The organism is Agrobacterium sp. ST15.13.013 (assembly GCF_027956525.1).
Taxonomy (GTDB): domain Bacteria; phylum Pseudomonadota; class Alphaproteobacteria; order Rhizobiales; family Rhizobiaceae; genus Agrobacterium; species Agrobacterium salinitolerans.
On the sequence record NZ_JAQKGP010000002.1, the window covers coordinates 167,798 to 283,140 of the forward strand.

Below are 115,343 nucleotides of genomic sequence, written 5' to 3' on the forward strand. Positions count from 1 at the left end.
CCGCTTCCAGCGCCGCCATGCAGCCCATGCCGGCGGCGGTGATCGCCTGGCGGTAAATGTCGTCAGTGACGTCACCGGCTGCAAAAATGCCTTCCACGTCGGTAGCGGTGGAATCGGGGGCGGTCCACATGTAGCCGTTGTCTTTCAGCTTCACCTTGCCCTTGAATAGCTCGACTGCCGGCGCATGGCCGATGGCGACGAAGACACCGTCGATGGGGAATTCGCTGATCGCGCCGGTCTTGGTATCACGCAGCTTCACGCCGGAGACAGAAGGCGGCATGGGCGGCTTGGCCGGTGCGCCGGTGATTTCGGCGATTTCCGTGTTCCAGAGGATCTTGACGTTTTCCTTGGCGAACAGGCGCTCCTGCAGAATTTTTTCCGAGCGGAAGCTGTCGCGGCGGTGCACCACTGTCACGGATTTGGCGATATGGGCGAGATAGAGCGCTTCTTCCACGGCGGAATTACCGCCGCCGACCACGATCACGTCCTTGTTGCGATAGAAGAAACCGTCGCAGGTAGCGCAGGCGGAAACACCGAAGCCCTGAAATTGCTGTTCGCTTTCGATGCCGAGCCACTTGGCCTTGGCGCCGGTGGCGATGATCAGCGTATCGGCCGTCCAGACCTGACCGGAATCGGTCTTGACCACGAAAGGCCGTACGGTGGTGTCAACTTCGGTGACGAGGTCGCTGACGATTTCCGCCCCCACATGCGTCGCCTGCTTCAGCATCTGGTCCATCAGCCATGGGCCTTGGATCGGATCGGCGAAACCCGGATAGTTTTCCACGTCCGTGGTGATCATCAATTGCCCGCCCTGTTCCATGCCGGCAATCAGCACGGGTTTCAGCATGGCGCGGGCCGCGTAGATCGCTGCCGTATAGCCGGCGGGACCAGAGCCTATGATCAATACCTTCGTATGGCGGGCAGACATGGAAATATTCCTTCTCAATAACGGGGTCTTCGCTCGAGGGCCTTCCAGCCGCAGGACGGCGGACGGGCCGCAACCCCTTCGTTGCCCGGTATTTAAGGTTGTCTAGTGTCTTTATTCAAGGGCAGCCTTGCGTTACCAACAAGGCAGTTGTGGATGCGCGCGCAATTTTGTGACCGGGCGGTGGCATAATGTTGCGAATCCCGCGCCGAATAGTACAAGGAAGTTCTACAGCTTAACGAGGTACTCCTCCGTGACCAGCGTCGAACTCGATGCCATCGATCTGAAAATCCTGCGCGAATTGCAGCGCGACGGGCGCATGACCAATGTGGAGCTGGCCGAAAGGGTCGGTATATCCGCGCCGCCATGCCTCAGGCGCGTCCGCAAGCTGGAAGAGGCGGGTGTGATCGAGGGCTATCACGCCATGTTGAACGCGCCGAAGCTCGGTTTCGATCTCGTCGCCTTCTGCATGATCGGTCTCAAACGCCAGTCGGACAGCAATCTGAAGGCCTTTGCGGCGGCAACCGCTGGCTGGTCGCTGGTGCGGCAGGCGTGGATGGTGTCGGGCGAAAGCGACTTTCTGCTGCATTGCGTGGCCAAAAACCTGACGGAATTTCAGGATTTCGTCATCGAGGTTCTGACGGCGGACGAAAATGTCGATACGGTGCGCACCATGCTCACCATCCGTCAGGTGAAGCGCGTCGGTCTGGTGGAAATCTGATCGGCCGGCTTTTCGTCGACTTCGGAGGGGGCATTACCCCCGCCGCAACGCCTCGTAGACTTCGCCGAGACTTGTCGCTTCTTTTTCCAGCGGAAAAGTGCTGCGCACGTGCGCAAGTCCGGCACTTGCGTGGGCTTTGGCCAGAGCAGGATCGGCGAGATAGGTCTTTATCGCATCTCTGAGCGAGGCGTAGTCACCCGCATCGACAACCGCCCCGGTCTCGCCCCTGACGATCATTTCCTCATAAGCGCCGGCGTTGCTGGCGACAACGGCCGTGTCGGAAGCCATGGCTTCGAGCGGCGTCAAGCCGAAGCCTTCGTTGCGGGATGGGGCGACATAGAGCGTCAGCCGCCGGTACCAGGGCTTGATGTCGCCAACTTCGCCCTGAAATACGATACGGTCGGCGAGGCCGGCCGCGGTCACATCGGCCTTGAGCGCATCACCAAAGGCCTTGTGTTCTGTTGTGATGCGGCCGGAAACTACAGCGGTCCATTGCGGGTAATGGGGCAGAAGCTCGATCATGGCGCGCACGAAGAGATCAGTGCCCTTCTGGTGGCGCACCCGTCCAAAGCAGCCGATCAGATATTCCCCCGGCAGGCCGGTTGCCGCGATCGTGTCTTCCGGGCCGGTGGCGGGGTGGAACAGCTCGGTATCGACGCCATGCATGACGACGCGGTGGGGCACTTCCAGGAACGAGCCGGAGCGCGCGTTGGTCGCAACCACGGCGTCCATCTTCGAAATCAGAAAGCGTGTATAGGCGGAATGCCGTCTCTGCGCTGCCGAGGTGAACAGAAGCTTCACCTTCATGCGCAGCACGTCACGAATGAGAAGACCCGGCAACATTTCAAGATTTCGCCGGGCATGCCAGATGCGCGGGCCGCCCTGCGGACCGTCCTGCCAGAGCCGCCACAGATCACGAAAGCGCACATGCGGCAGATGCGGCGGCAGGCCGGGGCCGAGGACGGCGACCTGCTGTCCCAGCCGATTCTGCACCGGTATCAGCTGAACGATGGTTGAGGTGACGCCGGAGAGCCTGCGTTTGAAGTTCGGCGCAAGCACCTGCACATCTTTCAGACTGACGTGGGACAAGATGGGCTTCCGTCTTTGCGGCTAATTTTGGGGATTGAAGACTTCAAGAAAAGCAATGCGCCCGCATGGGGCGCATTGCACGTGGGGGCGTCAGCCCCACTGAACCGCGAGAATCTCGTAGCCCTTGGCGCCGCCCGGAGCGTTAACTTCAATGCTGTCGCCGACTTCCTTGCCGATGAGCGCGCGGGCGATGGGCGAGGAGATGGAGATGCGGCCGGCCTTCACATCGGCTTCCTGGTCGCCGACGATCTGATAGGTCTTTTCCTCATCGCTATCCTCGTCGACCAGCTTGACGGTGGCGCCGAACTTGATCTTCGAACCCGACATCTTGGAGAGATCGATGACTTCCGCGCGCGCGGTCAGGTCTTCGAGTTCGGTGATGCGGCCTTCATTGTGGCTCTGTGCTTCCTTGGCAGCATGGTACTCGGCGTTTTCCGAAAGGTCGCCATGGGCGCGCGCTTCCGCAATCGCCTCGATGATACGGGGGCGTTCCTCCTGCTGGCGCCAGCGCAGCTCCTCCTGAAGCTTGACGAATCCACCCTGAGTCATCGGTACTTTTTCTACCATTTTTTTATCCTTCGCATTCCGGTCGCTATACTTGCAGACACAAAAAGAAACAGGTTCCGGAGAGGAACTCCGGAACCATGCCAAAATCAAAACTGAGCCGACTATATCAGAAGACGGCAGCGAAATGCCAGCAAATTTGAGGTGCGCATATTTCCTTTCATAATCAATGACTTAACCTGTTTCATTGACATTCGTCGCCAGAACATATAGTGAACATATCTATGAAGAAGTCGATCAAGCAACGGCTGGCCATTCTCTCCGACGCGGCAAAATACGATGCATCCTGCGCATCGAGCGGCACGACCAAGCGAAACTCTGCAGCATCAGGCGGTCTGGGCTCCACGGAGGGGTCGGGCATTTGCCACGCTTATGCTCCCGATGGACGCTGCATTTCGCTCTTGAAGATTCTGCTCACCAACTTCTGCATCTATGATTGTGCCTATTGCATCAACCGGTCGTCAAGCAATGTGGAGCGGGCGCGTTTCACGCCGGAAGAGGTGGTGTGGCTGACGCTCGAGTTTTATCGGCGCAACTATATTGAAGGGCTCTTCCTATCGTCGGGCATCATCCGGTCGTCTGATCATACGATGGAAGAGATGGTGCGGGTTGCACGCGAGCTGCGCGTTACGCATGGTTTTCGAGGCTATATCCATCTGAAGTCGATTCCGGAGGCGTCGCCCAGGCTCATCGAGGAGGCGGGGCTTTACGCGGATCGTCTCTCGATCAATATCGAATTGCCGACCGATAGCGGCATTGGTCGTTTCGCGCCGGAAAAGCAGCCCGCCAATATTCGCCGCTCCATGGCCGATATCCGCCTGAAGATTGAGGAGGCGGGGGAGCCGACCGTCAGGACGAAAAAGACCAAGCGCTTTGCGCCGGCCGGGCAGAGCACGCAGATGATCGTGGGGGCGGATGGCGCTGACGATAACACCATTCTCTCCACCAGTGCCCGGCTTTATGGCAGCTACGGTTTACGGCGCGTCTATTATTCGGCCTTCAGCCCCATTCCGGATTCATCGAAAAACCTGCCGCTCATCAAACCGCCGCTGATGCGGGAGCACCGGCTTTATCAGGCGGATTGGCTTTACCGCTTTTACGGCTTCGACATTGGCGAGATAACGGCGACCGGGGGTGACGGCATGCTCGATCTCGATATCGACCCGAAACTGGCCTGGGCGCTGAAACATCGCGACCGTTTCCCGGTGGACGTCAATGCGGCGGATCGGGAAATGCTGCTGCGGGTGCCCGGTTTCGGCACCAAGACGGTGGCCTCCGTTCTCTCGTCACGGCGGTTCCGGCGGCTGCGGCTGGAGGATATTGCGCGTTTCGGCGTTTCCCTGAAAAAGGTGAAGGCTTTTATCGTCGCAGAGGGCTGGACGCCGGGCAAGCTGACCGAGCGGCCGGATTTGCGGGCGATGTTTGCACCGCAGCCCGAACAATTGTCGCTGTTGTGATGTACTGTCCGGTGCTGGAAGGGCGGGGCGATTTCGGCGAGTGGCGCGATGCCGCGCGTGCGGCCCTTGCCGCCGATATTCGACCGGAGACGATTGACTGGCGGTTGCAGGATTACGGGGCAGGGCTGCTGGATTTCGCCGGTGAGCCATTACCGACGGTCGATGCCGGCAATGGGCAGGTTTCCGTTCCGGCCTCGTTTTTGGCGCTGGCGCAGGCCGTCATCTGCCATGGCGATCCCGGCCGGTTTGCGCTGCTTTACCGGTTGTTGTGGCGGCTGAAGCGGGATCGCGCCCTGTTGCAGTTCAAGTCCGATCCGGATGTTGCAGAGGCCCGTTTGCTCGAGAAATCGGTGCGTCGGGATTGTCACAAGATGACGGCCTTCGTCCGTTTCAAGGAGTTGTGCTTGCCGCAGGGGCAGGGCGGGCGACGGCGGTTCGTGGCCTGGTTCGAGCCGGATCATTTCATCGTCGAGCGAACGGCAGCGTTTTTCCAGCGACGGTTTACCGATATGGACTGGCTGATCGCCACGCCGAAAGGGTCCGCCCGATGGGATGGAAGCGAGCTGCAAACCTCTCGGGAGGCGGCGGCGAAGCCTGATCTGACGGACGAGACGGATGAACTCTGGCGAACCTATTATGCCAATATATTCAATCCGGCCCGCTTGAAGATTAAGGCCATGACGGCGGAGATGCCAAAGAAATACTGGAAGAACCTGCCGGAAGCCGATCTCATTCCCGACCTCATTCTCGGTGCGGAGGCGCGGGTGCTGGAAATGGCCGCCAGAACGGCGAGCCAGCCGCAGCCCTTTCATCATCGCCTGCAGGCCGCGGCCGCTGCACGGGAGATGCCGCAACTGGCGCCAGACGGAACGCTTGCGTCGCTGGCGCGGCAGGCTGGCCACTGTACCCGCTGTCCCCTGCATTGCAGCGCCACGCAAACGGTTTTCGGTTCCGGGCCGGAGGATGCGGAAATCATGATCGTTGGCGAACAGCCGGGCGATCATGAAGATCTCGCCGGAAAGCCTTTTGTCGGCCCGGCTGGCCAGCTTTTCGACCGGACTCTTGCCGATGTCGGTATTGAGCGCAAAAAGCTCTACGTCACCAATGCCGTCAAACACTTCAAATATGAAACGCGCGGCAAACGACGCATCCATCAACGGCCGAATGCAGGCGAGGTGGAGCAATGCCGCTGGTGGCTCAATCAGGAAATCGCGCTCGTCCGGCCGAAACTGATCGTTGCCATGGGCGCAACTGCGCTTTATGCGCTGACCGGCGGCAAAGAAAGGCTCTCGGAGATCAGGGGTCGTCCTATACCGATGGAGGAGGGCCGAACGCTTTTTGTCACCGTGCACCCCTCCTATCTCCTGCGCCTTGCTGGTGGGCGGGCGAAAGAGGCGGAAATGACGCGGTTCGTTGAGGATATAAAGTTTATTAGAATATTCGAATAGATTTCGATGTGTATATCGGAGATTTATCGAAAACTTGAGCCATAACTTCCGGTATTATCGTTTAACGATTGGTTTTCCGTTATTTTTATTGAAATTTTATAATTGATATTGTATTTGGTTGTTTTAAATTTATTCATTGTATGGACAATTAATTTTGGGTGAGCTCGACCTCGCGACAGTAATACTGATGCAAAAATGTTCTTACATCGTTGGTCTGTTAAGCTTTATCTATCTCAAAATGAGTAGCCGCGGTCTACCGGGGCCCATTCCTCTTGCTGCGGGTTTTGCGGCGATGACGGTTGGTTCGACGCTTGCCGGCTATGGCGAATGGAAAATATTGTCGCCGATCGTTTGGGAGCTTGGCAGCGTTTTGTTCGGTATTGCCGGATATGCGCTGATCTGGCTGGGTCTGAAGACATTGAGCGATGGACGTTTCGTCAATCGCAAAACCATCCTGTTCACCTGTCTTATTGCAGTGCTGGCGATTGGCGTTGCGTTGCAGGTGGCCGGCAACAACGCGTTTCGCGCGGCGCTTTTTAATGGCTGCGCGGCTCTGGCCTATCTTGGCGGGGCGGGCGTGCTTTTTGCCCGGTGGCGGAAAGAGCCGCTTCTTTCGCGGCTGGCGCTTGGTGCGATTACCGGCGTCTCCGGCCTGATATCGCTTGCGGTGATGAAAAGCGTGCTTTTCCCCGCTTATGCCAGCATCAACCTAGTCAATGCGTTCTTCTTCATTATCATGCTGAACTTCGCCATCTCGCTCTTCGTGATGATGCTGGTGGCGGAGCGATCCGAGCGGAAATTGCTGGTTCTGGCGAATACCGATCCGCTGACGGGCGTCAAGAACCGGCGTTTCTTCTTTCAGACGATGCCTGCCGTCCCCGATCCCAACGACGCGGCCATGCTGCTTGATATTGATCACTTCAAGTCGATCAACGACCGCTTCGGCCATGCCGTCGGCGACAGTGTGCTACAGGAAGTGGCAAGGCGCATCGGCGGCAGCATCCGTGGCGGAGACGTGCTGGCGCGTTATGGCGGCGAGGAATTCATCATCTTCCTGCCGGGCGCCGGTGTGGACAAGGCCTGCATGATCGGCGAACGCATTCGTAACGCGGTTGCGATAAATGAGGTCGATTGCGGCGGTCTGCGTGTCGGGGTGACCATCAGCATCGGCGTTGCCGCCACCGGCGACATGCGCTGCGATCTCCAGACGCTCGCAGAAAAGGCAGATCGTGCGCTTTACCGGGCAAAGACCGAAGGGCGCAATTGCGTTCGCGAGGCGCTGGCGGCGTAGACCGTCCCGGTGTCAGAAAACACCTGTTTTCGGAATGGTAAGTGGAGTTCAGTAGTATTAAGAGGGCGTTTCGTCGGATTTATCGGATAATACACCGCGCCGAGCCAGCGCTTCGCGTAGCAATATCTCAATCTGGGCGTTTACGCTCCGCAAGTCCGAGCTTGCGGAGCGTTTGACGGCGTTGAGGATTTTTGGTTCGATGCGGAGTGGAAACGCTGTCCGCTCGGGACCAGGCGGGCGCCCTGCCATTTATTCTATCCGTATAATGTTCCGGTGTTGATAACCGGGGTTACGTCTTTATCACCAACGAGCACGACGAGCATGTTCGACACCATTGCGGCTTGCCTTTCGTGGTCGATTTCGATGTTTTTATCTTTCAATCCCATTAGCGCTTCCTTGACAAGCTCGACAGCGCCTTTGACGATAGTACGGCGGGCGGATACGACGGCTGCTGCCTGCTGGCGTCTCAGCATGGCGCTTGCGATTTCCGGCGCATAAGCCAGATGGGTGATTCGCGCGTCTGTGACCTGAATACCAGCAGTCGTGCATCTGTTTCGCAGTTCGGAGATTAAATTCATCGCCACATCCTCTCCGCCGTCGCGGAGCGAAGTTATGCTTTCTGCTTCGGGAGCCTCCTCTCCGCCAAGCCAGTTGTCGTAGGGGTGGTGGCTTGCAATTTTACGTAGAGCGGTTTCGGCCTGCATAGCGACAAAGATTTTAAAATCATCGACTTCCAAAAGGGCCTTTGCGCTATCATCCACATGCCACACCACGGCAGCACCAATCTCTATCGGGTTACCGGCGGCATCATTGACTTTGATTGATTCAATATTATGGGTCTGGAGCCGACGGGAAACGCGCTTAATGGAGAAAAATGGGTTCGTCCAACGTAGCCCTGTCGTCTTGTCCGTACCCTTGTATTTGCCGAACAGGATGAGGACAGCGCTCTCATTTGGCTGGATCAAGAATATGCCGAAGCCAATGAAAACGCCAAACGCTATGAGCAGAATCGTAATCAGGAATGGAATGAAAGAAAATTCGTCGAGCGATTTCCATTCGGAGAGTTGATACAGGAAGGCGGCGATGGCGGTCGCGACCGCAAAGGCAATCGCTGCGATGGCCATATAGCCATTGTGGGTAAAAGCGGGCTTATCGGTAATAGATGACGACATTAAAAAACCTCACAAAAGTAATCTATTTTTGATATCATAAATTGAGGAAGATTCAAGGCAGATATTGCGAGTGCGACATTGCTCGCGGCTGCCTTCAAGCCTGTCCGGGCCATTGAGAATTGTGATCAGGGTTGGCTTCTGCGCACTCACCGCTGGCAGAGCCGGTATTGCGGCGGCATTGCGCAAAAGAAAACGCCGCGGGTTTGGTGACCCGCGGCGTTTTTGTTTTCAACCCTGCGGGCTTTCCCGCGGAAGGCTTAGTTGAAGTAGCTCTGCAGCGGCTTCACTTCCAGATTGCCGGCCTTCAGCGCCTGGATGGCAAGCGCTGCTGCTTCCGCACCCGCCATCGTCGTGTAGTAAGGCACCTTCTGCATCAGCGTCGCGCGGCGCAAGGACTTCGAGTCCGAAATCGCCTTGTTGCTGTCGGTGGTGTTGATGACGAGCTGGACCTGACGGTTGCGGATGGCGTCTTCTATATGCGGACGGCCTTCCTGCACCTTGTTGATCTTTTCGGCGTTGATGCCCTTTTCGGCGAGGAAACGCTGGGTGCCGCCGGTGGCCAGCACCTTGAAGCCGCTTTCCACGAGAATGCGGATGGCCGGCAGAACGCCTTCCTTGTCCTCGTCACGCACCGAGACGAAGACCGCGCCGGAGCGGGGCAGGTCGACGCCGGCGCCGAGCTGGCTCTTGGCGAAGGCGAGCGCGAAATCCGTGTCGAGGCCGATGACTTCACCGGTCGAGCGCATTTCCGGTCCGAGCAGAATGTCAACGCCGGGGAAGCGCGCGAAGGGGAAGACGGCTTCCTTGACGGCGATGTGTTTCAGGTTGCGCGGATCGGGCTTTTCGCCGTAAGCGGCAATCGCCGGATCGAGCTTCTCGCCGGCCATGACGCGGGCGGCGATCTTGGCGATCGGCGCGCCGATGGTCTTGGCAACGAAAGGCACGGTGCGCGAGGCGCGCGGATTGACTTCGAGAACGTAGATCGTGCCGTCCTTGATGGCATATTGCACGTTCATCAGGCCGCCGACATTGAGAGCCTTGGCGAGCGCCGTCGTCTGACGCTCCAGCTCGTCGACGATTTCCTTCGACAGCGAACGGACCGGCAGCGAGCAGGCCGAGTCGCCCGAATGGATGCCGGCTTCTTCGATGTGCTCCATGATGCCGGAGACGAAGACGCTTTCGCCGTCGCACAGCGCATCGACGTCCACTTCCACGGCGTTGGTCAGGTAGCTGTCGAACAGCAGCGGGTTCTTGCCGAGCAGGGTGTTGATCTGGCCGGTCTTGTCGTTCGGGTAACGCTGCTTGATGTCCTCGGGTACGAGGCCCGGAACCGTGTCGAGCAGATAGGTCTGGAGCTGGCCTTCCGAATGGATGATCTGCATGGCGCGGCCACCCAGAACGTAGGACGGGCGAACGACCAGCGGGAAGCCGATTTCCGAGGCAACGAGGCGGGCCTGCTCGACCGAATAGGCGATGCCGTTGTTCGGCTGGGCAAGATCGAGCTTCATCAAGAGCTTCTGGAAGCGGTCGCGGTCTTCGGCAAGGTCGATCATATCGGGCGCGGTGCCGAGGATCGGAATACCGTTCTTTTCCAGCGCTTCGGCGAGCTTCAGCGGGGTCTGGCCGCCGAACTGCACAATGACGCCGACGAGTTCGCCCTTTTCCTGTTCAGCGCGCATGATTTCGATCACGTCTTCGGCCGTCAGCGGCTCGAAATAGAGACGGTCGGAGGTGTCGTAGTCGGTGGAAACGGTTTCCGGGTTGCAGTTGATCATGATCGCTTCAAAGCCGGCATCCTTCAGCGCGAAGGCGGCATGGCAGCAGCAGTAGTCGAACTCGATGCCCTGGCCGATACGGTTCGGCCCACCGCCGAGGATGACGACCTTCTTACGGTCGGAGACCTGCGCTTCCGAGCGGGCTGCGCCGACGAAGGGAATTTCATAGGTCGAATACATGTAAGCGGTCGGCGACGCGAATTCGGCCGCACAGGTGTCGATACGCTTGAAGACCGGGCGGACGTTCAGGCTGTTGCGCAGCTCGGCCACTTCCTTCGGGCGCTTGGAGGTCAGGCTGGCGAGGCGGGCATCGGAGAAGCCCATGGCTTTCAACATGCGCAGGTTTTCGGCATCCTGCGGCAGGCCGTGCTCGCGGATGCGGGCTTCCGTATCCACGATGGCCTTGAACTGGGCGATAAACCACGGGTCGATCTTGGAGTTTTCGTGGACTTCCTCTTCGGTCATGCCCATGCGCAGCGCCTGGGCGACCATGCGCAGCCGATCCGGCGTCGGTGTGCCGATGGCGGCGCGGATCGCGTTCTTGGAGCCTTCGCCCTCTTCGTAACCGGGGATTTCGATTTCATCGAGACCGGTGAGGCCGGTTTCGAGGCCACGCAGCGCTTTCTGCAGCGATTCCGCAAAGGTGCGGCCGATGGCCATGACTTCACCGACCGACTTCATGGCGGTGGTGAGGATCGGCGATGCGCCCGGGAACTTTTCGAAGGCGAAACGCGGGATCTTGGTGACGACGTAATCGATCGACGGTTCGAACGATGCCGGGGTCGCGCCGCCGGTAATGTCGTTTTCGAGTTCGTCCAGCGTATAGCCGATAGCGAGTTTGGCGGCGATCTTGGCAATCGGGAAGCCGGTTGCCTTCGATGCGAGAGCAGACGAGCGCGAGACGCGCGGGTTCATTTCGATGACGACGAGGCGGCCATCCTTGGGATTGACGGCGAACTGCACGTTCGAGCCGCCGGTTTCGACGCCGATCTCGCGCAGCACCGCAATCGAGGCGTTGCGCATGATCTGGTATTCCTTGTCGGTCAAGGTCAGCGCCGGTGCAACGGTGATCGAGTCACCCGTGTGGACACCCATCGGATCGATGTTTTCGATGGAGCAGATGATGATGCAATTGTCCGCCTTGTCGCGGACGACTTCCATCTCATATTCCTTCCAGCCGAGCACCGATTCTTCGACCAGAACTTCCGTCGTCGGCGAGGCGTCGAGACCGCCCGAGACGATATCGAAGAATTCCGAGCGGTTATAAGCAATGCCGCCGCCGGTGCCGCCGAGCGTGAAGGACGGGCGGATGATGGCGGGCAGGCCGACATGATCGATGGCCTGAGCGGCAATCGCCATGGCGTGGGCCATATAACGCTGCTTGCGGTCGGTTTCGCCGAGGTTCCACTGGTTTTCGAGATCGTCCAGCGCCTTGTCGAGATCGGGGCCTGAAAGCTTGCTCTTCAGCTCGGTGCGGGCGGCCTCGTGCTTTTTGCGGTCGGCATCCTTGATTTCGGTGGCGTTGGCCAGCATCGAGCGCGGGGTTTCAAGGCCGATGCGGGCCATGGCCTCGCGGAAGAGCGCGCGATCTTCCGCCATGTCGATGGCTTCGGGCTTCGCGCCGATCATTTCGACGTTGTAGCGATCGAGAACGCCCATGCGCTTGAGAGAAAGCGCGGTGTTAAGCGCCGTCTGGCCGCCCATCGTCGGCAGAAGCGCGTCCGGACGCTCCTTGGCGATGATCTTGGCGACGACTTCAGGGGTGATCGGCTCGACATAGGTTGCGTCGGCAAGGCCCGGATCGGTCATGATCGTGGCCGGGTTGGAGTTGACCAGAATGACCCGGTAACCTTCTTCCTTAAGCGCCTTGCAGGCCTGCGTGCCGGAATAGTCGAATTCACATGCCTGACCGATGACGATCGGGCCTGCGCCAATGATGAGGATGGACTTGATATCTTGGCGCTTCGGCATGGCTCTCTCGTTCCGCTTTTTGGTTGCGCAAAACACCGGCCAGGGTGGAAGATCACCGGCCGGGGAGCGCAATTCAAATGTTTTCAGGCTAGAAGCGGCTTATAGGCAAATGTTTTTGAGAACGGAACCCCATAAATTCCGGAATCGACAGAAACTCTTAACGGGCAGGCGCATGTGCGGTGAAACGGGCCTGGACCGCTGCACTATAGGAGCGGCTGACGGGGATTTCCGTACCGTCTTTCGTGATCACGTGCAGGCGACCGGCTCGTTTGCGCAGCAAGGTAACGTCGGCATCGGCAATCCAGTGCGACCGGTGCACCTGCAAGCCTTCCGTATGGCCTATTTCCTTCAGCGCGTCGGAGAAACGCAGCAGAACGAGATGACGCCCGCGCGTGGTGACGATTTCAGTATAGTGGTCCTGCACTGACAGTCGCAGCAATTCTCCGCGCTTTTGCGGCGGCAGTCGCTCCAGCAGCGGCGCGGTGCTTTTCACCTCGCATCCGGTGTTTTTGCCTGTGCCCATTATGGCGATTGGCGCTGTTGCAAGCGACTGGCTGGCGGTGAGATAGCTTAGCAGGCAGAAGATGGCGCAAAGAGGCAGGGATGACAGGCTGCTTTGTAGAAATGGGCCGAAACCCATTTCCGTGCCCGAAAAGATCCGGTTGGTGATGGTAAGCAGGAGCCCTATCGGCAGGGCGGCCGTCAGCGAGCCGATCATCATGCGCGCCAGCATATTCCTGATATTATCGGCGAAGACGCGGTTGGCGACGATGGAAAAGGATATGGCAAGTATCCAGGCGCCGGCCTGTACGATTGTCCAGTAAAGCAGCCGCTCTGCGAAGCTCATGGTTTCGCTCGTGCCGAAAGGCCCGGTCACGATGAAGATCGCCAGCACCGCGAGAAATGTCAGCCATAGCCTGGACGATTGCAGGATGGCGTGCATTTCACGAAGCGTGGACTGCAGATACGGGTGATCCACGAAGTTTTCCTGCGGTTGGCGTCAATCCGTTTTTCCTGAGCGCATGTTTTGCCGAAATTGCCGGTGATTTCAACCGAGCCGAAACAGCGCCCATGTCACTTCAGCCATTGTTAGACGCACCGCTTGCCGTGCAATTCCATGTCGCCACTGTCGTTCCTGCGGCCATTCTCGGCGCCTTCATTTTCCTGCGTCCCAAGGGCGACGCCATTCACCGGCTACTCGGCAAGATCTGGGTGATGCTGATGGTGACGACTTCCATTTCAACCTTCTTCATCCATGAGCTGAAGATGTTTTATGGTTTCAGCCCCATCCACCTGCTCTCCGTCTTCACCATTTATGGATGTCTGCAATCGGTCCATTTTGCGCGCCGCGGCGATATCGCCCGTCACATGCGGATCATGCAGAGCGTTTATCTCGGCGGCATCGTGATTGCCGGAGGCTTCACCTTCGTTCCGGGACGCATCATGCACGAGGTTGCTTTTGGTGATGGCAGAGCCGGATTTGTGGCGCTTTTGGCTGGCGCTGTCCTGTTTACCTTCCTGTTTGTGATCGTGCTGAAACAAAGACGCAGGACTGCGTGAGAGACTCCGTTTGCCGCCTCTGCTTTCTTCCGGAACAAGATGTATTATAGTGCCGTTATATGGCAGCTTGTTGAGGCGGAACCGCCGGGAGAAGAGCATGGAATGGAGAGGGCGCCGCCAGTCGGACAATATCGAGGACCGGCGCGGCATGTCGGCGGGATCAGGCGATCCTTTTTCCCGTGGCGGGATGCGCGTGCCAATCGGGCGTCGCGGCGGCGGTATAGGGATCGGCGGCCTTCTGGTCATCCTTCTGATCAGCTGGGTGCTTGGCATCAATCCGTTGACGCTGCTGACCGGCGGCGATTTGTCGATGGACGGCGGCGGCACGACGCAACAGCAGTCCGGCACGCGTCCGCAGGGCCAGTCGTCCGATGAGACGACCGCCTTTGTACGCACCGTGCTGGCGGAGACCGAGGATACGTGGAGCGGTATCTTCCAGTCTGCCGGTGAAACCTATCAAAAACCGACACTGGTGCTGTTCTCCGGCCAGGTGTCTTCCGCCTGCGGCAATGCTTCCGCTGCCAGCGGCCCGTTTTATTGCCCTGGTGACCGCAAGGTCTATCTCGATACCAACTTCTTTAAGGAACTGGATCAGCGTTTCGGAGCCGCTGGCGATTTCGCGCAGGCTTACGTCATTGCGCATGAGGTCGGCCACCACGTACAGAATCTCACCGGTGTCCTGCCGGAGTTCAACCGTCGCCGCCAGTCGATGAGCCAGGTGGATGCCAACAGGATGTCGGTGCGTGTCGAGCTTCAGGCGGATTGTTATGCCGGCATCTGGGGCAAGTTTACCGAGCAGAAGGGCATTCTCGAGGCCGGCGATCTTGAGGAAGCGTTGAACGCCGCCCACCAGATCGGTGACGATACGCTGCAAAAGCAGACACAGGGTTATGTCGTGCCTGACAGCTTCAACCACGGTACCTCCGCGCAGCGCATGGAGTGGTTCAAGCGCGGTTTCCAGAGCGGCCGTGTCGAGGACTGCGATACGTTCTCGGCGAATATCTGAGAATCAACAGGAGAGGGGGCTTTTCAGCCCCCTTTTCATTTAGCGCATCAAAAGCGCCACGGCATACATGCCGAGGGCGAAAACCGTATGGGCCACAAGGTTGAGGAAGCGGACCTTGTTCGGGTTGGGGGTCTTCGATGCCGCCCAGCCAATACCGAGTCCCGGCTGCAACAGGAACCAGCCCGCGCCGACCGTTATGATGCCGACGACCCACGGCGCAATGAAGGAAGGATTGGCAAACCACGCGGCCGGGACCACCAGAGCAAGAACGATGCCATAAAGAATGCCGACGGCGTAATGCGAAATCCAACCGAGTGCCAGTTCGTGCTCATAGGGTTCAGCCGTGGCGATGCTGTCGTGAAATATCCGGCCCTTCGGCACGTGCCAGAACCAGCGGCCGACCGGCGCCCAGTTCGGCGCGGACTGGCCGAAGAACCGGTGCAGCACGATTGCCCATATATCCATAAACACGGTGCCGCCAATGCCCATGGCAATGCCGCGCCAAATCAGTTCCAGCATGAATCCCTCCGCATGATCATGATCGATCAAGCTCTAGCGGATCGCGCCGGTGGCGGAAACCGGCTATTGCCGGGGCGGACAAGAAAATGGCCGGATCGCTCCGGCCATTTTCTTTTTTGCCATCACGCAGCCCGCCCATATTCCGCTTGGCGCTGGCTTGCCGTAGCAAGCTGGAATTGTGCGAGCAGCTCGTTGAGCGCTGCCGCTTCAGAGGCGAGCCCATGGCTTGCGGCCGTCTGTTCCTCGACCATGGCGGCATTCTGCTGCGTACCCTGATCGATGGTGTTGATGGCTGTGTTGATTTCCTGAAGGCCGGTCGACTGTTCGCGCGATGAGGTCACGATAGCGTCGATGTGGCGATTGATCTCCTGCACTTCGCGGACGATGGTTTCCAGCGCCTTGCCGGCATTGCCGACGAGATCGACGCCGGACTGCACCTGCGATGTCGAGGCGTTGATCAGCGTCTTGATCTCCTTTGCCGCATTGGCCGAGCGCTGGGCAAGCTCGCGCACTTCCTGGGCGACGACGGCAAAACCCTTGCCGGCCTCACCGGCACGGGCGGCCTCTACACCGGCGTTGAGCGCGAGCAGGTTCGTCTGGAAGGCAATTTCGTCGATCACGCCGATGATGTTGCTGATCTCGGACGATGATTTTTCGATGCCCTCCATGGCGCGAACCGCATCTTCGACAATGACGCCGGACTGTTCGGCATTGCTGCGGGCGCGGTCGACCAGACGGCCGACTTCTTCGGCACGGCGGGCGGAATCCTTGACGGTGGTGGTGATTTCCTCAAGCGCCGCCGCAGTCTCTTCCACGGACGCCGCCTGCTGTTCGGTGCGCCGTGCGAGATCGTCGGCGGACTGGCGGATTTCGCCGGCGCCGGCGTCGATGGCGCGGGCGTTCTGGCCGACGGTGCTGAGCGCTGCATTCAGCTTGGCAACGGAATTGTTGAAGTCGTTGCGCAGGCGATCGATGCGGGACACGAAAGGCGTGTCGATGCGATAGTTCAGATCACCGTCGGAAAGATGCGCCAGACCTTTGGCAAGCGAGTCGACCGCGAACTGGATGTCCGCCGCGTCTTTTGCTGCCGCTCTTTCCCGCTCGTTGCGCTCCTGTTCGGAGAGCGTGCGGTTCTGCTCGGCGTCGCCTTCGAGGCGCAGGCGCTCCATGGCGTTCGAGCGGAACACGGCAACGGCTGCGGCCATCGAGCCGATCTGGTCGGTGCGTTCCTGACCGGGAATGGCGACATCGAGATTGCCGGCGGCAAGCCCCTCCATGGCCGACGTCATCTGCGTGACGGGGCGGACGATGAAGCGGGAAAGGACGGTTGCGAGAAGTCCGATCATGATCGTGGCTGCGAGGATCGTGGCGATGGTTGCCGCCAGCCGGAACTGGCCGATTGCGCTGTAGGCGACGTCGGAATCGACCACGAAACCGAGATACCAGTCGACCGAAGGCAGGCCGGCTACGGGAATGAAGCTGGTGATCTTGCCCTTGCCGTCGATCTCGGTCTTTGAAATCGCGGAGGAAATCGCCGGCGTGTCGACCTTGAAGAGATCGGCCAGCGGCTTGTCGACAAATTTTGGGTCGGGATGGATGAGAATCTTGCCGTCCTTGCTAACGAGGAAGGCGTACCCATCCGTGCCGGCATCCACCGACTTGATCATCTTCACCAGCGAATCCAGCGAGAAGTCACTGCCTGTCACACCAGCAAGCTTGCCGTCGATGGAAACGGGAATGGCGGCGGTGATGATGAGGCCGCCGGTGGAGGCGTCGTTGTAGGGTTCGGTCAGAACCGTCTTGCCGGCTTTCACGGCATCCAGATACCACGGACGCTTTCGCGGATCGTAGCCTTCCGGCAGCGGTGTCTTCGGGAAGGTTGTGAAGGTGCCTGTCTCGGCGTTGCCGAAATAGGTCGACATGAACTGTGCCGTCAGCACGTCGTTTTCCAGAAACCGCAGCTTCGCGTCGTCCTCCGGGAGCTTGGCGAGCGTTTTCGCAACGGTTTCCGTCAGCATGATGCGGCCATTCAGCCAGTTGGCGATGCTTTGCGCAGCCTGCTTGCCGGAGGAATCGATGTTTTCCGCGACTGCTTCGGTCGTAACCCGATGCTGTAGGCTGTCGATGTAATAGGAAAAGCCTGCAAAGGCTGCGACGACGAGAGATGACGCGGCAACAAGAATGCGCGTCATGAGATTTGTTTTCTTCGGCAAGCTACAGATCCTTGAAGCCGGATGTACCGCGAGGTCATCTTCAACATTGATGGGGGAAACATGCCTCAAAGGCGGGAATATTCTGCGTCATGCAGCTTATGATTTTAAAGAACTATCCGATGTTCTAATAAATAGAGGCGAATGGTAAAATTGGACTAAATTTGTCTTTCGTCAGGGCGCAATACGGTCGGATTTCGCCTGGCTGCCGATCTGCGTAATTTTTAACCATGCACTGCTGCCGGTTGCATGCAGACAGCGATTATTTTATTCATCCCTGTGCTGCCGTTGCGCAATTCGCGGGCAACGGCCAAAGTTCAGGTGAATTACAATGTCTTCGTCGGTTGTTGCAGGAACCGTTCCTTCCGGATCGGGGTCGTGGTTTTCGCATTTTAAGGCTACGCTTGCGCTCGGAATTCCGCTCATCGGTGCGCAGCTCGCACAGCTTGGCATCCATACAACGGATATGGTCATCGTCGGCCAGCTTGGCGCCGAGAAGCTGGCGGCGATGGTGTTGGCCGGGCAGTTCTTTTTCGTCGTCTTCATTTTCGGCTCCGGCTTTTCCGTCGCCGTCGTGCCGATGGTAGCGCAGGCTTACGGGCAGGGCGATGCAACGTCCGCGCGCCGATCGCTGCGCATGGGCATGTGGGTGGCGATCGCCTATTGGCTGCTGGCTCTCCCGATCTTCATGAATGCCGAGCGCATTTTGCTCGCGCTTGGGCAAAACCCTGACGTGGCCGCATTGACAGGTCATTATCTTGCCATCGCCAAATTCGGCCTGCTACCGGCATTGCTGTTTTATGTGCTGCGCGGGCTTGTCAGCGCTATCGGCCGAGCTGGCGTCATTCTTTATGTAACCATCATCATGCTCGTCATGAATGGTATATTGGCTTACGCGCTCGTGTTCGGCCATTTCGGCCTGCCGGCCATGGGCATGAATGGCGCGGCCGTCGTTGCCGTCATCGTCAACGCTTTCAGCTTCATCTTCATCGTCGCTTATGTGCAGACGCGTGACGAAACGAAGAAATACGAGCTCTTCGTGCGCTTCTGGCGACCGGACTGGCATGCGCTTTTCGAAGTGCTGCGCCTTGGTTTGCCGATCAGCATCACCATTCTTGCCGAAGTGACGCTGTTTGCTGCAGCCTCCATTTTGATGGGGCAGATCGGCACCGTGCAGCTTGCGGCGCATGGTATTGCCCTGCAGCTTGCCTCCATCGCCTTCATGATTCCGCTCGGTCTTTCCCAGGCGGCAACGGTTCGCGTGGGCGTGGCGCGGGGGCAGGGGGATTTCAAGAACCTCATCCGCGCCTCGATCATGATTTATGCCATTGCCTGCGGCATCGCCATTTGCGGCGGCATCCTGTTTGCGGCCGTGCCGGAATTCCTGGCGAAATGGTTCCTGGATGCGAAATTGCCCGAGGCGGCGGAAGTGCTTGCCTATGCCAGCAGTCTGGTGGTGATTGCCGGCATCTTCCAGCTGGTGGATGGTATTCAGGCGGTCACGGCGGGCCTGCTCCGCGGGTTGAAGGATGCACGCATACCGGCGATGCTGGCACTGATTTCCTATTGGCCGATCGGCCTGGCGCTTGCCTGGACCATGGCTTTTCCGCTCGGTTTCGGCGGGCGCGGTGTCTGGTTCGGCTTCGTGATCGGTCTTTCGACGGCTGCCGTTCTTCTCACCATCCGCTTCGTTTTGCTTGTGAAGCGTGAAATGAAAACGGCCCGCTGAGAAGCGGGCCGTATGTAACTTCCGGATTGGAAAAGTATCAGCGCTCGGCGAGCGCTGCCTCACCCTTCTTTTCACGCAGCAGGTTGACGAAGCGGCGGAAGAGATAGTGGCTGTCCTGCGGGCCCGGCGATGCTTCCGGATGGTGCTGGACGGAGAAGACCGGCTTGCCGGTGATGCGCAGGCCGCAATTGGTGCCATCGAACAGCGAGATATGGGTTTCCTCGACGCCCTCGGGCAGCGACTTGGTATCCACCGCAAAGCCGTGGTTCATCGAAACGATTTCAACCTTGCCGGTCGTGAAGTCCTTCACCGGGTGGTTCGCGCCGTGATGGCCCTGATGCATCTTCTCGGTCTTTGCGCCCACGGCAAGACCGAGCATCTGGTGACCGAGGCAAATGCCGAAGATCGGCAGGTCGGTCTTGATGAGGTTCTGGATGACGGGAACGGCATATTCGCCCGTCGCAGCCGGGTCTCCCGGGCCGTTGGACAGGAACACGCCATCCGGCTTCAGCGCCAGAATGTCTTCCGCCGAGGTCTGGGCCGGAACGACCGTAACCTTGCAGTCAAGACCGGCAAAGAGGCGCAGGATGTTGCGCTTGACGCCGAAATCGACGCAGACGACGTGGTACTTCGCATCGGCTTCGCCGAGCGTGCCGTAACCCTTGTTCCATACCCATGGCGTTTCCGTCCAGGTGGAGGACTGGCCGGATGTCGCTTCGATCGCGAGATCGAGGCCGACGAGACCGCTCCATGCCTTGGCTTCCGCCTTCAGCGCCTCGATGTCGAAAACGCCGTTCGGATCATGGGCGATGACCGCGTTCGGCGCACCGTTTTCGCGGATCCAGGCCGTCAGCGCGCGGGTGTCGATGCCGCAGAGGCCGATGACGCCGCGGGCCTTCAGCCAGGCATCCAGATGCGTGACGGCGCGGAAGTTCGAGGGGTCGGTGATGTCGGCCTTGAAGATGACGCCGACGGCGCCGCGGCGGGCGGCGGGTGTGAGGTCTTCAATGTCTTCGTCATTGGCGCCCACATTGCCGATATGCGGGAAGGTGAAGGTGACGATCTGGCCAAGATAGGAAGGGTCGGTGAGGATTTCCTCGTAACCCGTCAGCGCCGTATTGAAGCAGACCTCGGCCTGAACCTTGCCGGTTGCGCCGATGCCCGTTCCTTCAATCACCGTGCCATCGGCAAGAACAAGCATTGCGGTCGGTTTGCGGGTAGTCCAGGGCGCTGTCTCGGTCATCTCGTTCCGTTTCTGCCGCTTCGCACCCCGCCTCTTGAAAGGCAGGGGGTAAGGGGCCATTTTTGTCGCAGGCTTCGTGACATAAAGGGGCGCGCGATAAAGCTCGCGTTCCGACCCTTCGTTAAAATCTCGTGCAGGTGCCGGAAAATAACGAAAGCAGCCCAAGCGGTCAACCGCAGGGCCAAGATTTACGCGGAATTAAACCACCGTATTTTCAAGGTCTTATGCATTTGATTTGCTTGAGCGTGTCTGCTCGTTTATGTCGTTTCGCAAAATGAGGTGGAAAGTTTCCGTATCAAGACGCTGCGGAAAGCGCTTTCCCAAGGAGAAGAAAAATGATGCGCGACACGTTCGCAACCGCTTTGAAGGACGCATTGAAGGGTCGTGATGCACGCCGCACCTCGACCGTGCGTCTCATCCAGACTGCCATCAAGGATCGCGATATCGCCAATCGCGGCGTGGGCAAGGACCCCGTCAGCGACGAAGATATCATGCAGATTCTGACCAAGATGGTGAAGCAGCGGGAAGAATCCGCAAACATCTATGAAGGCGCCGGCCGTCCCGAGCTTGCCGCTCAGGAGCGCGAGGAAATCGTCATCATCAAGGAATTCATGCCGGAGGAAATCCCGGCCGAGAAGGTGCGCGAACTCTGCCAAGCCGTCATCGCCGAGACCGGCGCCGCCGGCCTGCGCGACATGGGCAAGTGCATGAACACGCTGAAGGAGCGTTATCCCGGCCAGATCGACTTCGCGAAGGCTTCCGGCGTGGTCAAGGATTTGCTGAAGTAGTTTTCGCCATTTCTGAGAAAGTAAAGGCAGGGCAGCCATGGCTACCCTGCCTTTTTTCTGCCGACGAAGATGCATTCCGGCGGATCAAAATGCTCTTCCACGCAGGCTTTTTCGGGGGGACGTGCCTGCGGGTGTCGGCAGATGTATGGAAATTTCAAACACTGCCTTTGACTATGTTTTGTTTTTACATCGTCGCAACACGTCGCTCAAATTACAAAAACATAATTTTTGGTGATGTTGCACCGCCATAAATTTGCCGGAAGCTGGCGCAATGGCGGCATCGTTTTCATCTCTGTAGCCTGTGAATATCGGGTATTGTCTTTCTTTAGGTTGGTGCTCAAGCCTTTCTGCGCTTATATGAAAGACTGGCCTCGAACAGGTAACCCATGCGCTTTTCCAATTCTTTCCTCGATGAGATACGCGACCGCGTGAGCATCTCCGATGTGATCGGCCGACGTGTGTCCTGGGATAAGAAGAAGACCAATACGTCGCGCGGGGATTATTGGGCCTGCTGCCCGTTCCATGGCGAGAAAAGCCCGAGCTTCCATTGCGAGGATCGCAAGGGGCGCTACCATTGCTTCGGTTGCGGCGTTTCCGGCGATCACTTCCGCTTTCTGACCGAGCTTGAGGGCTTAAATTTTCCGGAGGCCGTGCAGCAGATCGCCGACATGGCCGGCATTTCCATGCCGCAGCCCGATCCGCAGGCGGAAAAGCGGGAACGCGAGCGGACCTCGCTACAGGACGTCATGGAAATGGCGACGCTGTTCTTTCAGGATCAGCTGCAAACGGCGCTTGGCGCTCGGGCGCGGGCTTACTTGCGCGATCGTGGGCTGACCGGGCGCACCATCGAGACGTTCCGGCTGGGTTATGCGCCCGATAGCCGCAATGCGCTGAAGGAGCATCTGGCGAGCAAGGGTGTGACGAAGGAGCAGATGGAAGCCTGCGGGCTGGTGGTGCATGAGAATGTGCCCGTCTCCTATGACCGGTTCCGCGACCGGATCATGTTCCCGATCCTGTCGTCACGGGAAAAGGTGATTGCTTTCGGCGGCCGCGCCATGGCGGCGGATGCGGTGGCGAAATATCTCAATTCCAACGAGACCGAGCTCTTTCACAAGGGCAATGTTCTCTATAATTTCGCCCGCGCACGGCGCGCCTCGCAGGCGGCAGGCGGTTCGGTCATTGCCGTCGAAGGTTACATGGATGTTATCGCGCTCTATCAGGCGGGTGTGGAAAATGCCGTCGCGCCGCTCGGCACGGCGCTGACCGAAAGCCAGCTCGACCTTCTCTGGAAAATGTCACCGCAGCCGGTCCTCTGCTTCGATGGCGATGGCGCTGGCATTCGCGCCGCAAACCGTGCGGCCGATCTCGCCTTACCGCATATCAAGCCGGATCGTTCCGTCAGCTTCGCGCTTCTGCCCGATGGCAAGGACCCGGACGATCTCGTGCGGCTGGAGGGGCGTGCGCCCTTCGACCGGGTGCTTTCGGAAGCCAAGCCGCTTGCCGCGATGATCTGGAGCCGTGAGACCTCCGGCGTCACTTTCGATACGCCGGAAAAGCGCGCCCAGCTCGAAAGCCGGCTGCGGCAGATCGTGGCCGTGATCGGCGACGAGACGGTGCGCCGCTTTTACCAACAGGATATGCGCGAGAGGCTGAACGGTTTTTTCCAGCCGCGTTTTCAGCAGGGCGGAGCGCAGGGCGGCAATTTCCGTCGCAATGGCGCTCAGCCGGCGGGACGCGGTTTCCAGCGCAATGCGCCGGGGCGGGGCGGGGCGATGGCTGCACCGGCCAGCAGCATTTCAGACCGGCTGGCGCAATCGGGTCTCGTCAGGGGTTACCAGACCAAGCCTTCGCTCCGGGAAAGCGTTCTCGCCATCACCATCGTCAATCATCCCGAATTGCTGCTCGAGGAATATGACGAGATCGCCGCCATCGATTACGAGAACCGCGATCTGCAGCGCCTGTGGTCGACGGTGCTGACATATGCGGCGGAAAGTGCGGCGGATATTTCGCGGGCGGGGTTGATCGAGCGCCTGTCGCAACAGGGTTTCGAGGTGCTTCTTAAGGCGATGGATCAGCAGGTTCGCAATGCCCGCCTGTGGACGGCGACGGAGCAGGCGGCGATGGAGGATGCGCGCGAGGGATACGTGCAGGCTCTTTCCCTGCATAAGAGGACTAAATCCCTGCTCTGGCAAAAAAAGGAACTGGAGCGCGAAATCGCCGAAGCGACAGACGACGAGCGCGGCACACTTCTGGTGCGGGCGCTGGCCGAAGTTCAGCTTGAAATCGGTCGTATGGAAAATCAGGAGGCTATCATCGATGGTTTCGGGGTCATGTCCGGCCGGGTGAAGGGGCCGGCCTTCGGCCATGGCTGAGAGGCCTGGCCAAGAATTGAAAGGCGGGTGGGGTTGCCTTTTGCGGCAGGCGTCCTAAATAGGGGTTAGTCTGGTGATAACCCGCAAAATGCGGCTCTTTTTAAGAATTTCCTTGGCTGTCTCGCCCTTAAAGGCTTGACGGGGCGGGAAATAGCGGGAATCACCATTTCATGAATAGTAAAGTGGAATGAGCCTTGGCGGATAGAAATTGCATGAGCAAGCATTTCCGGGTGCACTGTCTTTGCATTCTGCCTGAGGCTGCCGTGGTTAATCGGCAATTAAAGATCACTCCGTTAGGTGTCTGACAGTGATTCGCGGCAAACGCTGGATGCTCAAGGGGCGGACGGCGATGCTGCGGAACAGGTGTTAGCGTCAGGGAAAGCGACGAGATAGATGGCAACCAAAGTCAAAGAAAACGAAGAAGCAGAAAACGAACGCGACGGTGCGACGGACGGCCCGCTTCTCGACCTTTCGGATGACGCGGTCAAGAAAATGATCAAGGCCGCCAAGAAGCGCGGCTATGTAACGATGGACGAGTTGAATTCCGTCCTGCCGTCCGAAGAGGTGACCTCCGAGCAGATCGAGGACACGATGGCGATGCTGTCCGACATGGGCATCAACGTCATCGAGGACGAGGACGCCGAGGAAGCTGCCGGCAGTGACGACGACGGCGATTCCGATGGTGAGGAATCCGAGGGCGGCGAACTCGCTCCTTCCGGCGGCACCGCGCTTGCGACCGCGAAGAAGAAAGAACCGACCGACCGCACTGACGACCCCGTGCGCATGTATCTGCGTGAGATGGGTTCCGTCGAGCTTCTGTCGCGCGAAGGCGAAATCGCCATTGCCAAGCGCATCGAGGCCGGCCGTGAAACTATGATTTCCGGCCTGTGCGAAAGCCCGCTGACGTTTCAGGCGCTGATTATCTGGCGCGACGAACTCAACGAAGGTACGACGCTGCTGCGTGAGATCATCGATCTCGAAACCACCTATTCCGGTCCGGAAGCCAAGGCGGCGCCCCAGTTCCAGAGTCCGGAAAAGATCGAGGCCGACCGCAAGGCCGCCGAAGAGAAGGAAAAGACCCGCAAGCTGCGTGCACCTTCCGGTGACGATGACGTGACGGATGTGGGTGGTGACGGCCTTCCGCCGGAAGAGGAAGAAGAGGACGACGACGAGTCCAATCTTTCGCTTGCCGCGATGGAAGCCGAACTGCGCCCGCAGGTCATGGAAACGCTCGACACCATCGCCGACACCTACAAGAAGCTGCGCAAGCTTCAGGATCAGCAGGTGGAAGCGCGTCTCGCCTGCACCGGCACCCTGTCTTCCGGCCAGGAGCGTCGGTACAAGGAACTGAAGGATCAGCTGATCACGGCCGTCAAGTCGCTGTCGCTGAACCAGAACCGTATCGACAGCCTTGTCGAGCAGCTCTACGATATTTCCAAGCGCCTGATGCAGAATGAAGGCCGGCTGCTGCGCCTTGCCGAATCCTATGGCGTCAAGCGTGACAGCTTCCTTGAGCAGTATCACGGTGCGGAACTCGATCCGAACTGGATGAAATCGATTGCCAATCTGGCCGCCCGCGGCTGGAAGGAATTCGCTCGCGAGGAAAGCAACACGATCCGGGAAATCCGTCAGGAAATCCAGAACCTCTCCACGGAAACCGGCATTTCCATCGCCGAATTCCGCCGCATCGTTTCGATGGTGCAGAAGGGCGAGCGCGAAGCGCGGATCGCCAAGAAGGAGATGGTCGAGGCCAACCTGCGTCTGGTGATCTCGATTGCGAAGAAATACACCAACCGTGGTCTGCAGTTCCTCGATCTCATTCAGGAAGGCAATATCGGCCTGATGAAGGCGGTTGATAAGTTCGAATATCGCCGTGGTTACAAGTTCTCGACCTATGCGACCTGGTGGATCAGGCAGGCGATCACCCGTTCGATTGCCGACCAGGCCCGCACGATCCGTATTCCGGTGCATATGATCGAAACGATCAACAAGATCGTTCGCACGTCGCGCCAGATGCTGCACGAGATCGGCCGTGAACCGACCCCGGAAGAGCTGGCCGAGAAGCTCGCCATGCCGCTTGAAAAGGTGCGCAAGGTTCTGAAGATCGCCAAGGAGCCGATTTCGCTCGAAACCCCCGTGGGTGACGAAGAGGATTCGCATCTCGGTGACTTCATCGAGGATAAGAACGCGCTGCTGCCGATCGACGCCGCCATTCAGGCGAACCTGCGCGAGACGACCACCCGCGTTCTCGCTTCGCTGACGCCGCGTGAAGAGCGTGTTCTGCGCATGCGTTTCGGCATCGGCATGAACACCGACCATACGTTGGAAGAAGTTGGCCAGCAGTTCTCGGTGACGCGCGAACGTATCCGCCAGATCGAGGCGAAGGCGCTGCGCAAGCTGAAGCATCCGAGCCGTTCGCGAAAGCTCCGGAGCTTCCTCGACAGCTAAGCTGTTTATTTCTTTTAAAATTGAACCCGGTCAGTCACCTCTGGCCGGGTTTTTTGTTTCCCGCACTGGCGAACTCTGCGACAAGCCCTATGTGTGAAACATATCGCTTTCCGCTTTGCCGGAAATGCTCGGTTTCGATTTGGTTCGATTGATGCAACAGGTTTCGGCAAGCAGGTGGAAAGGGAAGGGATGGGCAGTGCCCATCTCCGTGCTGCTGCATCTGGCCGTTGTCGCACTGTTCTTTTTTGAATTGCCGGAGCGGATAGCCGAACCGCAGGAGCCGGAGAGCGTCAGCGTCGAACTCGTGCCGCCGCCCGAGGAAAAAAAGGCGGAAGAGGCCCCTCCCCCGGGTGAAGAGAAGGCTAAAGAGGAAAAGCCAGAACCTCCGCCACCTCCGCCGCCAGCTCCTCCGGCAGAAGACGCGAAAACTTTGCCGCCGCCACAGGCGACGCTACCGGCCATCGCCATGCGGCCTGAGGAAACGCGGGCGGATCCCGAGGACAAGCCGGGCAAGACGGAGGAAGCGGAAAAGACCGAGCCTTCCGAAGAGCCTGCAAGCCAGCCTGAAAAAACGGCTGAGGAAAAGCCCGCAGCTCCTGCCGCCAACAGCGATCTTCAGGCTTCCGCCGCACAGGGTGAAATCGCGGTTTCACCCGTGAAGGAAGAAACGCAGCCCGATCAGCCGCCTGTACCGCAGGCCAAGCCAACTGAAGAAAAGCCGGCGGAAGTGACGGAAAAGAAACCCGTAAAACTTCCGGCGGCCAAAAACCTCCTGTCTTCGTCCATGCTGTCACCGGCCCAGAGACGTCAGATGTTTGGCGATCTGCCACCACGTCGCCGCGTCGTTCAGCTTTGCAGCACCGAAGCCCTGGCCCAGATTCAGAGCGCAGGATTTGCCGCCAGGGGCATGATCCCCTATTCGGACACGGGCGGCAGGATTTCCGGTAACTCGATCGATGCTTCCGGCGGCGCGTTCAACACGGGCAATGGCTGGCATGACGTTTCGTTCCAGTGTGAAGTCGATCTGGAAAATTACACGGTGACGGAATTCCGGTTTAAAATTGGGAATGAGGTCAGCCCGGAAGACGCGAAAAAGCGCGGCTTTACAAGATTTCAGTAGGGCTGGTTCGCATCAATCTCCTACACCCGCTCCGCATCCCCCATCAGCAGCCCAATGCCCGCCATCAGCGCATCCTCATCATAAGGCTTCCTGATGACAGGCACGGCGCCGAATTCATCCGGCACCATGCTGCCATCCGCATAACCGGTGGCGAACATGAACGGAATGCCACGGCGGTGCAGTTCGCGGGCGACCGGGATCGAGGTATCGGAGCCGAGATTGATGTCGAGAATGGCGACGTCAGGCACATAGCTTTTCAGCTTTTCAAGCGCCATGGCCGACGAGGTTGCGGTTTCGATCGCCTTGATGCCGTTGTCTTCCAGCATGTTCTCGACATCCATGGCGATGAGCATCTGGTCTTCGACGAGTAAGACTTTCAATGGCTCCTCCCGGTTATAGCGTCTGGGCTGCGGCGCAATTTCAAGTTCGGTTCGCGTGTCGGTACTTGCCGTGGCCGACGAGACGTGACGGGAGGGCAGGAAAATTTCCGCCTCCAGCCCATCCGGCAGATAGCGCATGGTGCTGCGCCCACCGAGGTCATAAGGAATGCTGCGGCTGATGAGCGCCGTGCCGAAACCGGCGCGCGACGGCGTCGGCAGTTTGGTCGGCAGGATTTCACGCCACTCGATCTCGCAATCGCGGTTCTCGTTGATGTCCCAGCGCACATGCAATTGCCCGCCATTTTGCGAAAGCGCGCCGTATTTGGCGGCATTTGTCGCCAGTTCGTGCAGAACCAGCGCCATCACCGAGAAAGCGCGGGAATCGAGTGTGATCTGCGGGCCTTCAAGCTTCACCGTCGTTTCCGGCGAACGATGCGGCGATAATTCGGCCTCCAGCAGATCGCGCAGCGCGCCGCCGCCTTCGCCGCGAATGATCTGGTCATGGGCAAAGGACAATGCCTGAATGCGGCCCTTCAGGGCGGTCACATATTCCTGCAAGGTCTTGCCCTCCTGCGAGGGATTGCCGACCAGCGATTTGATGATGGCCAGAACATTCTTGACGCGGTGGTTGAGCTCCTCGTTCAGCATGCGCTGACGCACTTCCGCGCGTTCCCTCTCGCCCGCCATCAGCTCGCTGTGATGGAATGCGACCTCGACCAGCGCAATTCTCGCCGCTTCCGCGATCTCCCGGTCGGCTTCCGACCAGGGCTGCGCCTGCAAGCGGACCGTCTCTTTCCAGATCGCAAAGCTCTTGCGCGGGGTAAGGCGGTCGCCCATCGGGCCGGTCTCATAGGATTTTTCAGGATTGCCGGCCCAGTTCAGATTTTGCACGATCTCCTTGCGGAAAAACAGCAGATAGTCGTTTTTCACCTGCGACAGCGGAATGGCGAGCATTCCAGCTGCCGTGCCGGCATAGATTTCCGCCTCCGGTATGGCCTGCGATAGCGCATGCGTCGCCCAGACCTTGCCTTCCGAAGCCGAAGCGACAAAACGCGCCAGCCTTGGAATGGCATTATGCGGCGGCGTTGCGCCATGGCCGTGCCAGTTGTTATCGACCCAGAGCCCAACGCCGTCGCAGGGCATCAGATCGGCAAAATCCTGAAAGCTGTCGACCAGCAGTTCTTCAATGTTGGCGTGATGGGCGGCAAGCTGAAGGAAGCGGTCAAGAGCGGCATGGGCATGGTTGACGGTATCGAGCCTGCGCTTCTGCTTTAGAACCTGCAAATGCATGGAGAAAAATTCCCCGAACATTTCCGCAGCGATCCGGACTGGCATCGTCAGCACGCGCGGGGAATAATGGTGGCAGGCGATCAGGCCCCATAGCGCACCGTCGACAATCACCGAAATCGACATGGAAGCCGCAACACCCATGTTGCGAAGATATTCGCAATGGATGGGCGAGACGCTGCGCAGATGCGCGAAGGACATATCGAGCGGCTCGCCGGAGGCATCGACAACCGGCAGGACGGGAACACGGGCGCCGCTGGCATCCGAGATAATGCGCAGCGTATTTTTGAGATAAAGCGCGCGGGCCTGCTGCGGAATGTCGCTGGCGGGGAAATATTGCCCGAGAAAGCTTTCCAGCTCCGGCTGCTTCGCTTCCGACAAGACCTTGCCTGCGCCATCCTCCTCGAAGCGGTAGATCATCACCCGGTCATAGCCGAGCGTCGCCTTTATCAGCCGCGTCGTTCTGGAGATCAGGCTTTCGACGCTGTCCGCTTCGCGGATGCGGTCCACCATCTTGCGCGCGGTGCCGAGCGGCTGCGTCTCGTTGCGGGAGGGTTCGAATTCGATGATCGTGGTGGATTTGTAGCGGTGGAGCGAAATGTCGAAGCCGCGACCGTCGCTCATTTCCACGGCGGGCAGCATGGCGGGACGCGTGGTTCTGCCGGTGACGGTGAGCGCATTGCGGAGATCGTGGACAAGTTTTTTGCCGAGCACCTCCTCGGCGGTTTTGCCGTTGATGTCGCCTTCGACGCCCAGCATTTCGCGGCAGTTTTCAGAATGCCGCAGCACAATGCGCATGGCGTTATCGCAGGCGATGAGGCAGCCGTGCGGTTGAATATAGCCTGGGATGTGGATGGGTTCGCGGTCGCAATTGGTCAGATCGACATGATAATCACTGGGTGCCATGAATCAGTCTTTCGCACCCTGTGTCTGTCTTGGACGAGGACCATTGTGTTCGTAAAGAAAAGGGTAAGCCTGGATAATTCATTCTGACAGTGCCAACCCTTCCCCGTTTTTTGCAACTGTGACACCGGTTTTCCGTTCTGCTTTATGGGCCGTCGTCACGCTATTGTCGTATCCCTTACGTCATCGGATACAAATTGACATGCTGAAACGTTGGCATCGCCAATTTTGTTCCAGCTCAGTGAAGGAAAAAATGTGCCGCAGAGAAAAATCATCGTCGCAACCCGGGGGCAGGGACTTTATGAATTCACATCCGAGACCAAGGCGTTCGTCAGCCACGCCGGCGTGGAAGAAGGCTTGCTGACGATCTTCGTCCGGCACACATCCTGCTCGCTGCTCATTCAGGAAAATGCCGATCCCGATGTGCGGCGCGATCTCACGGCGTTTTTCTCCCGCCTCGTCCCGCCTTCCGACGATCCCTCCATGCGCTGGATCATCCATACGCTTGAAGGTCCCGACGATATGCCCGCCCATATCAAATCAGCGCTCACCACGGTTTCCATTGGCGTACCGATCAGCGACGGCAGGCTCGTGCTCGGCACCTGGCAGGGCCTTTATCTTTTTGAACATCGTGACCAGCCGCATCGCCGCGAAATCGTGCTGCATATCTCGTCCTGAGATACGGATCCAGAGCGCCATGCTTCGCGTTAAGCACCCTGAACGCCTGCTGAACATTCGGTTCTGTTAATATTCAGGCGGGCGGGTCTAGGGTCTCGTCAATCGCCGGGGGATGTTCCCCTGTCGGCAAAGAAACAAACGGAGTGAGTTCATGTTCAGCACCTTCGCAAAAGCCGGCCTGGCTGCCCTCATCGCCCTCGGTGGAATTTCCGTTACTGCGCCAGCGGCTTCCGCAGGCTCGGACGTTCAGTTCAGGGTTCAGGTTCAGGATGGTTATGGCCATCGCCCCGGCTGGGGTCGTCCGGATCGCCCGCGCCGTGGCTGCTCGCCCTGGCTTGCGGAAGAAAAGGCAGGCCGCATGGGTCTTCGCCGCGCCCGCGTGGTTGATGTGTCGCCGCGCCGTGTCGTGGTGGCAGGCTTCGACCGTCGCGGCCGTGATCGCATCGTTTTCGCCAATGAGCGCGGTTGCCCGGTGATCCGGCGCTAACAGCGTATAGCCTTATCGATCTGCTGATACCCCGTCCGGCGGAACGATTAAAAAATGCCCCTCGCTTGTCCAAAAAGGCAGGCGAGGGGCATTTCGTTTTGTATCATGCCAATGGCCAAACTTCGGATGGGGAAGAGCGGCACAGGAGTGCCGCCCGCCGCCGATCTTACTGCTCGAGAGCGAAGGTGACGTTGACCACCACGCTGTAGCTGTTCTCGCCCGAAGCGATCGGCACGCTGTCGGCTTCCTTCATCATCGAAGCACGCATCATGCCCGCCGGTACCGGCATCGGGCGCTGCGAGTTCTCGCTGATCTGAATGACGCGGCCAAGCTTCACGCCCGCCGCTTCCGTCAGCGTCTTCGCCTTGGCGAGAGCATCGGCGACGGCCTGCTTGCGGGCCTCGGTCACCGTCGCTTCCGGCTTGTCATTGGTGAAGGTGATGTCGCCGCCCTGGTTGATGCCGAGCTTGACGGAGGTATCGAGGATCGCGCCGAGCTTTTTCAGGTCGCGCACCCGCACGGTCAGGCCGTTGGACACCTGATAGCCGGTGATCTCGGGCGCGACATAGACGCCGTCCTTGGGTTCATAGTGCTTATAGAGCGGTTGCACCGAAAAGTTGCTGGTCTGCAGGTCGCGGTCCTCGATGGCGGCCTCTTTCAGCGCCTTTAGAACATCGGCAAGCGCCTTGGAGTTTTCGGTCAGCGCCGCAGCCGCGGTCTCCGCCTGCTTGATGACACTGAAGGACAGGATCGCCATGTCGGGGGCAATGGCCGACTGGCCTTCACCGGAAACACTGATGGTGGCTTCGCGCGGGGAAGCTTCCTGCGCAGAAACCTGGGCGGCGAGCGGCATCATGGCTGCTGCGGTCATTGCGGTGAGTGCGAAAAGGCGAGCCGTTTTTGTCTTCATGGTGTTTCCTCGTTGATTGAGTCCCTTTGAAGGGTATTGCCCTAGATTGTGTAGCTAATACGGCGGCGCTGCTTTGCGAAAGCATCATTGGCTTGTCGGGCTCAAAAAATTACGTTAGAGCGTGACCCACCGGATTCGAGCCATTGCGAAACCGGTGCTTCGGACTGATTTTCCGAAAGGGGCCTGTAGCTCAATGGTTAGAGCCGGCGGCTCATAACCGCTTGGTTGGGGGTTCGAGTCCCTCCGGGCCCACCATTTTCTCTCAACATCAATTGCTTGGGATGTTTCGCTGCTCTTCGAGCGCGCGCGTCTGTCACGTCTGAGGCGTGATCTCTGCTATGCTGGTGGCAAATTCCGGAAGTGGAATGAATGCATCTGCGTCGATCCGGCGTGCCGATGGGGCAAGCCGGATCGAGAAAGCTTTAATATCAGTTACAGACCCGCATACTTTCCGTATGCCAGCCGCCATCATAGGAATTCGGCACGCGGCGGTCTTCGAACCAGCAGCGGGGGCGGGGCGGCGGTGGCGGTTCGTAGTAGCGCGGGCCGTTATTGCTGTTGGCGATGGCGCCGCCGATCAGGCCGCCAATGACGCCTGCGGCGAGGCCGCCGGCAATCGCTGCGCCGTCATTGTGGCGGCGGTGTTCGCGGTAGGGCGGTGGGGGTGGGCCGCCGCGGTCGTAGCCACGGTCATAGCGCGGGCGATAGGGATAGTCCTGCGCGGCAGCAGTGCCATAGGATGCAAAAATGCTGCCGGTGGCGATTAGCGCGGCAACAGTGGAAAGAATTATCTTTTTCATCGGGGCTACTCCATAAGCCTGCCTGCGGAGATAGAGGCTCATTATGCCCGGATGATGGCACGGGACGGGTGAACGGCCTGTGAACATTTCATTTCTGCACGGTTCATATTTCCCTGAACCCAGGCGGCGAAGATCGCGGCCGATGCAGGCTTTCAGCAATAAATAAGCCCGGCGGATGGCCGGGCCTTTTAGCGAAATCGACCGGTCGCGATTAGAACTTCACGCCGAGACCGACCTTGACAGTGTGCTGGTCGACATCGGTATTGATGCCGAAGATGTCCTTGTCGCTATAGTCGTTGTAGCGATATTCCAGCCTGCCGAACACATTGTCCGTGAAGGCATAGTCCAGGCCCGCGCCGACGGTGTAGCCGTTGAAGGTGGTGCTGTCCTTGCCGGCTCCGGGCGTTTCGATGAAGCCGCGTGTCGCGGTCCAGCCGGCGGTGGCATAAAGCAGGGCATGGTCGAAGGCATAACCGACACGGCCGCGAACGGAACCCTGCCAGTCGGTGCCGATCTTGACGCCAGCATAGTCATTGTCGTTCCAGTTATAATCGACATCACCTTCGATGCCGAGCACCAGATTATTGTCGAACTGGTAGTTGTAACCAACGAAGGCGCCCAGAATGCCGCCGTTGAAATCATCCGAGGCGACCGGGCCGCCCGCCGAAAAATCACCATTTGCCCAGCCCGCGCCGCCTTGAATACCAAGATAGGGGCCAGACCAGGTGAAGACCGGCAGGGTTTCCTGCGCGACCGGAGGTGCGGGCGTCTCGTAGATGGCATCCGCGGCCATTGCGGTGCTGGCCGACAGGGCCATGAGTGACGTTACGATCAGCGTTTTCATCGTTTTTCTCCCTGAGCTGACAGACATCCATAGCATAGATTAGCTGCTTTTAATATGGGCCGCGGTTCAGTGGTTCCAGGAGGCGCTCATGTCCCCCGGCGTTGCTGCCCGTACGGCCGTGGATCGCGGCTTTTTATCGCCCCACCATGCTGTTCTGATGCGGCGAACGTCTTCAGCCGAGTTTGGTTCCCTTCGCCGTTTGGGCAAAGGTCCGGTACGGTGGACGGTCGATGTCACGCTTGGTTGTCTTGACAGCGGGGGGAGCGACCATAGAGTTGTGGAAGACGACGCTGGCGCTTTGCGTTGGATTGCCGGCGGCATAAGCTGCGGTTGATACTGCATCATTGCGGCCTCCCGGTGAGGGGGATTGATGCGGATGGGAAGGGCATGGGAGGATGAGATCGCATGAGGCTTTATTTTAGCGGAGGAGGGGCGACGTGATTGTCGGAGCCGTTCTCAGCGCCATTCTTCTTCTCACCCTCATTGCGTTTCCGCGGCATCTCAAATCCGTTGTCATCTGCCTGCTGCTGATCTGGACGGCCACAGCCGCTTTTGTGATTTATGACTGGCGGCGCGGCAACCAGCGGCTCGACCATATCGTCGCGAGCGCGGTATTCGATTCGGTCTGCCCGGATGCGGCATTGCCGATCCGCGTCAGCTTCCGCAATGACAATGACGTCGCGGTGCAGCGGCTCACCTATACGCTTGAAGGGTTTGAACCGGCCTTCCGCGCCTCCGTTTCCTTCGATCCCTATCAGGTGAGCGAAAGGCGCATCGAGGCCGGGGAGACTTTTTCGGCCTGCCGGGCGTTCCGTATGCGCAACAATGAAAGCGTAGAACCGCAACGGCTGGAGTGGCGCGTTACCGTCATTTCCGCAGAATTCGAATGAGCGGCTCACGCGGCTGCGGTTATCACGGCATTTTGAAAATTGTCTCGCCGAGGAGCGAAGGCGGAAAGTCCGGGCATCACGGCAGATCCGGGCGGATAGGCGAATTCTCCTCCTCCGCAACGAAACCGGCTGGAACAGCCGCCGACTTGTTTTCGTCCATTTGCGATGCCATCTCCCCTCCATTCGATGAATGTCGCGGGTTGATGTTTTGCGTATTGTTCTGAAGTTTCTGAAAATAACCGCCATTGGCCTTGTCGCCCTGCCGGTTCTGGCGGGCGCACATATGGGCATCGGCCAGCTCACCGGAAATTTTCACGAAGTCATTCCTGGAGAGCTTTACCGTTCGGCCCAGCCGAGCGGCAAGGACATCGCGGCCTATGCCAAGGCTTATGGCATCAAGACGATCATCAACCTGCGCGATGAAAAGCGTGAGGGATGGTACGAGGCCGAAAGCCTTGCGGCGAAAAACAACGGTATCCGGCTTGTCGATTATCCGCTGAGTTCAAGCGAAAAGGTGTCGGTGGAGGATTCAGAAACGCTGGCGGCGGTGCTGCGCAATGCGGAAAAGCCCGTTCTCATCCATTGCGAACACGGTGCGAACCGCACCGGGCTTGCCTCCGCCATCTACGTGGCGGCCGTCGCCGGCAAGAGCGAGGCGGCCGCCGAGTTTCAGCTTTCACCCTATTACGGGCATGTGCCGATCCCCGGTGTCGGTCGCTATGAAATGTACCAGTCCTGGGATGATTTCGAGGAAACCATCGGGTTTTGAGATGCCGCTGTAGATCGAGAAAGACTCTTTTACGGCGCAGAGGCGCCGTGGCTGGATGCCGGCTTAAGGCCGGCACGACGGACGGTTGGGCAACGCCTTAATAATCCCCGCCGCTTTCCCTGATCACCTTCGTCAGGCTTCCCGTCGCCGGGAAAAGCGGGATGAGGCAGGCCTGCAGCGCGTGGTAGATATCGCCCTTGCCGGGGAACAGCGTGTGGGCGGGAACCAGATCTTCCGTCAGTTCCTCATGCCAGCCGCCATTCTCATGGTCGATGAAGTTGTTGGCGATCGTACTCCAGATGCGGCGGTAGCTGTCTTCATAGAAGCCATCTGCCGGCAGGTTCTCGTTGAGGAAGTGGGCAGCGCCCGCCGCCTCGGACATGGGCCACCAGAGCTTTGCCCGCTTGTCGGGATTGTCGTTCCAGTCGAGCGTATAAAAGAAGCCGCCCTTTTCCCGATCCCAGCCGAGCGCCATGGATTGCACGAATAGCGATTTTGCGGCCACCGGCATCCAGTCATGGCGGCGTTCTCCCAGCACCCATAATTGCAGGATGAGACGCGCCCATTCCAGCCAGTGGCCGGGGGTGGAGCCGGAGGGGCGGAACATTTCGTTGCCGCGATACTCCTTGTCGAGCGTCCAGTTCTCATCGAAATGCTCCGGCACGCGGAAATCCAGCTCGCCGGCGCGGCGGCGGATAACGAGATCGGCGATGCGCTCCGCCTTGCTGAGGTAGCTATTGTCGTCGGTCACCTCATAGGCGGCCATCAGCGCTTCGGTCAGGTGCATGTTGGAGTTCTGGCCGCGGTAATTCTCGATGGGCGACCAGTCGCGATGGAATTCCTCGGCGATGGCGCCGTGTTTTTCCTCCCAGAACCGGGTTTCGAGCACCTCGGTAATGTCGGCCAGCATCTTGTCTGCGAGAGGGTGGCCGACGGTTTTCGCGGAAGAGGCGGCCAGAAGCACAAAGGCATGGCCATAACCCTGCTTGGTGGCGTCCACTGGGCCGGCATCGTTCACCTGCCAGAAATAACCGCCATGTTCGCCGTCGCGATGCCTGTTCCAGAGATAGGTCATGCCGTGATCGACGATATCGCCGCAGCCTGGACGCCCGAGCAGATGGCCGATGGAGAAACAATGCACCATGCGGGCGGATGCGTGAATGCCGCGCACGGGGTCGTTTGGCTGCAGCGGCGCACCCTTGGCGTCGAGATCGAAGAAGCCGCCGGCAGGATTGAGGGCACGATACTGGAAGAAATCGAAAAGTCCCTCGGCCTGTTTTACCAGCCATTGGCGATGCCAGGGCAGGGTGTTCCAGTTGCGGCTGTTGTGATCGTCCTCGGGCATTCTCGTCCTCCATGCGGTTTGCTGCTTCGGCTTATATCCTTGCTGTATAAACCTGTCATCTGTCAGCGATATTTCGTAACGTGCTGCAACTGCGCAAAGCCATGTCTGTCCCTTGAAGATATATTGACATAAACATATCTTTATGTGACTTGACGACTTGCGATCTTGCAAATCGAAATGAGGAGTGTGCCCGTGTTTGACGATCTGTTCGGCCCTGAAGGGGCAAAGCGTGACGGCGCGGAAATTTTCAAGGCGTTGCGCGATGCCGCCAGCGAACGCATCCTCATTCTCGATGGTGCCATGGGCACGCAGATCCAGGGGCTGGGTTTTGACGAGGATCATTTTCGTGGCGATCGTTTTATCGGCTGTGCCTGTCACCAGAAGGGCAATAACGACCTTCTGATCCTGACCCAGCCGGATGCCATCGAAGACATCCACTATCGCTACGCCATGGCGGGCGCGGATATTCTCGAAACCAACACGTTTTCGTCAACGCGCATCGCCCAGGCCGATTATGAGATGGAAAACGCCGTCTACGACCTCAACCGCGAGGGCGCAGCGATTGTCCGCCGCGCCGCCCAGCGCGCCGAGCGGGAAGATGGCCGCCGCCGGTTTGTGGCCGGCGCCATCGGCCCCACCAACCGCACGGCATCGATTTCGCCTGACGTCAACAATCCCGGTTACCGCGCCGTCAGTTTCGACGACCTGCGTATCGCCTATGGCGAGCAGATCGACGGTCTGATCGATGGCGGTGCCGACATCATCCTCATCGAGACGATCTTCGATACGCTGAACGCCAAGGCAGCGATCTTTGCCTGCGAGGAGCGTTTCGAGGCCAAGGGCATCCGCCTGCCGGTGATGATCTCAGGCACGATTACCGACCTTTCCGGCCGCACGCTGTCCGGCCAGACGCCGTCTGCGTTCTGGAATTCGGTGCGCCATGCCAATCCCTTCACCATCGGGCTGAACTGCGCGCTGGGTGCGGATGCCATGCGTCCGCATCTGCAGGAATTGTCTGACGTGGCCGATACCTTCGTCTGCGCCTATCCCAATGCCGGCCTTCCGAACGAATTCGGCCAATATGACGAAACGCCTGAGATGATGGCGCGTCAGGTGCAGGGTTTTGCCCGCGACGGCCTCGTCAATATCGTCGGCGGTTGCTGTGGCTCGACGCCAGAGCACATCCGGGCGATTGCTGATGCGGTCAAGGATTACAAGCCGCGCCCGATCCCCGAGCACAAGCCCTTCATGTCGCTTTCGGGCCTTGAGCCTTTCGTGCTGACCAAGGACATTCCCTTCGTCAATGTCGGCGAACGCACCAACGTCACCGGCTCGGCCCGCTTCCGCAAGCTCATCACCGCCGGCGATTATACGGCGGCGCTGGCCGTCGCCCGCGACCAGGTGGAGAACGGCGCGCAGATCATCGACATCAACATGGATGAAGGCCTGATCGATTCCGAAAAGGCGATGGTGGAGTTCCTGAACCTCATCGCCGCCGAGCCGGATATCGCCCGCGTGCCTGTGATGATCGACTCCTCGAAATTCGAGATCATCGAAGCCGGTCTGAAATGCGTGCAGGGCAAGTCGATCGTCAATTCGATTTCGCTGAAGGAAGGCGAGGAGAAGTTTCTCCAGCAGGCACGGCTCGTCCATAATTACGGCGCTGCGGTCGTGGTCATGGCCTTTGACGAGGTCGGGCAGGCGGATACCTATCAGCGCAAGGTGGAAATCTGCGCGCGCGCCTACAAGCTTCTGACCGAAAAGGCCGGTCTGTCTCCGGAAGACATCATCTTCGATCCGAACGTGTTTGCGGTTGCGACCGGTATCGAAGAGCACAATAATTACGGCGTGGACTTCATCGAGGCCACCAAGACCATCCGCGAAACCATGCCGCTCACGCATATTTCCGGCGGTGTTTCCAACCTGTCCTTCTCCTTCCGCGGCAATGAGCCGGTGCGTGAGGCGATGCATGCGGTGTTCCTCTACCACGCCATTCAGGTCGGCATGGATATGGGCATCGTTAATGCCGGCCAGCTTGCGGTTTACGACAATATCGATGCGGAACTGCGCGAGGCCTGCGAAGACGTGGTGCTGAACCGCCGCGACGACGCGACCGAGCGGCTGCTTGAAGTAGCCGAGCGTTTTCGAGGTACTGGTGAAAAACAAGCCAAGGTGCAGGATCTCTCCTGGCGTGAACTCCCCGTCGAGAAGCGGCTGGAACATGCGCTGGTCAACGGCATCACCGACTATATCGAGGCCGATACGGAAGAGGCGCGCCAGAAGGCGGAGCGTCCGCTGCATGTCATCGAGGGGCCGCTGATGGCCGGCATGAATGTGGTCGGTGACCTGTTCGGGTCCGGCAAGATGTTCCTGCCGCAGGTGGTGAAATCCGCGCGCGTGATGAAGCAGGCGGTAGCCGTGCTGCTGCCTTACATGGAAGAGGAAAAGCGCCTGAATGGCGGGGCCGAGCGCAGCGCCGCCGGCAAGGTTTTGATGGCGACCGTGAAGGGTGACGTGCACGATATCGGCAAAAACATTGTCGGCGTCGTGCTGGCCTGCAACAATTACGAGATCATCGATCTCGGCGTCATGGTGCCGACGACGAAAATCCTCGAGACGGCGATTGCCGAAAAGGTGGATGTGATCGGCCTTTCCGGCCTCATAACCCCGTCGCTAGACGAGATGGTGCATGTGGCGGCCGAAATGGAGCGGCAGGGTTTCGACATCCCGCTCCTGATCGGCGGCGCAACAACCAGCCGCGTGCATACCGCGGTAAAAATCCATCCGCGCTACGAGCAGGGGCAGGCGATCTATGTCACCGACGCCTCGCGTGCGGTGGGCGTCGTGTCGGCGCTTCTTTCCGCAGAGCAGAAGCCGGCTTATATCGACGGTATTCGCAGCGAATATGCCAAGGTGGCGGAAGCGCACGCCCGCAATGAGCGCGAAAAGCAGCGTCTGCCGCTTTCCCGCGCCCGCGAGAACGCGCACAAGATTGACTGGTCGGCCTATAGCGCCGTCAAGCCGCAATTTTTCGGCACCAGGGTGTTCGAGACTTACGACCTTGAAGAGCTTTCCCGTTACATCGACTGGACGCCGTTCTTCCAGACCTGGGAGCTGAAGGGCCGCTTCCCGGCCATTCTCGATGACGAAAAACAGGGCGAGGCGGCGCGGCAGCTTTACAGCGATGCGCAGGCGATGCTGAAGAAGATCATTGAGGAGAACTGGTTCCGGCCGCGGGCGGTGATCGGCTTCTGGCCGGCCAACGCCGTGGGCGACGATATCCGCCTGTTCACGGATGAAAGCCGCGGCGAAGAGTTGGCGACCTTCTTCACGCTGCGCCAGCAGCTTTCCAAGCGCGATGGCCGCCCCAATGTGGCGCTGTCCGATTTCGTCGCGCCTGTCGATAGCGGCGTTGCCGATTATGTCGGCGGTTTCGTGGTGACGGCGGGTATCGAGGAAGTGGCGATTGCCGAGCGTTTCGAGCGGGCGAATGACGATTATTCGTCCATCCTCGTCAAGGCGCTCGCCGACCGTTTCGCGGAAGCCTTCGCCGAGCGCATGCATGAGCGAGTACGCAAGGAGTTCTGGGGTTATGCCCCGCAGGAAAACCTCAACGGCGATGAGCTGATTGGCGAGGCCTATGCCGGTATTCGCCCGGCGCCCGGCTATCCGGCCCAGCCTGACCATACCGAAAAGAAGACACTGTTTGCCCTGCTCGACGCCACCAATGCGGCGGGTGTGGAACTGACGGAAAGCTACGCCATGTGGCCCGGCTCCTCCGTCTCGGGTATATATATCGGCCATCCCGAGAGCTATTATTTCGGCGTTGCCAAGGTGGAGCGCGATCAGGTTCTCGATTATGCGCGCCGCAAGGATATGCCGGTGGAAGAGGTGGAGCGCTGGCTCGGTCCTGTCCTCAACTACGTGCCGACGAACGGCGCGGAGGAAATCGACAGCGCGGCCTGATGTTCCGGTGTGCTGCCATTCAATAAAAAAGCGCGGGTCTTGCCCGCGCTTTTTGCATTCAGTCGGTGTTTAAGACCGTAACGCCGCCAGTTCCTCTATACCGACATGGCTCTCGACCTCGCTGCCGCGCAGGTAAAGATAGAGCCCGATCGCGAAGGCGAGGACGGCGATGAAGACCAGATACCAGGCATGGGCCATCGGGTTGATCGCAAGCGCGGTCGTCACGCCAATCGGCGTCAGCCCGCCGAAGACGGCATAGGAGACGTTATAGGCGAAGGAGAGGCCGGAGAAGCGGACCGAGGCCGGGAAGGCGCGGACCATGACATAGGGCACCGCACCCGCCATGCCGACCGACAGGCCCATGACGCCATACAGCACAAACATGGTTTGAAGCGATGTGCCGGCATAGCTGTAGAAGGTGAAGGTGGCGATGCCGAAGAAAATACTGGCGCCCATGAAGAAGAGGCCGGAGCCGATGCGGTCGATCAGCGCGCCGGCGATGATGACGCCGAAGATCAGGAACAGCGTGCCGAAGCTGGTGCCGGCCAGCGCCTGCGTCGGGCTGTAACCGTAAAGCTTCTGCAGGAAGGTGGCGGTCATCAGCGTCGTGACGACGATGGCCGCTGACAGAACCCAGGTGAGCAGGGCGGAGATTATCACGCCGCGCATATGGTGCTTCAGTACCAGCCCGAGCGGCAGCTTGTCCGTCAGCGATTTCGACTTTTTCATTTCCATGAAGATCGGCGTTTCTTCCAGCCAGCGACGCAGATAAACTGCGATCAGGCCGAAAATGCCGCCGAGCAGAAAGGGTATGCGCCAGGCGTAACCGGCCACGTCTTCCGGTGTGAAGAGCGAGTTGATGGCAAAGGCGATCAGCGATCCCAGCATGATGCCGAAGGAGAGGCCGGATGTCAGAAAACCGCAGGCGAGCCCGACGCGGCGGAAGGGCACGTGTTCGGCAACGAAGGTCCATGCGCCCGGCACTTCGCCACCGATGGCAGCACCCTGCAGCATGCGCAGGATGATGAGCAGGATGGGAGCCGCCACGCCGATGGTTGCATAGGTCGGCATCAGCGCCATGCCCAGCGTCGAGAGCGCCATCAGCAGGATGGAGAAGGCAAAGACGCGCTTGCGGCCGTAACGGTCGCCATAATGCGCCAGCACGATGCCGCCCAGCGGACGGACCAGATAACCGGCGGCAAAGATGCCGAAAGTCTGGATCATCACCAGCCAGTCCGGCATTTCCGGCGGGAAGAACAGGTGGCCGATAACGGTGGCGAAAAATACGAAAATGATGAAGTCGTAAAATTCCAGCGCGCCGCCGAGGGCCGAAAGGCCAAGAGTTTTGTAATCCTGACCGTTGAGGGGCCGGGCTGCCGCCGGTGTGGTGGTGGGAGACATGAGGCTGCTTCTTTTCTAAATTACGTATTACTTATGGGCATGCGGCAAGCGCGGCGCGATTTCAAGCCTAATCGACGCTCAATCGCTCAGGTATTTCGAGGGTCGATCAAGAAAGCGGCGCAGGAAACTGATGTTTTCCAGCTCGTCATAAAGGCGCTCTGTGATGCCGTCTGCGTCGAAATAGTAAATCGTGGCCTCTGGAATGGCCAATAGCACGGGTGAATGGGTGGCGATGATTAATTGTCCGCCGCTATCGGCCGCGTTGCGGATGATCGCCGCCAGTTCTAGCTGCTTTTGCGGCGAAAGCGGGCTTTCCGGTTCGTCGAGAAAATAGAGGCCGGCGCCATGCAGCCGCTGTTGCATGATATCGAGAAATCCTTCGCCATGCGAACGCCGGTCGATGACATTGTTCCTGACGATCCTGCGAAACGTATCCGGGGTTTCTTCAGGAAAGTCTTCGCCCTTCTTGAGAGCCTTTTCCCGCTCCCAGCGAAAATCGTCCAGTGCGTCCTCGTTCTGCCGGCGGATATAACCAAGCACGTCTTCCGCGCGCATGAACATGCGGATTTTCGGATATTTCTTGCGGGCGAAATAGAAGGACTTCGCCACGGTCTCGGCATGCTGAAGGTAGAGGTCGCCGGCAACCTGGCCGTGATTGCCGATGGCATAGGCCGTCATTCCCGCTGCCAGCCCTTCCAGCAGCGTCGATTTGCCAGAGCCGTTGTTGCCGGCAAAAAAGGTGATCGGCGTCTTGAATTCGAGGCGTTCCAGATGGCGCAGCGCTGGAACGGAGAAGGGATAGTCGTCTCTTCCGTCCGGGGTCTCTTTCATGGTTACGCTATCGAGAAACAGCATGTCGCGTTCCTTGTATCTAATCCGTCATGTTCGCCGACGTTGCGCTGTGTCGCATCATCGCGGCGTTATGCTCAAAGCAATTGCGTGTGATTGCGGCTTAACGTGGGGCGCTGTTCGCGCCAATGGTTTGCGGCGTCGGCGGAGATACGTCATGCCGCATCGTTAGAAGTTCAGTTTATTATAAATTAGTGCAATTTATTCTTGGTGAAATAATCGATCAATATTAGATATAAACAATATATATCTTAAATTTAAGATGTTATAGTAAGTATAAACTTCAAATTAATTCAGTAATGCCAATTGTTGTCATTCTCGTTGTTATTGGAGAGAATGAATGAAGCATATTGTGCTTTTTTCGGTCGGGTTTCTATTTTCCGCGATATTCGTAAGCGAAACTGAGGCGCGGAAGTCCCGGTTTTTTGCCGTCCCCGGATTCGGAGGCGGCGAGACAATCGATCTCGTTTATGATCTGCCGGATAACGAGCCTTTTCTTCGCGATGGGGAAGCATTCGACATCGGTTATCTCAACAGCGGGGATAGGAGCGGTTATGTGCTGTATCGTGGCGAGCGGTACAGCAGGCTTAGCGATGCGGATATAGCCAGGCTGAAGGCGACGCTTGGTTTTGATCCGACGACAAAAGACCGCATGGAGCGGGCGGCGAGGGGCGGCGAAACGCCTTGGAACCTCGTGATTATCATAGCGGTCGCAATTGTTGGTATCTTTGTGCTTGTCCACAAGAGCATGCAGCTAGTGCGATGGATTTCGCGACTGGCGACGATCTCCGCAGTTGCGGGAAGTACGCGGGAGGAGGAGGAGACCCCCGACCCGCTGGAGGTCCGCAAGAAACAGCTGGTAAACCGCCAATGGAGCGATAGCCAGACGGATCACGCAGCGCGTATCCCGGCAGTATCGCCGGCCCATGCGTCTACCCGAGGAACCACTGCGGTCCGGACATTCGGACGCAGGAGCGCCTGAGCGGTGCAAAACCCCTAAACCTCAGGCGGTCTCAGGAGCCTGCGCTATTCGAACCGGTCGATGATGCTGATGCCGCTTTCCCTGAAACTGTCCATGGCGGGCAGGGCGGTTGCGGCCTCGGAAAGCGTGATGTGGCGGCCGATCAGTTTTTCCGGCGCGAGCCTGCCGTTTTCGATCATCGCCAGCATGTCCTCATAACGCCACGCCTGCATGCCGTGGCTGCCATAGATCTCCAGCTCATGCGCAATCACCCGGGCCATGGGGATCGCGGGCATGGCGTGATCGGCCAGCATCAGCCCCACCTGCACGTGACGGCCGCGCCGACGCAGGTTGCTGATGGAGTTGCAGCAGGTCTGCGGGTGGCCAAGCGCATCGACAGAGACATGTGCACCGCCGCCCGTCACCTCGCGAACCGCCTCGGCAACATCGGCAACCGCGCGGCTGTTGATGGTGGCGGTCGCGCCCAGCTGCCGGGCAAGTTCGAGTTTGTCTTCGGCAATATCGATGGCGACAACCTGTGCGCCGAGGCCAGCACCGATCATGATGGCGGAAAGGCCGACACCGCCGCAGCCGTGCACCGCCAGCCACTCACCACCCTTCAAGCGTCCCTGATCGGTCACGGCGCGGAACGAGGTGGCGAAACGACAGCCAAGGCCCGCGGCAGTGGCGTAACTCATCGATTCCGGGAGGTGGACGAGGTTCTGATCGGCAAAGTCGATGGCGACATATTCGGCGAAGGAACCCCAATGGGTGAAGCCCGGCTGGAACTGCGCTTCGCAGACCTGCTGGTTGCCGGAGCGGCACTCATGGCAATGGCCGCAGCCGGAGACGAAGGGCACGGTGACGCGGTCGCCGGTCTTGAAGCGGGTGACGTGTCTGCCGACGGCGGCGATCACACCTGCGAATTCGTGGCCGGGAACATGCGGCAGGTGGATATCCGGGTCATGCCCCATCCAGCCGTGCCAGTCGCTGCGGCAGAGGCCGGTCGCCTTCACGGCGATGACAACGCCGTTTTCTGTCGGCTCGGGATCGGGAAGCGAGGCAACAACAGGGGTTTCGCCAAAACGTTCATAGAACAGCGCACGCATAGCAGCCTCACATCTTCATTTCCGATCGATATGAGGCCTGCTTAACGTTTTCCCCTGGCGGAGGAAAGCGATTTAATCTTTGATCACCATCAGATCATTGGCCGCAAATTTCAGCGTTACTTGCTCGCCAATCGCCGGGGGCGCCGTGCTGGGATCGTTGAACATGTCGAAAGACAGGGTTGAGCCCCCGAGATCGAGACGGGTACGGATGACGGAGCCGAGGAACTGGCTGGAGGTGACGTTGCCTGATATCGCGACATCACCCTTGGCGTTCGCGCCGAGCGCCCCGGCTTCGGGGCGCAATGCCAGCGTGATCTTTTCGCCATTGGTCGCTTCCACCGGCTGGGGCAGGGTGATCTGCTGATCACCGACGCGGATGACGTTGGCAGAGGCATCCACGACGGTGGCGTCGATGAGGTTCAACGTGCCGACGAAAGAGGCGACGAAGCGGGTCGCGGGCTTGTTGTAGATATCGAAGGGGGAGCCGATCTGGTCGGCGCGGCCGCCATTCATGACGACGATGCGGTCGGAAATCGACAGGGCCTCTTCCTGATCGTGGGTGACGAAAATGGTGGTGATGCCGAGTTTCTGCTGGATCTGGCGGATTTCCTCGCGCAGCGACACGCGAATCTTGGCGTCGAGCGCGGAGAGCGGTTCGTCCAGCAGAAGCACTTCCGGCTTCGGGGCGAGCGCGCGTGCGAGCGCCACGCGCTGCTGCTGGCCGCCCGACATCTGATAGGGATAACGGTCCGCCAGATGCTCCAGATGGATGAGCTGGAGCATTTCCTTCACGCGCGCATCGATCTCGGCTTTCGGTTTGCCAGCGACTTTGAGCCCGAAGGCGACGTTTTCGAAGACATTCATGTTCGGGAACAGCGCATAGGCCTGGAACACCATGCCGATATTACGCTGATTGGGGCGCAACGCCGTCTGGTCCTTGCCGTTGATGACGATCGATCCGCCACTCGGCGTTTCGAAACCGGCGATCATGCGCAAAACGGTTGTCTTGCCGCAGCCCGATGGCCCGAGGAAGGAGACGAACTCGCCCTTTTCGATGGCCATGTTGAAATCATGCACGACCTGTACGGAGCCGAAGGATTTCTTGATGTTGCTAAGTGTCAAAAAGCTCATGAAATAGTGTCCTCAGGCCTTGGGAGGCGCGCCCTTCTGATAGCGTGAAACGAGTTGGATCAGGCCCAGGCAACCCCAGGTGATGCCGAAGGAAATCACGGCAAGTGCGGCCGGTTCATAGGCGCGGTTGGCGCCGAGCAGCTGCATGTAGGGGCCGAAGGCCGGGCGGTTCAAAAGGGCCGCCATGGTGAATTCACCGATGACGATGGCGAAGGTCAGGAAGGCGCCCGACAGCACGGCGACCAGTACATTGGGCAGAATGATGCGCGACAGGATGGTGGTCCATCCCGCGCCGAGGCTCTGCGCCGCTTCGGTCAGTGTCGCCACATCGATGGTCCTGAGACCGGTATCGACGGCGCGGTACATGTAGGGCAGGGCAAGCGTCGCATAACCGAACATCAAAAGCAGGTTGGTGCCGAAACTTGTTCCCGTCAGCGGCAGCCAGCTGGAGGTGTTGTAAAGCCGGATGTAACCAAAGACGATGACGATGGCCGGGATGACCAGCGGCAGAAGCGTGATGAATTCGATATAGGGCCGCAGGCCTGGCAGTTTCAGACGCACCCAATAGGCGGTGGGCACCACCAGCAGAACCCCGAAGACGATGGTGAACAGCGCCATCACCACCGAATAGCTGAAAGTCTCCTGAAAGCGCGGATCGCCCAGCACTTTTGCATAGGCGTCGAAGGAATATTCGGCGCGCCGCATTTTTAGCGAGAAGTTGGTCATGCCGATCAGCGGCAGGGCGAAATAGAGCAGGCCGACGATCAGCGCGCCCCAAGCGAAGAAACGCTTCATTTCAGCCACCTTTCACTGCGGGCGCGCAGCCAGATATAAAGTGCATTGGCGATGCCGGTCACGACGATCATGCCAAAGGCGAGCGCGTAACCAAGATGCGGATTGCCGAGAACGTCGCCGCGGATCTGTGCGAAAAGCAGGATCGGCACGATATTGAGCGAGGAGCCGGTCAGCGCAATAGCGGTTGCGACGGCGCCGAAGGCGTTGGCGAAAAGCAGCGACATGGTCCCAAGCAGCGACGGCAAAAGGATGGGGAAAGCCACCATGCGCCAATATTGCAGGCCTGTTGCGCCGAGGATTTCCGCAGCCTCGCGCCATTCGCGTTTCAGTCCGTCCAACGCAGGTGTGATGATGAGGATCATCAGCGGTATCTGGAAAAACAGATAGGTGACGGTGAGGCCCCAGAAGGACAGGATGTTGAAACCGAGGAGCCTCAGATCGATGCCGATCTGCGTCTTGAGGAAAACGGTAAGGAGACCGACCGGCCCGAGCGTGGCGATGAAGGCGAAGGCGAGCGGCACGCCGGCGAATTGCGAGGCAACGCCGGAAAAGGTCAGAAGCGGTCCGCGAATGCCTTGCGGCAGGCCGCCCAGCACCACGGCGGCGGCGACGGCAAAACCGATCAGGCAACCCAGTGCCGCCGAAGCGAGGCTGATCTTGATCGAAATCCAGTAGGCCGCCAGAATGGAGGAGGTGAAAAGCCCACCGATATTGTCCAGCGTGAAGCTGCCATCTGCATGCTGGAATGCGCCAATGACGATCTTCATCGTCGGGAGGATCAAAAACAGCAGAACAAAAACGGCAAAAGGAAGAACGCCAATCCAGTGCAGCGGCAGCTTTCTGCCCGCGTCGGATGGTCCGCCGGTGTTGGTTGATGGCATGCTTGTCCCCAAACGCCGTTTTCAAACGGTCTGTATATAAAAGTCTACATCATAAAAGAAGCACCCCGGCTTTTGGTCGGCCGGGGTGCATTTTCAACAGTTTACTTCACGTTCGCGCCGACAACGCTGTCCCAGCCGCCGGTCACGGCAGCCTTGTTGGCGTCGACTTCCTCGAGTGTCGGGAAGATGGCCTTTTCATAGGCTGCTGCCGGCGGCAGGCTGTCGATCAGTTCCTGCGGAACCTTGCCGGCCTTGACCATGGCGTTGAAGCGGATCGGGTGGCAATAACCCTTCAGCCAGCCGAGCTGACCGTCGTCGGAATAGAGATGCTCCATCCACAGCTTTGCAGCGTTCGGATGCGGCGCGTAAGCGGAAATGCCCTGAACGTAGACGCCGGCCAGAACACCCTTCTCAGGAACGACAACTTCCGTTGGCGGGTTGTCATTCAGCGTCTTCTTCCAGGAAAGGGCGTTATAATCCCAAGCGACGATGATCGGGGTCGCGCCCTGCGCCAGCGTGCCAGCCTTGCCGATGACCGGAAGGAAGTTGCCTGCCTTGTTGAGGTCGGCGAAATACTTCAGGCCGGCTTCACCGGCTTCCTTGCCAGACTTTGCGCCGGTGGAAAGACCGGCGGCCAGAACGCCGAGGATGGCCTGGTTGGAAGCGCGCGGATCGCCCGCGAGCGCTACCTGCCCGGAATATTCCGGCTTCTGCAGGTCGGCCCAGTCCTTCGGAGCGTTATTGACGAGGTCCTTGTTCACGAAGAAGGACATCACGCCGTAATAGTCGCCGTACCAATAGCCTTCAGGATCCTTGACGTTGTCGGGAATTTCGTCCCAGGTGGAGACCTTGTAGGGCTGCAGCAGGCCTTCGGCCTTCATCTGCGGGCCGAAGGCGAGGCCGACATCGATGACGTCAGGCGCCTGCGGGCCCTTATTGTCCTTGTTGGCCTTCACCGCTTCCACTTCATCGGCGGAGCCGGCGTCGGGGTTCAGTTCGTTGACGGTGATTTCCGGATATTTCGCCTTGAAGGCGGCAATCACGTCGCCGTAACCGCACCAGTCGTGCGGCAGCGCGATCGTTGTCAGCATGCCTTCCTTCTTGGCGGCGGCGATCAATTCGGCGCTCGGCTCAGCGGCGGCGATGGCGGTGGACGCGATGACCAGCGCAGTGGTCGTAGCAAGCAGTCGGCGGCAGTGAGAGATCACTTTTTTCTCCTCTTCGTGTTCTCATATTGCGGACGCTGATACGGATTCTCGATGAAGCTAATGTGACGGCTGGATTGCAATCTATTTATCCGGATTCCGTCACTTTACGCCCCTTTTCCGCCATCGTCAGGCTTTTTTTCCTGCAATTGCGGGAGTATCCTTTCATTATCCGTGGTGGCCAAATGTGTTCCCCAGCGTGGTTTTTATCCTGTTTTATCGTGCTGGCAGCGATGACAGGTATCCAATCAGCGTGCGGCATCCGCGTCAAGCAAGTTGCCGGCTATGTAGTTTCATGTTTTGTCCGGCCTGCGGAACAACCGGGTCTGTTCGAACAGGCCTTCCAGTGCATTCATGCGTTCCCTGGTTTCATCCCAGGCGCGGTTCTGGACCGCTTCGATCAGCGCTTCGACCACAAACAGCGTGACGACCGAGGAATCCCATGCTGAGGGCGCTTCGATCCTGACGCGGAAAATGTGCAACGCGTGGCGCGCCACCGGCGATGTCCATTGATCGGTGAAGAGAATGATCTGCACACCGTTCGCCTTGGCCACTTCGGCCAGCGTCGTCATGTCGTGCTCGTAGCGGCGGATGTCGAAAATAACCAGCACGTCGCCGGCGCTCATGTTCAACATATATTGCGGCCAGGCGCTGGAATTGGACGACATCAGCGTCGTTTTCGGCCGGATCACCTGCATGTGGGTGAAGAAATATTCGGCGATCGCACCGGTAATGCGCCCGCCGACGAAATAGATGCTGCGCTTGCGGTCGGAGAGCAGCGCTGCGGCATTGTCGAAGACGGCGGTGTCGAGATCGCTCAGCGTGTCGCGCAGATTGCCGGTGATGGCATCGGCGAAACGGTTGAGAATGTGCAGGCCCGGCGCATTGGTTGCCCAGCGGTCATGTTTGGCGACGGGGCCGGAGATCGTCGCCTCCAGCTCCTGATGCAGATGCGCCTGAAATTCGGGATAGCCCTTATATCCGAGCTTCTGCACCATGCGCGCCACCGTCGGTGTGGAAACACCGGCATTTTCCGCAATGGTGGTGATGCTGCCGAGGCCGGAAACGGGGTAGTTGCCGAGCAGGCTCTCTGCCAGCCGTTTTTCCGAACGGGTCAGTGCGTCGTAATGGGCATGGATGACATCCGACACGGTCGCCGTCGTGCTGCGCAAATTTTTCCCCTTCCGGTCTTCTGCCGGTACATGGCTAAAATAAACATCCGCGCCCGCTATCGAGTCAATGGGAAAATGAAGAGAAAATTTCAAAATTCCATTTGACACTCGCGATAATGTGAAGAATTCTTTTCGACATTGACGGAGCGACGGGGTTTCCGGGCGGGGTTCGTGCATGACGGTGCGGTCACGGTTTTTCACAGAAGCGGAAGGGCAGGCCGTCGGCATCGAGAATGCGGCGGCGAAGGGCGACGTCCTTCTCGTCTGCGAACATGCGTCCGCTGCCATGCCACAAAAATACGGAACATTGGGCCTTTCGCCGGAGGTGCTTTCGAGCCATGTGGCCTGGGATCCGGGCGCTCTGGCAGTTGCCCGGCTGCTTTCGGAAAAGTTTGACGCCACGCTTGTCTACCAGCGGTTTTCGCGCCTCGTCTATGATTGCAACCGGCCGCCCGAATCGCCTTCCGCCATGCCGGTGAAAAGCGAGATTTACGATATTCCCGGCAATTTCGATCTCAGCGAAGCGGAGCGGTTCGCCCGCACCTCCGCGCTTTATGTGCCGTTTCATGACCGGGTGAGCGAGATCATCGCCGCGCGGCAGGCGGCCGGCCGTAAAGTGGTGGTGGTGACCATCCACAGTTTCACGCCGGTTTATCACGGCCGGTTCCGAAAGGTTGAGATCGGCATCCTGCACGATGCCGACAGCCGTCTTGCGGATGCGATGCTGGCGGGCGCGGAAGGCTGCTCGCTCACGGTCAATCGCAACGATCCCTATGGCCCGGAAGACGGCGTGACGCATACGCTGCGACTGCATGCGCTGCCGGACGGGCTTTTGAACGTCATGATCGAGATCCGCAACGATCTCATCAGCAGTGAAGGAGAACAGGCGGAAATCGCCGGGTTTCTCCATGAGCTTATGGGGAAGGCGCTCTCATCAATCGATGAGTGAGGGAGCTATGGCCGGCCGATGGTGAAAACACCGGGGCCGGCCGATAGATAAGACTGCCGCCATTTTATAAAAACCGGCCATGCAGCCGAAAAAACAAAGCGGCAAGGGAACAGCAAGTGCGTGCGGCCAATCGCGGGAGACACCCGGGTGAAGCCGGAAACTGGGGCACAATCGGCCAATAATGGCTGACTGGCTTGTTTTTTTCTTATTCAGGAGAGAAGGGCATGGACAGTTCATCGTCAGGCGTCAGCTACAAGAAGGCTGATGCATCCTATTTCGAAAAACGCGGACTATCCCGTTATGCGGGCGTATGGTCGCTCTGGGCGCTTGGCGTCGGCGCGGTCATTTCCGGGCATTTTTCCGGATGGAATTTCGGCTTTTCCACCGGCGGCTGGGGCGGCATGCTGGTGGCAGGCATCATCATCGCCATCATGTATCTCGGGCTGACATTTTCGATTGCCGAAATGAGCCCGGCCCTGCCGCATACGGGTGCGGCCTATTCCTTCGCCCGCACGGCCATGGGGCCATGGGGCGGCTTCATCACCGGGCTTTGCGAAAATGTCGAATATGTGCTGACGCCGGCGGTCGTCGTCACCTTCATCACGGCCTATGTGAACTCCATTCTCGGCCTCGATCCGGCCTATTCACCTTTCGTGTGGATCGTTTTTTATGCGATTTTCCTCGGGCTCAACGTCTTCGGACTTGAGCTTTCCTTCAAGGTGACACTGGTCATCACGCTGATTTCGCTTGCCGTTCTGGTGTTCTTCTGGATCAGCGCCATTCCCAACATCGATTTTTCGCGTTTTGCGCTCAACATCGGTGTCGGACCTGACGGCAAGGCGGTGGAACTGCCGGAGGGTGGCGGTTCCTTCTTCCCCTTCGGTTTTTCAGGCGTTCTCGCCACTTTGCCTTTCGCGGTCTGGCTGTTTCTCGCCATCGAGCAGTTGCCGCTGGCGGCTGAGGAATCCGTCGATCCGAAACGCGACATGCCGAAGGGAATCATCCTTGGTATGGTTACGCTGATGGTTTCGGCCTTCATGATCGTGCTGCTCAACCCGTCGCTGCCGGGCGTCGGCGCCTTCCATCTCAGTTCGTCGCTTGAGCCGCTTTTGGACGGTTTCAAGGCGATCTATGGCGATGGCGGCGTGGTGGTGCTCGGTCTCGTGGCTCTGACGGGCCTTATCGCCAGCTTCCATACGATCCTTTATGCGCAGGGCCGCCAGATTTATTCGTTGTCGCGTGCGGGTTATTTCCCGACCGTGCTGTCCATCACCCACTCGAAATACCGCACGCCATACGTGGCCAATATCACCGGCGCCATAGTCGGACTCGCGGTCATGCTGGTCATCTGGTTCTCGCTGGGTGCGGAGCAGGGCGGCAGCATCATCGGCAGCGTGCTTCTGAACATGGCCGTGTTTGGCGCGATGTTCTCCTATATCATGCAGGCGATTTCCTTCATTCTTCTGCGCAAGAACCTGCCGCATATCGAGCGGCCGTTCCGGTCGCCCTTCGGTATTCCGGGTGCGGTGCTGACGATCATCATCGCCATCGTCACGCTGCTTTACCAGATCCAGGATCCGAACTTCACGAAGGGCGTGCTCTGGGTTGCCGTCTGGTTTGCTGTGGCGATTGCCTATTTCGGCCTCGTCGGTCGTCATCGCCTCATCCTGTCGCCGGAGGAGGAATTCGCGCTGGAGCACAAGCAGGCTGCCATGGCAGCGGCGGCTGCAAAGGCCTGATGCTCAAACAAACGGGCGGCCTTATACGGCCGCCCGGTCACGACAATAAAGGGAACGGATAAAATGACGAGCTATACATTCGACGCGCTTAAGATGGATGTCGCTGAGGGGCGCATCGACACGGTTCTGGCCTGCCTTGTGGACATGCAGGGGCGTCTGATGGGCAAGCGGTTTCAGGCCGAGTTCTTCGTCGAAAGCGCCTTTGAGGAAACCCATAGCTGCAACTATGTGCTTGCCACCGATATGGAGATGGAAACCGTTCCCGGCTATAAATCCTCCAGCTGGGAAAAGGGTTACGGCGACTACGTTCTGAAACCCGATCTCTCGACGTTGCGGCGTGTGCCATGGCTGGAAGGCACGGCGCTGGTGCTGTGCGACGTGCTCGATCATCACACCCATGAAGAAGTGCCGCATTCGCCGCGCGCGCTGTTGAAAAAGCAGGTGGCGCGGCTTGAGGCGATGGGGCTGAAGGCCTTTATGGCGACGGAACTGGAATTCTTCCTGTTCGACCAGACTTTCGACGCGGCGCGCGCCAGCGGTTATAAAGACCTGAACCTCGCCAGCGGTTATAATGAGGACTACCATATCTTCCAGACGACCAAGGAAGAAGACGTCATGCGGGCGTTGCGCAAGGGCCTGCAGGGTGCGGGAATTCCGGTCGAGAATTCCAAGGGCGAGGCCTCTGCCGGCCAGGCGGAAATCAATGTGCGTTATGCCGAGGCGCTGACTATGGCCGACCGGCACGCCATCATCAAGAACGCCACCAAGGAGATCGCCTGGTCGAAGGGCAAGGCGGTGACGTTCCTTGCCAAGTGGAACTACAATGCTGCCGGAAGTTCTTCTCACATCCACCAGTCGCTGTGGAGTCTGGATGGCAAACCCGCTTTCCTCGACAAGGACGCCGAGTATGGCATGTCGCAGTTGATGCGGCACTATGTTGCCGGGCTTCTCGCCCATGCCAGCGAGATCACCTATTTCCTGGCGCCCTACATCAATTCCTACAAACGTTTCATGGCCGGTACTTTTGCGCCTACCAAGGCGATCTGGAGCCTCGACAACCGTACCGCCGGATATCGTCTCTGCGGCGAGGGAACGAAGGGCATCCGCATCGAATGCCGCGTCGGCGGTTCCGATCTCAATCCCTATCTCGCCATGGCGGCTTTGCTTGCGGCGGGCATTGACGGCATCGAAAATAAACTCGAACTTGAGCCCGCTTTTGTCGGCGACGCCTATGGCGGCAAGGACGTGCGCGAGATACCCAAGACATTGCGTGACGCCACCGCCTTTTTGGACGGATCGAAAATGCTGCGCAGTGCCTTTGGCGACGATGTGATCGATCATTACGTCCGCGCCGGGGCGTGGGAACAGGAAGAATACGACCGCCGCGTGACCGACTGGGAAGTGGCGCGCGGTTTCGAACGAGCCTAATCATTACGGGAAAACATCATGACCATGATCCAGAATATCTCGCCCATCGACGGCTCGGTTTATGCCGAACGGGAGGCGATGTCGCTGGAGGCGGCGCGGGCCGCCGTTTCGAAAGCGCGCAAGGCGCAGAAAGACTGGGCTCGACGCCCGCTTGAGGACCGCGTTCAGCTGGTTCTGAAGGGTGTCGCGCGACTCAACGAAATGGTTGATGACGTCGTGCCGGAACTGGCGCATATGATGGGCCGTCCGGTTCGTTATGGCGGCGAATTCAAGGGCTTTAACGAGCGCTCCAACTATGTCGCCTCTATTGCCGCCGATGCGCTGGCGCCGCTCGTCATAGAGGAAAGCGGCAATTTCGAACGCCGCATCGAGCGTGAGGCGCATGGCGTCGTCTTCGTCATCGCGCCGTGGAACTATCCTTACATGACGGCGATCAACACCGTGGCGCCCGCTTTGATGGCCGGCAATACGGTCGTCATCAAGCATGCGGCGCAGACGCTGCTGGTGGGCGAGCGCATGGTGCGGGCCTTTGTGGAGGCTGGTGTGCCTGACGATGTCTTCATCAATGTCTTCCTCGACCACGGTACGACCTCGGCGCTGATTTCCGAGGGCCTGTTCAATTTCGTCAATTTCACCGGTTCGGTGGAAGGCGGTCGCGCCATCGAGCGCGCCGCTGCCGGCACCTTCACCGGTCTCGGGCTTGAACTCGGCGGCAAGGATCCCGGTTACGTCATGGAGGATGCCGATCTGGACGCCGCCGTCGATACGCTGATGGATGGTGCGACCTATAATTCCGGGCAATGCTGCTGCGGCATCGAGCGTATCTACGTCAATGAAAACCTCTATGACGCCTTTGTCGAGAAGTCGGTCGCGTGGGTTTCCAATTACAAGCTCGGCAATCCGCTGGAACAGGAAACGACGCTCGGGCCGATGGCCAACAAGCGTTTTGCCAAGGTGGTGCGGGCGCAGGTGGCCGATGCCGTCTCGAAGGGGGCCAAAGCACTGGTCGATCCGAAGCTATTCCCTGCCGATGATGGCGAAAGCGCGTACGTCGCGCCGCAAGTGCTCGTCAATGTCGATCATTCCATGGAATTCATGACCGAAGAAACTTTCGGTCCGGCCGTTGGGATCATGAAGGTGAAGAATGACGACGAAGCCATCGCGCTGATGAATGACAGCAAATACGGGTTGACCGCCTCGCTCTGGACGCAGGATGCCGCCCGCGCGGGACGCATTGGCCGTGAGATCGAAACCGGCACCGTGTTCATGAACCGCGCGGATTATCTCGATCCTGCGCTTTGCTGGACCGGCGTCAAGGAAACCGGCCGTGGCGGTTCACTTTCCGTCCTCGGTTTCCAGAACCTGACCCGCCCGAAATCCTACCATCTGAAGAAAGTCACGAAATGAATATCGTCGCCAACTGGAGCTATCCCACCGCCGTCAAGCTTGGCCGTGGCCGGATCAAGGAACTGGCGGAAGCCTGCAAGACGCTCGGCATCAGGAAGCCGCTTCTCGTGACGGATCGCGGCCTTGCCAATATGGCGATCACCGCGCATGCGCTCGACGTGCTGGAAGAGGCGGGTCTCGGCCGGGCGATCTTCGCAGAGGTCGACCCAAACCCGAACGAAATCAACATGGAAGCAGGTGTTAAGGTTTATCGGGATGGCGGTCACGACGGTGTCGTGGCCTTCGGCGGCGGCTCGGGCCTCGATCTCGGCAAGACCATCGCCTTCATGGCCGGGCAGACGCGCCCGGTCTGGGATTTCGAGGATATCGGTGACTGGTGGACCCGGGCGGACGCTTCCAAGATTGCGCCTATCGTTGCCGTTCCGACGACGGCGGGCACGGGTTCGGAAGTCGGCCGCGCCAGCGTCATCACCAATTCGCAGACCCATGTAAAAAAGATCATCTTCCATCCGAAGCTCTTGCCGGGTGTCGTCATCTGCGATCCGGAACTGACGGTCGGCATGCCGAAGGTCATCACGGCGGGCACGGGCATGGATGCTTTCGCCCATTGCCTGGAAGCCTATTCCTCGCCGTTCTATCATCCGATGAGCGCCGGCGTGGCGCTGGAGGGGCTGCGGCTCGTCAAGGAATTCCTGCCGCGCGCCTATAAGGACGGCACGGATATCGAGGCGCGCACCAATATGATGGCGGCGGCGGCGATGGGGGCGGTTGCCTTCCAGAAGGGTCTCGGCGCCATCCATTCGCTCTCGCACCCGATCGGCGCTGTCTACAACACCCATCATGGCATGACCAATGCCGTCGTCATGCCGGCGGTGCTGCGGTTCAACCGCCCGGCCATCGAAGACAAGATTGCCCGCGCGGCCGCCTATCTCGGCATTTCCGGCGGCTTCGACGGCTTCTATGATTATGTGCTGGAGCTTCGCAGGGAACTCGGCGTGCCGGAAAACTTGACCGCCATGGGCATCAAGCCGGATCGCATCGACGAACTGGCGGCGGAAGCGATCAAGGATCCGAGCTGCGGTGGCAATCCGGTGCCGATGACGCTCGAGAATACGAAGAAGTTGTTCGAGGACTGCTTCTGAATAAAGACTTGGCATTCGCCGGGCTTTTAAGGGTCGAGCGGGTGCCGCGTGTTTCTTCTCCCCGCCGGGGAGAAGGTCGCGGCAGCGGGATGAGGGGGCGAGGGTAGAGATATACCGAGAGCCGGCCCCCTCATCCGACCCTTCGGGCCACCTTCTCCCCGGCGGGGAGAGGAAATGAGCGGCAATGTCGTGTCCTGCATTAGGACAGCCAAGATACTGCCTGTAATTCATGAAGCCCGCGATAGCAATCGCGGGCTTTTTGTTGCGCCGGATAACCGTTCTTAGCCTTTTATTAACCCTGTTCGTTAAGATTATGGAAAGCACCATGAAGACGTCGGTGCGTGAATGAGCATGAAACGGCTCTGACCAACAGGGGGTATCATGTCAGTCATCACTTTTGCCAATACCAAGGGCGGTGCCGGGAAAACCACGGCCGTGCTGCTTCTGGCAACCGAACTGGCCCGCAGCGGCCATCGCGTGACGGTTCTGGATGCCGATCCGCAATTGTGGATTTCCCGGTGGTACGATCTGTCCGGTTCGGTAGAAAATCTGGCGGTGATTTCGCATGTGACGATGGCTTCGCTTGAGGCGCACATTCGCGAGAACCGGGCCAATACCGACTGTTTCATCATCGATTTGCCAGGCGCGAAAACGCCGCTTCTGACCATGGCGCTTGGTATCTCCGATCATGTGCTGATCCCGGTTCAGGGCTCGGCCATGGATGCCCGGGGTGCTGCTGAAGTGCTCGATCACATCGAATTCCTGAACCGCAGGATGGGCAAGGAGATCGCCCATTCCATCGTGCTGACGCGGGTGAACGCCATGGTGGCGACGCGTTCGCTCTTGCTCGTCAAGATGCTGCTGGCGGAAAAAAACGTCTCCGTGCTCAACACGGCGATCGTCGAGCGGGCGGCCTATCGCGATATTTTCGATTATGGCGGCACGCTTCTCTGTCTGGATGGCAAGAAGGTCAGCAACATCGACAAGGCGGTTGAAAATGCGGCGGCCTTTGCCGAGGAAGTCATCAGTCTCCTGCCGAAAAGACTTCCAAGGCGCGTTGCGCATCTGGCGCGTTTGGTGACCCGCAGGGCTGCCTGACTCGGTTTTGCGATTCCCCGCTCGTTGCAGGGAGAATGCGACTTTGGATGAAATTGGCTTCCCGCAAAATGTGGAGGAGAGGCGCCGTTAAGAGGCGCTTCCTATGGCCTCCTCACGGCGCGAAATTTTTCGCTTGATTTGGAAATGATCGTTTCCTATATTCCGCTCATGAGCAATTTCAGCCAGTCCAATTCCCCGGAACAGCGTCATCGCGGCCGGCCGCGCGAGTTCGATCTCGATCGTGCGCTTGACGGCGCGATCCGGGTCTTCTCGCGGCGCGGCTATCACGCGACCTCGGTTGGCGATCTCACCGATGCGATGGAACTGGCGCAGGGCAGTCTCTACAAGGCATTCAAGGACAAGAAGGCTGTCTTCATCGCCACGATGGAACGCTACAGGATCGTGCAAACCGAACGTTTCGAAGCGGCGGTGGCCGGTGGCGAGACCGGTTATGAGCGTCTGAGAGCTGGGCTGATGTTCTATGCAGAACGGTCGCATGGCGGTGTGGGCTCGGATGGGTGTCTGGTGGTTGGTGCCGCTGCCGATCTGGCCGCCCTGGATGACGACATTGCCGTCGTGGTCGAGCGGGCCGTGAAGGCGAGGGAACGGATCGTCGCTCGCATCATCACCGAAGGGCAGAAGGATGGTTCAGTGCAGTCGAAGGCCGACCCGGATGATCTCGCCCGGGCGATGCTATGCATGATGTACGGCATGCGCGTGGTGGGAAAAACCGGGCGCAGCCTCAAGGACATGGTGGCCGTGGTGGATATAGCCATGAAGCTTGCCGATTGATTTTGTGACTATTTAGGAAACATTCGTTTCCATATTGGAGAAAATGATGACGACGCGTGTAATTGATGGGGATGATGTTGAGGCAACATCCATTTCCCCGGCTCTGACGTTTTTGCTGGCGACAGCCTGCGGGTTGATCGCTGCCAATCTTTATTATGGACAGCCGCTAGCAGGCATCATCGGGGCGGAGCTTGGTCTTTCCGCGGGTGCTACCGGCCTGATCGTGACGTTGACGCAGATCGGCTATGGTATCGGCCTGCTGTTCGTCGTGCCGCTCGGTGATCTCATCGAAAATCGCAAGCTGGTGGTCAGTTCCGTCTCGATGGCCGTGCTGTCGCTCGCTGCCGCGGCGTTTGCCCCGCATGCGGCGCCGTTCCTGATCGCGGCCTTTCTGGTTGGTGTCAGTTCCGTGGCGGTGCAGGTCATTGTTCCCTATGCCGCTCACATGGCGCCGCATGCCATTCGCGGCCGGGTGGTCGGCAATGTCATGAGCGGGCTGATGGCCGGCATCATGCTGGCGCGGCCGGTTTCCAGCCTGCTGTCGGAAGTGGTGTCCTGGCGCGGCGTCTTTCTAACGTCGGCAGCAGTCATGGCGCTTCTTGCCGTGGTGCTTTTCCGGCTTCTGCCCGTCCGTATGCCCGAAGCGCGGCTGAGCTATGGCGCATTGATGCACTCCATGGGCAGGCTTGCCCTGCACACGCCGATCCTGCGGCGGCGGGCGATCTATCACGCCTTTCTGTTTGCCGCCTTCAGCCTGTTCTGGACCACGACGCCGCTTTATCTGAGCGGGCCGCACTTCAATCTCAGCCAGGGTGAGATTGCGCTCTTCGCACTGGCCGGTGCGGCGGGCACCGTGGCCGCGCCGATTGCCGGGCGGATGGCGGATCGTGGCTGGACGCGTGCGGCCACCTTCTTTGCCTTGGCGGCGGTGGCGCTCTCCTTCGCCGTCACGCATCTTGCGCCCGAAGGCTCGCATCTGGCGCTCGCCATTCTGGTCGTCGCAGCCATCGTTCTGGATTTCGGTGTCACCACCAATCTGGTGCTTGGCCAGCGCGCCATCTTCACGCTCGGAGCGGAATTCCGCAGCCGCCTGAACGGCATCTATATGGCGACGTTCTTCATGGGTGGTGCCATCGGTTCCGCCGTCGGCGGCTGGGCCTATGCAGTCGGTGAATGGCAGGCCGCCTCGTGGATCGGCTTCGCCTTGCCGGTAGCGGCGCTCCTGTATTTCCTGACGGAAAAGCGCGACTGAAACACCCATAACAAAAAAAGCCCGGCGGATCACACCGCCGGGCTTTCTGTTTTCTTGCGCTCGATTATTCGGCGAATTCGACCACGACGCCGGGGCGGACCATTTTCGCCAGCTCGGTTGCATCCCAGTTGGTCAGGCGGATACAGCCGTGGCTGTTGGTCTTGCCGATCTTGGACGGTTCCGGGGTGCCGTGAATACCGTAGGTCGGCTTAGACAGGGCAATCCAGACCGTACCGACCGGGCCGTTCGGACCCGGCGGGATCTGCAGGATCTTGTCGTTCTGGCCCTGTTTGAAGTTGATCTTCGGATTATAGGTGTAGCCCGGATTGAGCGCGACGCGCTCGACCGTATGCGTGCCGCTCGGTGAAGGCGTATCCGTGGAGCCGATGGTGGCGGGATAGGCGGCAATCAGATTACCGTCCTGACCATAGGCGAAGACCTGCTTGATGCCCTTATGGGCAACGATGCGGGCAACCTGCCCCTTTTTCGTCTCGCCCGGATTGACGACCTTGATAATGGTGCCGGGTACGGAGAAATCGATGCCGGGGTTCAGCTCCTTCAGGTAGTTCTCATCCATGTGGAAGCGTTCGGCGAGCGCTTCCGAAGTCGAGGTGAAGGAGAGGGCAGGCAGCTGCGATTTCTCGGCATAGTCGTCCGGGATGGAGGCGACATAGGGGCCGGCGGCGTCGGCGGCGGTGATGGTGTAGTCGACAATAGGCATACCGCCGGAAGCGCGCAGGCGCTCCAGAATATCGTCGGAATTGTTCGGATCGAGCTTTTCGCCGGTCATGTCCTGCCAGGCGGCAATCGCCTTGTTGACGTTGTCGCCCATCTTACCGTCGATAACGCCGGGCGAGATGCCTTCACGGTCGAGGAAGGTCTGGAGCGCAACGATTTCCTGGCGCGAGCGATTGACCGGCGTTGTCACCGGCGTGTGGCGCTCGATCAGGTGCTCCGGCTGCGGAACCGCGGCCGTGGTGCTTTCGCCCGGCATCGGCTGGCCGAGCGGGCCGCTTTCAACCGCACCGGGTGCGGGAACGGAGCCGGTGTAGAAATTCTCGTCGGAGCCGTCGCCGCGATATTCGCGGTAATCGCGCACGCTGCCATTGTCCTGGTAGCCGTAGTCGCGTTGCGGCTCACGATACCGTCTGCCGGGGGCGGGCGGATAATAGGTGGTGTCGCGCTGGCGCGCCTGTTGCCGCTGCGGGTAGCCGGAGGGCATTTCGGTGGCGAGGAGATTGCCATACTGGTCGTAAAACACCGTGCGTCCCATCGCGTCGCGGCTGATGACGATATCGCCGCGTTCGGGAACGAAATCGAGCACGCGACCGTCCGGCGTCACCAGAACCGGCTGCTCATAACCATAACGCTGCTGCGCGCCAGCCTGTAGCGGGGTGAAAACCGACGCCACGGCGACCGTCAAACCCAGAGCTGCGTTAAGAAACTGTTTCACGATTCTGCTATCCCTTGCTTGTTCACCGATAAACACACCGCAATCTTGACCCTATTGTGAAAAAGGTGAATTCGCGGTTAATGCAATCTTAATTTCCGTCACGGTTAGTAGCGTTTCCGTGAACCATGCGTTTTTGCTGCCACAGGGAGGTTGTCTTGCGTTCATTTCAGGCCGGCAAATCGCCACGCATTTTCCTTGATGAAACCTCCGTTTTTGATATCGGCTCCTGCGTCGTCGATGGCATCGACATCGCGCCCGGCCGCGCCATTCCCGACGATGGCGATGCGCGCATCGACCACTCTCTGGAAGGCTTTCTGTTCACCTGCGGCCCCGACCATATCCGCCATCCCGAGCCGTTAGATGGTGACGATGAGGGACGTCGATATCCGCTGCATGGGTCCTTTTCCTCGCATCCCGCGACGGTCATTGCGTTCGATGTTCAAGAGTCCAATGCGCTGGCGCGCGTTGAGGTTCCCGTGAAGCTTGCCGATGGTGGCACCGCACTTCTCGAACGGACGTGGCGTATCGACGGCGAAAGCGGTGAAGTCAGTCTCGACGACCGGATCGTCAACACTTCCGGGCGGCCGATCCCGGTGTTCCTGATGTATCACATGAATATCGGCGCGCGGCTGTTCGACGATGCCGTGCGGCTTGAGGGCGCGATGCTGCATGGCGGCGGCCATGGCTGGCGTTTCGGCGAAGAGCCGGGCAGCGTTTTCTGCGTTTCTGCCGGCAATGATGACTGGGCGGAACTGAAGCTCGGTCCGGTCGCGGCCATCGGCGGGAAGACGCTGACCGTGCGTTTCCGTACGGAAACGCTGCCCTATCTGCAGATGTGGCGCAATCAGCAGGCGCCGGCCAATGTGCTCGGCATCGAGCCGGTTTCGCATCGCTGGGTCGGGCGGAGCGAGCTTGAGGCTGCCGGCGAGTTCAATATTCTCCAGCCGGGCGAAAGCCGTTCCTTCGGCCTGCGCTTTTCCATCCTCTGAGCCGTACCGAATGAAGATCGCCCGTCATTGACGCCGCGGTTTTGACCGCTTACATCGGATGCGGATTTCAAGGGTGACGGCCAGCGGAGGCATGACATGGATATCAGGCGCATTGACGACGAATATTCGGTAACGGGACAGATCAGCGTCGCCGATCTCGACGAGATCAAGGCGCTCGGCTTCAAGTCGCTCGTCTGCCATCGCCCTGACGGCGAAGAAGACGGCCAGCCGCTTTTTGCCGATATTGCCGAGCGTGCCGAGCAACTTGGCCTCACCATCATGCATGTGCCGGTTGGCCGCTATGGCGTCGACGCCGATGCCGTTGCCGGCATGGTGGATGCGCTGGATGAATTGCAGCGCCCGATGCTCGGCTATTGCCGCTCTGGCGCGCGCTCGACGGCGATTTACGAAAAGACCCATCACCTGCGCGGCTGATTTTCCGCGCATCTTCGATTTTTAATGCCAATCAACAGGAGTTTTCCATGACCATCAAGCGTATCGAGCCGGGCAAGCGCATGAGCGGCGCCGTCGTTCACGGCAACACCGTTTATCTGGCCGGCCAGGTTGGCGAAGGCACGAGCGTTACGGAACAGAGCAAGTCCGCTCTCGCTGAAGTCGACCGCCTGCTGGCCGCTGCCGGTTCCGACAAGTCGAAGATCCTGCAGACCATCATCTACCTCTCCGACATGTCCACCTTCGGCGAAATGAACGCTGTCTGGGAAGGCTGGATCGACCCGGCAAACCCTCCGGCCCGCGCCACTAGCGGCGCACCATTGGCGACGCCGGACTACAAGGTTGAGTTCATCGTGACCGCTGCTCTCTGAGCAATGGTTTGATTTTTTAAGGAAAGGCCGGGTCGCGGAATGCGGCCCGGCCTTTTTTGATGGGAAATTGCAGACGTTCGTTGCGTCATGCGCGGGCTTGAGTTCTTCACTTCAAAAGCTGGGCAAACGCCTTCTCAAACTGCTTCAACGTCTGCACCCGCTCTTCGAACCACAGTCGGGCCAGATCGCTGGCCGAAGCCAGATCGATGCCGTCAGGATCGATGGAGGTGATTTTCCAGCGTCCGGTTTTGGCACCAGCGAGAACGGCAAGCCGAGCCGCTTCGCCCTTGATGGCGTTGAGGCGGATCGCTTCGCTTTCCGCTACAGCCATCAGTTCTTCTGCGCCTGACAGATCGGTGCGCAGATCGCCGGGTGTGATGGTGCTGGCATTTCGCGCCGGGCCACCATTGATCTGCACGCCTTCCGTCCGCAGCCGGTAGAGCATTGTGTCGGGAAGGGACAGATAAAGTTTCGCCTTGGGGTAACGGGCAATATAGCGTTGTCTCGCAAGCGGCACTTCATCCGGGCTGATTTGCTCCGCCTTGCCGACCAGTGTCAGCCGCGGCAATGTCAGCGCGTCGCCCTTGCCGAAGGGAGCGAGCGTCAGTGAGATGCGTGGGTCCGCCTCCATGTTGCGGGCGTGCAGCGTCAGGCCGGCTGCGAAGAAGAATGGCGTGCCATCCGGCTCGATGCCGATATTGGTTGCGGTCGTATAGGGATAACCGCTGACCGGATCGAGGGTCGCAAGCGCTGCGGTGCGGGAAAGGTGCAGCACATCGCTGGCCACGCGCACGGCCTCGAAAGGTGCGCCCGCCGAGGGCTCGATTTTTGCGCCGCGTGGGGTGATGACGGGAGGGGCAACATCCGGCATGTCGTTTCCTGATCCAAAGGGCTGCTGAAAGAAGTGTGAGACCCCTCCTTCGTCATGCTCGGGGCTGTCCCGAGCATCTGCAACCGATGAACTTTACGATACGTGATTGGATCCTCGGGACAGGCCCGAGGATGACGTCGTGCGAGCGTCAGGATTTACACCATGCCGGAGCCGTGTCCATGCGTAATATCAGCTTCCGGTCCGGATCTGCGTCAGGGTACGCGTCGGTGTGATCGCTTCCGCATCCAGCTTCACCTCGATGATGGCCGGTTTGCCGCTGGACCGCGCCCGCTCGAAGGCGGCGGCGAAGTCTTGCGTTCTTTCCACCGTTTCGCCGTGGCCACCATAGGCCTTGGCAAAAGCGTTGAAATCCGGGTTGACGAGATCGGTGCCGCTGACACGGCCAGGATATTCCCGTTCCTGATGCATGCGGATCGTGCCATAGGTGCCATTGTTGACGAGCACGGTGATGATCGGCAGGCCATAACGCACGGCAGTGATGAATTCCTGCCCGTGCATCATGAAGCAGCCATCACCGGCAAAGCAGATTACCTCGCGCTCCGGGAACAGATGCTTGGCGGCGACGGCCGCCGGTAGGCCGTAACCCATCGAGCCGGACGTCGGAGCCGATTGGGTGTTGAAGCGGCGAAAGCGGTGGAAGCGGTGGAGCCAGGTGGCATAATTGCCGGCGCCATTGGTGAAGATCGCGTCGTCGGCCACATTGGCCTCGATCCAGTCCATGATCGGGCCCATCTGCACCGGACCGGGGCCGGTCTGCGGTGGTGTCGACCAGGTGAGATAAGCTGTGTGCATGGCGGCGGTGCGCTCGGCCCATGCGGCGTTGCCGGAAAGGGTGAGCGAGGCGAGGGCGGCGACGAAATCATCCGGGGCGGCGCAGATCGCCAGATCGGGGCGATAGACGCGGCCAAGCTCTTCGGCTTCGGGATAAATATGGACCAGCTTCTGCGACGGGTAGGGGATGTCGATGAGCGTATAGCCGGAGGAGGGCATCTCCGAGAGACGGCCACCGAGCAGCACCACCAGATCGGATCCCTTGATCTCCTTCGCCAAGGCCGGGTTGATGCCGATGCCGACATCGCCGGCATAGGAAGGGCTCAGGTGATCGAACAGCATCTGGCGGCGGAAGGAGCAGCCGACGGGCAACTTGTGGTTTTCGGCAAATGCCCTGAAGCTCGCCACGCTCTCCTCGGACCAACGGGTGCCGCCGACGATGAAGATCGGCCGTTTCGCTTCGCCCAGCATTTTTGCGAAGGCGGCAATCTGCGATGTGCCTGGATGGGCTTCTACCGGCATGTAGGGCTTTGCCTCGGGCGCTTCGACTTCTTCCACCAGCATGTCTTCAGGCAGCGTCAGCACCACCGGGCCGGGGCGGCCGGAGGTGGCGACGGCAAAGGCGCGGGTAACAAATTCGGGAATGCGGCGGGCATCGTCGATCTCGCCCACCCATTTGGCGAATTCGGTGAAGGCGCGGCGATATTCCACTTCCTGGAAAGCCTCGCGTTCGCGGGCTTCGCGCTGCACCTGGCCGATGAACAGGATCATCGGAATGGAATCCTGCCGGGCGATGTGCAGGCCGGCCGAGGCGTTGGTGGCACCCGGACCGCGCGTCACCATGCAGACGCCGGGTTCGCCGGTCAGCCGGCCCCAGGTGTCGGCCATCATGGCGGCGCCGCCTTCCTGGCGGCAGACCACGGTTTCAATGCCGCTTTCATAAAGCGCATCCAGCACTGCCAGATAGCTTTCGCCCGGAACGCAGGACACGCGGGAGACGCCATTGGCCTTCAGCGCTACGACGATCAGTTCTCCGCCGGTTCTTTTCATGGCGTGGTGGTCCTTTCGATGTTTTCCAGTTCGGCCAGCACCTGCGCCTGATGTTCGCCGAGCTTCGGGCTCGGGCGTTCGTAACGCAGCGGCGTCTGTGACATTATAATCGGTGTGCGTACCCCTGGGATGACGGTGCCGTCTTCCGCTTCCAGATCGACGCGGAGGCCGCGTGCCTGAACTTGCGGATCGGCGAACATCTCCTCGATGGAGTTGATCGGCCCGGCCGGCACGGCGTTTTTCTCGCAGGCGCTCAGAAGATCGCGCTTATTCCATTTCAGCGTTTCGGTGGAAACGATCCGCCGGACTTCCGCTTTGTGCGCCACGCGGGCCTTGTTTGTCGCATAACGTTCGTCATCGGCAATCGCGCCAATCCCGAGAATGGTGCAGAGGCGGCGGAACTGGCCGTCATTGCCGACCGCGAGGATCAGGAAACCATCGGCCGTCGGCACCACCTCATAGGGGGAAATATTCGGATGGGCGTTGCCGAGGCGGACGGGCGGCTTGCCGGAGATCAGATAATTCATGTTCTGGTTGGCGAGCACGGCCGATTGCACATCCAGAAGCGCCATGTCGATATGCTGGCCTTCGCCTGATCGCATGGTGTGGATGAGGGCGGCCTGAATGGCTGTCACGGAATAAATGCCGGTGAAGATATCGGCCACCGCAACACCCGCCTTCATCGGCTGGCCGTCAGCTTCACCTGTTATCGACATGAAACCGGACATGCCCTGCACGATATAGTCGTATCCGGCGAGATCGGCGTAAGGCCCGGTCTGGCCGAAGCCGGTGATGGAGCAATAGATCAGCTTCGGATTGAGCACCCTAAGGCTCTCATAATCGAGGCCGTATTTGGCAAGCCCGCCGCGCTTGAAGTTTTCGATGACGACATCGGCGGTGCGGACCAACCGGCGCACCAGTTCGGAGCCCTCAGGGGTCTTCAGATCGGCGACGATGGAACGTTTGCCGCGATTGGTGGCGTGGTAATAGGCGGCGGAGAGATTTTCCCCATCATCGCTTTCGACGAAGGGCGGTCCCCATGCGCGGGTATCGTCGCCACCCTCGGGGTTCTCGACCTTGATGACGTCAGCGCCCATGTCGGCCAGCATCTGCCCCGCCCAGGGACCTGCCAGAACACGCGCGAGTTCAATGACACGAATGCCTGAGAGCGGCGGTTTCCTGTTCGGCATGGCGGTCATTTGTCCCCCGGAGTTTTCTGCTTGCCGGTTTATAGACCGCTGCCTGCCGCGCCGCATGTGATTTTATCTCATGGACTTATTCCGTTTCGGCAAAGGCGCCTTCAGTCTTTAACGACCCGACCGCACCAGGCGGCGAAATCCGCCGCGACGGGCTGCCAGCCGATCTCGTTCAATGTCTCATGCCGCATTCCCTTGTAGATTGTGTGTTCGACATGACTGAAGCCCGCCTGGCGGAAACGCTCGGCTAGCCACACAATTTCCCTGCCATCATTCGTGGCGGCATCCTGATCGCCGCTTACCAGTAACAGCGGCAGCGTTTTTGGCAGGCGCTCGATGAGTTTCGGCGCGCGATAGGAGAGTTCGAAAACATCCTGCCAGAGCGAAACGCTGGCCTCGAACTGGCAGAGCGGGTCCTCCACATAGGCATCGACAGCCGCCTTGTCGTGGCTCAGCCAGTCGGCATGGGTGCGCCTTTCCGGCATTTTTGCATTCCAGGCGCGGAAGGTCGCCTTCGGCAGGATGGCGCTCGGCACGTCCGATCCCTTCAGCATCTTTTCAAGCCGGAGCACGATCTGTGCGATGCGGCCCATGACGCCGGGATTGAGATTGGAATTCCAGATCGACAGACCATCGAAGGCATCCGGATGGCTGACGGCAGCGTTGAGCGCCACAAGGCCGCCCATGGAATGGCCGAACAGGATCACGGGCAGGCCGGGATGTCTTTCCCCGATCATCACGCGCATCGCCATGACATCGGCAACCACCTTTTCCGCGCCGTCCTTCCAGGCGAAGCGACCGAGAGGCGCATCCGCCGCTCTCGTGCGGCCATGGCCGCGATGGTCATGGGCATAGACCTCGAAACCCTGTTTCGCCATGACATCGGCAAAACGGCGGTAGCGGCCGGCGTGCTCGACAAGGCCGTGGCAGATCATCAGCACGCCACGGGCGGGGGATAGAGCGGAAGGTTGATGACGGAAGGCGATCGATGCGCCGGAAGGGGCTTCCAGCCTCTCAATCTGGCTGAAGGCGAAGTTATCGGTCGTCTCATTCATGGCAGCACCCATCGCCTCGTCACGCAGCTTGTCATAATCATGGGGTCATAATCGTGCCAGAGGTTGCCCCAAGGTCCTATTTACCCTACATAGCGGCAAATTTCCCGATACGTACTCTTAAAAATCCGATGTGGAGCATTCGCTACAATGGCACGTCAATTCATCTATCACATGGCTGGGCTGAACAAGTCCTATGGCGCGAAGAAGGTTCTGGAGAACGTCCATCTCTCCTTCTACCCCGATGCCAAGATCGGTATCCTCGGCCCGAACGGTGCCGGTAAGTCGACCGTTCTGAAAATCATGGCCGGTCTCGACAAGGAATATACCGGTGAAGCCTGGCTCGCCGAAGGTGCGACCCTCGGTTATCTCGAGCAGGAGCCGAAGCTCGACGAAAACAAGACCGTGATGGAAAACGTCATGGAAGGCGTGGCGCACAAGACGGCGATCGTCGACCGCTACAACGAATTGATGATGAACTATTCCGACGAAACGGCGGATGAGGGCGCAAAGCTTCAGGACATGATTGACAGCCAGAACCTCTGGGATCTGGAAAATCAGGTCGAAATGGCCATGGATGCCCTGCGTTGCCCGCCCGGCGATTCGCCCGTGACCGGCCTTTCCGGTGGTGAGCGTCGCCGCGTGGCACTGTGCCGTCTGCTGCTGTCGCAGCCGGACCTGCTGCTGCTCGACGAACCGACGAACCATCTGGACGCTGAAACCATCGCCTGGCTCGAAAAGCACCTGCGCGACTATCCCGGCGCCGTGATGATGATCACCCACGACCGCTACTTCCTCGACAATGTCACGGGCTGGATTCTCGAGCTCGATCGTGGTCGCGGCATTCCTTACGAAGGCAACTACTCCGCTTACCTGCAGGCGAAAGCCAAGCGCATGCAGCAGGAAGCCCGCGAAGATGCATCGCGTCAGAAGGCCATCAGCCGCGAGCAGGAATGGATCGCATCCAGCCCCAAGGCCCGCCAGACGAAATCCAAGGCGCGTATCAAGGCCTATGACGAACTGGTGGAAGCAGCGGAAAACCGCCGTCCCGGCGATGCGCAGATCGTCATTCCGGTTGCAGAGCGTCTCGGTCGCGTCGTCATCGAAGCCGACAACCTCACCAAGTCCTATGGCGACCGTGTGCTGATTGAAAACCTGTCCTTCAAGCTGCCGCCCGGTGGCATCGTCGGCGTCATCGGTCCGAACGGTGCGGGTAAGACGACGCTGTTCAAGATGATCACCGGTCAGGAGAAGCCTGATAGCGGTTCCGTGACCGTTGGTGACACCGTTCAGCTCGGTTACGTCGACCAGAGCCGCGACGCGCTGGCGGGCGACAAGACTGTGTGGGAAGAAATCTCCGGCGGCAACGACATCATCAAGCTCGGCAAGTTCGAAGTGAATTCGCGCGCCTATTGCGGCGCCTTCAACTTCAAGGGCGGCGATCAGCAGCAGAAGGTCGGCAATCTTTCGGGCGGTCAGCGTAACCGCGTTCACCTCGCCAAGATGCTGAAGGCCGGCGGCAACGTGCTGCTGCTCGACGAACCGACCAACGACCTTGACACCGAAACGCTGGCGGCGCTTGAAGAAGCGCTGGAAGCCTTCGCCGGCTGCGCCGTTATCATCAGCCACGACCGCATGTTCCTCGACCGCCTTGCCACCCACATCCTCGCTTTCGAGGGTGACAGCCATGTGGAATGGTTCGAAGGCAACTTCGAAGACTACGAAAAGGACAAGGTCCGCCGTCTCGGCCCGGAAAGCATCAAGCCCGGCCGCGTGAGCTACAAGCGCCTGACGCGCTGATCCTTTTCAGCATCGCTCCAGAAAGGCCCGCCGTAAAGCGGGCCTTTTTTCGTGTAATAAGTGGACATGATCGCGTCCCGAGACACTTTACGCTTGCATCGAACGTCACATCGACATAAAGATATCTTTATATCTTGATTAGCTTGCGAGGCGCGGCAGAGTGGCGTTCGGTCTGGACAAATTGGTGGATCTCCTGAAGGCGGCGGGTGAGACGACGCGTTTTCGCTTGCTGGCGCTTCTTTCGGCCGGCGATCTGACGGTTACCGACCTTACCGAAATCCTCGGCCAGTCGCAGCCGCGCATCTCCCGTCACCTCAAACTTTTGACGGAAGAGGGGCTGATCGAGCGTTATCAGGAAGGCGCATGGGCCTATTTCCGTCTGCGGCAGGATGGTGAGCCTGCGGGCGTCGTTCGGCAGCTGCTTGGCGCCGCGTCGCCGTCTGACGCGGTTCTCCAGCGCGACAGCGAACGGCTTGCCACCGTCAAGCGGGTGCGGGCGGAGCGGGCGCAGGACTATTTCAGCCGCAACGCTTCCGCATGGGACGAGCTGCGCCGTCTGCATGTCAGCGACGAGGCCGTGGAAGGCGCGCTCCTGAAACTGGTGGGCACCACGCCGATCGATTCGCTTCTCGATCTCGGCACCGGCACCGGCCGTATCCTGCAGCTTCTGAGCGGTATCTATCGCCGCGCGATCGGTGTGGATGCCAGCCGCGACATGCTGTCGGTGGCGCGCGCCAATCTCGACAAGGCGGGCGTGGTCAATGCCTCCGTTCGCCATGGCGACATTCTCAATCTGCCGCTCGAGGGACAGGATTTCGATCTGATCGTTATCCATCAGGTCCTGCATTTCCTCGACCAGCCGGAAATCGCGCTTTCGGAAGCTGCACGCATGCTGCGTCCCGGCGGTCGGCTGATCGTCATCGACCTTGCGCCGCATTCCTTCGAATATCTGCGTGATGAACACGCGCATGTGCGGCTCGGTTTCTCGCATCCGCTGATGGAAGAATGGTTGAAGAAGGCCGGGCTTTCGTTGGAGCGCGCCGTCGATCTTCATTCTGAAAAAGCGTCCGACGAGGCTTTGGACGTCACGATATGGGTTGCCCGCGACCAGCGGCTGCTGATGGCAGACGATGTGGCGCAAGAGGCGGTTTTACTTCGCTCCGGGAGGGCATGATATGTTGAGGTCAGAAACCGCACGCCGTGATGGCGACATCCGGTTGTCTTTCGAATTTTTTCCTCCCAAGAACGCCGAGATGGAATCCCAGCTTTGGGAAACGGTCGACGAGCTGAAGAAGTGGAATCCGGATTTCGTTTCCGTCACCTATGGTGCCGGCGGCTCCACAAAAGCGCCGACGCTGGACGCGGTACGCCGTATGATCGCAGACGGCCATCTGCCGACTGCCGCGCATCTGACGTGCGTGGATGCGAGCCGGGATGAGGTGCATCAGGTCGTAGAAGAGTTCCGCAATGCTGGCGTTCGCCATTTCGTGGCGCTTCGCGGCGATCCCTCCACCGGCATCGGCACGGCTTACCAGCCGCATCCGGAAGGGTATGAGAATGCTGCCGCTCTGGTGAAGGGGCTGCGTGAAATTGCCGATTTCGAGATTTCCGTTTCGGCCTATCCGGAAAAACATCCGGAAAGCGCAAGCGAGGCTATCGATATCGACATGTTGAAGCGCAAGGCCGACAATGGTGCGACGCGGGCGCTGACGCAGTTCTTCTTCGATAATGACGTGTTCGAACGTTACATGGAGCGGGTCACGGCGGCGGGCATCGCCATTCCGGTGGTTCCGGGCATCATGCCGATCCAGAATCTCACCCAGCTCAAGCGTTTCGCCGGCCGCTGCGGCACCAGCATTCCCGGTTTTCTGGATGAGCGTTTCGAAGGCTATGACGACGATCTGGAAGGTCGCGCCCGCGTGGCCGCGGAGGTTGCCGCCGAACAGATTGCCGATCTTCAGCGTCGTGGCGTCAATGAGTTCCATCTCTACACCATGAACCGCGCGCCGCTGGTTGACGCGGTGCTTGAAAATCTCGGGCTGGAGCGTCTGCGCCGCAGCGCTGCGTGATTTTACACAGCAGATTACCGATATGAAAAAAGCGCAGGTCCCTTAGGGCCTGCGCTTTTTAAACTCGTGTCATCTACGGTTTTTATCTGCGTTTGGTCTTCACGTCTCGTCAGATGAAAAGCATCATCGCTACGAACAAAAACGCCAAACCGACTGCCAAGGCATTGAGAGATTTTGTAAGTCCCATGGGTGCCTCCTGTTGTTGACAGGTTTGATAATATGACCGTTTTGTGGCGGTTGGAAAGCGGTTTTTGTGATGCAGTGCAGCAAGGCCTGGCATGCCGTAAAAAAGCGTTTTCTGTAATTTATTGAAAATAAAAGATTATTTCTCTATCACGCAGTGCTTCATAAGTTTAAAAAAAGTAAATGACCGGGGTGTTATCCCCAGTCATCAGGTCGAGATTAATGATTTCTGCCTTGATTCCGTCCGACAGATGAAGGGCCGGAAGGCGTCGTTAAGATTGATTAAAGCGCCTGCAGAAGTGCGGCAGAAGGCCAGCCATCGGCGGGCAGTCCGAGACGCTGCTGCTCTTTCTGGATGGCGACGCGGGTGCCGGAACCGAGAATGCCGTCCACCTTGCCGACATTATGTCCGCGCGCTTCGAGCTTGGTCTGAAGCTGCTTCATGGTCGCATCATCGAAACCGGGCTCCGGGTTGCCCTTGTTATAGACGGGGGAACCCATCAAGCGTGTGGCGAAATAGGCGGCCGAGGTCGTGTAGATGAACGACTGGTTCCATTCCAGATAGATGTTGAAATTAGGATAGGTAATGAAAGTCGGACCCTTGCGCCCCTGCGGCATGATGAGCGCGGCGGGAAGGGAAGCGAAGTTCTTGTTGCCGTCACGCGGGGTGACGCCGAGCGCGAACCACTCACCGGCGGTCAGCGTGCCGCCGAGGCCGGATTTTTCCCAGGGCAGGTTTTCAGGCAGGGAAACTTCCTGAATCCAGGGTTCGCCCTTCTTGAAACCGAGATGCTGGATGAATTTGGCCGCCGTCAGGATGGCGTCGGGCGCGCTGCTCTTGACGTTGATGTGGCCGTCGCCATCACCATCGACGCCGAAAGCGATGATGTCCTTGGGCAGCATCTGCACCTGGCCGATTTCACCGGCCCATGCGCCCGTATTGGTGGCTGGGTCGAGATCGCCGTGCTGAACCATTTCGATCAGCGCCAGCAGCTGCGGACGGAAGAGTTCCGGGCGGCGGCAATCATGCGACAGGGTCACCAGCGCGTTACGGGTGTTAAAATCACCCTGGACGGCGCCAAAATCGGTTTCCATGGCCCAGAAGGCGGCGATGACGCCGGCCGGTACACCGTATTCGCTTTCGGCGCGGGCGAAGGTGGAGGAGAGTTCCTGCAGTTTCTTGCGGCCAATATCGAGGCGCGCCTGGCTGACGGTGCGCTGGGAAAACTCCAGGAAAGTCTGGCGGAAGACGCCCTGTGCACGGTCACGCGCGAGCACCTTCGGGTCGATCTGCGCGCCGGCGAGCGCCTTCTGGATTGCGTCGGCCGGAATGCCCTTGGCAAGCGCGTCGGCTTTCACGCCTTCGAGAAATGCACCGAGATCGCCGCCGCAGGCAACCTGCTTGGGATCGTCAGGCGAGGCGACAGGCGGCGTTGCGAGTGCGGAGCCGGTAGAAAGAAGCGACAAAGCGGCGGCAAAAACGATGCTGCGCGACCGGAACGTGGGCATGGGAATTTCCTCGATAGGTTGTTAGCCCGCTTTACCCATATGTTTGCGACAAAAAAACGGATCGGGCGATCTGACGTGGCTGAACAACGCCGATTTTTCAAAAGTGTTGCTTCTTGGCCGTGTTATTTGGCGGAAGCAATCCATTTTCGCCAGTTTTTCTCCGTTCCGGCAAAGACATTGATGTCGGTGGGACCGTTCACGCCGGGCACGACGCCGGTTGCGGTATATTGCCAGAAGGCCCATTTGCGATCTTCGTAAATCTTGGCCGGATGGGCGGCAACGGAACGCACCCAGAAATGGTAGTCCTTGAACTGGCCGACGAGATTGTCGCGGTGAAAGTCGACTGAGGTATAGATGATCGGGCGCTTGCCGTAGTGGGCTTCGATGCGGTCGAGGAAACGTTGCATTTCGGCGCGCACGATACCCGGGGCAGGGCGGGTCTTGCAGGTGGGGGAGGAAGGATTCCACTCCACGTCGAGAACCGGGGGCAGGGTGACGGCGTCCTTCGGAACGTTGCGAATGAACCAGTCGGCCTGGGCGTCCGCTGTGGAGCAGAAATAATAGAAATGGTAGGGCGCGTGCAGAATATCGGCCGCCGCCGCGCTGCGCCAATGGTCGCCGAATTTCGGATCGATACGGTCCGACCCTTCCGTCGCCTTGATGAAAACAAAGGAGACGCCGGATTTACGCACGGTTTGCCAGTCGACATCGCCATTCCATTTGGACACGTCGATGCCGTGCACCTCGTGGCGGTGCGGGTTGTTGACGCCGAAATCCTGCGGGTCGGTATCAGAAAATTTCGGCCTGGAAACGGATGCGGTTTCCAGCAGGTCGTAACTGGTGGAGGTGCAGCCGCCGATCAACAGCAAAGCCGACAATAGTGCCGATAAACGCAGCCGCATTGAAACCCTGATGAAAGTGTTGCCCATCCCGCGGCCGCAAAACGGCGCGCCATATCTCTCAATTTACGCATAACATGGTAAACAAGCGGTTATGGCAAGGGGCTAGGTGCTTTTTGCATCTCGCAAGCCGCCGGATTTGCAGCGATTTGCGATTTTTACTGCTGAAACCTCGCCCGGCGAAGCCTTGAAGGCGACGTCGCATGCGCGCATGCGGGTTTTGCAATCCGTCGGGAATCAGGCGTCGGCCAAGATGCGGTGGTTTTTCGGCTGCTGCGCTTCGGCAACCGGGAGCGTGATGACAGCCCGCCAGGCATAACCCCGGGCGATTTCCTCGAATTCGAGATTGCCGTCAAAACGGCCGGCCATATTGGCCAGAACATAGCGAAGATTGGCGCGGGGCGTGACGTGGAAACGGGTGAGCCAAGCTTGCAGAAGGGTGCGGAACCACTTCGGCAATTGTTCCTGCTGGCCGAAATCGACGATATGCAGTGAGCCGCCGGGCTTCAGCGCCGTGAGCGCCTGTTCGATCGCCTTTTCCCAATCCGGTATCATCGACAGCGCATAGGGGATCATGACGCGGTCGAAGCCGTCGGGTTGGCCGAATTCCGAGGCGCGGAAGGCAGTGGCATCTGCCACGCGCAGAATGGGGCGTTCCGCCTTGCCGGCGAAATTTTCGGCTGCGGTCAGCAGCATTTCGGCGGAAATGTCGAGGCCGAACAGTTTCGCCTGCGGAAATTTGCGGCTGGCCAGCAGCAGGTTGCGGCCGGTGCCGCAGCCAACTTCCAGCAAGGTGCCACCTTTCGGCACGTCGAGGCCGGAAATGGTTCTGTCGCGGCCGAGAAGGTAATATTTGCGGGTGATATCGTAGATATGCCGCTGGTGGCGATACATGCGGTCCATCAGGCTCGCATGCGCGCTGTCTGCAAGGCCTACATTCTCGCCGATGGTTTTCATGCCATAGCCCTCTGGTAGATATGGAAGCCGCCGTAGATGGCCGAGCGGTCCATGGCGTTGAGCGCGGTGGAGCGCTCTTCGAGATAGACCCACTGGTTGCGGATGTCAGGCGAAAGCCGGCCTTCGATGACGCTCTTTTCGGCGGCGGTGCGGAAGATGACGCGCGCGCCGGATGCCGCGGTGCGGCTGATCTGCGACCATAATTCGTTGAGCTGCGTGTCCGTCATCCAGTCCTGCGCATCGAGGAGGATATAGCGGTCGACGGCGCTTGCCGGCTTTTTGGAGAGAAGCTCGGTATAGGTGGCGTGGTGCACGGCAACGCGTGCGGTGTTGTTGCGGATCGTTTCGTAATATTCCGACTTTAGATAGGCGGGCAGGGCACCCTCATGCGGTTCGGGATAACGGCGCGCGAAGGCCTGCCAGGCGAAATAATTGTCGCTGAGCGGGAAGTTGCAGGCGAGCTTTTCCAGCCGCTCCTTGAGCACGGACGCAACCGTGCCATCGGCGGAAAGGCTGGCCAGCTCGTCATATTGGCGCGGCGGAATGCCAAGGCCGAAGAGCGAGCTTTTGCGCTTCGTCAGCCAGCGCACCACCGGCTTGTCGAAAAGGGGTGCGACCTTGCTGTCGAAAAACTGGCGCTGTTCGTCCAGCGTTCGGGTCTTGGCCATTTCGGTGAGCTTCACGCCGTGCAGCCGGGCCATGAGATGACCGGCGCCGATGAAGCGGCCGAGCAGGCCGGTGCGATAGATATTCCTGTCGAAGACAGAGATGCGGCGGCGGCCGGAAAGGGTGCGCTTAGACCAGTATGCCTTGGTCGTGGCGTCGAGATGCTCGGCGATGAAGCGGTCGTAACCGATGCTGTTGCTGCGGTGGTTGGCGCGGCCGAAGTGGCGCACCACGTCCTGATGGGCGGGCAGATGGCGGAAGGCGGCGAGCTTCAGCTTGTTCAGCGCAATGTGGTGCGGGTTGAGGTCCACGACATCGATGCTGGCCGGATTGCGGGAGAGGTAGGCCAGCATGTTGCAGCCGCCCGAGCCGATGGTGACGATGCGGTGGCCTTCGCCAAGCTCCATCGCCTCCATGTCGATTTCCGGGTCTTCCCATATCTGCGGATAGACGAGGCCGGAAAAGAGGACGCCGAAGAACCGCTCGGACAGACCGCTTTTGGAGAGTGCCTTGTGCTGGAGCAATGCAGACTTCAGTTTCGTGTTCTTGCTGAAGCCGGTCTTGGGTGCCGCACTCGTCATATGTTCACCTCTCAGTCGATTGAGAGGCGTCTACAGCCGTCACACTACAGTTTGATGACAGGGGCTGTGGGTGAAAACAATGAGACGAAAAGACGCTGTGAAACGATCGGCGTCTAAGTTGCCACGAATCCAGACTGCATTCCCAATGCAGCCGGAGGCCATCACTTGCGCAGAACGTGCAGCATGCCCTTGCGCTTGGCGTCGTAGTAATAACCGCGCGCATAAAGCCGGACCGCGTTATCGCGGTCGTTACCCGCCACAACCCATGCGCCGCGCAGATATTTGACGGCGTATTTGAGGTTGGTTTCGGCATCGAACAGGCCGGAAGCGGGACCATCGAAGCCCATGGAGCGGGCCGTGGCATGCCTAATCTGCATCAGGCCGAAATTGCCGCTGCTATAGGCGCCGGGATTATACATGCTTTCACGCCGCACCACTCGGTGAACCAGATCTTCCGGCACATCGTACATGGTGGCGTATTTGGTAATAAGGCCGCTGAGCTTTTCGCGTCCGACCGGGGCCGCCATCGATTCGTTCTGGCGGATAGCGGCAAGCGCGGCGTTGGTCGAGCCGGCGGCATAGGCCAGAACCGTGCTGTCCGGCTTTGGCAGCGGAATGACTTTGCGTTCGGCCGTCAGTTCAGTGCCGATGGAGGGCGAACCGGGCGGCGGCGGCGCGGGCGGGAAGCTGCCCTTGACGGCAACCACCTGCGGCAGATCGGCAGCGGCATTGTGGGCAGCCGGCTTGGCCGCCATGTCAGCCGTTTCGATGGCTGCGGCCGCCGGAGTAGCGCTTGTCGGTGCGAGTGCCGTGGCCGTGGTCGGCGCAGATGTCGTCACACTCGCTTGGGCGACTTCGTTCTGCTGCGGTTGCATCTGGGCGGCGATGGCTGCGGCCGCAGCAATTTCAGAAGCCGGCGGCAGCGCCACGCGTCCGCCCTTGACGGCGACGGCGGTGGGAAGTGCCGCAGGCTGGGAAGAGGTTGCGGTTTCGGCGGTCTTAACCGTTGCTGCTGCTGCCGGGGTCACGCCCGTTGCTGCTTCGGCCGTCGCCGGCTGCGGCGATGTTTCCGCGGGATTGACTGTCGCGATCGTCGGGCCGTTCGGCCCTTCCTTTGCGGTATATTCGACGCTGGTACATGCGCTCAATGCCAGTGCCAGACCCACGGTGGAAGACAGAAGAAGTGCACTTCTTCCGCGGAATTTGCCGGAATTTCGCATGTTGCCGCCTTCGTTATGCCTGTCTTTCGATACCCCCGCGTCGAGCGAAGCAGGCAGTGTCCCGTCGAGCCTTCATTAACCTATTGTAAGGATAGCGGCAAGCCGGTGCGTTTCTCCCCGGCTTTCGGGCGGTTTTTCAGGCCGCGATGCGCCTGTATCCGGCACTGACGGCGCGGCCGGAAATAAAGTGGGTGCGGTATTTCGGCCGGATTTTCTTATCGCCCGACATGCGGCGCACCATCGCCAGAGTAGGCCCGGCAAACAGCGCCTGCGCGGTCAGAATCACCAACGCCTGAAGAAGAATGGCGGCCTGCGCCATGGCGAACGTTTCAATTGCATTGCCGGAAGTGGACACGAATTGCGGCAACAGCGCCAGAAATAAAGCGAAGTAGCGCGGGCGCAGGGCGGCAATGGCGTAACAATCGCGGAAAATGCCGCTCCAGGATTTGCCGGGCAGATTGTCATTATCGGCATTGGCGGCCTGAGCGGCAGGCGTGGCGAAGGTCCACAGGAGAAACAGCATCAGCCAGCCGATGCCGGCCCATTGCACGATTTCCACGAAGGATTGCGGCAGATAGACGAGACCGGCCACCGGAATGGCGGAAATCGTCATGGCCGTGACGATGCCGAGCGCGCCGCCGCTGACGGACGCGAAGATCGTCTTTTTGCCGCGAATGGCGGCATAGGAGGCGACAGAGAATACAAGGGGAGAGGGGAGTGCGAACACAACGGCACATGCTGCACAAAAAATCAGCCAGGCCTGTCCAGACATTCTCTTCCTCCTTGCCCTCCCTGTCGCCGTATTATTTTAGCCTATCGTAAAATCAGGCCGCTGTGAACGGCTGACCGACGTGTTCCATCACTTCGGTAAACCATTTTGCAGAGAGGTCGAAATGCTTTCCGCCCTTGATACGCGGAAACTCGATGGTCCGCAATTTGCCATTCTGGTCTTCGTCATGGCCGGTGACGCCGGAGACCTTGTTGAGCGCGCTTTCGACGGCGAGATCGACCATGCCCTGAATGAGGCGCAGGTCGTCGCCATTGGCGGCGGCGGAGCGGGCGAAATAGCCCGATTTCTGCACCATGGAGCGTTCCGCACCGATGAGGCTGGCGAACTGCTTCTGGAACCAGCCGCCAACATTGATGGTGTCGATCTTCACATGGCCGAAAGCGTCGCGCTTGACAGCCTCGCCGGAGGCTTCGCGTTCGGCGACGATGGAATCGAGGCCCGCACCTTCGGAAACGAACAGCGTGACATAGCCGTTTTTGTCCATGATTTCCTTCAGGCGCTTGGCTTCCGCCTCGATGTCGAAGGCCATTTCAGGCAGGTAGATGCCGTCGATGTTCTTCATCTGCGTGTTCATCATCAGGCCTTCGACATATTCATTGCCGCTGGTCTTCTGGATATAGGCGCGCGCGGTGGCGGCCGTCAGCCAGCCGCAATGGCGGCCCATGACTTCATGGATGACGAAGGTCTTGGGTGCAGCGCTCTGCTCGTTGCTGACATTGTCGAAGAAGGAAGCGCCGACTTCAGCGGCCGTCCAGGCGCCGAGCGACTGCTTGATCGGCACCACGTCGTTATCCACCGTCTTCGGCAGGCCGACAACGGTGAGGTCATAGCCGTTAGCGCCGAGATAGGCGGCAAGATCGGCCGCTGTCGTATTGGTGTCGTCGCCACCGATCGTGTGGAGAATGGTGACGCCGTCAGCCGCCAGCCGGTCAGCGGCGACGCGCAGCGGATTGTCGCCTTCCTTGACCAGACCGCGCTTGGCGCAATCGGCGGCATTGGTGAGCTTCACACGGCTGTTGCCGATCGGCGAGCCGCCGTAGCGGTGGAGCAGATGTGCCTTTTCCCGCATATCCTTGGTGATCTCGATGCGGTCACCCAGAAGCACGCCCTGGTAACCGGAGCGGTAAGCGATGATGTCGATCTCGGGCGCGATGTCGCTGTAACGCTCGATCAGGCCGCCCACGGCCGAAGAGAGACAGGGCGCAAGGCCACCCGCGGTCAGCATTGCGACTTTCTGTTTGGCCATCATGGCTCTCCTTTTCACATATACCCAAAGACATGTCTGGCAAATGGATGCGACAGCCGCGTGTTGGTGTAAAGTGAATTTATGAAGAAGAACGCCGATTTCTCGCGGTTTTTCAGCGGCTTGAGCAAAGTGGCGTAATATAATCGTTTCAATCGGCATCGCCGGCGGCCGGCTTTCCGCCCTCTGTGGAAAACCATGGTTCCGTCGTCTGCCGTACTCTTGTTCCTGAAGCAAAACTGTCGCAAAGATGAATAAAAGTTAATGCCGCCGGCCCGCTAGGCATATTGCATTCGCGGCAATATCCCGTCATGCTTGTTGCATGATGTTCGATTTCGCCTGTCTGCAAATTTCATCCCTGTGGGAACGGCTGCTCGGCGCAATCGGCGACGCGGCAGGCGGTGCGCTCGGGCGCGTGGTGGAAGCCATCCGCACCCTTTTCGAAGGTGACCCGGAAACCCGCCGCAAGGTTTCCTTTTCCGTGGCCATCATCGCGCTCTCCGCCAAAATGGCGAAGGCCGACGGTGTCGTCAACGACGCGGAAGTGCGCGCCTTCCGGCAAATCTTCGATTTTCCGGAAGAAGAAGCCAAGAACGTCGCCCGTCTTTATAATCTCGCCCGCCAGGACGTTGCCGGTTACGAGGCCTATGCGGAGCGGCTTGCTGGTCTTTGCGGCTCCGGGCACGCCAATTGCGAGATGCTGGAAAGCGTCATCGACGGCCTGTTCCACATCGCCAAGGCCGATGGGCTGATCCACGAGCGGGAACTCGCCTTCTTGGGTCGGATCGCGGAAATCTTCCGTATCACCGAAGATCACTTCGAAACGATCATGGCGCGGCATGTCCATATGGACGGGCGCGACCCTTATCGCGTGCTCGGCGTTTCGCCTTCGGACGATTTTCTGGATATCCGCAAGCGGTACCGAACGCTGGTTGCCGAACACCATCCTGACAAGCTCATTGCCCGCGGCGTTCCCATGGAATTGCATACGGCCGCGAATGAGCGTATGGCGGCTCTCAACGCCGCTTATGCGGCCATCGAGAAAGAACGCCGCGTCGCATGAGTGAATGTCTGCCGGATTTTATCCCGGATTTCGGGGGCGCAACCGTTGCGCCTTCGCCTAACCATGGTGAAAGGCTTGATGTAGCCGGCCCCGATATTATCCTGTTGCATTATACCGGCATGACGACGGCCGACGGCGCACTGTCGTGGCTCTGCAATCTCGAAAGCCAGGTCTCAAGCCATTATTTCGTCTTCGAGGACGGGCGCGTCATCCAGCTCGTGCCGGAAACCCGCCGTGCCTGGCATGCGGGCAAAAGCATATGGGCGGGGGATCAGGACATCAATTCCCGCTCCATTGGTATCGAGATCGCCAATCAGGGCCATCCCGGCGGCCTGCCGGAATTTCCGAAAGAGCAGGTGGCTGCCGTCATCGAATTGTGTCGCGATTGCGGCCAGCGCTGGTCTATCGCCCCAGAAAGGGTGCTGGCGCATTCGGATGTTGCACCGATCCGCAAGGTCGATCCGGGTGAAAAATTTCCGTGGGACATCCTGTCGCAGCACGGTGTCGGCCATTGGGTGGAGCCTGCTCCGATCCGTGGCGGCCGCTTTTTTCAGCGCGGCGATCATGGCCAGCCGGTCGAAGCGCTGCAGTCGATGCTGTCTATTTATGGTTATGGCGTTGAAATTACAGGCGCTTATTGCGAAAAAACCGAAGGCGCCGTGGCTGCTTTCCAGCGGCATTTCCGCCCTGCTTTGGTGGATGGTATCGCGGATTTCTCCACCATCGATACGCTGCACCGGCTGATCGCCAGCCTGCCGAGATTTTCGGGCGCTTAATCGCCAATTCTGGAAAAGCATTCCCGCTTTTTCCGCGAGTTCAAGTCGCTTTTTTTCTTGTGCCACAGTTAATCCGCATTGAGGAAGTTTAAGAACGTCACTGCATGCGGTGTCGTTCTTCAGGGGAGCCTGCCGTCAATATCAATCAAGGAGACCGGACAGCGGAAGGTCGAGATCGACTTTCCGGGCGCAGACTATTTGTGTCGCTTCATTGTTCCGGTCATCCGATCTGGAGACTTTTTCTACATATGAACAGGGTTGTTGTTGCTGTCGTGGCGAGTGTTGTTATGCTCGCTTCGCAGGCGGGGATTGCTTTTGCCAAAGACGAGGACGTCAAGACCAAAACCGTGACGCTGGAGACCTTCTTCCGCAAGCCCGGTTATCCCATTCCGGAAAAAAACCTGCCTTCCACTCTCAAGAACGGCTATTCCGATCTGATCGTCAAATATGCCAAGCGTTACGGCGTTCCCACCAACCTGGCGCATGCCGTCGTTTCGGTGGAAAGCAAGTTCAACCCCAAGGCCCGCGGCAGCGCGGGCGAGGTCGGGCTGATGCAGATCAAGCCGGCTACGGCGCGGATGATGGGCTATCGCGGCACGACCAAGGCGCTTTACGATCCCGAGACCAATATCCGCTGGGGCATGCAATATCTGGCGACGGCGCATCAGCTGGGCGGCGGTCAAGTGTGCGGCACGATCCTGCGTTACAATGCCGGCCATGGCGCCACCCGCATGAACCCAGTCTCCAAGCGCTATTGTGGCAAGGTGCAGGCGTTGCTGGCCGGCTGAGGCCGGTTTGCATTGCTTGTTAAATTGCGAAAAGCGATTCCGGTTCGGCCCGGCATGCTGTAGTCAGAGGCAAAGCTGATACGGAGCATGACATGCCGGATTTCAAATATATCGTGGTCGGGGCCGGAATGATGGGAGCGGCCGCGGCGCGGCATCTCTCCGTGCAAACGGATGGCGTGGCGCTGATCGGGCCGGACGAACCTGCCGACCGCAAGACGCATCAGGGTGTATTTTCAAGTCATTACGATGAGGCGCGCATCACCCGCGGGTTTGACGGCGATCCGGTCTGGGCGGAGCTGGCGCAACGCTCCATCCGCCGTTATGCGGAGATCGAGGCCAAAAGCGGCATTCGCTTTTTTACCGAAGCAGGCTGTCTGTTCACCGGCAACGGTAAGGGTCTTGCGGGAGATTATGTCTCGCGCGCCCTTTCCTCGGCGGACCGTCTCGGTCTTGGTGTAGAGACACTCGGCAGCGATGCGCTCGTTGACCGGTTTCCGATGTTCTCCCTGCCGGCGGATCACGACGGTTATTTCGAGGCGCAGAATGCCGGCCACGTCAATCCACGCGCCCTGGTGAAGGCGCAGTGCGCCATTGCCGAGGTGCAGGGTGCGAAACTGCTGCGCAAGACGGCGGCGCATATTCGCGACACCTCCCATGGCGTAGAGGTTTCGACCCGCGAAGGGGCCGTCCATACCGCTGAAAAGGTCATCGTGGCGGCCGGCGGTTTCACCAACATGGCGGAACTTCTGCCTTCTCCCGTCGATATGGCGGCCACGGGCCGCACCATCGTCTTTTTCGAGCTGGATGAGGCGCATCAGGCGTTGTTTGGGGCGATGCCCTCCACCATCGTGCTCGCGGAAACAGAGGACGACATCGTCTATATCCTGCCGCCGGTGCGTTATCCCGATGGCAAGGTCTATCTGAAGATTGGCGGGGAGAGCGAGAAGGGCAGGCTTGAAACGCTCACTGACGCGATGGACTGGTTCCATTCGGACGGGACGCCGGGTGAGGTGGAGTTTCTGAGAAAGCGGGCGCTCTCCTTGATGCCGGAACTTGCCGGCTGCCCGGTCACGTCAGGCTCTTGTGTCGCCTCCATTACCCGCAGTGGCTATCCCTATATTGGCTATACGCAATCCTCCAATATCGCGGTTCTGACCGGCGGCAATTTCGTCTCCGCCAAGTCTTCGGACGAGATCGGCCGGCTGGGCGCGCAGCTGCTTCTCAATGGCCAGCTCACCGAGGATGAATTCGCTGCCGAGATGTCGCCGATTTTCGTCTGACATTCCCCGGGCAAACAGCTACAAGAATGCGGCTGAACGGAAAGGGAAAAGAGGGCGGCATGTCGGGACATTTCAATTATATCGTCGTCGGTCGAGGCATGATGGGGGCCGCCGCTGCCCGCCATCTGGCGGAAACGGCGGAGGGTGTGGCGCTGATCGGTCCCGTTGAGCCTGCCGATATCAAAACCCATCAAGGCGTCTTCGCGAGCCACTACGATGAAGCGCGGATTACCCGCACCATCGATGGTGATGCCGACTGGGCCTTGCTCGCCAACCGTTCCATTGCGCGTTATGCCGATATTGCCGCACGCAGTGGTGTCGAGTTTTATGCGCCGGTCGGCTGCCTGATGGTGGGGCCGCAGCGGGGCGGTGCGAATCCTTTTGTCGATGATGTCCTCAAGGCAGCGGCTCGGCTCGGCGCTTCCACGGAACTGCTTGATGACCAGAGCCTGAAAAGCCGCTTTCCCTATTTCTCCTTCGAACAGGGTTGCGAAGGTGTATTCGAAAAGGACAATGCCGGTTACGTCAACCCGCGCGCGCTGGTGAAAGCGCAGGCTATCCTCGCGGAAAAGGCTGGCGTTACGCTGATCGATGATATTGTCGTCTCGACGCGGGAAGAGCGTGGCCGGGCCTCGGTGCAGACGGTTTCTGGCGCGATTTATACCGCAGACCGGGTGCTGGTGGCGGCCGGTGGCTTCTCCATCACCAGGGATTTGCTGCCGCAGCCTGTCGGGCTTGATGTTTATGCCCGCACCGTCGCTTTCTTCGAGATAGATGAGGGCGATCTCGCTCAATATGCAGACATGCCGTCTCTCATCTATGAGCCGCGTGATACCACGAAACATATCTATCTCCTGCCGCCGGTGCGGTATCCCGACGGCAAATTTTACCTGAAGATCGGCGGTGATCCCGACGACAAGAGGGTCAGCAGTGACCCGGAAATCCGCGAATGGTTCCGCTCCGGCGGACGCGAAAATGTGCGTGACCATCTTTCGGAGATCGTGGGCAGGCTGGTGCCTTCCATTGATCGCTCGCGCATCTCGATGGCCGCCTGTGTCGTCTCCAAAACGCAGAGCGGCTATCCGGCCATCGGCTTCACCGCCTCGCCGAAGATTGCGGTTCTGACCGGCGGTAACGGCACGGCGGCCAAGAGTTCTGATGAGATCGGGCGGCTGGGTGCCCTGCTGCTGCGGGACGGGCAAATCGCCGACGGTGCCTTCTCGACGGATTTCAAACGCGCATTTCTTTGATCTTGGCCGTCGCTTTTCGGTGGCTTTCGCTGCGGAACATGGTTATGCAGCCCAAGCCAGTTGGCCGGGCAGCCGCGCTTTACCAATGTCGAAAGACGGTAAGGTGAGGAAAGTCCGGGCTCCACGGAAATACGGTGCCGGATAACGTCCGGCGGGGGCGACCCCAGGGAAAGTGCCACAGAGAGCAAACCGCCATGCACCCGCATGGTAAGGGTGAAAGGGTGGGGTAAGAGCCCACCGCGCTTCTGGTAACAGCGGCGGCAAGGTAAACCCCACCGGGAGCAAGACCGAATAGGGATGACACGGGATGGGCGAAAGCCCGTTCACAGCCGGTTTCCAGGCCCGTCATCCGGGTGGGTTGCGCGAGGCGGCATGCAAATGCCGTCCCAGATGAATGGCTGCCACGTTCCGGGTCAAACCGGAGCCATACAGAACCCGGCTTACAGGCCAACTGGCGAATTTTCCTTTTCCGTCTTCGACGTGAAACTTCTAAAAAATCTCATCATCATATTGTTTTTAAACCGGAAAATTATCGGTTTAAGACAATTTTTGTGCCGGTAAACCGCCGTCTTCGCGCACAAAGTAAACCATTCGTTAAACTTAACGGCTTATGAATTTCCGATGCGAAGTCGGTATCGTGCCGGCTTCATCCCATTGACGCCCATAGTGTCCCATGGTATCCCAAATGCACACCACATTGGGTCGTGTTTTTGACCCGCAATCGCTGAAACGTTCGAGGAGCCTGCAAGGGGCTGCTGCAGGGCATGTCGCCCTGGCGCTTGGCGATGTGTCGTGCGTACCGGTGTCGGCTGCGGAGCGGATGAATCGCTTTGGGGCATGCGGTTTTGGCGAGTTGAGTAATGGACCGCTTTTTATCGAACGTGACGAACAGGATCGACGCCAAGGGGCGCGTTTCGGTTCCGTCTCCGTTTCGTTCGGTGCTGGTGAAGCGCGGCATTCAGGAGCTTTATTGTCTCCAGGATTTTGCGTTTCCGGCAATCAGCGTCGGCGGTCCGGATCTGCTGGAGCGCTACGAGCGGCAGATTGCGTCCATGGATGCCTTCTCGCCGCAGGCAAACGCAATGTCGCTGCTGGTTCACGGCGGCGGTGTTTTCATGAAGCTCGACCAGGAAGGTCGATTGATGGTGACGGATTTTGTGCGGGAATTTACCGGCATCTCCACCGAGGTCACCTTCGTCGGGCGGGCGGATCATTTTCAGCTTTGGCAACCGGATGCGTTTTTGGCGGCGCAGGCGGAAGCAAGAGCGGGGCGCGGTTTTTCGGCTGCTCGCCCCGCCTAGGACGGGGACAGTCAATGGCGGCGAATTCTGGCGGACGATCTTCTGATGCCGATGGCGGACCTCAGCGTCATATTCCTGTGCTGCTTCGGGAAGTCATCACCGCGCTTGAACCCGCCCCCGGCAAGGTCATTCTGGATGGCACTTTCGGTGCCGGCGGCTACACCCAGGCCATTCTCGATCAGGGCGCAAATGTCATCGCGCTGGACCGTGATCCCACCGCGATCGCCGGTGGCCAGGCGATGGTCGCGGCCAATGGCGGCAGGCTTTCGCTTATTCAATCGCAATTTTCCGATCTCGCAAAACATGCGCCCGAAGGCGGCCTCGATGGCGTCGTTCTCGATATTGGCGTGTCCTCCATGCAGATCGATGAGGCCGAACGCGGTTTCTCCTTTCAGAAGAACGGCCCTCTCGACATGCGCATGTCGGGTTCCGGCGTTTCGGCCGCCGATGTCGTCAATCGTGCGAAGGTCGGCGATCTCATTCGCATTTTCGGTTTTCTCGGTGAAGAAAAGCAGCCGGGTCGCATCGCCCGCGCCATCGAGAAGAAGCGGGCGGAAGAGCCCTTCCGCACCACCCGCGACCTGGCGGGCCTGATCGAGATCGTCACGCCGCGGAAAGCCAAAGACAAGATTCATCCGGCAACGCGGGTGTTCCAGGCGCTGCGTGTTTTCGTCAATGACGAGCTGGGCGAACTGGCGCAGGCCTTGTTTGCCGCCGAGCAGGTTCTGAAGCCCGGCGGCCGGCTGGTCGTCGTTACCTTCCATTCTTTGGAAGACCGTATCGTCAAAAAATTCTTTTCCGACCGTTCGGGCAAGGCCGCCGGTTCGAGGCATCTGCCGATGGTGGAGGACAAGCCCGCCATTTTCGAGAATATCGGCAAGCCGATGATCGCTGCCAGCGACGAGGAGGCGGAGCTTAATCCGCGGGCCCGTTCGGCCAAGCTTCGTGCGGGCCTGCGCACCACGGCACCGGCGCGTGCTGCAGATTTCTCGATTTTCGAGCTTCCCGATCTCGCCAGCCTTGAAAAGATGGGAGGCTGATATGCTGCGCACTTTCGATGTCATCTTGATGGGGGTCATGGTCGCTGCGGCGGTCGTGACCTATTCGATCAAGCACAAGGCCGATCTGAAGCTTGAAGAGGTCCGCAAGCTGGAGGCCGAGATCAAGCTTGAGAAAGATACGATCGATCTCCTGCGGGCCGACTGGGCGCTGCTGACGCAGCCGAACCGTTTGCACCGGCTCGTAAATGCCTATCAAGACGAACTTGGTCTTTCGCCGACCCTGCCGACGCAATTGGCACAGCCGCGTGAACTGCCGATGCTGCGCTCGCAATTGCCGCAGCCGCCCGAGCCTGAAGGAATGAGCGTCGAGGATGTCATCGCCGCCGCTGTCAACGGCTCGAAGCCGGGGGCCACGCTGGGTGGCGCTTCCAAGCCCAAATCGCCGCCCGCGGGCCAGATTGCCGTAAACGGCGTTCCAGTGCCCACGCCCCGTGCGCGCGTTTCACGTCCGGCGCCGGCGCCTGTGCCGGTCGCTTCCGCCGCCGGCGATGAATCCGGCGATATGGATGAAACCATAACAGGATCGGTGAACCGCTGATGTCTTTTCTCTCCCGCGTCATGGTTTTGAAGAGCAAGGCTCATTTTTCAGCCAGCACCACCGGTATCCATACCGACCATGCGGCGTTTGAAGGCGCGCGCAAGAAGCGCGCGGCGCAGGCGAAAAGCCGCGTCGGCCTTCTCATTTTTGGCTTCGTCGCATTTTACGCCGTCGTCGGTGGCCGTCTCGTGCAATATGGCATGGCGGAACAGGAAACGGTATCGAGCATCGCGCCCGCAGACCGGCTGATGGCGTCGCGTCCCGATCTTCTCGACCGCAACGGCGAGGTGCTGGCCACCGATATTCGCACCGTCTCGCTGTTTGCCGAGCCGCATCGCATTGTCGATATCGACGAGGCCATCGAGAAGCTGCGCACCGTCCTGCCGGATCTCGACCAGCGCAGCACCTATCAGAAGCTTACCTCCAACTCGCGTTTCCAGTGGCTGCGCCGCCAATTGACGCCGAAGCAGCAGAGCCAGATCCTGGCGCTCGGCATTCCCGGCATCGGCTTCCGCCCGGAAAAGCGCCGCTTTTATCCCGGCGGGCCGACCGCCGCCCATGTCGTCGGACACGTCAATATCGACAATCGCGGCGTTGCCGGCATGGAACGTTACGTCGATAGCCAGGGCCTGGCCGATCTGACGGCGCTCGGCATGACCAGCGACCAGCCGCTGGAGCCGGTGAAGCTTTCGATAGATCTGCGCGTGCAGTCCATCGTGCGTGAAGTTGTAACCGCCGCCATTGCCAAATTTCGTGCGATCGGCGCAGGCGCTGTGGTTCTGGATGTGCATACTGGCGAGGTTCTCGCCATGGCCTCCGTGCCGGACTACGATCCGAACAACCCGGCCGAAGGCGCAAAGGAAGGCTGGCTCAACCGCATGTCGAACGGCACGTTCGAGATGGGTTCCACCTTCAAGTCCTTCACCATTGCCATGGGCCTCGATTCGGGCCGTGTCCATCTCGGTGACACTTTCGATGCGCGTTATCCGATCCGCATCGGCGGCTTCACCATCAAGGACTTCCACGGCAAGGGCCGCATGCTCTCGGTGCCGGAAATCTTTCAGTATTCGTCCAACATCGGTACGGCGAAAATCGCCGATACTGTTGGCACCGAAGGCCACAAGGAATTCCTGACGCGGCTTGGTCTTCTCACCCGCATGCACACCGAACTGCCAGAAGTGGCGATGCCATCGCAGCCGCGCGAATGGAAGAAGATCAATTCCATCACCATTTCCTTCGGCCATGGCGTTTCCACGACGCCGTTGCAGACGGCGGTTGCCGGTGCGGCACTCGTCAATGGCGGTAAACTGATCGAACCGACCTTCCTGCCGCGCACCCGTGAACAGGCGGATCAGGTGGCAAAGCAGGTGTTGAAGCCTGGCGCCAGCAAGGATATGCGCTTCCTCTTCGAATGGAACGGCGTCAACGGTTCCGGCCGCAATGCGCGTGTCGATGGTTTCAACGTCGGCGGCAAGACCGGTACGGCCGACAAGGTCGTCAACGGCCGCTACGTGCACGACAAGAACTTCAACGCCTTCCTGTCGGCCTTTCCAATGGACGATCCGCAATATGTCGTGCTGTCGTTCATCGACGAGCCGAAGACGGACAAGGGCAATGGCGCGGCGCTCGCCGGCACGTCTGCAGCCCCCATGGTGCACGATATCATCAGTCGCACGGCGGCCGTACTGGGCGTGAAGCCGAAGTTCGGCAAGGATGGCTCGGCCTTGCTCGTGTCTTATTGATTGTTAGCTTATGATGTTCCGGCGATTCGCGCCGGGGGGACAAGACGGACACAGTCGATGAATTTGCGAGATATATCCGGAAATGCGTTTCCGGAATTGAAGGAATTGCTCCTGTCTGAGATCGGGGCGATTGAAATCGGGGGGATCACCGCAGACAGCCGCAAGGCTGCGCCGGGCAGCCTGTTCGTTGCGGTTTCTGGCACCAAGGCCGATGGTACGACCTATGTGAAGGACGCGGTTGCCAATGGGGCCGTTGCCGTTGTTTCCGGGCACGCGGTGGAAGCCGACGTGCCGGTTCTGGTCGTAACCGACCCACGCCTTTATCTCTCCCATGCCGCTTCCCGCTTTTATGGAAAACAACCGGAAATAATGGTCGCCGTTACCGGTACCGCAGGAAAGACCTCGGTTGCTTCCTTTGTACGGCAAATCTGGGCTTTCGCTGGCCATGCCGCAGCCCAGATCGGCACGACCGGCGTCATTGCTCCTGGCCGCGAGGATTACGGCGCGCTGACGACGCCCGATCCGGTGACGCTGCATGCGCTTCTGGCCGAGCTTGCGGACGAGGGCGTCACCCATGCTGCGATGGAAGCGTCCAGCCACGGTCTTGACCAGCGCCGCCTTGATGGCGTCCACCTGTTTGCCGCCGGCTTCACCAATCTTGGCCGCGATCACATGGATTACCATCCGACCGTCGAGGATTACATGGCCGCGAAGATGCGGCTTTTCGATACGCTGATGGAAAAAGGGGCTCCCGCCGTGATCTTCGCCGACGACCCATGGTCGGACAAGGCGATCCGGGCAGCGCAGGAAGCAGGTCTCGATGTCCGCACCGTCGGTCGCAACGGCCAGTATCTCACTTTGAAGCGCGTCGAGCATTTCCGCCACAAGCAGATGGTCGAAGTGCATCATGACGGTGTTATCCATGAAGTCGACATCCCGCTCGCGGGTGATTTCCAGGTGGCCAACGCGCTGGTCGCCGCCGGTCTCGCCATGTCCACGGGTGTTCCCGCGGCAACGGCGCTGAAGGCGCTTGAAAAGCTGATCGGCGCCGCCGGTCGTTTGGAACTCGTGGGCCAGACGAAGAACGGCGCGCTTGCCTATGTGGATTACGCTCATAAGCCCGATGCGCTGGAGAACGTGCTGACCTCGGTGCGGCCCTTCACCTCCGGCCGCATCATCACCGTTTTCGGCTGCGGCGGTGACCGCGACAAGGGCAAGCGACCGATCATGGGCGAGGTGGCGACGCGGCTTTCCGACATCGTCATTGTCACCGACGACAATCCGCGTTCGGAAGATGCTGCAACGATCCGTTCCGAAGTCATGGCGGCAGCACCCGGCGCATTGGAAATCGGCGACAGGGCGGACGCTATCCGCCATGCGGTGTCGCTGCTTTCGCATGGCGATACGCTGATCGTCGCAGGCAAGGGGCATGAAGAGGGGCAGATCGTCGGTTCCGTAACGCTGCCTTTTTCCGATCATGAACAGGTGCGCGCTGCACTGGCAGGGCTGGAAGGATCGAAGATTTGAGCTGGTTATGGACAGTCGCCGACATGATCGCCATCACGGCAGGACGCCCCGTGGGCAACCTGCCGACCGGAATCACCGGCATTTCCATCGACAGCCGGACGGTCAAATCGGGCGAAGCGTTCTTCGCCATCAAGGGTGATCGGGTGGACGGTCACGACTATACGAGTTTCGCGGTTGCGAATGGGGCAGGACTTCTGGTCGTTGCCGAAGCCAAGCTGCCGGCGCTCGGTCGTCTGACCGTGCCGATGATCGTGGTGGAAGATGTGCTCGCAGCCCTTGGCAAGCTTGCCCTTGCCGCGCGCGAAAGAACGTCGGCGCGCATCATCGCGGTGACCGGTTCGGTGGGCAAGACAACGACCAAGGAAATGCTGCGGCAGGCGCTCGCCCCATCGGGCCGGGTGCATGCGGCGGTGGCGTCCTTCAACAACCATTGGGGCGTGCCGCTGACGCTCGCACGCATGCCTGCCGATACGGAATTCGGCGTGTTCGAAATCGGCATGAACCATTCCGGCGAAATCCGGCCGCTGGTAAAGATGGTGCGCCCGCATGTGGCGATCATCACCACCATCGCGGCAGCCCACCTCGGCAATTTCAAGAATATCGAAGAGATCGCCGCCGCCAAGGCGGAGATTTTCGAAGGCGTGGAAGAAGGTGGTTCGGTCATCCTCAACCGCGATAACGCCCAGTTCGAACAGCTGGAAGAGGCGGCGCAGGAACAGGGTATCGAACATATCCTCACCTTCGGCCAGCACGCCAAGGCCGATTTCCGCCTTGCAGACTTCGAGAGCACGACAACGGGCTCGACGATCTGGGCGATCCTCAATGGTGAAACCAGCGAGCTGCATCTCAACATTCCCGGCCGGCATATTGCAGACAATGCGATGGCGGTGCTCGGCGCCGTGGCGATCACGGGCGCCAATCTTGATCGCGCCTTCGAGGTGCTTGGATCGCTTGAGGCGGTGAAGGGGCGCGGCCAGCGTCACCACCTTCAGATCAACGGCGGCTCCTTCCTGCTGATCGATGAAAGCTACAACGCCAATCCCGCCTCCATGCGGGCGTCGATTGCGGTGCTGGCGGAAACGCCGACGCAGGGCCACGGCCGTCGCGTTGCTGTTTTAGGCGACATGCTGGAGATGGGCGAGTTTTCGGCGCAGCTGCATGAGGAACTGGCCGGACCATTGCTCGCGGCCGGCATCGAACATGTCTGGCTTGCGGGAGAGGCGATGGCCGCATTGCGCGACGCGTTGCCGGACAGCGTCACCGTCATCTGGTTCCCGACGACGGCGGAACTCACCGATTTCGCCCTGCAATGGGTGCAACCGGGAGACGCGCTGATGGTAAAATCGTCACTTGGGCTTGGTTTCGGCAAGATTGTCGCCGCCCTGCTTGACAAGTATCCGGCATTCCCCGAGACGGAACGCCAAGTCTGAAATAGCCTTTTGAAAGGGCAATTATGCTGATCTGGCTCGTCGAACTGTCGGATAAAATTCAAATCTTCAACCTGTTCCGGTACATCACCTTCCGGGCGGGTGCTGCAATGTTCACCTCTGCGTTGATCGTCTTCCTGTTCGGACCGGCGATCATCAACTCGCTGCGCGTGCGCCAGGGCAAGGGCCAGCCGATCCGCGCCGACGGACCGCAGACGCATTTCAAGAAGGCCGGCACGCCGACCATGGGTGGCTTGATGATCCTCGCCGGCATTCTCGGCGGTTCGCTGCTCTGGGGTGACCTGTCGAATGTCTATGTCGTTGCCGTTCTGATGGTGACGCTCGGTTTCGGCGCCATCGGCTTTTACGACGATTATCTGAAAGTGACGAAGCAGAGCGACAAGGGTTTCTCGGGCAAGGCCCGTCTCGGTATCGAATTCCTGATCGCGGCGATTGCCGTGTTCTTCATGATGAAAATGGCGCTTGCCTCCGCACCGCATGGCGGCACGCTCGGCAGCTCCATCGCCTTTCCCTTCTTCAAGGAATTCGTGATCAATCTCGGTTATTTCTTCGTGCTGTTCGGTGCTTTCGTCATCGTTGGCGCGGGCAATGCGGTGAACCTCACCGATGGTCTCGATGGTCTCGCCATCGTGCCGGTCATGATCGCTGCCGCCACCTTCGGCGTGATCGCCTATCTCGCCGGTAACGCGGTTTTTGCCAATTACCTGCAGATCAATTTCGTGCCCGGCACGGGTGAACTCGCCGTCATCGTCGGCGCGGTCATCGGCGCGGGCCTCGGCTTCCTGTGGTTCAATGCGCCGCCCGCCGCCATTTTCATGGGTGATACGGGTTCTTTGGCGCTTGGCGGTCTCATCGGCTCCATCGCCGTCGCCACCAAGCACGAGATCGTCATGGTCATCGTCGGTGGTCTGTTCGTCATGGAAACGCTGTCGGTCATCATCCAGGTCTTCTGGTTCAAGCGCACCGGCAGACGCGTTTTCCTGATGGCGCCGATCCATCACCATTTCGAGAAAAAGGGCTGGACGGAGAGCCAGGTGGTCATCCGTTTCTGGATCATCTCCGTAGGCCTCGCGCTGCTCGGCCTCGCCACCCTGAAGCTGAGGTGAGCGATGATCCCGGTCACGTCGTTTAGGGGTAAGAAGGTCGCTCTCTTCGGGCTTGGCGGTTCCGGTCTCGTCACCGCGCGGGCGCTGGTAGCCGGCGGTGCTGATGTCGTGGCTTTCGACGACAATCCCGACAGCGTCGCCAAGGCCGAGGCTGAGGGTATTGCGACTGCTGACCTCCACGCGATCGACTGGTCTTCCGTTTCCTCCTTCGTACTGGCGCCGGGCGTGCCCCTGACGCATCCGAAGCCGCACTGGTCGGTAGACCTAGCGAAGGCTGCCGGCGTCGAGATCATCGGTGATATCGAGCTATTCGTCCGTGAGCGTCGCGCTCATGCGCCGGATTGTCCCTTCATCGCGATTACCGGCACCAACGGCAAGTCGACCACCACGGCGCTGATCGCACATATTCTGAAATCGGCCGGTCGCGATACGCAGCTCGGCGGCAATATCGGTACGGCGGTGCTGAGCCTCGATCCGCCAAAGGCACAACGTTTCTACGTGGTGGAATGCTCGTCCTATCAGATCGATCTGGCGCCGACGATCAATCCGACCGCCGGTATCCTGCTCAATCTGACGCCTGATCATCTCGACCGGCACGGTACGATGCAGCACTATGCCGACGTCAAGGAACGGCTTGTTGCCGGCAGCGGCACGGCGATTGTTGGTGTGGATGACAGCTATTCGACACTGATTGCCGACCGTATCGAACGCGCCGGCGTCAAGGTGGAGCGCATTTCCAAGCGCAATGTCGTTTCCGAAGGTCTCTATGCCGAAGGCAGCCGCATCTTACGTGCTCATGGCGGCACGTCTTCGCTGCTGGTCGATCTCGACGGTATCCAGACGCTACGCGGCAGTCACAATGCGCAGAATGCGGCGGCGGCAATTGCGGCCTGCCTCGCCGTCGGTGTTTCCGAAGATGAGGTTCGTGCCGGTCTCAAGTCCTTCCCCGGCCTCAAGCACCGCATGCAACCGGTTGGTCGGCGTGGCAATGTGACCTTCGTCAATGACAGCAAGGCCACCAATGCCGATGCGGCGGCACCTGCACTTTCGAGTTTCGATCGCATCTACTGGATTGCGGGCGGTCTGCCGAAGGCCGGCGGTATTGCCAGCCTTGCGCCCCTGTTTCCGCGCATCGCCAAGGCCTATCTGATCGGCGAGGCGGCGGCGGAATTTGCAGCGACGCTCGGCGAGGCGGTGCCGTACGAAATATCCGGCACGCTTGATAAAGCCGTGCAGCATGCGGCGGCGGATGCGGAAAAAGACGCGACTGCCGGCAATATCGTGATGTTATCCCCGGCTTGCGCAAGCTTCGATCAATATAAGAACTTTGAAATCAGAGGTGATTCGTTCGTCGCGCAGGTTGCGGCGCTCGATGGCATGACGATGCTCGTTCACTCTGGAAAAGGGGACTGAAGGCCATGGTAAGCCGAGTTGATCGCGGTCCGGTCGCGGAATGGTTCTGGACCATCGACCGTTTCTTTCTGGCGGCGTTCATCGCGCTGATGGGCATCGGCCTGATGCTGTCCTTCGCAGCGTCACCCGCGGTTGCCGAGCGCATCGGTCTCAACAGCTTCTTCTTCGTTGAGCGTCAGGCGATGTTCATGGTGCCGTCGCTGGCGATCATGGTCGGCCTTTCCTTCCTGTCACCGCGCCAGGTGCGCCGTGTGGCGGTCATCATGCTGATCGCGTCGCTGCTGATGATGATCTTCGCGCTGTTCTTCGGCATCGAGGTCAAGGGCGCGCGTCGCTGGATTTCCATCGGCACATTCTCGATCCAGCCTTCGGAATTCATGAAGCCAGCCTTCGTCATCGTCTGCGCCTGGCTCTTTGCTGAGCGGGCGCGTCATCCGGAGATTCCGGGCAATCTCTTCGCCATCATCACCTTCGGCATCGTGGCCGCACTTCTGATCGCCCAGCCGGACTTCGGTCAGACGATCCTGACATCGGTGGTCTGGGGCGGCATGTTCTTCATGGCGGGCGTGCCGTGGTTCTGGATCATCATGCTCGGCGGCCTCGGCGTCGGCGGTATTGTGACTGCCTATCTCATGTTGCCGCACGTCGCGGGCCGTATCGACCGATTCTGGACGGGAGAGGGCGATACGTTCCAGGTGGACACGGCGCGCGAGGCGATCATCCGCGGTGACTGGTTCGGCCGCGGCCCGGGCGAAGGTATCGTCAAACGTATCATTCCCGATAGCCATACCGACTTCATCTTTTCGGTGGCGGCGGAAGAATTCGGCATCGTTTTCTGCATGTTTCTCGTCGCCATCTTTGCCTTCATCGTGCTGCGTGGCCTGTCGCACGCCTTCAAGGAGAAGGACGATTTCTGCCGCTTTGCCGTGGCCGGTCTGGTGCTTCAAATCGGCATGCAGTCGATGATCAATATCGGCGTTAATCTGGAGCTGATGCCCGCCAAGGGCATGACGTTGCCGCTGATTTCCTATGGTGGTTCGTCGATGATGGCGATCTGCGTGACCGCCGGCTTCCTTCTGGCGCTGACACGCCACAGACCCGAAAAGCGGGCGCAGGAGCGCAGCTTCTTCCGCGTCGGTTCCGGCGTTCCTGCGGAGTAAACGATCATGAGTAAGGGTGTTGTTCTTCTTGCCGCCGGGGGAACCGGCGGCCATGTGTTTCCAGCAGAGGCCTTGGCGCATACGCTGAAGGCGCGCGGTTATCAGGTGCATCTCGTCACCGACAGCCGCGCAGAGCGTTATGCCGGCAAGTTCCCGGCGGATGAAATTCATGTGGTGCCATCGGCCACCATCGGCTCGAAGAACCCGATTTCGGTCGTGCGTTCGCTCTGGAAGCTATGGGTGGGCCTGCGTGCCGCCCGCCGGCTGGTGACGAAACTGAAGCCGGTCGCGGTTGTCGGTTTCGGCGGTTATCCGACCGTGCCGCCGCTTCTGGCCTCCACCGGACTTGGCGTTCCCTCGATCATTCACGAGCAGAATGCGGTGATGGGCCGCGCCAACAAGGCGCTCGCCGGACGCGTGAAGGCGATTGCCGGCGGTTTCCTGCCGCCCGCCAACGGCCAATATTCCGACAAGACGGTGGCAACAGGCAATCCGGTGCGCCCGGCGGTGCTGGCGGCATCGGAGATACCCTATACGCCCTCACAGACGGACGAGACTTTCCAGCTTGTGGTTTTCGGCGGCAGCCAGGGCGCGCAGTTCTTTTCCAGCGCCGTTCCGGCCGCGATCTGCCTGATGAAGGACGAGCAGCGCAAACGTATCGTCGTGACCCAGCAGGCGCGCCCCGAAGACAAGGACAGCGTCATCGCCTCCTATCAGAAGCTCGGTGTGAAGGCTGACGTTTCGCCCTTCTTCGGCGACATGGCCTCGCGCATCGGTGAGGCCGATCTCGTCATCAGCCGCTCGGGCGCCTCGACGGTATCGGAGCTTTCGGTGATCGGCCGGCCGTCGATCCTAGTGCCCTATCCCCATGCGCTGGACCATGATCAGGCGGCCAATGCGGTCGCACTTTCGGCGGCGGGCGGGGCAAGCGTCATCAAGCAGGCGGACCTGTCGCCGCAGAAGCTTTCCAGCCTGTTGTCGTCGGCGCTTTCTGAACCGGATCGTCTTTCGGCAACGGCAGCAGCGGCCAAGGCGACCGGCAAGCCCCATGCGGCGGATGTGCTGGCCGATCTGGTGGAGGCGATTGCCGAAGGCCGGTCCGTACAGGAATTCAAGAAGAAGAATGAAGGAGTTGGGGCATGAAGATGCCGAAAGCCATAGGCCTTGTGCATTTCATCGGCATAGGCGGGATCGGCATGAGCGGCATTGCCGAAGTGCTTCACAATCTCGGCCATCGCGTGCAGGGGTCGGATCAGGCCGAAAGCGCCAATGTGCAGCGCTTGCGCGACAAGGGCATCGAGGTTTTTGTCGGTCACACGGCTGACAATATCGGCGATGCCGAGGTGGTGGTCGTTTCCACCGCCATCAAGAAGAACAATCCGGAACTGATCGCGGCGCGTGAGAAGCATCTGCCGATCGTTCGCCGGGCCGAAATGCTGGCCGAGCTTATGCGTTTCCGTAATGCCATCGCCATTGGCGGCACCCATGGCAAGACCACGACCACCTCCATGGTCGCGACGCTGCTGGAAGCCGGCAATCTCGACCCGACAGTCATCAATGGCGGCATCATCAATGCTTACGGAACCAATGCCCGCATGGGCGAGGGTGAGTGGATGGTGGTGGAGGCGGACGAATCCGACGGCACCTTCCTGAAACTTCCCGCCGATGTGGCCGTCATCACCAATATCGATCCCGAGCATCTGGATCATTATGGAAATTTCGATGCCGTGCGCGCGGCTTTCCGACAGTTCGTCGAGAACGTGCCGTTCTACGGTTTCGGTGTCATGTGCCTCGATCATCCTGAAGTGCAGGCGCTGGTCGGCCGGATCGAGGACCGTAAGGTCATCACCTACGGCGAAAACCCGCAGGCCGACGTGCGTTTTTCGAATGTGCGCATCGACGGCACGCGCTCGGTGTTCGATGTGGAAATCCGCCGTCGCCGCACCGGTAAGATTTTCTCCTTCAAGGACCTCGTCCTGCCGATGCCCGGCCGCCATAATGTGTCGAATGCGACGGCGGCGATTGCCGTTGCCAATCGTCTCGGCATTTCGGAAGCCGACATCAAGAAGGGCCTTGCCTCCTTCGGCGGCGTCAAGCGGCGCTTCACGCTGACGGGCGAAGCCAATGGGGTGCAGGTTTTTGACGACTACGGTCACCATCCGGTGGAGATCAAAGCTGTGCTGAAGGCGGCGCGGGAGGCGTGCAAGGGCCGTATCATCGCCGTGCACCAGCCGCACCGATACAGCCGCCTTTCCAGCCTGTTCGACGATTTCGCGCATTGTTTTAACGATGCCGACACGATTATCCTTGCTCCGGTCTATGCCGCGGGCGAAGATCCGATCGAGGGCGCAAGCTCGGAAGCGCTGGTTTCGGCCATCAAGGCCGCCGGCCACCGGGACGCCCGTTTTCTCGAGAAACGGGAAGATCTCGCCTCAGTGGTGACAGGCATTGCGAATCCGGGTGATTTCGTGGTTCTCTTGGGGGCTGGAAATATCACGCAATGGGCAGCAGTACTGCCTTCGGAATTGAAGAGCATATCAGGAAAGTCTGAATGAGACAGGTCGATGGGGTTAAATTGCTGGGGAGGCTCGGCGACGGGGTAAAGGAATTGCGGGGACGTCTGACACCGGATGCGCCCATGGACCGCGTGACGTGGTTCAGAGCCGGCGGTCTTGCTGAAGTCATGTTCCAGCCGCACGATACGGACGATCTGATCGCCTTCCTGAAAATTCTGCCGGAAGACGTGCCCTTGACCGTGGTCGGCGTCGGCTCGAACCTTCTGGTGCGTGATGGCGGCATTCCGGGCGTTGTCGTCCGTCTGTCGGCCAAGGGGTTCGGCCAGGTGGAGCTTGCCGGCGAAAACCGCATCAAGGCGGGCGCGATCTGCCCGGACAAGCATATTGCGGCCATGGCCATGGACAATGGCATTGGCGGCTTCCATTTCTATTACGGCATTCCCGGCTCCATTGGCGGTGCGCTACGGATGAATGCGGGCGCAAACGGCGGCGAGACGCGCGAGCGTGTTGTGGAGGTCTATGCGGTCGACCGTCAGGGCAACCAGCATGTGCTTTCCAACGCGGATATGGGCTATAGCTATCGCCATTCCGACGCCGACAAGGACCTGATCTTTACCGGTGCGTTGTTTGAGGGTTATCCGGAAGACAAGGCGAAAATCCGCGCCGATATGGATGCCGTGCGCCACCACCGCGAAACAGTGCAGCCGATCCGCGAACAGACCGGTGGTTCCACCTTCAAGAATCCCGAAGGTCATTCCGCGTGGGAACTGATCGATGAGGCGGGCGGTCGCGGTCTGGTCATCGGCGGCGCGCAGATGTCGTCGCTGCATTGCAATTTCATGATCAATACCGGCCATGCGACCGGTTACGATCTGGAATATCTCGGCGAAACCATCCGCAGGCGCGTGTTCGAGAAGTCGGGCATCCGGCTGGAATGGGAAATCAAGCGCCTCGGCCTCTTCATGCCGGGTCGTGAAGTGGAGCCGTTCCTCGGGGCATAAACCTCGGTGAATACTGCATATTACAAGAAAATTTGCTTTTGATCGACTGTTGCGTGTATCGTAACGGTCGATCAATGTTTTTTACTCTATCTTTTGGGGTAAATACTTGATCGGCCCGGGCGAGGTCTCGGTTTTAAATTTTATATTGTTTTTTTTATTAGGTAATTCTAACGGAAATATGTGATCTAGGTGCCCTTGAGCATGATGTTGGATCTTTGGAAAAAAACGATCGAGATGATGAGTTTTTCGGTCGCGACGCTCGAGGGTCGGCGGCGGCTCCAGCCGATGGAATTCTCCATTCGTATTGCGTGTCTCGTCACGCTCATTGTTATTCTGATGTGCACGGGTGGCCTGACGCTTCTCGCGCAGTTCGGGCTCGTGACCGATCTCTTCAACGGGATCATGTTGGCTGTGACACTTGGCGGGGCCGTGGCGTTTACGGTGACATTGCTGGTCTGCTGGCTGAATGCGAGGGAAGTGCAAATTCTCGTGCAATCCCACGAGCGCTTTCTGCATCTGAGCCATACGGACGCCCTGACTGGCCTCAGCAACCGGCTCGGCCTTTATGCGGCATGTGATAAACTCGGCAGCGACTACTGCGTCGCCTTCCTCGATATCGATCATTTCAAATCGGTGAATGACAGGTACAGCCATCTCGTCGGCGATCTCGTCATCTCAAGTGTTGCGCGCCGGATAAGGGAGCATTTCGATCCTCCAGCGCATGTCGCGCGCCTGGGCGGCGAGGAATTTGTGGTCGTCCAGGAGACCAACCGGCTGGCTTTCCTGCAGATGTGCGAGAGGGTGCGCGCAGCCGTCGCGGCGACGCCGGTGGAGCATCAAGGCCTTCGGATCACGGTGACGATTTCGATTGGTGTCGCTTTTCGCGGCGACGCCGAAATTTTCGACAAGGTCATGCACAATGCCGATCTTGCGCTTTATCGGGCAAAGGATGGCGGACGCAATCGCGTCTGCATGGTGGGCCATGTCGAGCGGCGTCAGTCGGTGGCTTAAGCAGAAATTGACAGACAAAATCCCGCGAAATGAAGGTTTCGCGGGCTTTTGTCGTTGAGCATCTCAGATCAGACTTCGTCCTTGCGGGACATAAGGATGCAGGCGAGCGTGATGAGCGCCGATACACAAAGATAGTAACCGACATAACCCATGCCGTAATTCACCTGCAGCCATGTGGCGATGTAAGGCGCCAGCGATGCGCCGAAGATGCCGGCCATGTTGAAGGTGATGGACGAGCCGGTGTAGCGCACGCGGGTCGGGAAGGGCGCGGCAAGCGCCGTTCCGATCAGGCCGTAGGTCATGCCCATCAGCATCATGGCAAGAGCCGCAAAGACGAAGATCGAGCCTTCGCCGCCGGTCATCAGGCCGGGCAGCAGGAAGGAGAACAGGCCGATCAGCACCGTCGTGATGATCAGGATTTCACGACGACCGAATTTTTCGGCGAGCTTGCCGGCGATCGGAATGAAGATGCCGAAAACGATGGAACCGAGGATCTGCACTTCCAGCGCGTCGAGGAACGGGATTTTCAGAACCTTGACGTTGTAGGACAGCAGATAGGCGGTGCCGATGTAGAAGAGCACGAAGGTGGCCAGCGCCACGAAGGTGCCGAGCACGAGGCTGCGCTTGTGGTTGCGGAACAGTTCCGCAACCGGCACGGCCACGCGCTCTTCCTTTTCGATTGCCTTCTGGAAGTCGGGCGTTTCGGTGATCGACAGGCGAACCCACATGCCGACCGCGATCAGGATGATCGAGGCGACGAAGGGAATGCGCCAGCCCCAACTCAAAAGCGCTTCCTGAGACATGAAGTGCAGCAGGATCCAGAACACGCCGGACGAAAGGAACAGGCCAACCGGTGCGCCGAGCTGCGGGAACATGCCGTACCAGCTACGCTTACCCGGAGGTGCGTTTTCCGTGGCGAGCAGGACGGCGCCGCCCCATTCGCCACCGAGGCCGAAACCCTGGCCGAAGCGGCAAAGCGCGAGCAGCAGCGGGGCCAGAACGCCGGCGGTCTCATAGGATGGCAGGAGGCCAATCACGACGGTGGAGACGCCCATCGTGAGTAGAGCGGCGACAAGGGTGGTCTTGCGGCCGACACGGTCGCCATAGTGGCCGAAGACCACAGCGCCCAGCGGGCGGGCGAAAAAGGCGATGGAGAAGGTGGCGAAGGACGCCAGAAGCGCCGTCATCGGGTCACTGTTCGGGAAGAACAAGGTGGGGAACACGAGCACTGCGGCCGTGGCGTAAACGTAGAAGTCGAAAAACTCGATGGTCGTGCCGACCAGACTGGCAGTGAGAACTCGTGCAGGCGAATTTGTCTTTACAACGTTCGAATTGTCAGCCGTCGGCGATACCGTAGATATCGCGTCGGTCATGGTATTGGTTCCATTTTGAATGATTTCAATGTCATGCCTTGGGAGGCGATGACTGCGTTAACGTAATTTTTGTGCTCAGGGAATGCTAAAAAAGAAATAATGCAGATATTGTGATCTATCAGCGCGACATGTGTGGTTATACCTCTCGAGGATGCTTTGGCGATTGAGAGACTGATTCAGGCCACGGTTTTAAAACGCTGAAACGCCAGATAATTTTCCCTGGGGAATAATCCCGCCTGTTAACGTTTCGACCTTGCCTTTATCGCGGAGCAGGCGCCGTGCGGCTGCCGTTTTATTTTCGATCATTGAAAACCTGTATGTTGCAATCCGTGCAACTCTCTGATTCCAAGGAGGGAATCCGGATCGGTGCTGATTCTTTAACGAAACTCGGCACGTTGGACGCGGCGGTTAACGAAAGTAAACGATTCATTAACCTTAATGGCGTTTAACTGATCTCAAGGATCATGTGCCAGAATCACCGTTCGTCAAATCCGGTCGGTTCGGGGCGTGGTTCGTAACGGAGAGTTGGTGTCAGAGGGTTCGATGAGCGGCAAGCACGTAGCTGTTCTTTTGGGTGGATTTTCGTCGGAGCGGCCGGTCAGCCTGTCGTCGGGCAACGCTTGCGCGCAGGCTCTGGAAGACGAGGGCTACAAGGTCACCCGGGTCGATGTGGGGCGCGATATCGCCGCCGTACTCGACGAGCTGCGCCCGGACGTCGCCTTCAATGCACTGCACGGCCCCTTCGGCGAAGACGGCACCATTCAGGGTATCCTCGAATATCTCGCGATTCCCTATACGCATTCCGGCGTGCTGGCTTCCGCCCTTGCCATGGACAAGGCTCAAGCCAAGAAAGTTGCCGCGGCTGCCGGCATCCCGGTGGCTGCCGAGCGTGTCATGAACCGCTTCGATTTCACCAGCGAACATCCGCTTGCGCCGCCCTATGTTGTGAAGCCGGTGCGTGAAGGTTCGAGCTTCGGCGTGGTGATCGTCAAGGAAGACCAGTCGCACCCGCCGCAAATCCTCACCTCGTCGGAATGGCGCTACGGCGATCAGGTCATGGTCGAGCGCTATATTCACGGCCGGGAATTGACCTGCGGTGTACTCGACGGCGAGGCGCTGGGCGTCACCGAAGTGGTGCCGCTCGGTCACAATTTCTATGATTATGATGCGAAATATGCGGCTGGTGGCTCGAAACATGTCATTCCCGCAGAAATTTCACCGAAAATTTACCAAAAAATTCAAACACTGGCGGTTATGGCGCATCGGGCGATCGGATGCCGTGGCGTAAGCCGTTCAGACTTTCGTTACGACGACCGTTTCTCAGAAGATGGCGAAGTTATCTGGCTTGAAGTGAATACGCAGCCGGGCATGACGCCGACCTCCCTGGTGCCGGAAATGGCGGCCCATGCTGGCCGCTCCTTTGGTAACCTTGTCAGCTGGATGGTGGAGGACGCTTCGTGTTTGCGGTGACCGGCAAAAAGTCGACGGCAAAACAGCGCGAGCAATATGCGGCGGCGGCCAATGCCGACGATCGCAGGGTGCTGCCGCGTCCGCTGCGCCGCTTCGTGCGTTTCGGTGTCAGCCTTGCGACCGGACGCATTCACATTCCCGCCCATACCGGCACGATTTCGGCTTTCGCCTTTTACGCGGTGATCGGGCTTTACGGCATGTCGCTCGGTGGCCACACCAATATCGTCACCCAGACGACCACCTCGGCTGCCGGTTTCGCAGTCGAGGATGTGAAGGTGTCCGGCAACCGGCAGACCTCCGAAATCGATGTATTCCAGCTTCTCGGCCTCGACGGCAGCACCTCGCTGATTGCGCTTGATATCGATGCGGCGCGCCGCAAGCTGGTGCAGCTTCCCTGGGTGGAAGATGTCGATATCCGCAAGGTGTATCCCAAGACCGTGGAAGTCCGGCTGAAGGAGCGTCAGGCCTTCGGCATCTGGCAGCACGGAACAGAACTGTCGTTGATCGAAAAAAATGGCAGCGTGATTGCGCCGTTGCGGGATAATAAATTCGCCTCCCTGCCGCTCTTCGTCGGCCGCGACGCGGAAACGGGTGCTGCCGGTTTTGTCGCGCAACTGGCCGACTGGCCGGAAATCCGCAACCGCGTTCGCGCCTATGTCCGCATTGCCGGCCGCCGCTGGGATCTGCATCTCGATAACGGCATCGTCGTTAAGCTGCCGGAAGAAAACCTGCCGCAGGCGCTGCAATTGCTGGCGCGGCTCGATCTCGAGGAAAAGGTGCTGTCGCGCGATGTCGCCGCCGTCGATCTGCGGCTGTCTGACCGCACCACGATCCAGCTGACCGAGGGCGCCGCCGAGCGCCGCCAGGCCGCTGTCGACGCGCGCACCAAGGCTCTCAAGAAGGCGGAGAAGAACACATGAGCTTTTTCGGTTCTTCCCATTTCGGCCTGCCTCGCCTGAAGCCATTGTCTTCCAAGCGCAGCCACATCGTTTCGGTGCTCGACATCGGCTCGACCAAGGTCGTGTGCATGATCGGTCGGCTTACGCCGCGCCAGGAAAGCGAAATCCTGCCGGGTCGCACCCATAAGGTCGAAATCATTGGTATCGGCCATCAGCGCTCGCGCGGCGTAAAGTCCGGCGTGATCGCCGATCTCGACGCGCTGGAAGGCGTGATCCGTCTTTCGGTCGATGCGGCCGAGCGCATGGCGGGGCTTACCGTCGACAGCCTGATCGTCAATGTGTCGGCTGGCCGGCTGGCGAGCGATATCTACACCGCGAGCATCGATCTCGGCGGCCAGGAAGTGGAAGCAAGCGATCTGCGCAAGGTTCTGGTGGCGGCAAGCCAGCAATCCATGCGCCAGGACCGGGCGATCCTGCATTCGCTGCCAACAGGTTATTCGCTGGATGGCGAGCGCGGCATTCGTGATCCGCTCTCCATGTATGGCGATCTTCTCGGTGTCGACATGCATGTGGTGACTGTCGAACGCACGGCGCTGAAGAACCTCGAGCTTTGCGTCAATCGCGCGCATCTTTCGGTCGAGGGCATGGTGGCGACACCCTATGCCAGCGGTCTTGCGGCACTGGTGGATGACGAAGTTGAGCTTGGCTGTGCGGCCATCGACATGGGCGGCGGCACCACGACGATCTCGGTTTTCGCCGAAGGCCGGCTCATTCATACCGACGCAATCGGGCTTGGCGGCCATCACGTTACGACAGATCTTGCACGAGGCCTCTCGACACGAATCGAAGATGCGGAGAGACTGAAGGTGGTGCATGGTTCGGCTTTGCTGAATGGCGCGGATGAGCGCGACATGATTTCGATCCCGCCGATTGGCGAAGACGATCGCGATCAACCATCGCAAGTTTCAAGAGCACTTGTTACCCGCATCGTGCGGGCACGTATCGAAGAGACGCTGGAATTGATCCGTGATCGTATCCAGAAGTCCGGCTTCAGCCCGATTGTCGGCAAGCGCGTCGTCCTGACCGGCGGCGCAAGCCAGCTGACGGGTCTGCCGGAAACGGCGCGGCGCATCCTTGCCCGCAACGTTCGTATCGGCCGCCCCATGGGTGTGGCCGGTCTTCCGGTCGCGGCAAAGGGCCCTGCCTTTTCGACGGCGTGCGGACTGATGATCTATCCGCAGGTGGCGGATATCGAAATTCATGCGGCGCAAGGCGGAATGTTCTCGCCGTTCGGCAACGGTAGCGGCCGGATAGCCCGGGTGGGGCAATGGCTGAAAGAGAGTTTTTGAGTGGCCTCGTGGCGCAAGCCGGAGGTTTCAGAGTTGAGTTTCAAGAATCGGCCAGCGGGGCGATGCGGCCAGAGAAAGAAGGAATGTTAAAATGACGATACAGCTGCAGAAGCCTGATATCACAGAGCTGAAGCCACGCATCACCGTCTTCGGTGTCGGCGGTGGCGGTGGTAACGCTGTCAACAACATGATCACGGCCGGCCTCCAGGGCGTCGACTTCGTCGTCGCCAACACGGATGCGCAGGCGCTGACCATGACGAAGGCAGATCGGGTCATTCAGCTCGGCGTCAACGTCACCGAGGGTCTCGGCGCCGGTTCGCAGCCGGAAGTCGGTCGCGCTGCCGCTGAAGAATGCATCGACGAGATCATCGATCACCTGAACGGCACCCATATGTGCTTCGTCACCGCCGGTATGGGCGGCGGCACCGGCACGGGCGCTGCTCCCGTCGTCGCACAGGCTGCCCGCAACAAGGGCATCCTGACGGTCGGCGTCGTCACCAAGCCTTTCCACTTCGAAGGCGGCCGCCGCATGCGTCTTGCCGAACAGGGCATCGAGGAACTGCAGAAGTCCGTCGATACGCTGATCGTCATTCCGAACCAGAACCTCTTCCGTATTGCCAATGACAAGACGACCTTTGCGGACGCCTTCGCCATGGCCGACCAGGTTCTCTATTCCGGCGTTGCCTGCATTACTGACCTGATGGTGAAGGAAGGTCTCATCAACCTCGACTTCGCCGACGTCCGTTCGGTCATGCGTGAAATGGGCCGCGCCATGATGGGCACCGGCGAGGCTTCCGGTCCGGGCCGTGCGATGCAGGCTGCGGAAGCGGCGATCGCCAACCCGCTGCTGGACGAAACCTCGATGAAGGGCGCACAGGGACTCTTGATCTCCATCACCGGTGGTCGCGATCTTACCCTGTTCGAAGTCGACGAAGCGGCGACCCGTATCCGCGAAGAAGTCGATCCGGATGCGAACATCATCCTCGGCGCAACATTCGACGAAGCGCTGGAAGGTCTCATCCGCGTCTCCGTCGTTGCAACCGGCATTGACCGCGTTGCAGGCGTCGGCGAGCAGAACGTTGCCGAAATGCGCGCCGCAGCCGCCGCTGCAAAGCCGCTTATCCGTCCTTCCGCGGCCGTTGCTCCCGCTCCGGCCGCAGTCCAGCCTGCCGCAGTCTCGCAGGCACCGAAGGCCGTAGACCCGATCGCGCAGACCATCCGTTCGGCAGAAGCCGAAATGGAACGTGAACTCGGTTTCGCCGCACACCAGCAGCCGGCACAGGACTTCCGTCCGCAGAGCAAGCTGTTTGCATCTTCTCCGGCTGAAGCGCCGGCGGCTCTCCGTCCGGTTCAGCAGGCGGCTCCGGCTCCGGTAGCCCAGGCTCCGGCCTATCATGCTCCGGAACAGGTTTCCGCTCCGGCGCCGCGCATGCAGCCGCCGCAGGCGCCCGTCTATCAGGAGCCCGCACCGGTTGCGCGCCAGCCCGAGCCGGTTCGCATGCCGAAGGTCGAAGACTTCCCGCCGGTCGTCAAGGCCGAGATGGAACATCGCACCCATGCCGCTCCTGCCGCCCAGGAAGAGCGTGGCCCGATGGGTCTTCTGAAGCGCATCACCAACTCGCTTGGTCGCCGCGAAGAAGAAGAAGTTCCCTCCGACATGATGGACGCACCGAGCATGGCTCCGCAGCAGCGCCGCGCGCCGCTTTCGCCGGAAGCAAGCCTCTACGCACCGCGTCGTGGCCAGCTTGACGACCACGGCCGCACAACGCCTGCCTCCTCCAGCCATCACGATGACGATCAGCTGGAAATCCCGGCCTTCCTGCGTCGCCAGTCCAACTAAAGGCGATTCCATAATCCCCTTGAAACGCCCGGATCACACGATCCGGGCGTTTTGTTTATTTCACGTGTTAACACTAAATTAATTCGTATTTTCAACGGCTTGTGCATGTAACAATCCGAAACGAACAGTGATTTGTCGTGGCACCTACATGTGCGTATGTATGAGGCTGGGTAAAGGAACAGATTGACTTTGCCGGTCGTTAAAAGCCGGCTTGAAAACTTTGAACGGCGCTGGCCCAAGCGGCGCGGTTTGCAAAACAAGGCATATTCGCATGACCATCGGACTGCTCGGATTTCAGACAACTATCGCACATGCTGTTCAGCTTAAAGGCATTGGCGTGCATTCCGGCAATCCGGTCTCGATGACGTTCCAGCCCGCAGAAGCTGGAACGGGCATCGTTTTCAATCGCCTTCATGACAATGGCAGCGTTACCGAACTGAAGGCGGTGTCTGCCAATGTCGGTAACACCGATCTTTGCACGGTGCTCGGCCGCTCGCTGACGCAGTCTGTCGCGACGATCGAGCATGTCATGGCCGCCATTTACGCCATGGGCCTCGACAACCTCATCATCGAGGTCGACGGTCCGGAAGTTCCGATCATGGACGGCAGCTCGGCGCCTTTCAGCGAGGCGATCGAATCCGTCGGCATCAAGAACCTCGGCGTGAAGCGCCGCTACATCCGCGTCACGAAGCCGGTACGTATCGATTCGGGCGCCTCCTGGGCGGAATTCCGTCCTTACGACGGTACGCGCTTCGAGGTGGATATCGATTTCGACACGCCGCTGATCGGCAAGCAGTCCTGGAAGGGCGACCTGACGGCGGAAACGTTCAAGAACGAACTGTCGCGTGCCCGTACCTTCGGTTTCATGCGTGACGTGGAGCGCCTGTGGGCCGCCGGTTATGCGCTCGGCTCTTCGCTTGAGAACTCGGTCGTCATTTCCGATGACAACAGCGTCATCAACATGGAAGGCCTGCGTTACGCCAAGGACGAATTCGTCCGTCACAAGACGCTGGACGCCGTGGGCGATCTGGCGCTTGCCGGTGCGCAGTTCATCGGCTGCTACCGCTCCTACCGCGGCGGCCACAAGGTCAATGCGAATGCGCTGAAGGCGCTTTTGAGCGACCGCACGGCCTATGAAATCGTCGAAGCGCCGGCAGCCCGCAACCAGATGGTTCGCGCCCGCGAATTCGTTGCTGTCAACATGCCGGAATTCGCACCCTGGTCTGCTTGAGTTCCTTCGCAGGCTATCAATTGACAGAAAAAGCCGCTCCCTTTGGGGCGGCTTTTTCGTGATGCGAACAAGAAGTTGCGTTATATCGTCTGATATTCATGCGATTGCATGGGTGGATGCCATAAAAATGCGTTAATGCGTCATCATTGCGTTGCCCTGCGGATGCTTTTATGGCTAGAACGCCATTGCAAAGCCGATGCTTATGTATTTGCGCGGGAAGTGGGAACTGTCGAATGAAGCATGTAGGGTCTGGTGCAATGAAGGGTACGATGCGGGGGATCGCCGTTTCGTTGATGTTGGTCGGCGCGAGTGTCGCCATCACGGCCTGCCAGTCCGATCCGGATATCGACATCACCAAGCTCGGCGTCGAGACCGATCCGCCTGACGTTCTGTACAAGCAGGGGCTTGCCAACATGAACGCCGGCAACATGACAGAAGCCTCACGCAAGTTCGAGGCGATCGACAAGCAATATCCGTTCACCGAATGGGGCCAGAAGGCGCTGGTGATGCAGACTTTTATCGCCACACGCACCAACAAGAACGATGTGGCGATTACCACTGGCAGCCGGTTCCTGCGGCAATATCCCCGCGCCAAAGATGCCGCTTATGTTCAGTACATGATCGGCCTTGCCTATTCGAAGCAGATTTCCGATGTGACACAGGACCAGCGCGCAGCACAGCGCACCGTCGAGGCGATGAACAAGGTCGTCAACGACTATCCCGATTCGGAATATGTCGCCGACGCACAGGCCAAGATTCGTTTCGCCCGCGACCAACTCGCCGGCCGCGAAATGCAGGTCGGCCGTTATTATCTTGAGCGCAAGGAATATCTCGCCGCCGTTTCGCGTTTCCGCATCGTCGTCGAGCAGTACCAGAACACCAACCAGATCGAGGAAGCGCTGGCGCGTCTGACCGAAGCCTATTACGCCATGGGCCTGGTGGACGAAGCGCAGACCGCGGCTGCCGTTCTCGGTAACAATTATCCCGACAGCCAATGGTATGCGGATTCCTACAAGCTGCTGAAGGGTCAGGGGCTGGAGCCGCGTGAAAACAAGGGGTCCTGGATTTCGCGCGCCGGCAAGAAGCTCATCGGCGCTTGAGACGGGGCATAGGCCATGCTGGTCCAGCTCTCGATTCGCGATATCGTTCTCATCGAAAGGCTCGACCTCGGTTTCGAGGCGGGCCTTTCCGTGTTGACGGGCGAGACGGGTGCGGGCAAATCCATTCTTCTCGATAGTCTTTCGCTGGCGCTTGGTGGCCGCGGCGATGGCGGCCTTGTGCGGCACGGCGAGGACAAGGGGCAGGTGACGGCCACCTTCGAAGTCCCGAACGATCATCCCACCCGGCTTCTCCTGCGCGAAAACGGCCTTGATGACGATGGCGACCTTATTTTTCGTCGTGTGCAATCTGCCGACGGGCGAACCAAGGCCTATGTCAACGATCAGGCCGTGAGCGTGCAAATGATGCGCCAGCTCGGGCAATTGCTGGTGGAAATTCATGGTCAGCATGATGATCGCGCGCTTGTCGATACCGATGCGCACCGAACGCTGCTGGACGCCTTTGCTGGGCTGAGCGATGAGGCTCGCGCTGTTCAGGGCCTATACCGCACCTTTAAGGACGCCGAACGTGCGCTGAAGACGCACCGCGCCAAGGTGGAGGCGGCGGCGCGCGAGGCGGATTACCTTCGCTCGTCCGTCGAGGAACTGGAGACGCTCTCGCCGCGCGACGGCGAAGAGGAGGAGTTGGCCGAGCGCCGGGCGGTGATGCAGAAATCCGAACGCATTGCCGGCGACATCGCGGAGGCCAGCGAGTTCCTGAACGGCAATGCGTCGCCTGTGCCTGTCATCGCGTCGATGATGCGGCGTCTGGAGCGCAAGAGCCACGAAGCGCCGGGATTGCTGGAAGACACCGTACAATTGCTGGATGCCGCGCTGGACAGTCTCTCCAACGCACAGATGGAAGTGGAGGCGGCCCTGCGCCGCACCGAATTCGATCCGCGTGAGCTGGAGCGGGTGGAGGAGCGGCTGTTCGCGCTGCGTGCTGCCGGGCGCAAATACAATGTCGCCGTACCCGATCTGCCGGCTCTCGCCGAAAAAATGGTGGCCGATCTCGCCGATCTCGATGCCGGCGAAGAAAAGCTCGGCAAGCTTGAGGCCAATCTCGGCGTGGTGAAGGCCGATTTCGACCGTGCCGCACAATCGCTTTCCGACAAACGCCGCAACGCGGCGGAAGCGCTTTCCAACGCGGTGATGGCAGAACTGCCGGCGCTGAAGCTGGAACGGGCGCGGTTTACCGTCGAGGTGACCTCCGATCCCGAACAAGCGACGGCGGACGGTATAGACACGGTGGAATTCCACGTCCAGACCAATCCGGGCACACGCCCCGGCCCGATTATGAAAGTGGCCTCGGGCGGCGAATTGTCCCGCTTCCTGCTGGCGCTGAAAGTGGCGCTGGCGGATCGTGGTTCGGCGCCGACCCTGGTGTTCGACGAAATCGATACGGGCGTTGGCGGTGCGGTGGCGGATGCCATCGGCCAGCGGCTGCGCCGCCTGTCGAAAACCGTGCAGGTACTGTCCGTCACCCATGCGCCGCAGGTGGCGGCGCGGGCGGCCACTCATCTTCTCATTTCCAAGGGTCCATCCGGCGACGGCAGCGAGCGTATCGCGACGCGCGTGGCCACCATGGAGCCGAAGCACCGCACCGAGGAGATCGCCCGCATGCTGGCCGGCGCATCGGTGACGGACGAGGCTAGGGCTGCGGCGGCTCGCCTGCTGGCGGCCAAGGACTGACGGCGACCCGTTGCCTTGCGCAAGCGGATGCGGCCTGTGAGTCCAACGGCAAAACTGTTTTTAATGTTTGTTATTTCGGCTAAAAGCGTTCGGTAATTCCGAAAAGAGGCCGTCATGTCGCAAGACCAGAAATCCGTCGAAAACCTCACCGAGCTTGAAGCCTCTTCCGAGCTTGCATTTCTGGCGGCTGAGCTTGCGCGGCATGATGCGCTTTACCACGGCAAGGATGCGCCGGAGATTACGGACGCCGAATATGATGCGCTGAAGCGTCGTAATGACGCCATCGAAGCGGCTTTCCCGGCGCTGGTGCGGGCCGACAGCCCGTCGAGAAAAGTCGGCTTCGCGCCGCTTCCGACCTTTGCGCCCATCGTGCATGCGCGGCCGATGCTGTCGCTCGACAATACCTTTTCGGAAGAGGATCTGCGGGATTTCGTCAGTTCCGTCTATCGCTTCCTCGGGCATCTGCCGGACGATTCCATCGCTTTTACCGCCGAGCCGAAGATTGACGGGCTTTCCATGTCGATCCGCTACGAGAACCGCAGGCTGAAGACGGCGGCGACGCGAGGAGACGGCACGACCGGTGAAAATGTCACCGCCAATATCAGGACCATCAAGGAAATTCCGGACGAACTGCCCGCCGATGCGCCCGATGTGGTGGAAGTTCGCGGCGAGGTCTATATGGCCAAGAGCGACTTTCTGGCGCTCAATGCCCAGATGGAGGCCGAAGGCAAGCAGACCTATGTGAACCCGCGCAACACGGCATCCGGTTCGCTGCGCCAGCTCGACGCCAATGTCACGGCGAAACGCAAGCTGCGGTTCTTCGCCTATGCGCTGGGCGAGGTTTCGAATGGCGGCCAGCCGGCGCGGCTCGCCGATACGCAATACGGCATTGTTGAGAAGTTCCGCGAGTGGGGTTTCCCGGTCAATCCGTTGATGAAGCGATTCACCTCGGCCCAGCAATTGCTTGAACATTATAACGAAATCGGCGTTGCGCGGCCCGATCTCGATTACGATATCGACGGCGTCGTCTATAAGGTCGACCGGCTCGATCTGCAGGAACGGCTTGGTTTCCGCTCGCGCAGCCCGCGCTGGGCCACCGCGCATAAGTTCCCGGCCGAGCAGGCCTTCACCACCGTTGAGAATATCGAAATCCAGGTGGGGCGCACTGGCGCCTTGACGCCGGTGGCGCGGCTCACACCGATCACCGTTGGCGGTGTCGTCGTTACCAATGCGACGCTGCATAATGCCGATTATATCGAAGGTATCGGCAATAGCGGCGAGCGCATCCGCCCGGAAGACCACGATATCCGCATCGGCGACACGGTCATTGTGCAGCGCGCCGGCGATGTCATTCCGCAGGTGCTGGATGTGCTTCTGGAAAAGCGTCCGACTGCGTCGGTGAAATATGCCTTCCCGGAGAAATGCCCCGTCTGTGGCAGCCATGCGGTGCGGGAGCGCAATGAAAAGACCGGCAAGCTCGATTCGGTCACGCGCTGCACCGGCGGTTTCGTCTGCCGGGCGCAGGCGGTGGAGCATCTCAAACATTTCGTTTCGCGCAATGCCTTCGACATTGAGGGGCTCGGCACGAAGCAGATCGATTTCTTCTTCGAAAGCGACGATCCTGCGCTCTCGATCAAGACAGCGCCTGACATTTTCACGCTGAAGGCGCGACAGGAGGCGTCTCATCTGACCAAGCTCGAAAATATCGACGGCTTCGGCAAGGTTAGCGTCAAGAAGCTGTTCGACGCCATCGATGCCCGCCGCGAGATCGATCTGCACCGGCTGATTTTCGCTCTCGGCATCCGTCATGTGGGCGAGACCACGGCGAAGCTTCTGGCGCGCTCTTACAGCACTTATGCGCATTTCGAGGAGGCGATGAAGGCGGCGGCTGATCCTGCAAGTGACGCCTGGGCTGAACTCAACAGCATCGATGGCATCGGCGAGGTGGTGGCGCGCGCCATCATCGAGTTCTACAAAGAGCCGCGCAATCTCGATGTCATCGACAGGCTGATACGGGAGCTTCGCCCGAAGGAGGCCGAAAAGCCCTCGACCGATGGCAGCCCGGTAGCGGGCAAGACTGTGGTCTTCACCGGCTCGCTCGAAAAATTCACCCGTGACGAGGCGAAGGCCCGCGCTGAAAGTCTTGGTGCGAAAGTCGCGGGGTCGGTGTCGAAAAAGACCGATATTCTGGTGGCGGGGCCGGGGGCCGGTTCCAAGCTTGCCAAGGCGACGGAACTGGGCGTGCAGACCATGGACGAGGATGAGTGGCTGGCATTGATCGGCGGTTGAGGTTCCGTCATCGCAATGTTGTTCTCTGCCGCTAGAGCTTTGCGCCTGACACGGAGAGCGCAGCATGGATGACCGTATTGTCGTCAGCACAGAACAGGTCGGGGCGCTGGTGGACAGCCAGTTTCCGCAATGGGCGGGGTTAAATATCCGGCCGGTGGAACTGAGCGGCTGGGACAATCGCAGCTTCCGTCTTGGCGATGAGATGCTGATCCGCATGCCAAGTGCCGCCCGGTATGTTGCGCAGGTCGAGAAGGAGCACCGGTGGCTGCCGGCGCTTGCGCCGCTCCTACCCTTTTCGATCCCTGCGCCATTGGCGCTCGGGCAGCCGGGACAGGGTTATCCGTTCCACTGGTCCGTCTATCGCTGGCTTGAGGGCGAACCGCTCGCCAGGTATCTGGATCGTGTTGATCTTTCTACCATCGCCATCGATGTTGCCGCGTTTATAAGGGCATTGCACGGGGTGGATGCTTCGGATGGCCCACCCGCAGGCGCGCATAATTTCCATCGCGGCGGCTCGCTTTCGGTCTATGACGGGGAGGCGAAGGCTTCGGCGGCGCGGCTTGCGGACGAGGTGGATCAGGCGCTGGCCATGGAGATATGGCAGCTTGCACTTTCGAGCCACTGGCGGAAGCAGGGAGTGTGGGTGCATGGAGACATTGCCGGGGGCAATCTGCTGGTGAAGGACGGCCTGCTTTCAGCCGTCATCGATTTCGGCAGTTCCGGCGTCGGCGATCCGTCTTCCGATCTCATCCTCGCGTGGAATGTGCTCGATGCGGAAAGCCGCGCCGTTTTTCGTAAGGCGCTGGAGCTGGATGAGGCCACATGGCAGCGCGGGCGCGGCTGGGCGCTGTGGAAGGCTTTGATCGTGCTGGATGCGGAGCGCGGATGTAACGACAAAATGGCCGAATGGTCGCGGCGGACCATTCGAGAGGTGTTTTCGGATCACCTGGACAACTGACCGGAACTATCGAAGACGCGCCATCACGTGAGCATCGACGTA

General features: G+C 59.6%; 94 protein-coding genes, 1 tRNA gene and 1 other RNA gene (2 of these 96 running past the window's edge). 60 read left to right on the forward strand and 36 right to left on the reverse strand.

What is annotated here, in order from left to right:
- On the reverse strand, window positions 1-928 hold the 5' portion of the coding sequence (trxB, locus tag PL597_RS02685) for a thioredoxin-disulfide reductase (protein ID WP_077983077.1). 47 nt of this gene lie to the left of the window's left edge; only the first 928 of its 975 coding nucleotides appear in the window; the start codon lies at window positions 926-928; the stop codon falls past the left edge of the window.
- 250 nt (window positions 929-1,178) lie between these two features.
- Here trxB and PL597_RS02690 point away from each other — a divergent pair, with 250 nt between their 5' ends.
- On the forward strand, window positions 1,179-1,646 hold the full coding sequence (locus PL597_RS02690; protein WP_004430414.1) for an Lrp/AsnC family transcriptional regulator: 468 nt from the start codon (window positions 1,179-1,181) through the stop codon (window positions 1,644-1,646).
- A gap of 33 nt (window positions 1,647-1,679) precedes the next feature.
- Here PL597_RS02690 and PL597_RS02695 read toward each other — a convergent pair whose 3' ends face one another.
- Window positions 1,680-2,735 carry a glycosyltransferase family 4 protein gene (locus PL597_RS02695; protein ID WP_271364542.1) on the reverse strand — a complete coding sequence of 352 codons (1,056 nt, stop codon included), beginning with the start codon at window positions 2,733-2,735 and terminating at the stop codon, window positions 1,680-1,682.
- A gap of 90 nt (window positions 2,736-2,825) precedes the next feature.
- Window positions 2,826-3,302: a transcription elongation factor GreA gene (gene greA, locus PL597_RS02700; protein ID WP_003522847.1), complete on the reverse strand. Its 477-nt coding sequence runs from the start codon at window positions 3,300-3,302 to the stop codon at window positions 2,826-2,828.
- Between the two features lie 221 nt (window positions 3,303-3,523).
- Between greA and PL597_RS02705 the strand changes: the two genes are divergently transcribed.
- The 3 genes from PL597_RS02705 to PL597_RS02715 all read left to right on the forward strand — a co-directional run bounded on the left by PL597_RS02705 (window position 3,524) and on the right by PL597_RS02715 (window position 7,495).
- The gene (locus PL597_RS02705; protein WP_077983080.1) at window positions 3,524-4,756 is read left to right on the forward strand and encodes a putative DNA modification/repair radical SAM protein; all 1,233 of its coding nucleotides are present in this window, start codon (window positions 3,524-3,526) and stop codon (window positions 4,754-4,756) included.
- Window positions 4,756-6,204 carry a UdgX family uracil-DNA binding protein gene (locus PL597_RS02710; protein WP_269826358.1) on the forward strand — a complete coding sequence of 483 codons (1,449 nt, stop codon included), beginning with the start codon at window positions 4,756-4,758 and terminating at the stop codon, window positions 6,202-6,204. The genes PL597_RS02705 and PL597_RS02710 overlap by 1 nt, the downstream gene beginning before the upstream one ends.
- 151 nt (window positions 6,205-6,355) lie before the next feature.
- Complete coding sequence (locus PL597_RS02715) at window positions 6,356-7,495, forward strand: GGDEF domain-containing protein (protein WP_142911715.1); 1,140 nt, start codon at window positions 6,356-6,358, stop codon at window positions 7,493-7,495.
- Between the two features lie 254 nt (window positions 7,496-7,749).
- Here PL597_RS02715 and PL597_RS02720 read toward each other — a convergent pair whose 3' ends face one another.
- The 3 genes from PL597_RS02720 to PL597_RS02730 form a co-directional block, all read right to left on the reverse strand.
- The gene (locus PL597_RS02720) at window positions 7,750-8,667 is read right to left on the reverse strand and encodes an SPFH domain-containing protein (RefSeq protein ID WP_271364543.1); all 918 of its coding nucleotides are present in this window, start codon (window positions 8,665-8,667) and stop codon (window positions 7,750-7,752) included.
- Window positions 8,668-8,924: 257 nt separating this feature from the next.
- Window positions 8,925-12,413, reverse strand: coding sequence for a carbamoyl-phosphate synthase large subunit (gene carB, locus PL597_RS02725; protein WP_269826264.1), 3,489 nt, complete (start codon window positions 12,411-12,413; stop codon window positions 8,925-8,927).
- Window positions 12,414-12,570: 157 nt separating this feature from the next.
- A complete protein-coding gene (locus tag PL597_RS02730; protein WP_137410739.1) occupies window positions 12,571-13,392 on the reverse strand; it encodes a LytTR family DNA-binding domain-containing protein in 822 nt (273 codons plus the stop codon).
- A 92-nt stretch (window positions 13,393-13,484) separates the two neighbouring features.
- On the opposite strand from PL597_RS02730, the gene PL597_RS02735 reads away from it, so the two are divergent.
- Window positions 13,485-13,973, forward strand: a complete 489-nt coding sequence (locus tag PL597_RS02735; RefSeq protein ID WP_269826265.1) for a DUF2306 domain-containing protein — start codon at window positions 13,485-13,487, stop codon at window positions 13,971-13,973.
- Window positions 13,974-14,070: 97 nt separating this feature from the next.
- The gene (gene ypfJ, locus PL597_RS02740) at window positions 14,071-14,979 is read left to right on the forward strand and encodes a KPN_02809 family neutral zinc metallopeptidase (RefSeq protein ID WP_271364544.1); all 909 of its coding nucleotides are present in this window, start codon (window positions 14,071-14,073) and stop codon (window positions 14,977-14,979) included.
- 39 nt (window positions 14,980-15,018) lie between these two features.
- On the opposite strand, the gene PL597_RS02745 is transcribed toward ypfJ, so the two are convergent.
- Together PL597_RS02745 and mcpU are read right to left on the reverse strand one after the other, a co-directional pair.
- Window positions 15,019-15,498 carry a DUF2938 domain-containing protein gene (locus PL597_RS02745; RefSeq protein WP_269823750.1) on the reverse strand — a complete coding sequence of 160 codons (480 nt, stop codon included), beginning with the start codon at window positions 15,496-15,498 and terminating at the stop codon, window positions 15,019-15,021.
- A 122-nt stretch (window positions 15,499-15,620) separates the two neighbouring features.
- Window positions 15,621-17,711, reverse strand: coding sequence for a methyl-accepting chemotaxis protein McpU (gene mcpU / locus PL597_RS02750; protein WP_271364545.1), 2,091 nt, complete (start codon window positions 17,709-17,711; stop codon window positions 15,621-15,623).
- A 328-nt stretch (window positions 17,712-18,039) separates the two neighbouring features.
- Here mcpU and PL597_RS02755 point away from each other — a divergent pair, with 328 nt between their 5' ends.
- Window positions 18,040-19,437 carry an MATE family efflux transporter gene (locus PL597_RS02755; RefSeq protein WP_173989814.1) on the forward strand — a complete coding sequence of 466 codons (1,398 nt, stop codon included), beginning with the start codon at window positions 18,040-18,042 and terminating at the stop codon, window positions 19,435-19,437.
- Between the two features lie 37 nt (window positions 19,438-19,474).
- Here the strand turns inward: PL597_RS02755 and carA are convergent, their stop codons facing one another.
- On the reverse strand, window positions 19,475-20,680 hold the full coding sequence (gene carA / locus PL597_RS02760) for a glutamine-hydrolyzing carbamoyl-phosphate synthase small subunit (RefSeq protein WP_271364546.1): 1,206 nt from the start codon (window positions 20,678-20,680) through the stop codon (window positions 19,475-19,477).
- Between the two features lie 335 nt (window positions 20,681-21,015).
- On the opposite strand from carA, the gene PL597_RS02765 reads away from it, so the two are divergent.
- The 4 genes from PL597_RS02765 to PL597_RS02780 all read left to right on the forward strand — a co-directional run bounded on the left by PL597_RS02765 (window position 21,016) and on the right by PL597_RS02780 (window position 27,408).
- Window positions 21,016-21,468: a GatB/YqeY domain-containing protein gene (locus PL597_RS02765; protein ID WP_173989812.1), complete on the forward strand. Its 453-nt coding sequence runs from the start codon at window positions 21,016-21,018 to the stop codon at window positions 21,466-21,468.
- Between the two features lie 386 nt (window positions 21,469-21,854).
- Window positions 21,855-23,840, forward strand: a complete 1,986-nt coding sequence (gene dnaG, locus PL597_RS02770; RefSeq protein WP_269823748.1) for a DNA primase — start codon at window positions 21,855-21,857, stop codon at window positions 23,838-23,840.
- A gap of 393 nt (window positions 23,841-24,233) precedes the next feature.
- On the forward strand, window positions 24,234-26,288 hold the full coding sequence (gene rpoD / locus PL597_RS02775) for an RNA polymerase sigma factor RpoD (protein WP_077983090.1): 2,055 nt from the start codon (window positions 24,234-24,236) through the stop codon (window positions 26,286-26,288).
- A 196-nt stretch (window positions 26,289-26,484) separates the two neighbouring features.
- Window positions 26,485-27,408 (forward strand): DUF930 domain-containing protein, encoded by a 924-nt coding sequence (locus PL597_RS02780; RefSeq protein ID WP_271364547.1) that lies wholly within the window; start codon window positions 26,485-26,487, stop codon window positions 27,406-27,408.
- 20 nt (window positions 27,409-27,428) lie between these two features.
- On the opposite strand, the gene PL597_RS02785 is transcribed toward PL597_RS02780, so the two are convergent.
- The gene (locus PL597_RS02785; protein ID WP_271364548.1) at window positions 27,429-29,981 is read right to left on the reverse strand and encodes an HWE histidine kinase domain-containing protein; all 2,553 of its coding nucleotides are present in this window, start codon (window positions 29,979-29,981) and stop codon (window positions 27,429-27,431) included.
- Window positions 29,982-30,233: 252 nt separating this feature from the next.
- Here PL597_RS02785 and PL597_RS02790 point away from each other — a divergent pair, with 252 nt between their 5' ends.
- Together PL597_RS02790 and PL597_RS02795 are read left to right on the forward strand one after the other, a co-directional pair.
- Window positions 30,234-30,656, forward strand: coding sequence for a secondary thiamine-phosphate synthase enzyme YjbQ (locus PL597_RS02790; protein WP_269826272.1), 423 nt, complete (start codon window positions 30,234-30,236; stop codon window positions 30,654-30,656).
- Between the two features lie 151 nt (window positions 30,657-30,807).
- Complete coding sequence (locus PL597_RS02795) at window positions 30,808-31,143, forward strand: hypothetical protein (protein WP_137410730.1); 336 nt, start codon at window positions 30,808-30,810, stop codon at window positions 31,141-31,143.
- Between the two features lie 166 nt (window positions 31,144-31,309).
- On the opposite strand, the gene PL597_RS02800 is transcribed toward PL597_RS02795, so the two are convergent.
- Window positions 31,310-32,053: an SIMPL domain-containing protein gene (locus tag PL597_RS02800; RefSeq protein ID WP_137410729.1), complete on the reverse strand. Its 744-nt coding sequence runs from the start codon at window positions 32,051-32,053 to the stop codon at window positions 31,310-31,312.
- 179 nt (window positions 32,054-32,232) lie between these two features.
- Between PL597_RS02800 and PL597_RS02805 the strand changes: the two genes are divergently transcribed.
- Window positions 32,233-32,308 (forward strand) — tRNA-Ile (locus tag PL597_RS02805).
- Between the two features lie 173 nt (window positions 32,309-32,481).
- Here PL597_RS02805 and PL597_RS02810 read toward each other — a convergent pair.
- Complete coding sequence (locus PL597_RS02810; protein ID WP_173989803.1) at window positions 32,482-32,853, reverse strand: hypothetical protein; 372 nt, start codon at window positions 32,851-32,853, stop codon at window positions 32,482-32,484.
- Between the two features lie 211 nt (window positions 32,854-33,064).
- On the reverse strand, window positions 33,065-33,697 hold the full coding sequence (locus PL597_RS02815) for an outer membrane protein (RefSeq protein ID WP_271364549.1): 633 nt from the start codon (window positions 33,695-33,697) through the stop codon (window positions 33,065-33,067).
- A gap of 437 nt (window positions 33,698-34,134) precedes the next feature.
- Between PL597_RS02815 and PL597_RS02820 the strand changes: the two genes are divergently transcribed.
- Window positions 34,135-34,587: a hypothetical protein gene (locus PL597_RS02820; RefSeq protein WP_269826274.1), complete on the forward strand. Its 453-nt coding sequence runs from the start codon at window positions 34,135-34,137 to the stop codon at window positions 34,585-34,587.
- A gap of 208 nt (window positions 34,588-34,795) precedes the next feature.
- Window positions 34,796-35,356, forward strand: a complete 561-nt coding sequence (locus PL597_RS02825) for a dual specificity protein phosphatase family protein (RefSeq protein ID WP_271364550.1) — start codon at window positions 34,796-34,798, stop codon at window positions 35,354-35,356.
- A gap of 97 nt (window positions 35,357-35,453) precedes the next feature.
- Here the strand turns inward: PL597_RS02825 and PL597_RS02830 are convergent, their stop codons facing one another.
- Window positions 35,454-36,701 (reverse strand): AGE family epimerase/isomerase, encoded by a 1,248-nt coding sequence (locus PL597_RS02830; protein ID WP_271364551.1) that lies wholly within the window; start codon window positions 36,699-36,701, stop codon window positions 35,454-35,456.
- Window positions 36,702-36,893: 192 nt separating this feature from the next.
- Here PL597_RS02830 and metH point away from each other — a divergent pair, with 192 nt between their 5' ends.
- Entirely contained in the window at window positions 36,894-40,667 is a 3,774-nt protein-coding gene (metH, locus tag PL597_RS02835; RefSeq protein WP_271364552.1) for a methionine synthase, read from the forward strand.
- A gap of 69 nt (window positions 40,668-40,736) precedes the next feature.
- Here the strand turns inward: metH and PL597_RS02840 are convergent, their stop codons facing one another.
- Both PL597_RS02840 and PL597_RS02845 read right to left on the reverse strand, forming a co-directional pair.
- Complete coding sequence (locus PL597_RS02840; RefSeq protein WP_271364553.1) at window positions 40,737-42,068, reverse strand: MFS transporter; 1,332 nt, start codon at window positions 42,066-42,068, stop codon at window positions 40,737-40,739.
- Window positions 42,069-42,146: 78 nt separating this feature from the next.
- Window positions 42,147-42,923 (reverse strand): AAA family ATPase, encoded by a 777-nt coding sequence (locus PL597_RS02845; protein ID WP_271364554.1) that lies wholly within the window; start codon window positions 42,921-42,923, stop codon window positions 42,147-42,149.
- A 334-nt stretch (window positions 42,924-43,257) separates the two neighbouring features.
- Between PL597_RS02845 and PL597_RS02850 the strand changes: the two genes are divergently transcribed.
- Entirely contained in the window at window positions 43,258-43,899 is a 642-nt protein-coding gene (locus PL597_RS02850) for a hypothetical protein (RefSeq protein WP_142911647.1), read from the forward strand.
- A gap of 44 nt (window positions 43,900-43,943) precedes the next feature.
- Here the strand turns inward: PL597_RS02850 and PL597_RS02855 are convergent, their stop codons facing one another.
- The 6 genes from PL597_RS02855 to PL597_RS02880 form a co-directional block, all read right to left on the reverse strand.
- Complete coding sequence (locus PL597_RS02855) at window positions 43,944-44,987, reverse strand: zinc-dependent alcohol dehydrogenase family protein (RefSeq protein WP_271364555.1); 1,044 nt, start codon at window positions 44,985-44,987, stop codon at window positions 43,944-43,946.
- Between the two features lie 72 nt (window positions 44,988-45,059).
- Window positions 45,060-46,118: an ABC transporter ATP-binding protein gene (locus tag PL597_RS02860; protein ID WP_142911645.1), complete on the reverse strand. Its 1,059-nt coding sequence runs from the start codon at window positions 46,116-46,118 to the stop codon at window positions 45,060-45,062.
- Window positions 46,119-46,130: 12 nt separating this feature from the next.
- Window positions 46,131-46,913, reverse strand: a complete 783-nt coding sequence (locus PL597_RS02865; RefSeq protein ID WP_271364556.1) for an ABC transporter permease — start codon at window positions 46,911-46,913, stop codon at window positions 46,131-46,133.
- The gene (locus PL597_RS02870) at window positions 46,910-47,794 is read right to left on the reverse strand and encodes an ABC transporter permease (protein ID WP_077981642.1); all 885 of its coding nucleotides are present in this window, start codon (window positions 47,792-47,794) and stop codon (window positions 46,910-46,912) included. The genes PL597_RS02865 and PL597_RS02870 overlap by 4 nt, the downstream gene beginning before the upstream one ends.
- A 101-nt stretch (window positions 47,795-47,895) precedes the next feature.
- On the reverse strand, window positions 47,896-49,002 hold the full coding sequence (locus PL597_RS02875; RefSeq protein ID WP_077981643.1) for an ABC transporter substrate-binding protein: 1,107 nt from the start codon (window positions 49,000-49,002) through the stop codon (window positions 47,896-47,898).
- A gap of 290 nt (window positions 49,003-49,292) precedes the next feature.
- Complete coding sequence (locus PL597_RS02880; protein ID WP_142911644.1) at window positions 49,293-50,171, reverse strand: MurR/RpiR family transcriptional regulator; 879 nt, start codon at window positions 50,169-50,171, stop codon at window positions 49,293-49,295.
- A gap of 175 nt (window positions 50,172-50,346) precedes the next feature.
- On the opposite strand from PL597_RS02880, the gene PL597_RS02885 reads away from it, so the two are divergent.
- The 8 genes from PL597_RS02885 to PL597_RS02920 all read left to right on the forward strand — a co-directional run bounded on the left by PL597_RS02885 (window position 50,347) and on the right by PL597_RS02920 (window position 59,978).
- Window positions 50,347-51,120 carry an N-formylglutamate amidohydrolase gene (locus tag PL597_RS02885; RefSeq protein WP_142911643.1) on the forward strand — a complete coding sequence of 258 codons (774 nt, stop codon included), beginning with the start codon at window positions 50,347-50,349 and terminating at the stop codon, window positions 51,118-51,120.
- A 224-nt stretch (window positions 51,121-51,344) separates the two neighbouring features.
- Window positions 51,345-52,859 carry an amino acid permease gene (locus PL597_RS02890; protein WP_142911642.1) on the forward strand — a complete coding sequence of 505 codons (1,515 nt, stop codon included), beginning with the start codon at window positions 51,345-51,347 and terminating at the stop codon, window positions 52,857-52,859.
- A 63-nt stretch (window positions 52,860-52,922) separates the two neighbouring features.
- Window positions 52,923-54,287 carry a glutamine synthetase family protein gene (locus PL597_RS02895; protein ID WP_271364557.1) on the forward strand — a complete coding sequence of 455 codons (1,365 nt, stop codon included), beginning with the start codon at window positions 52,923-52,925 and terminating at the stop codon, window positions 54,285-54,287.
- 18 nt (window positions 54,288-54,305) lie between these two features.
- Window positions 54,306-55,694 (forward strand): aldehyde dehydrogenase family protein, encoded by a 1,389-nt coding sequence (locus tag PL597_RS02900; RefSeq protein WP_271364558.1) that lies wholly within the window; start codon window positions 54,306-54,308, stop codon window positions 55,692-55,694.
- Window positions 55,691-56,836 carry an iron-containing alcohol dehydrogenase gene (locus PL597_RS02905; protein WP_271364559.1) on the forward strand — a complete coding sequence of 382 codons (1,146 nt, stop codon included), beginning with the start codon at window positions 55,691-55,693 and terminating at the stop codon, window positions 56,834-56,836. Before PL597_RS02900 ends, PL597_RS02905 begins: the two co-directional genes overlap by 4 nt.
- 381 nt (window positions 56,837-57,217) lie before the next feature.
- Window positions 57,218-57,934, forward strand: coding sequence for a ParA family protein (locus PL597_RS02910; RefSeq protein WP_269823677.1), 717 nt, complete (start codon window positions 57,218-57,220; stop codon window positions 57,932-57,934).
- Between the two features lie 144 nt (window positions 57,935-58,078).
- Window positions 58,079-58,726 (forward strand): TetR/AcrR family transcriptional regulator, encoded by a 648-nt coding sequence (locus tag PL597_RS02915; protein WP_271364560.1) that lies wholly within the window; start codon window positions 58,079-58,081, stop codon window positions 58,724-58,726.
- Window positions 58,727-58,772: 46 nt separating this feature from the next.
- Entirely contained in the window at window positions 58,773-59,978 is a 1,206-nt protein-coding gene (locus PL597_RS02920; RefSeq protein WP_271364561.1) for an MFS transporter, read from the forward strand.
- 64 nt (window positions 59,979-60,042) lie between these two features.
- On the opposite strand, the gene PL597_RS02925 is transcribed toward PL597_RS02920, so the two are convergent.
- Window positions 60,043-61,431 carry a L,D-transpeptidase family protein gene (locus tag PL597_RS02925; RefSeq protein WP_271364562.1) on the reverse strand — a complete coding sequence of 463 codons (1,389 nt, stop codon included), beginning with the start codon at window positions 61,429-61,431 and terminating at the stop codon, window positions 60,043-60,045.
- A 155-nt stretch (window positions 61,432-61,586) separates the two neighbouring features.
- On the opposite strand from PL597_RS02925, the gene PL597_RS02930 reads away from it, so the two are divergent.
- From PL597_RS02930 to PL597_RS02940, 3 genes are all read left to right on the forward strand, one after another.
- A complete protein-coding gene (locus PL597_RS02930) occupies window positions 61,587-62,420 on the forward strand; it encodes an aldose 1-epimerase family protein (protein ID WP_271364563.1) in 834 nt (277 codons plus the stop codon).
- A 96-nt stretch (window positions 62,421-62,516) separates the two neighbouring features.
- The gene (locus PL597_RS02935; protein WP_269823673.1) at window positions 62,517-62,855 is read left to right on the forward strand and encodes a TIGR01244 family sulfur transferase; all 339 of its coding nucleotides are present in this window, start codon (window positions 62,517-62,519) and stop codon (window positions 62,853-62,855) included.
- A gap of 47 nt (window positions 62,856-62,902) precedes the next feature.
- Window positions 62,903-63,244, forward strand: coding sequence for a RidA family protein (locus PL597_RS02940; RefSeq protein ID WP_003494829.1), 342 nt, complete (start codon window positions 62,903-62,905; stop codon window positions 63,242-63,244).
- A gap of 106 nt (window positions 63,245-63,350) precedes the next feature.
- Here PL597_RS02940 and PL597_RS02945 read toward each other — a convergent pair whose 3' ends face one another.
- The 4 genes from PL597_RS02945 to PL597_RS02960 all read right to left on the reverse strand — a co-directional run bounded on the left by PL597_RS02945 (window position 63,351) and on the right by PL597_RS02960 (window position 68,208).
- Window positions 63,351-64,115 (reverse strand): HugZ family pyridoxamine 5'-phosphate oxidase, encoded by a 765-nt coding sequence (locus tag PL597_RS02945; RefSeq protein WP_271364564.1) that lies wholly within the window; start codon window positions 64,113-64,115, stop codon window positions 63,351-63,353.
- Window positions 64,116-64,304: 189 nt separating this feature from the next.
- The gene (locus PL597_RS02950; RefSeq protein WP_271364565.1) at window positions 64,305-65,957 is read right to left on the reverse strand and encodes a thiamine pyrophosphate-binding protein; all 1,653 of its coding nucleotides are present in this window, start codon (window positions 65,955-65,957) and stop codon (window positions 64,305-64,307) included.
- Window positions 65,954-67,156 carry a CaiB/BaiF CoA transferase family protein gene (locus PL597_RS02955; protein WP_271364566.1) on the reverse strand — a complete coding sequence of 401 codons (1,203 nt, stop codon included), beginning with the start codon at window positions 67,154-67,156 and terminating at the stop codon, window positions 65,954-65,956. Before PL597_RS02955 ends, PL597_RS02950 begins: the two co-directional genes overlap by 4 nt.
- Before the next feature lie 101 nt (window positions 67,157-67,257).
- Complete coding sequence (locus PL597_RS02960; protein WP_271364567.1) at window positions 67,258-68,208, reverse strand: alpha/beta fold hydrolase; 951 nt, start codon at window positions 68,206-68,208, stop codon at window positions 67,258-67,260.
- Window positions 68,209-68,355: 147 nt separating this feature from the next.
- Between PL597_RS02960 and ettA the strand changes: the two genes are divergently transcribed.
- From ettA to metF, 3 genes are all read left to right on the forward strand, one after another.
- Window positions 68,356-70,005 carry an energy-dependent translational throttle protein EttA gene (gene ettA / locus PL597_RS02965; protein WP_077981656.1) on the forward strand — a complete coding sequence of 550 codons (1,650 nt, stop codon included), beginning with the start codon at window positions 68,356-68,358 and terminating at the stop codon, window positions 70,003-70,005.
- A gap of 160 nt (window positions 70,006-70,165) precedes the next feature.
- On the forward strand, window positions 70,166-71,179 hold the full coding sequence (locus PL597_RS02970) for an ArsR/SmtB family transcription factor (protein WP_077981657.1): 1,014 nt from the start codon (window positions 70,166-70,168) through the stop codon (window positions 71,177-71,179).
- A gap of 1 nt (window position 71,180) precedes the next feature.
- Window positions 71,181-72,074, forward strand: a complete 894-nt coding sequence (gene metF, locus PL597_RS02975) for a methylenetetrahydrofolate reductase [NAD(P)H] (protein WP_269823666.1) — start codon at window positions 71,181-71,183, stop codon at window positions 72,072-72,074.
- Between the two features lie 465 nt (window positions 72,075-72,539).
- Here metF and PL597_RS02980 read toward each other — a convergent pair whose 3' ends face one another.
- From PL597_RS02980 to PL597_RS03010, 7 genes are all read right to left on the reverse strand, one after another.
- Complete coding sequence (locus PL597_RS02980) at window positions 72,540-73,766, reverse strand: lytic murein transglycosylase (protein ID WP_269826292.1); 1,227 nt, start codon at window positions 73,764-73,766, stop codon at window positions 72,540-72,542.
- 122 nt (window positions 73,767-73,888) lie between these two features.
- Window positions 73,889-74,668, reverse strand: coding sequence for a glycoside hydrolase family 25 protein (locus tag PL597_RS02985; protein WP_269826293.1), 780 nt, complete (start codon window positions 74,666-74,668; stop codon window positions 73,889-73,891).
- Between the two features lie 234 nt (window positions 74,669-74,902).
- Window positions 74,903-75,622, reverse strand: a complete 720-nt coding sequence (locus PL597_RS02990) for a class I SAM-dependent methyltransferase (protein WP_173989745.1) — start codon at window positions 75,620-75,622, stop codon at window positions 74,903-74,905.
- Window positions 75,619-76,869 (reverse strand): DUF3419 family protein, encoded by a 1,251-nt coding sequence (locus PL597_RS02995; protein WP_080790303.1) that lies wholly within the window; start codon window positions 76,867-76,869, stop codon window positions 75,619-75,621. The genes PL597_RS02990 and PL597_RS02995 overlap by 4 nt, the downstream gene beginning before the upstream one ends.
- Before the next feature lie 161 nt (window positions 76,870-77,030).
- Complete coding sequence (locus tag PL597_RS03000; RefSeq protein WP_271364568.1) at window positions 77,031-78,089, reverse strand: transglycosylase SLT domain-containing protein; 1,059 nt, start codon at window positions 78,087-78,089, stop codon at window positions 77,031-77,033.
- Between the two features lie 136 nt (window positions 78,090-78,225).
- On the reverse strand, window positions 78,226-78,861 hold the full coding sequence (locus tag PL597_RS03005) for a LysE family translocator (protein ID WP_269823662.1): 636 nt from the start codon (window positions 78,859-78,861) through the stop codon (window positions 78,226-78,228).
- Between the two features lie 52 nt (window positions 78,862-78,913).
- Window positions 78,914-80,125 carry a pyrophosphate--fructose-6-phosphate 1-phosphotransferase gene (locus PL597_RS03010; RefSeq protein ID WP_191217547.1) on the reverse strand — a complete coding sequence of 404 codons (1,212 nt, stop codon included), beginning with the start codon at window positions 80,123-80,125 and terminating at the stop codon, window positions 78,914-78,916.
- Window positions 80,126-80,444: 319 nt separating this feature from the next.
- Here PL597_RS03010 and PL597_RS03015 point away from each other — a divergent pair, with 319 nt between their 5' ends.
- From PL597_RS03015 to PL597_RS03105, 19 genes are all read left to right on the forward strand, one after another.
- Window positions 80,445-81,185, forward strand: coding sequence for a J domain-containing protein (locus PL597_RS03015; protein ID WP_271364569.1), 741 nt, complete (start codon window positions 80,445-80,447; stop codon window positions 81,183-81,185).
- Window positions 81,182-81,961, forward strand: a complete 780-nt coding sequence (locus PL597_RS03020) for an N-acetylmuramoyl-L-alanine amidase (RefSeq protein WP_137410699.1) — start codon at window positions 81,182-81,184, stop codon at window positions 81,959-81,961. The genes PL597_RS03015 and PL597_RS03020 overlap by 4 nt, the downstream gene beginning before the upstream one ends.
- A gap of 248 nt (window positions 81,962-82,209) precedes the next feature.
- A complete protein-coding gene (locus tag PL597_RS03025; RefSeq protein ID WP_269823659.1) occupies window positions 82,210-82,749 on the forward strand; it encodes a lytic transglycosylase domain-containing protein in 540 nt (179 codons plus the stop codon).
- 92 nt (window positions 82,750-82,841) lie between these two features.
- Window positions 82,842-84,029: an FAD-dependent oxidoreductase gene (locus PL597_RS03030; protein ID WP_271364570.1), complete on the forward strand. Its 1,188-nt coding sequence runs from the start codon at window positions 82,842-82,844 to the stop codon at window positions 84,027-84,029.
- Window positions 84,030-84,088: 59 nt separating this feature from the next.
- Window positions 84,089-85,279, forward strand: coding sequence for an NAD(P)/FAD-dependent oxidoreductase (locus PL597_RS03035; RefSeq protein WP_271364571.1), 1,191 nt, complete (start codon window positions 84,089-84,091; stop codon window positions 85,277-85,279).
- 56 nt (window positions 85,280-85,335) lie between these two features.
- Window positions 85,336-85,738, forward strand: an RNA gene (rnpB, locus tag PL597_RS03040) — RNase P RNA component class A.
- 401 nt (window positions 85,739-86,139) lie between these two features.
- Window positions 86,140-86,580 (forward strand): division/cell wall cluster transcriptional repressor MraZ, encoded by a 441-nt coding sequence (gene mraZ, locus PL597_RS03045; protein WP_077981666.1) that lies wholly within the window; start codon window positions 86,140-86,142, stop codon window positions 86,578-86,580.
- Window positions 86,581-86,594: 14 nt separating this feature from the next.
- Window positions 86,595-87,620, forward strand: coding sequence for a 16S rRNA (cytosine(1402)-N(4))-methyltransferase RsmH (gene rsmH, locus PL597_RS03050; RefSeq protein ID WP_271364572.1), 1,026 nt, complete (start codon window positions 86,595-86,597; stop codon window positions 87,618-87,620).
- A 1-nt stretch (window position 87,621) separates the two neighbouring features.
- On the forward strand, window positions 87,622-88,179 hold the full coding sequence (ftsL, locus tag PL597_RS03055; RefSeq protein WP_077981668.1) for a cell division protein FtsL: 558 nt from the start codon (window positions 87,622-87,624) through the stop codon (window positions 88,177-88,179).
- Entirely contained in the window at window positions 88,179-89,921 is a 1,743-nt protein-coding gene (locus PL597_RS03060) for a peptidoglycan D,D-transpeptidase FtsI family protein (RefSeq protein WP_077981669.1), read from the forward strand. The genes ftsL and PL597_RS03060 overlap by 1 nt, the downstream gene beginning before the upstream one ends.
- Before the next feature lie 57 nt (window positions 89,922-89,978).
- A complete protein-coding gene (locus PL597_RS03065; protein WP_271364573.1) occupies window positions 89,979-91,448 on the forward strand; it encodes a UDP-N-acetylmuramoyl-L-alanyl-D-glutamate--2,6-diaminopimelate ligase in 1,470 nt (489 codons plus the stop codon).
- Entirely contained in the window at window positions 91,445-92,878 is a 1,434-nt protein-coding gene (locus PL597_RS03070; protein ID WP_077981671.1) for a UDP-N-acetylmuramoylalanyl-D-glutamyl-2,6-diaminopimelate--D-alanyl-D-alanine ligase, read from the forward strand. Before PL597_RS03065 ends, PL597_RS03070 begins: the two co-directional genes overlap by 4 nt.
- Window positions 92,879-92,901: 23 nt before the next feature.
- The gene (mraY, locus tag PL597_RS03075) at window positions 92,902-94,002 is read left to right on the forward strand and encodes a phospho-N-acetylmuramoyl-pentapeptide-transferase (protein WP_003522196.1); all 1,101 of its coding nucleotides are present in this window, start codon (window positions 92,902-92,904) and stop codon (window positions 94,000-94,002) included.
- Between the two features lie 3 nt (window positions 94,003-94,005).
- Window positions 94,006-95,415, forward strand: a complete 1,410-nt coding sequence (gene murD, locus PL597_RS03080) for a UDP-N-acetylmuramoyl-L-alanine--D-glutamate ligase (protein ID WP_271364574.1) — start codon at window positions 94,006-94,008, stop codon at window positions 95,413-95,415.
- 5 nt (window positions 95,416-95,420) lie between these two features.
- The gene (gene ftsW / locus PL597_RS03085) at window positions 95,421-96,575 is read left to right on the forward strand and encodes a putative lipid II flippase FtsW (RefSeq protein WP_004430748.1); all 1,155 of its coding nucleotides are present in this window, start codon (window positions 95,421-95,423) and stop codon (window positions 96,573-96,575) included.
- Between the two features lie 6 nt (window positions 96,576-96,581).
- Entirely contained in the window at window positions 96,582-97,718 is a 1,137-nt protein-coding gene (murG, locus tag PL597_RS03090; RefSeq protein WP_271364575.1) for an undecaprenyldiphospho-muramoylpentapeptide beta-N-acetylglucosaminyltransferase, read from the forward strand.
- Window positions 97,715-99,130, forward strand: coding sequence for a UDP-N-acetylmuramate--L-alanine ligase (gene murC, locus PL597_RS03095; protein WP_077981675.1), 1,416 nt, complete (start codon window positions 97,715-97,717; stop codon window positions 99,128-99,130). The genes murG and murC overlap by 4 nt, the downstream gene beginning before the upstream one ends.
- Window positions 99,127-100,092: a UDP-N-acetylmuramate dehydrogenase gene (murB, locus tag PL597_RS03100; RefSeq protein WP_077981676.1), complete on the forward strand. Its 966-nt coding sequence runs from the start codon at window positions 99,127-99,129 to the stop codon at window positions 100,090-100,092. The genes murC and murB overlap by 4 nt, the downstream gene beginning before the upstream one ends.
- 201 nt (window positions 100,093-100,293) lie before the next feature.
- Window positions 100,294-101,103: a GGDEF domain-containing protein gene (locus tag PL597_RS03105; protein ID WP_142911616.1), complete on the forward strand. Its 810-nt coding sequence runs from the start codon at window positions 100,294-100,296 to the stop codon at window positions 101,101-101,103.
- A 68-nt stretch (window positions 101,104-101,171) separates the two neighbouring features.
- Here PL597_RS03105 and PL597_RS03110 read toward each other — a convergent pair whose 3' ends face one another.
- Window positions 101,172-102,476, reverse strand: coding sequence for an MFS transporter (locus tag PL597_RS03110; protein WP_269823651.1), 1,305 nt, complete (start codon window positions 102,474-102,476; stop codon window positions 101,172-101,174).
- 543 nt (window positions 102,477-103,019) lie between these two features.
- Between PL597_RS03110 and PL597_RS03115 the strand changes: the two genes are divergently transcribed.
- From PL597_RS03115 to PL597_RS03155, 9 genes are all read left to right on the forward strand, one after another.
- Window positions 103,020-103,946, forward strand: coding sequence for a D-alanine--D-alanine ligase (locus tag PL597_RS03115; protein ID WP_137410690.1), 927 nt, complete (start codon window positions 103,020-103,022; stop codon window positions 103,944-103,946).
- Window positions 103,934-104,866, forward strand: coding sequence for a cell division protein FtsQ/DivIB (locus tag PL597_RS03120; RefSeq protein ID WP_162520299.1), 933 nt, complete (start codon window positions 103,934-103,936; stop codon window positions 104,864-104,866). The genes PL597_RS03115 and PL597_RS03120 overlap by 13 nt, the downstream gene beginning before the upstream one ends.
- The gene (gene ftsA, locus PL597_RS03125; RefSeq protein WP_004442783.1) at window positions 104,863-106,194 is read left to right on the forward strand and encodes a cell division protein FtsA; all 1,332 of its coding nucleotides are present in this window, start codon (window positions 104,863-104,865) and stop codon (window positions 106,192-106,194) included. The genes PL597_RS03120 and ftsA overlap by 4 nt, the downstream gene beginning before the upstream one ends.
- 91 nt (window positions 106,195-106,285) lie before the next feature.
- Window positions 106,286-108,034 carry a cell division protein FtsZ gene (gene ftsZ / locus PL597_RS03130; protein ID WP_137410688.1) on the forward strand — a complete coding sequence of 583 codons (1,749 nt, stop codon included), beginning with the start codon at window positions 106,286-106,288 and terminating at the stop codon, window positions 108,032-108,034.
- Between the two features lie 271 nt (window positions 108,035-108,305).
- The gene (gene lpxC / locus PL597_RS03135) at window positions 108,306-109,265 is read left to right on the forward strand and encodes a UDP-3-O-acyl-N-acetylglucosamine deacetylase (RefSeq protein ID WP_271364576.1); all 960 of its coding nucleotides are present in this window, start codon (window positions 108,306-108,308) and stop codon (window positions 109,263-109,265) included.
- Between the two features lie 233 nt (window positions 109,266-109,498).
- Complete coding sequence (locus tag PL597_RS03140) at window positions 109,499-110,365, forward strand: outer membrane protein assembly factor BamD (protein WP_077981683.1); 867 nt, start codon at window positions 109,499-109,501, stop codon at window positions 110,363-110,365.
- Between the two features lie 15 nt (window positions 110,366-110,380).
- Complete coding sequence (gene recN, locus PL597_RS03145; protein ID WP_269833416.1) at window positions 110,381-112,054, forward strand: DNA repair protein RecN; 1,674 nt, start codon at window positions 110,381-110,383, stop codon at window positions 112,052-112,054.
- Window positions 112,055-112,168: 114 nt separating this feature from the next.
- Window positions 112,169-114,343 carry an NAD-dependent DNA ligase LigA gene (ligA, locus tag PL597_RS03150; protein ID WP_271364577.1) on the forward strand — a complete coding sequence of 725 codons (2,175 nt, stop codon included), beginning with the start codon at window positions 112,169-112,171 and terminating at the stop codon, window positions 114,341-114,343.
- A 64-nt stretch (window positions 114,344-114,407) separates the two neighbouring features.
- Complete coding sequence (locus PL597_RS03155) at window positions 114,408-115,301, forward strand: aminoglycoside phosphotransferase family protein (protein WP_271364578.1); 894 nt, start codon at window positions 114,408-114,410, stop codon at window positions 115,299-115,301.
- Window positions 115,302-115,307: 6 nt separating this feature from the next.
- Here PL597_RS03155 and PL597_RS03160 read toward each other — a convergent pair whose 3' ends face one another.
- On the reverse strand, window positions 115,308-115,343 hold the final stretch of the coding sequence (locus tag PL597_RS03160) for a GNAT family N-acetyltransferase (protein WP_269833418.1). Its footprint extends 498 nt past the window's final position; 36 of the gene's 534 nt are visible here — the last part of the coding sequence; its start codon lies beyond the right edge, outside the window; it ends in the stop codon at window positions 115,308-115,310.

Bases quoted from the DNA above. Each gene is read 5' to 3' on its own strand.
- greA (WP_003522847.1), bottom strand. From the start codon at position 3,302: ATGGTAGAAAAAGTACCGATGACTCAGGGTGGATTCGTCAAGCTTCAG.
- PL597_RS02705 (WP_077983080.1), top strand. From the start codon at position 3,524: ATGAAGAAGTCGATCAAGCAACGGCTGGCCATTCTCTCCGACGCGGCA.
- PL597_RS02710 (WP_269826358.1), top strand. From the start codon at position 4,756: ATGTACTGTCCGGTGCTGGAAGGGCGGGGCGATTTCGGCGAGTGGCGC.
- PL597_RS02720 (WP_271364543.1), bottom strand. From the start codon at position 8,667: ATGTCGTCATCTATTACCGATAAGCCCGCTTTTACCCACAATGGCTAT.
- carB (WP_269826264.1), bottom strand. From the start codon at position 12,413: ATGCCGAAGCGCCAAGATATCAAGTCCATCCTCATCATTGGCGCAGGC.
- PL597_RS02735 (WP_269826265.1), top strand. From the start codon at position 13,485: ATGTCACTTCAGCCATTGTTAGACGCACCGCTTGCCGTGCAATTCCAT.
- ypfJ (WP_271364544.1), top strand. From the start codon at position 14,071: ATGGAATGGAGAGGGCGCCGCCAGTCGGACAATATCGAGGACCGGCGC.
- PL597_RS02745 (WP_269823750.1), bottom strand. From the start codon at position 15,498: ATGCTGGAACTGATTTGGCGCGGCATTGCCATGGGCATTGGCGGCACC.
- PL597_RS02755 (WP_173989814.1), top strand. From the start codon at position 18,040: ATGTCTTCGTCGGTTGTTGCAGGAACCGTTCCTTCCGGATCGGGGTCG.
- carA (WP_271364546.1), bottom strand. From the start codon at position 20,680: ATGACCGAGACAGCGCCCTGGACTACCCGCAAACCGACCGCAATGCTT.
- PL597_RS02765 (WP_173989812.1), top strand. From the start codon at position 21,016: ATGATGCGCGACACGTTCGCAACCGCTTTGAAGGACGCATTGAAGGGT.
- dnaG (WP_269823748.1), top strand. From the start codon at position 21,855: ATGCGCTTTTCCAATTCTTTCCTCGATGAGATACGCGACCGCGTGAGC.
- rpoD (WP_077983090.1), top strand. From the start codon at position 24,234: ATGGCAACCAAAGTCAAAGAAAACGAAGAAGCAGAAAACGAACGCGAC.
- PL597_RS02785 (WP_271364548.1), bottom strand. From the start codon at position 29,981: ATGGCACCCAGTGATTATCATGTCGATCTGACCAATTGCGACCGCGAA.
- PL597_RS02795 (WP_137410730.1), top strand. From the start codon at position 30,808: ATGTTCAGCACCTTCGCAAAAGCCGGCCTGGCTGCCCTCATCGCCCTC.
- PL597_RS02800 (WP_137410729.1), bottom strand. From the start codon at position 32,053: ATGAAGACAAAAACGGCTCGCCTTTTCGCACTCACCGCAATGACCGCA.
- PL597_RS02810 (WP_173989803.1), bottom strand. From the start codon at position 32,853: ATGAAAAAGATAATTCTTTCCACTGTTGCCGCGCTAATCGCCACCGGC.
- PL597_RS02815 (WP_271364549.1), bottom strand. From the start codon at position 33,697: ATGAAAACGCTGATCGTAACGTCACTCATGGCCCTGTCGGCCAGCACC.
- PL597_RS02830 (WP_271364551.1), bottom strand. From the start codon at position 36,701: ATGCCCGAGGACGATCACAACAGCCGCAACTGGAACACCCTGCCCTGG.
- PL597_RS02840 (WP_271364553.1), bottom strand. From the start codon at position 42,068: ATGTCTCCCACCACCACACCGGCGGCAGCCCGGCCCCTCAACGGTCAG.
- PL597_RS02845 (WP_271364554.1), bottom strand. From the start codon at position 42,923: ATGCTGTTTCTCGATAGCGTAACCATGAAAGAGACCCCGGACGGAAGA.
- PL597_RS02850 (WP_142911647.1), top strand. From the start codon at position 43,258: ATGAAGCATATTGTGCTTTTTTCGGTCGGGTTTCTATTTTCCGCGATA.
- PL597_RS02855 (WP_271364555.1), bottom strand. From the start codon at position 44,987: ATGCGTGCGCTGTTCTATGAACGTTTTGGCGAAACCCCTGTTGTTGCC.
- PL597_RS02860 (WP_142911645.1), bottom strand. From the start codon at position 46,118: ATGAGCTTTTTGACACTTAGCAACATCAAGAAATCCTTCGGCTCCGTA.
- PL597_RS02865 (WP_271364556.1), bottom strand. From the start codon at position 46,913: ATGAAGCGTTTCTTCGCTTGGGGCGCGCTGATCGTCGGCCTGCTCTAT.
- PL597_RS02870 (WP_077981642.1), bottom strand. From the start codon at position 47,794: ATGCCATCAACCAACACCGGCGGACCATCCGACGCGGGCAGAAAGCTG.
- PL597_RS02885 (WP_142911643.1), top strand. From the start codon at position 50,347: ATGACGGTGCGGTCACGGTTTTTCACAGAAGCGGAAGGGCAGGCCGTC.
- PL597_RS02890 (WP_142911642.1), top strand. From the start codon at position 51,345: ATGGACAGTTCATCGTCAGGCGTCAGCTACAAGAAGGCTGATGCATCC.
- PL597_RS02895 (WP_271364557.1), top strand. From the start codon at position 52,923: ATGACGAGCTATACATTCGACGCGCTTAAGATGGATGTCGCTGAGGGG.
- PL597_RS02900 (WP_271364558.1), top strand. From the start codon at position 54,306: ATGACCATGATCCAGAATATCTCGCCCATCGACGGCTCGGTTTATGCC.
- PL597_RS02905 (WP_271364559.1), top strand. From the start codon at position 55,691: ATGAATATCGTCGCCAACTGGAGCTATCCCACCGCCGTCAAGCTTGGC.
- PL597_RS02910 (WP_269823677.1), top strand. From the start codon at position 57,218: ATGTCAGTCATCACTTTTGCCAATACCAAGGGCGGTGCCGGGAAAACC.
- PL597_RS02915 (WP_271364560.1), top strand. From the start codon at position 58,079: ATGATCGTTTCCTATATTCCGCTCATGAGCAATTTCAGCCAGTCCAAT.
- PL597_RS02920 (WP_271364561.1), top strand. From the start codon at position 58,773: ATGACGACGCGTGTAATTGATGGGGATGATGTTGAGGCAACATCCATT.
- PL597_RS02935 (WP_269823673.1), top strand. From the start codon at position 62,517: ATGGATATCAGGCGCATTGACGACGAATATTCGGTAACGGGACAGATC.
- PL597_RS02940 (WP_003494829.1), top strand. From the start codon at position 62,903: ATGACCATCAAGCGTATCGAGCCGGGCAAGCGCATGAGCGGCGCCGTC.
- PL597_RS02945 (WP_271364564.1), bottom strand. From the start codon at position 64,115: ATGCCGGATGTTGCCCCTCCCGTCATCACCCCACGCGGCGCAAAAATC.
- PL597_RS02950 (WP_271364565.1), bottom strand. From the start codon at position 65,957: ATGAAAAGAACCGGCGGAGAACTGATCGTCGTAGCGCTGAAGGCCAAT.
- PL597_RS02955 (WP_271364566.1), bottom strand. From the start codon at position 67,156: ATGACCGCCATGCCGAACAGGAAACCGCCGCTCTCAGGCATTCGTGTC.
- PL597_RS02960 (WP_271364567.1), bottom strand. From the start codon at position 68,208: ATGAATGAGACGACCGATAACTTCGCCTTCAGCCAGATTGAGAGGCTG.
- ettA (WP_077981656.1), top strand. From the start codon at position 68,356: ATGGCACGTCAATTCATCTATCACATGGCTGGGCTGAACAAGTCCTAT.
- metF (WP_269823666.1), top strand. From the start codon at position 71,181: ATGTTGAGGTCAGAAACCGCACGCCGTGATGGCGACATCCGGTTGTCT.
- PL597_RS02980 (WP_269826292.1), bottom strand. From the start codon at position 73,766: ATGCCCACGTTCCGGTCGCGCAGCATCGTTTTTGCCGCCGCTTTGTCG.
- PL597_RS02985 (WP_269826293.1), bottom strand. From the start codon at position 74,668: ATGCGGCTGCGTTTATCGGCACTATTGTCGGCTTTGCTGTTGATCGGC.
- PL597_RS02990 (WP_173989745.1), bottom strand. From the start codon at position 75,622: ATGAAAACCATCGGCGAGAATGTAGGCCTTGCAGACAGCGCGCATGCG.
- PL597_RS02995 (WP_080790303.1), bottom strand. From the start codon at position 76,869: ATGACGAGTGCGGCACCCAAGACCGGCTTCAGCAAGAACACGAAACTG.
- PL597_RS03000 (WP_271364568.1), bottom strand. From the start codon at position 78,089: ATGCGAAATTCCGGCAAATTCCGCGGAAGAAGTGCACTTCTTCTGTCT.
- PL597_RS03005 (WP_269823662.1), bottom strand. From the start codon at position 78,861: ATGTCTGGACAGGCCTGGCTGATTTTTTGTGCAGCATGTGCCGTTGTG.
- PL597_RS03010 (WP_191217547.1), bottom strand. From the start codon at position 80,125: ATGGCCAAACAGAAAGTCGCAATGCTGACCGCGGGTGGCCTTGCGCCC.
- PL597_RS03015 (WP_271364569.1), top strand. From the start codon at position 80,445: ATGATGTTCGATTTCGCCTGTCTGCAAATTTCATCCCTGTGGGAACGG.
- PL597_RS03020 (WP_137410699.1), top strand. From the start codon at position 81,182: ATGAGTGAATGTCTGCCGGATTTTATCCCGGATTTCGGGGGCGCAACC.
- PL597_RS03025 (WP_269823659.1), top strand. From the start codon at position 82,210: ATGAACAGGGTTGTTGTTGCTGTCGTGGCGAGTGTTGTTATGCTCGCT.
- PL597_RS03030 (WP_271364570.1), top strand. From the start codon at position 82,842: ATGCCGGATTTCAAATATATCGTGGTCGGGGCCGGAATGATGGGAGCG.
- PL597_RS03035 (WP_271364571.1), top strand. From the start codon at position 84,089: ATGTCGGGACATTTCAATTATATCGTCGTCGGTCGAGGCATGATGGGG.
- mraZ (WP_077981666.1), top strand. From the start codon at position 86,140: ATGGACCGCTTTTTATCGAACGTGACGAACAGGATCGACGCCAAGGGG.
- rsmH (WP_271364572.1), top strand. From the start codon at position 86,595: ATGGCGGCGAATTCTGGCGGACGATCTTCTGATGCCGATGGCGGACCT.
- ftsL (WP_077981668.1), top strand. From the start codon at position 87,622: ATGCTGCGCACTTTCGATGTCATCTTGATGGGGGTCATGGTCGCTGCG.
- PL597_RS03060 (WP_077981669.1), top strand. From the start codon at position 88,179: ATGTCTTTTCTCTCCCGCGTCATGGTTTTGAAGAGCAAGGCTCATTTT.
- PL597_RS03065 (WP_271364573.1), top strand. From the start codon at position 89,979: ATGAATTTGCGAGATATATCCGGAAATGCGTTTCCGGAATTGAAGGAA.
- mraY (WP_003522196.1), top strand. From the start codon at position 92,902: ATGCTGATCTGGCTCGTCGAACTGTCGGATAAAATTCAAATCTTCAAC.
- murD (WP_271364574.1), top strand. From the start codon at position 94,006: ATGATCCCGGTCACGTCGTTTAGGGGTAAGAAGGTCGCTCTCTTCGGG.
- ftsW (WP_004430748.1), top strand. From the start codon at position 95,421: ATGGTAAGCCGAGTTGATCGCGGTCCGGTCGCGGAATGGTTCTGGACC.
- murG (WP_271364575.1), top strand. From the start codon at position 96,582: ATGAGTAAGGGTGTTGTTCTTCTTGCCGCCGGGGGAACCGGCGGCCAT.
- murC (WP_077981675.1), top strand. From the start codon at position 97,715: ATGAAGATGCCGAAAGCCATAGGCCTTGTGCATTTCATCGGCATAGGC.
- murB (WP_077981676.1), top strand. From the start codon at position 99,127: ATGAGACAGGTCGATGGGGTTAAATTGCTGGGGAGGCTCGGCGACGGG.
- PL597_RS03105 (WP_142911616.1), top strand. From the start codon at position 100,294: ATGATGTTGGATCTTTGGAAAAAAACGATCGAGATGATGAGTTTTTCG.
- PL597_RS03110 (WP_269823651.1), bottom strand. From the start codon at position 102,476: ATGACCGACGCGATATCTACGGTATCGCCGACGGCTGACAATTCGAAC.
- PL597_RS03115 (WP_137410690.1), top strand. From the start codon at position 103,020: ATGAGCGGCAAGCACGTAGCTGTTCTTTTGGGTGGATTTTCGTCGGAG.
- ftsA (WP_004442783.1), top strand. From the start codon at position 104,863: ATGAGCTTTTTCGGTTCTTCCCATTTCGGCCTGCCTCGCCTGAAGCCA.
- ftsZ (WP_137410688.1), top strand. From the start codon at position 106,286: ATGACGATACAGCTGCAGAAGCCTGATATCACAGAGCTGAAGCCACGC.
- lpxC (WP_271364576.1), top strand. From the start codon at position 108,306: ATGACCATCGGACTGCTCGGATTTCAGACAACTATCGCACATGCTGTT.
- PL597_RS03140 (WP_077981683.1), top strand. From the start codon at position 109,499: ATGAAGCATGTAGGGTCTGGTGCAATGAAGGGTACGATGCGGGGGATC.
- recN (WP_269833416.1), top strand. From the start codon at position 110,381: ATGCTGGTCCAGCTCTCGATTCGCGATATCGTTCTCATCGAAAGGCTC.
- ligA (WP_271364577.1), top strand. From the start codon at position 112,169: ATGTCGCAAGACCAGAAATCCGTCGAAAACCTCACCGAGCTTGAAGCC.
- PL597_RS03155 (WP_271364578.1), top strand. From the start codon at position 114,408: ATGGATGACCGTATTGTCGTCAGCACAGAACAGGTCGGGGCGCTGGTG.